The sequence below is a fragment of the Collinsella sp. HCP28S3_E9 genome (assembly GCF_052065455.1).
In the GTDB taxonomy this organism is placed as follows: Bacteria; Actinomycetota; Coriobacteriia; order Coriobacteriales; family Coriobacteriaceae; genus Collinsella.
In genome coordinates, this window is sequence record NZ_JBQHTZ010000010.1 from 1 (window position 1) to 87731 (window position 87731).

Sequence of the window (87731 nt, forward strand, 5' to 3'; positions counted from 1 at the left end):
AAACTTAATTACGCGCCGCTCCCCGCCCGCGCCGGGCAACTTCTCCCTTGTACTCTATCAAGGTAAAGTGTATGATTCTGGGCGTTACATGAATCACTTTACTTAACTAAAGCGCCATCAAGGGGGAATACCATGAATACCGATATGTCTCGTCGTCAGTTTGTTGGTCTAGCCGGCTCGCTCGCCACGGTGCTTGGCCTTGGTCTTGTCGGCTGCGGCGGTGGTGCCGACAAGGGTTCCACTGCCGGCTCTGCTGCGGCAAAGGACGCCAAGGGCGCTGTGGAGTCTAAGAAGCTCGTGGTGGGCTTTGACAAGTCCTATCCTCCGTATGGCTTTGTGGGCGACGATGGCGAGTACACCGGCTTTGATCTCGATTTGGCCAAGGCAGTTGCCGATAAGCAGGGCTGGGAGGTCAAGTACGAGGCCATCGACTGGGACGCCAAGGATACGCTGCTCAACTCGGGCGCCATCAACTGCATCTGGAACGGCTTTACCATGGAGGGCCGCGAGGACGACTACACGTTCTCCGAGCCGTACATGCTCAATGAGCAGGTGCTGGTGGTCAAGAAGGATGCGGGCATCAAGAGTTGGGACGACCTTGCCGGCAAGACCGTGATTACCCAGACCGATTCTGCCGCGCAGGATGTGCTAGAGGGTGACCAGAAGGATCTGGCGGCGACGTTTGCCACGCTCGATACCATCGGCGAGTACAACACGGCTTTTATGCAGCTCGAGAGCGGCGCGGTCGATGCGGTGGCTTGCGACCTTTCGATCGCCCAGTATCAGCTTGCCGCCAAGCCCGATGCCTATACGCAACTTGACAAGCCGCTGTCCAGCGAGCACTACGCCGTTGGCTTTAAAAAGGGCGACACCAAGTCGGCCGACGCCGTGACCGAGTCGCTTAAGGCGCTCTATGAGGACGGTACAGTCAAGGACCTGTGCGACAAGTATGCGAGCTACGGTCTATCCTTCGACAACTGGGTTTTGAAATAGCCACAGCACCCAACCTTGCGGCTCCAACCCTCCTCGCGTACCAAAGTACGCTTCGTCGGGCTTGTCGCTCGCAATCTTGGGCACTGTGCCTATTTCAATTAACACCTGCTGTTCTGTTGCTGTGAAAGAGAGCTTGGGTTGTCTATTCAGGTCATGATGCAGATGCTTGGCCAGGGTTTCTTGGTCAGTTTGCAGTTGTTTGTGCTCACGCTGTTGGGCTCGATTCCCTTGGGAATTCCCGTGGCGTTTATGCGCATGAGCAAAATCGCGCCGCTGCGTTGGATTGCGCGCATCTACATTTCGGTCATGCGCGGTACGCCGCTCATGCTGCAGATGTTTGCCATCTACTTTGCTCCGTATTATGTCTTTGGTATTTCGCTCACGCCCGATTCCAAGTGGACGGCGTGCGTCGTGGCATTCATCATCAACTATGCCGGCTACTTTGCCGAGATCTATCGCTCGGGTTTGCAGTCTATCCCGCGTGGTCAATATGAGGCCGCCGAGGTGCTGGGTTACTCACGCCTGCAGACGTTTTTGTACATTGTGATGCCGCAGGTCGCCAAGCGCATTTTGCCGGCGATGGGCAACGAAATCATCACGCTGGTCAAGGACACGTCGCTGGCGTTTGCCATCGGCGTGGGGGAGATGTTCTCGACGGCCAAGGCACTGGTTGCCTCTCAAGTGAGCATGGTGCCGTTTGCGATTGCGGCACTGATCTACTGGGTCTTTAACTTTGTGGTCGAGATGCTGCTGGGCGCCGCCGAAAAGCGACTTGACTACTACCACGACTAGCCTGTTCCGTCGTGCTTTTCAAACACATGGAGGTTCCCGTGTCCGGAACGGTAATGAATATAACGAGCGCGCGCAAGGCGTTTGGTGGCAATGAGGTGCTCAAGGATATCTCGCTCGAGGTAAAGCGCGGCGAGGTCGTGGCGATTATCGGACCTTCGGGCGGCGGTAAGTCAACGCTGTTGCGCTGCGCCACGCTGCTCGAGACGCTTGACGGCGGCTCGCTTTCGTTTGGTGATCTAGCCGTTGCGACGGATGCGGGATCGGGTACGGTGTATGCGAAAGGCGATGTGCCCAAGCAGGCGCGCTCGCGCTTTGGCCTGGTGTTTCAGAACTACAATTTGTTCCCGCATTATACCGTGATGAAAAACATTACCGACGCTCCGATCCGCGTGCTCAAGCGCCCGCGCGGGCAGGTCGAAGCACGTGCGCGTGAGTTGATCGCGCAGATGGGGCTTAAGGGCAACGAGAACAAGGTGCCATGCGAGCTTTCGGGCGGTCAGCAGCAACGTGTGAGTATTGCGCGCGCCTTGGCGCTCGATCCAGAGATCTTGTTCTTCGATGAGCCGACCTCGGCACTCGATCCCGAGCTAACGGCCGAGGTGCTGCGTGTCATTAAAGACCTTGCCGCGCAGAATATGACGATGGTGATCGTGACCCATGCGATGCAGTTTGCGCGCGATGTTGCCGATCGCGTGGTCTTTATGGACGGCGGTCGCATTGTCGAGGAGGGTCCTGCCGAGCAGGTTATCGGTCATCCGCGCGAACGGCGCACACGCGAGTTCCTGAGCCGTATCGAGGGATAGGCTCAAGTAGACATTGAGGCGAAACCGCTGCAGGTCTTATGGCCTGCGGCGATTTTTATTTGCGCCTATGGGGCTTAATAACCGCCTCAGGCGTTTGCCCCCTCCTCTCGCCGCCCGTATTCATACGTGCGCCGAAAGGTGTGCATGGACAGTCGCCCGCGAGGGTAGGGTGGTGGCATAGGACATTTGGAGGGTGAGCCGGATCGGCTGCCGACCATGCTGCTCCCGGGACGGCATCGACCGCGAACTCTCCCCGTTGGCATCGCGCATTGCGCGCGGCCCTGCAAGGAGGTCATCATGGGTGCTCCCAAGACCGGTAATGTAAGGAACGTGGTGCTCGTAGGCCAAGGTGGGGTGGGCAAGACTTCACTCGCCGAGGCCATGCTCCACCTTTCCGGCAAGACCGCCCGCCTGGGCGGCCACGACGGCACCAAGCCCACGCTCGACTATGACCCCGAAGAGGTCAAGCGTGCGTTTTCCATCTCGACGACCATTGCGCCGATCGACTGGAAGGGTGCGCGCATCAATGTGCTCGATGCCCCGTGCTACCCCGATTTTATCGGCGACGCCTTTGCCGCGATGAGCGTCTGCGAGACGGCTCTGTTTGTGGTCGACGCCGAGGCCGGCCCGCAGCCTACGACGGTTAAGCTCTGGTATGCCGCCGAGGACCTGCGTCTGGCGCGTGCGGTGTTCGTAAACCGCCTGTCGCGCTCCGAGGCCAGCTTTGCGACCACGATGGACCTGCTGCAGGAGCGCTTTGGCACGCGCCTGGGCGCCGTGACCCTTCCCTGGGGCGAGGGCGAGGACTTTGACGGTATCATCGACCTGGTGCGCATGAAGGCGCGCCATTGCAACGGCGCCGAAGCCGTTGAGTCGGAGATTCCCGAGGAGTATCGTGCCCAGGCCGAGGAGGCCCATGACCATCTGTGCGAGCTGGTGTCCGAGGCTGACGACGAACTGATGATGAAGTACTTGGAAGGCGAGGAGACGCTGACGCAGGAGGAGCTTGAAGGCCTGCTGTCGAAGGCGATCGCCGAGCGCATCTTTGTGCCGGTCTTTGCGGGCGATTGCATTAAGGAGCAGGGCGTCAACTCGCTGATGGACGACATCGCCACGTACTTCCCGGCGCCGACCGACTATGGTGAAATGCCGCTCATCGACGGTGATTCGCTCAAGATCTCGAGCGACGATGACCGCCCGGTGGCGTTTGTGTTTAAGACCCTGGCCGATCCTCAGCAGGGTCGCATCAGCTTCATCAAGGTGCTGACGGGTACGCTTGAGCCGGGCCTTGAGCTGATCAACGCGCGCACCCGCAAGAGCGATCGTCTGGCTCACCTGTATGTGATGTGCGGCCGCGACATGACCGAGGTCGGTCACGCCTATGCCGGCGATATCATCGTGGCGCCCAAGCTGGCGGCCGAGACGGGCGATACGCTCTCGATTACCGGCAAGGTCGAGGCTGCGGCGTTTAAGTTCCCCAACTCGCAGTACCGCATCGCCATCGAGGCCGAGAATCGCGGCGACGAAGAGAAGCTCTACACGTTTATCGAGAAGGCATGCAAGGCCGATCCAACCATGAGCATCGACCGCGACGAGGAGACCGGCCAGACCATCATTTCGGCGGTGGGCGAGGCGCAGGTTTCGGTCCTGCTCAATCGTCTTGAGGACCGTACCAAGGTCGCGGCCAAGAGCGTGCCGATTCGCATCCCGTATCGCGAGACCATTCGCCGCACGGCAACTGCCCAGGGCCGCCACAAGAAGCAGACCGGCGGCGCCGGCCAGTATGGTGACTGCTGGCTGCGCGTAGAGCCGCTCATTGGGCCCGACGGTACGAGCGACGGCTATGAGTTTGTGGACGAGGTCGTAGGCGGCCGCATTCCGCGCTCGCTCATTCCCGCCGTGGACAAGGGCGTTCAGGAGACCATGAAGGACGGCATCATTGCCGGCTACCCGCTTACGGGCATTCGCGTGGCTGTGTACGACGGCTCGTATCACAGCGTCGACTCCAACGAGATGGCGTTCCGCGCGGCGGCTCGCATCGGCCTGCGCAAGGCATGCGCCGACGCCGACCCGGTGGTGCTGGAGCCCATCGAGGAAATCACGGTGACTATTCCCGAGAGCTACGCCGGCGCCGTGATGGGCGACATCTCGGCCTCGCGCGGTCGCGTGACGGGTATGGAGACCGATGAGCGCGGAGACACCGTGGTCATCGCTCAGGCGCCTCTCGCCGAGCTGACGGATTACTCGACGCGTCTGCGCTCCATCACGCGCGGCACGGGCGACTTTACCATGAAGCCTGCGGGCTATGAGCAGGTGCCTTATGACGTTCAGGCCAAGCTGGTCGAGCGCTATGAGGAGGGCCGTGCCAAGTAGCGTTGGGCGTTGCCTGTAACATACATGCCGATGCAAGGGCCGCTCTGGGCAATCCAGGCGGCCCTTTTTGATCCCTGGGGGGTTGCAAACCGGTTCTTGTCGTGGCTCGGGGCTAGTCTCCCGAGGCCTGATTGCGGCCGGTAGCGTAGTCGATCTGCACATGCGGCTGCAGGTTGTAGCAGTACACGTGGAAGCAGAGGGTCTTGCCGTGGTCCTCGACCGATTGCGCCTCAAGACGCACGCCACGGCAGACGAGTTCCTCTTCGTTGTACATGGGCGTGACACGGTAGAGCACATGGTTGCCCGTCTCGCGGATGTAGCCGAGAATCTGCTCCTCAAATGGCAGCATGCCCGTTTCGTTGAGATAACGCGTGCCGGTGAGGAGATTCTTGCGGTTGGCGTTTTCGCCGCAGAGCGACCAGGCGATGAGGTGACAGCGGTTGTAGAGGCTCTGGCCCGGAATAAAGTCGTAGCGCTGCTGGCGCCATCCGGCGGGATGGATACGCGAGATATCGCCGCGCTCGCCTTGACCGAGCGATTCGGGGCCCACGCAAGCGAGCGCTTTGCGGGTGCGGCCCAGGCTGTCGAGCTTGGAGAACTTCTTAAAGCAACCTTCTTCTGTAGCGCGCTCGTATTCATCGAGCGTGAATGATGGTGTGCCCAACGGGTGCGTGCTGTCGGCTCGCAGGGCAACATAGGGGTTACCCGCGTAGTCGGGAATGCTGCTGAGGTATACGCCGCGGGCGCGGTCGAGATTGGGGTTTTCGACCTCGTCGATGGGGGTGGCGGGGCTATCTGTGGAAGTGTCGTCACCGGTGCCGGTTGCGGCGGAATCGGAGCCATCGCCAGCGTCCTGGCTTTTTTGAGAGTCCGAGGAGCTCGCTGTTCCCGATTCGAGTCGGGCAACCAGGTCTGCCTCGTCGTCGGTGCGGCTGGGACTCTCGTCTTGCTTCTCGGCCAGGGCTACCGCCTGCTCATCACTTTGCGGCGAGAGCAGTCTGGGCGCCCCGTCGAGCGATCCCGTAAACAGCGCAAACCCCAGCACCACAGCGGTGCCGATAGAAAGTGCTTGCTTGTAGGCGGACTTGCGCGACATGGTGACTCCTGGACGGACGGTTGGGAGTCTACCAGTCTAGCAGGAGCCGCCGAGGGGCGTTCTATCGAACAAATACTTAAGATTTGGGACAAACGCTACGGATTCATTTGCCTCATTTTTGACGTATGGCTAGATCGAGGTAGAACCGAGCCAGTTGAGCTTGCATTCGAGAATACGCTGCTCACCGGGCGTGCTGCTGCCATCGAGTAGCGCGAGGAGCATCTCGGCCGCCTCTCTGCCTTCCTGGTCGACGGGCTCGATGATGGTGGAGACGGTCGGCGTGGTGAGGTTGGTCCAGTCTTCGCAGTTGAGTCCCAAAAGGCCGATTTGCTGCGGAAGCAGATGGGCCATGGGCTGGAGGGCCTTGTAGACACGGGGAAGTGCCCACTGATTTTGCACGAAGATAAGGGTTCGCTTGGCGGGGTTGAGCTTGTATTTAAAGTACTCGGTAAGCTCACTGACCGACGGCTTGTTGTGGTCGATGGAAATCGCTTTGTAGAGCTGTCCGTTCGCTGCCAGCGCCTCGGCATACCCCTGAAAACGCTCCATGCGGGTGCGCATTTCGGTCATGTTGGCGGCAATGGAAAAGAAATCTTCGTAACCGGCGTCGAGGAGTACCTGCGTGGCGTTGTACACACCGTCGTAAAGGTTGGTCTTGATCCAGCTGGTACCTGGGCTATAGATGGCCGCATCGAAAAAGACGACCGGCTTGCCGGCGCGTCTAATGCGGTCGTGCACGGCTTTGAAGTTTGCCGTGGGCTGGATGATAAAGCCATCGACGCCCAGCGAGAGCATTTTGTCGACATACATGAGCTCGGTCTCGGGGTTAAAGTTGCTCGTGCAAACAACCGTCTGGTAGCCCGCGGGGAGCATGACCTGCTCCATACCGTTGAGGACGAGGCCCGCCCATTTGTTGGTGTTATCCAAGATGATGATGGCGATGACGCGGGTCTGTTTGCCGGTGAGTGTTTGCGCCTGGGCGTTGGGGACGTATCCCAGCTCCTTTATAACGCGCGCGATCTTTGCCTGCGTTTTGTCGCTGAGCTTGTCTCGTTTGTCGTTGAGGTAATACGAGACGCTGGCTGTTGAAGTTCCCGCCTCGCGGGCGACGTCTGCGATCGTAACGCGCTGTTTGGTCACAGCGACTCCTTCCGACAAATTGCGTTGTTTGGCGCGGTGGTTCACGTTCGGGTTGCGGGCACACGATTCTGCCTGTCCTTTCGCCCTTTTATGAGTATGCAACAATACCGTATCCGTGGGGTCCGAAATTCGTGGCGGTTATGCAAGCCTGCCGTCTACCGAGAAATCTAAATACTTCTTGACTTTTAAAAAAGAGATCAAAAACGCAGGATTCATTTTTGGTTAAACGCATAACTAAATTGCATAACCAACGCTCTGACCTGCGCGTTTACCGAAATAAGCTGGTATTAAGAAAAATGAGCACCTATATTGGTCTTGTCGAAAAGACAGCAAGTCCAAACGGCAGGGGATGCTCCGGAGGCCTCCGCAAACGGTGTCTTGCGCACGCAACTCTATGAAAAGAGGGAAGCAATGAAGATCGTAGGCGTTGCCGCCTGTACCGTGGGTATCGCCCACACGTATATGGCCCAGAAGGCGATTCAGGATGAATGCGCCGCCCGTGGCATCGAGTGCAAGGTCGAGGCTCAGGGTGGCCTGGGTATCGAGAATGAGCTCACGCAGGAAGACGTGGACTCCGCCGACCTGGTCCTGGAGTCCGTCGACGTGGGTGTCGAGAACGAGGACCGTTTTGAGCAGAAGATGGCCGAGGGCAAGTTCCTCAAGGTCGGTACTTCCGATGTGATCGCCGATCCGGCCAAGATCATCGACCAGGCTGTTGAGATTATCAAGGCGACGGGTGGCGCCGTTGACGCGCCCAAGGCCGAGGCCAAGGCAGAGAAGAAGGCCGTCTCCGCTGCCCCGCAGGCCCCGACACCGGCGTCCAAGCAGTCTATCTTTGCCGATCCTGGCAAGACGCTGCTCAATGCATTCAATACCGGCGTTTCCTATTTTATCCCCATTGTCGTTATCGGTGGCGTGTTCCTCGCCTTCTCGTTGGCATCCGGTACTGCCGGTGCTAACGGCATGGAGGTCACCAACCCGTTGATGGTGAGCCTTAACACCATCGGTATGGCCGGCATCTCTATGATGATTCCGGTGCTTGCGGCATACATCGCGTACTCGATGGCCGGCAAGCCCGCGCTTGCCCCCGGTTTTGTCCTGGGCTACTTGGTCAACAACGCCGTCGTCACCCCGAGTGGCAACAGCGTTTCGACCGGCTTCTTGGGCGCCATGATCATGGCTGTCATCTGCGGTTACTTTGTCCGCTGGATGAAGACCTGGAAGGTCAACAACACCATCCAGACCATCATGCCGATCCTGATCATCCCGATTCTGACCTCGCTCGTCCTGGGCATGGCCTACATCTACATCCTGGCCACGCCGCTTGGCTTTGTGATGGATTGGCTCACCAGCGTGCTCGGTAGCCTGCAGGGCGGCTCCGCCGTCGTCCTGGGCCTGGTCATTGGCGTTATGACCGCCTTCGATATGGGTGGTCCCGTCAACAAGACCGCTTCGACCTTTACCATGGCCATCATGGCCTGCCAAGTTTTATTATGTATTTCAGATACTAAGATTTATTTTTAGTCGTTGATAGGTCGAGCACTTATTGTGATGTTTAACTAAGCGTTATCCAGTGAATTGATGTTTGTTCAGGTGACAAAAAAAGTTTGCCGTTGAAAAATGCCTCTACCCGAAGGCCGACGGGGGAACGATGGACGGCTGGATCATCAACCATCCGGACGCCTACCCCTTCTGGGCCAACAAGTTCCTCCACAAGATGAGCATGGGCTCGCCCCAGACGGCGAGGCAGTACGCCTACAAGCTGTGCAAGTACCTCAACTACCTGCAGGACTGCTGGCACATCGGCTACGCCGACGCGACCGCCAAGCACCTCGCCGGCTTCTTGCGCTTCCTGCAGTTCGGAAACGTCATCCCGTTCGTCGGCGCAGTGGAGGGAAAGAGGTCCGGCTTCACCGTCAGGGGCTACTACACGGTCGTGGCCAGCTTCTACACCTTCCTGCGCTCCCAGGGCAAAGACATCAAGATGGAGGTCGCAGAGGAGCGAAGCGGGGAGAACCCGCACTCCTTCCTCTACGGCCAGGGAATCATGACCACGTCGCCGCGCTATGTCGCCGAGACGTCCTTCGCCAGCGGAAAGCCTCCTGTGGACTACGAGAAGTGGTACACGGACGAGCAGGTCGACGCAATCCTCAGCAACTTCCGCACCTACCGCGACAAGGCGGTCTTCTCCCTCTCGCTCGACGGCCTTCGCATCGACGAGATCCTCTCCGCCCAGATCGACCTCTACCGCGCAGACGAGGGCACCTTGAAGCTTTTCCGCAGCAAGGGAAGGCGCGAGGGCGAGGGGCGCGTCTGCGTCTTGTCGGAGCGCTCGCGGCGACTGCTGGAGGAGTACCTCTACAACGAGCGCAGCGCCGTCGAGGGGAAGCTGATCGATTCGGGGTCGCTCATACCGACCGAGATCTTCCTCAACCTGCGCGAGCGCGAGGGCAGCTTCGGCAAGCCGATGGCCTACCACAACGCGCTCGAGATCATCAAGCGCGCCGCCAAGCGCGCCGGCCTCGACCCCGCCAAGGTGCGCACCCACTCCGGCAGGAGCACGAAGATGGAGGAGCTCCTCAGGCAGCAGGCCCTCGACCCCGCCTCCCTTACCGACAACCAGATACTCGACATCATGGGCTGGAAGAGCATGGAGTCTGCCGAGCCCTACAAGAACAGGCAGGACAGGGTGACCGCCGTCGAGAACTGGAAGAGGCTCGAAGCAGCCAAGGAACAGAGGCGCGCCGATGATCAGGCAACCTGAGGAGGCGCTCGAGCACATCAGGGACAACTCCGGGGGTGCGAAGCGCAGCAACAACTACACCCATGTCGCAGACACGGCGACGGTGAGCGACTTTGCTGCCTTGGCCGCCTGCGTGGAGTCGCGCACGCCGCTGCCCTCCTGCGAGGGCTTGGAGGAGTCGCTGAAGGGGACATATAGCTATGGGACCCTGTGTCGTCTTGCCCTGACCTCCATGTTCTCGGAGGAGGAGCTGAGCGACTACTTCCTCGACGTGCTCGTCTCCATGCACGAGGACGAGGAAGCCTGGGAAAAGCCCGGCATAAAGAAGCTCTGCAAGGTGATAACCGGGTTGACCTACCAGGTCAGGGACTGCGTTAACCCCCTGATACGTATCTTTGGCGAGACGTACATGGAGCGCTTCTACACCTATCACCGCTTCCCGGTGCAGATCGGGGACCGCGCCGTCGAGGCCGTCAGACGACGTGAACCCCTCGTCGAAATCCGCAGGGAGTTTATCGAGAAGTACTGCAGCCTTTCCCGCAATAACTTCTTGCAGTGGTTTGACAACTGCGTTGTCGAAGAGGTCGGCGAGGAGGAGTTCGCGGCGTATGTGCGCGACATGGCAGAGAAGTATGCCTCGGGGCTGTCCGATCGCAACTACCGACACTTCACCTACCCGCGCCTGACCGCGTACATCTTCGGGTTCTCCTGGCGCCCTGTCGGGAGGTGCCGAAAGCGCAAAGCGAGGGGGCACGGCAAGCGGTGGGACTATCGCAGGCTGCATGAAGTAATCGCTAGGGAGATGTTGCCCTACACGTACGCTGCGTACGCTACGACCTCTAACCGGACCGCCGTATATGAATTCCTAGATCTCAGCGCGGAGGAACGCGCCTATTACGACGAGAAAGCTGTGCGGGTTGACAAGAGCTCCGTCCCTGCTGGACTGCTTGTCGCAGGTGACTCCCAGTTGCCGGCACCGGAACTGCCAGGCGGCGTCAGCTTCGAGGAGCTCCTGGGCGCATACGATGCGTTCTTCGCCGGCAGGTACCTGGCCCCCGACTCTCCGAGGGGGCCGATCTTGCCCCTCCACAGATTCCGTCGCGACTTCAAGGAGCATTTGGAAGACGAGGACGTGAGGAAGTTCGCGGCGTTCAAGAAGGTGCGGCAGACCCCCACCCTCGCAAACGCTTTTGACGAGCACCTGGAGAACAAGATCGCCGGCCTGCGCAGGTTCATGTTCGACGGCAACGCCGACGAGGTGGCCAGCGACAAGTCGGAGGTGTGGTTCTACTTCCCCAAGGGGGAGACGTTCTCAGGCAGGCGGCTCGACTTCTCCGTGCTGGACGGGACGGGTTTGTTCCAGCAGGATGCGAGGGAGTATCTGAGGTTCCTCTACCAGGATGCATGCCAGCGCGCGAGCTCTGACCATCGCGCGTTGGCGCGCATCCCGGCTGCGATGGCCGATCTGCTAACCGTGCTCTCCTTCCTCGTCGGCGAATACGGCATCACCTGCCCAGAGGACGTGGGCGAGCTGCATGTCCTCGCCGCGCTCTCGCATATGAGCAAGGATGGCTATGCACCCGGCACGCTCAAGCATCATCTGACCAGCTGCAGGAGGTTCTTCCGGCACCTCGTCGCTCGCGGGCGCCTTGACACGGACCCGACCGCGAACCTGACGGTCAGGAGCGGCTCTGACTACTCGAGGGCGACCCCGGATATCCCCGAGGACATCCTGGTGTTCCTCGAGGAGCACGTCGACGAGCTTGGGTCGAGCGCCTGCAAGCTGATGCTCAAGCTCGCGATGGAGACCGGGTGGCGCCTCTCCGATATCAAGAGCATCCGCGTCGAGGACATCACGGCCGAGGACCCCGCCAGCGGCATGCCGCAGGTGAGGGCGAGGTCCCCCAAGACCGCGGCATCCAGGATCAAGCGGCGCCTCGGCGACAAGATCTTCGCCGTCATCTCGCCAGAGCTGCACGGCGAGATCGAGGCCTACATCGAGGAGACCTCCGCCCTCAGGGAGATGTACGGGGTCGAGACGCTCTTCTTCTGCATCACCAACGGGGTTAAGACCGAGTTCCCCGCGACGACCTTCAACGGAGCGATCAACAGGCTGCTCGAGCGGTACGGCATGCAGTCGATCGACGAGAGTTACGACACGTTTTGCTCCAGGCAGACGCGCAAGACGGTCGCCGTCGAGCTCATCACGTCGGGTGCCACGCTTACAGACGTGCAAAAGCAGCTCGGCCACGTCGACCACAGAACCACCGAGCGCGTCTACGCCGAGGTGAGGATGAGGAGGCTCGCAGAGCTGAACAGCGAGTTCTTCCAGCAGAAGTTCAACCTCCTGATCGAGAGCGGCAGGCTCGACCTGTACACGGAGGAGGAGCGCCGCTGGCTCTACGTCGACTTCTGCACCAACCGCCGCAACGTGGAGCTGGGCGTGTGCTCCAAACACCCCTCGGAGGGCAGGTGCGCCGACCTCGGCAACATCAGCTGCGCGTCCTGCCCCAAACTGTGCACGGGAAGGGCCTTCCAGGGGCGCTGGGAAGAGCTCTGCGAGGACTCGTCGAGGCTGCTGGCGCAGTTCGAGGCCAAGTACGCGGAGCTGGACATCCCGATGGACGAGTACGAGGGCTACACCGAGTACGCGCAGGAGAGGGCCTTGAACGAGCGCTACAGGGCCGTGCTCGACGCCATTGAGGAGGGAACGCAACATGCCTGACAGCCTGCTCTTCCCCACATCCGGGTCCGCGGCCCTCGAGCCGGTCGTCCTCTCCAACGCCGTGTCCGTCACCGACGAGCAGGCGGCCAAGATGCTCTCAGACTACTGCTCTGCCTCGAGCTTCAGCGACGACGTCTGGCAAGCCGACAAGGTGAAGCCCGACAAGAACGTCAAACCGAGCTCGCGCAACATATATTTCACGGGTATCTCGAACGAACACCTCAAGAAGGAGGCCAAGAGATGGGCGCTGACGAGGCTCGTGAAGGGGCGGGACCCCGCTGCCATCAGCTCAGACATCTGCATGTCCATCAAGCACTGCGCAGACTTCATCCCCGACGATTGCAAGAGCTTCGCAGAAGCCCCGCCGGAGGCGCTCGCCTCCTTCTATGCCTACCTCTTCTCGGGAGAGCGGAAGACCACCCTGAGAAAGCGCCTGCATTACTGGCACGCTCTCGAGGCATTCGCGAGGGAGTCGGGGTTCACCGACATCAGCTCCGCCATGCAGAGGTTCGTGCTGGAGAGGGCCCCCGCCTACGTCAAGAAGGAGGACAAGTACATCCCCGACGAGGTGGCCGGCCAGCTCGACGTCATCTTCATGAAAGACGGCATCCCGCTGGTCTACAGGTGCATCTACTGGATGCTGCGCCTGATCCCCAACCGCGCCACCGAGGTCCTCAGCATGACGGTCAGGTGCCTGAAGCGGCTCGACGCGGACACCTACACCCTGACGATCCCGTCCTTCAAGCAGTCGGGACCCTACGTCCCGAGCGACATCAAGCTGATCGAGGTCAGGTACGAGGGCATGGGGAAGCTCCTCGTCGACCTGGTGGCAGCCCAGAGGGACGAGGTGCTGGCGCACCTCGGCGAGAATGCAAGGTGGCTTTTCACCTCGCGGGCCTACAGGCTCATAAGGGACCCGAAGACGGGGGAGAGATGCTATAGGACTCACGGGTCGGCATTCAAGCCGAAGAACCTTGGAAGCTGCAACCGCTTCTTCTCGCGGCTCTGCAAGTGCAGGGGAATCGTCGACGAGCACGGCGAGCCCTACTCCCCGACGACGCACCAGTTCCGCCACAACGCCGTCAGCGACCGCATGAACTCGGGCCTCTTCCGCGCCATCGACCTGCTGCCGCTCACCGCCCACCACAACACCAAGATGATCGAGCAGAGCTATACCCACACTTCCGTCAAGGACCTGCGCAAGGACGACCCCGTCGTGTTCAGGGGCAGGATCATCAACACAGACGACCCTGCCCGCTTCGACAGGATCCTGTCGAAGCCCTTCGCCAAGAGGGTCCACAGGATCGGCCTGTGCTCGGACGCAAGGGGCTGCAGCGCCGACAGGTCGAGGTGCCTCCGCTGCAGCTACCTCGTCCCCGACGCCGGCGACCTCGACTACTATCAAAGCGAGCTCGACGACTGGCGCAGCAAGCAGGAGAAGGCTCTAAGTTGTGGCAACGATGTCTTCGCGGAGCTCTGCGGTGTTTGGATAGACGCATACAAGACGCTGATCCAGCGCGTGCTGAACGCGATTAGCGGCGAGGACCTGGAGGTCTCTGATGAAGCAGCCCAGTGAGAACATGCAGAGGATGTACGCGGCGAAGAGGGAGAAGACGCTGGCCCTCATCCAGGGAGCCATCGACGAAATCGAAGAGGACCACCGCATCGTCACCAAGAAGGAGCTCATGGCGCTAACGGGGCTGAGCTCGGGGACGTTCAGCCAGCAGCACGTCAAGGAGCTCCTGGCGAAGAACCAGGTCTGCCAGTTCAGGCCGCTCGCAAAGGTAAGCCAGAAAGGGAACCTCGAGCTGAACAAGGACGCCGAGATAACCAGGCTGTCAAGGGAGCTCCAGAGGGCGCAGTCGCGCCTGCAGGACCTCGATATCGCCCTCGACAAGAGCAGGAAGCAATCGAGGAAGCTGAAGGAGGAGAACGCGGAGCTCCAGCGACAGCTCCTGCTGCTCCGAGGCAAGTACCAGCAGCTGCTGGAGTACCTGGAGGTGCTGGGGAGCGACCTCTCGGGCATTCCCCTCGCATGACGCGGCCCCGGCCTCCTAGTCGTCGAGGAGGCCGTCGACAAAACGCTCCGGAGCTTGGCTCACGCGGTCGACGTTGTGGGCATAGACCATCGTGGTCGTCAGGTTCGTGTGCCTTGCGAGCGCCTGGGCCTGCTGCAGGCTGGCGCCCCCCAGCAACGCGAACGTCACCGCGCTGTGCCGGAAGCTGTGGGTCGTGAGCCTCTCGCTGTCGAGCCCCGCCGCGCGCAGGGCCTCCTTCGCAATCTGCCGTATGCTGCGCGTGGACAGCGGCTTCCCATATGTTTTGTTGGAGAGGCTGGCGAACAGCGGCGAGTCCTCCCCGACGACCTCGCACCCCTCGCACCTGCGCGCTGCCAGGTAGTCGTAAATGGGTCCTAGAGTCGCATCGGTCAGCACCACGAGCGCGTCCTTCTCGACCCTGCCCTTGCCCTGGACGAGCAGAATCGTCTGATCGCCCCTGTTGCGCAAATCACCCAGACGGCCTCGCGTGACCTCCACCGAGCGTAAGCCGACTCTGATGAGCAGGTTCACCAGCGCGAAGTCGCGCTTGGCCTGCAGCGTGTCGCCCTTCAGCACCTGGAGCACACGCTTGGCCTGCGCCGGCGTCAGCGCGTCCTTGCGGTGGATGTTGCCCACTAGCTTGACCGTCTTTATGTCCGCGGCCACGTTCGGGTAGGCTCTCACGGACTCGAGCCATTTGAACAGGCTCTTGACCGCGGTGAGGTAGGTGCTCGCCGTCGAGGGCCGCACCCTCGCCAGCATGTCCTGCTTGTAGGCGAGGATGTCTCCCCTGGCGAGGTCTGTGATCCCTCGCTCCTCCTTCCACGCGAAGAAGCCCCTCAGGGTCCTGCGGTAGGTCTCCTTCGTGGTCTCGGCCAGCTCGGCCTCGACTAAAAAGCGCTCGAGCAGCATCTCGACGTCTGCGCTCAGGGCCACGGGACTCGAGGGCTGCTGCGTCGCTGTTATGAGTTGGTTCTGTGTTTCGTTTCCGTTCCCGGGTATGTTCTGCACATCGTGCACCACCTTCTTAATTATCTTCAATAAAGATAACACGGGAGGGGGCTGCAGTGCCAACCGCCGCCTTCGGCCATGCTCTGGCGGGTTGCGGGAAGGGCAGGCGTTTCTGTGTGATGCTTTCCAGCATCAGGCGCCAGCTAGAGGGAGCAGTGCCACGCAGTCTCTCCGCTCTCAGCACCAATCAGCACTTGGGTGAAGCGACGAGCCAAGGGCGCGCCGGCGAGTTGCCACCTGATTACCATGCTATAATCCTAGATATCAATCATCCAGCGGGGCCTTTGGCAAGCGCCGCTTCGAGTTAGGTCAGGTTAGATGAAGAACTAGCGATGCCCGTTTCGGGTACCCCATACGACCATTCTGTACATCCGGTCGCGCTTCAGGGTGCCGCATCGCTTCAGTGCCTTCTCGTTCCAAATCCATACATCGCGTGCCTGGCCCCTGCGCGACCTCCTCTCAAAGGAGCTCGCCATGCAACTGAATCTCACTCACATCAGCTATACCTACCCCGGTACGGCATCGCCAGCCATCGAAGACGTCAGCGCCACGTTCCCATCGGGATGGACGGGCATCATCGGCGACAACGGATGCGGGAAGAGCACGCTCGCCCGTATCGCCGCCCGCGTTATTACACCCGATTCCGGGACGGTGAGCCCGAATCTGTTCGCGTCGTATTGCGAGCAAGACTCGACCCAAGAGCCAGACAAGCTCTTTGATCTCGCATCGGATTGGGGCAAGGAGGCGCAACGGGCAAGGGCGCTGCTCCGCATCGAAGACGACTGGTTCTGGCGCTACGACACGCTCTCGGGCGGTCAGCAGAAGCGGTTCCAGATCGCGTGCGCCCTCTATGCACAGCCAGATGTCCTCATCATGGATGAGCCGACCAACGACCTCGATGCCGCCACGCGCGACATCGTGAAGGAGGCGCTGGCCTCCTTCAGCGGCATCGGCATCCTCATCTCGCACGATAGGGATCTGCTCGATGGCCTTGTGGGCCAGAGCCTCATGTGCGAGGGCGCGCGTTGGACCATGCGCCCCGGCGGGTACTCGAAGGCAAGCGACCAGGCGGCGAGCGAACGCGCCTCTGCGATGAGGGATCGCGAGCAAGCCTCTCGTGAAGCTAAGCGCCTGAAGGCAGAAGCCCAGCGCAGGAGCGAAGAGGCGGCACGTCAGAAGGGCAAGCGAAGCAAGCGCGGCTTGAGCAAAAAAGACAGCGACGCTCGGGAGAAGATCGGACGCGCCATAGTCTCTGGAAAGGACGGCGTTGCAGGGAAGCTCTCGTCCAAAATGAGCGGGCGGCTCGCAAAGGCCGAGGCAGAGCTTTCTGAGAAAACCGTCTCGAAAAGATACGACCATCGTATCGGCGAGTTCGGCGTCGCTGCGCGCTCAAGTTGCGTGGCGCACTTGGAGGCATCGCGACTGTCTGCTGGCGAGTTCTCGATAGATGTGCCGGAGCTCTGGATCTCGCCAACGGATCACGTGGTGTTGACCGGTGCGAACGGAACGGGAAAGAGCCTGGTGGTACGAAGCGTCATCGAATCTGTTCCTGATAATGTCAAAGTTGCGTACGTTCCCCAGGACGTCGGGCCAGAGGAACGCGAGCGAGCACTGAGGCATCTCCGAGACCAGGACCAGGAGACGAAAGGTCGCATCCTCTCCATCGTGGCGCGGTTGAACTCCGACCCTGACAAACTGCTCGATGGCGACGATTTGAGTCCTGGCGAACTCCGCAAACTCATGCTTGCTGAACAGCTTGTTACGAATCCCAACCTCCTCGTACTCGACGAGCCGACGAATCATCTTGATGTGGGTTCTATTGAGGCGCTGCAGGAGATGCTGAGCGGTTTCTCTGGCGCGTTACTGTTGGTTACGCATGATAGACAGCTGTCGGAGGCAGTCACGCAGATTGGCTGGGAAACTATTCAAGGTGAGAGCCTGATGAGATTGCTGGTCGTCTAAACAATGGGTTTTATAAAAGAGCCTTGTCGGGTGGATTTGCAGCTTCAGTTTGCAATTATTGTTTAACTCCGCGTGGGTAGTCGCAAGCGGCTTGCTCGTGACGACAGCGACTATTGCCAAAGGGTGGACGCAAGCGGTTTGCTCGTGATGACAGCGACTATTGTTATCCTGTGGTTGCAAGTGGCTTAAAGGTGATGACAGAGTCGTGGAGTTCGACACCAAGATGAAAGTCCCATCAAAGTCACCGTCAAATATCTAGCACGGACAAACAAATAAGGACTCATAGAAACCCTTGGTCGGTGTGCTAACATGATTACAGTGAGTAAATAAGTCTTCAATAACACTAAGCCATTACATAATAAAACCGGCATCTACGGCCCCAACGGTATGTTCCGCGTCGCTGTCGCCATTCCCCCGATTGCTTGCGGCCTCGCTGCGCTCATCGCCAAGAACAAGTTCGATGACGCTGACCGTCAGATGGGTATCTCCGCACTGTTTATGGGCTGCATCGGTATTACCGAGGGCGCTATCCCCTTCGCGGTCAAGGATCTCGGTCACACCCTTCCCGGCATCTGCATCGGTTCTGCCGTGGGTGCGGCGCTTGCCGCCTTCCAGGGTATCGACTGCTACGTCCCGCACGGTGGCTTTATTGTCGCCCTTGCCACCAACAATGTCGCGCTGTTCTGCCTGGACATCGTGATTGGCTCCGTGGTCGCCGCTGCAATCCTGATTGCCATGAAGCCCACGCTCGATAAGCAGGCCAAGTAAACCTTTAAGGACTCCGGTTGTGCGGAGGGATGGATTTGACTCCGCACAACCGCCCCTACACAACAAAATCCATCCGTACTGATAGGGCCCGCATCTGGGTCCCAGGGAACTTTTGTCAAAAATCCTCTGGAGAAGGAGAACAAAATGTCCAACCTCACCATCCGCCAGGCCGTTCAGGGCATGCTCAAGCTGCAGGATAGCGGCGATCACGCAACCATGGTCGGCATTGGCCCCATGAGCCCCAACCTGATTCAGGCCGTGTTCGAGCTTGCCAAGGACGAGGATTTCCCGCCCATGTTTATCGCCAGCCGCAACCAGGTCGATATGGACGAGATGGGCGCCGGCTACGTCAACGGTTGGGACCAGAAGCGCTTTGCCGCCGACATCAAGAAGGTTGCCGACGAGGTGGGTTACACCGGCCCGTACTACCTGTGCCGCGATCACGGCGGTCCGTGGCAGCGTGACGAGGAGCGTAACGCCCACCTGCCCGAGGACGAGGCCATGGAGCTCGCCCGCAAGTCCTTCGTCGCCGACATGGAGGCGGGCTTTGACCTGCTGATGGTCGACCCCACCAAGGATCCCTATCAGATCGGCAAGGTTATTCCGCTCGACGTGGTGCTTCGCCGCACGATCGATCTTATCGACTACCTTGAGCAGTACCGTCGCGAGCATAACCTGCCCGAGGTCGCCTATGAGGTCGGTACCGAGGAGACCAATGGCGGCTTGACCTCTACCGATAAGTACGAGGAGTTCATTTCTCAGCTGCAGCCCGAGCTCGAGAAGCGCGGCTGCCCCATGCCCACCTTTATCGTCGGCCAGACCGGCACGCTTACCCGTTGGACTGAGCAGGTTGGCCATTACAACTTTAAGAACGCCCGCGAGCTCGCCGACATGGCAAAGCGCTACGGCGTGGGCCTGAAGGAGCACAACGCCGACTACCTGGACGACGCGACGCTGCTCGAGCACATTCCGGCTCACGTGACGGCTTCCAATGTCGCCCCTCAGTACGGCACCGAGGAGACCCGCGCCTACCTCAAGCTCTGCGCTACCGAGCAGATTCTGGTCGACAACGGCCTGTGCGACGATCCCTCCGATCTGTATCACACGCTGCTGGTCAAGGCTATCAAGACCGAGCGCTGGCGCAAGTGGATGACCGGCGATGATGTCAACCTGCAGGTTGACGACATTCTGGCCGACGACGAGCTCAGCCTGAAGATTCTGGATGTCTCCGGCCACTACGCGTTCAACGATCCCGAGGTCAAGGAGCAGGTCGAGAAGCTCTATCGCAACCTCGCTGCCCAGGACATCGACGGCAAGCGCTTTGTGATCGAGCACATCAAGCGCCCGATTAAGCAGTACGTCGTCGGTCTTAACCTCAAGGGCGTCACGAGCCGCATCGAGAAGGCTCTCGAGGACTAAGTAGCTTTTCCTACACGACGCCGGGCCTGGGGCATGTCCCAGCTGCAGGCCCGGCACATAGGACAAAGGGACATCCCCTTTGTCCTATTTTTTGAGTTTGGATTCCTTCGAAGGAGTTTGTACCATGAAGTTCTTTATCGATACCGCCAACCTTGACGAGATCGCCGAGGCCAAGAGCTGGGGCTGCCTTGCCGGCGTCACCACCAATCCGTCCCTGTACGCCAAGACCGGCGGTAAGCTCGCCGACTTTGAGCCCCATATGCTCAAGATTGCCGAGCTCTGCGAGGGTCTGCCCGTGTCTGCCGAGTCTACCGCGACTACTGCCGAGGGCATGATCGAGGAGGGCAAGCGTCTTGCCGCCCTGGCTCCCAACATTGTGGTTAAGCTCCCCGTCTGCGAGGCCGGCCTCGCCACCTGCCGCGCGCTGGCCGATGCGGGCGTGCGCGTCAACATGACGCTCGTCTTCTCGCCGACGCAGGCCTTGATGGCCGCCAACGCCGGCGCCCGCTACATCAGCCCGTTTGTGGGACGCTTCGATGACATCGCCGAGGACGGTATCTCGCAGCTCGACAACGTTGTGACCTGCATCAAGAACTATGACTGGACCGGTAAGAACGTCGACGACACCGTCGAGATCATCACCGCATCCGTCCGCACGCCCAATCACGTGACCCAGGCGGCGCTACTCGGTGCCGATATTGCGACCGTCCCCATGGCCGCTCTTAAGAAATGCCTGCATCACCCGCTGACCGACCAGGGCCTTGCCTCGTTCGAGGCCGACTGGAAAAAGGTCGTCGAGGCACAGTAACGATGGTTCTGCCGGCCCAGCATTTGTTATGCCGGGCCGGCGTGCTCAAGAGAGGAAACTCCATGACCGATCAGGAACTGGCCAAGATTGCCAATGAGGTTCGCCGCGGTATTGTCACGGGCGTCCATGCCGCCAAGTCGGGGCATCCGGGAGGGTCGCTTGGCGCCGCCGACATTATGACCTACCTCTACTTTGAGGAAATGGATGTCGACCCGGCGAATCCGAGCCGCGCCGAGCGCGACCGCTTTGTGCTCTCCAAGGGACATTGCGCTCCGGCACTCTATGCCGTGCTCGCCGAGCGCGGGTTCTTTCCCAAGGAGGAGCTCGAGACGCTCCGTCATATCGGCAGCCGCCTGCAGGGCCATCCCAATATGAATGACACGCCGGGCGTTGACATGTCTACCGGATCGCTCGGTCAGGGTATCTCCGCCGCGGTTGGAATGGCACTCGCTGCAAAGCACTGGGGTGACAGCTACCGCGTCTACACGCTGCTGGGCGACGGCGAGTGCGAGGAGGGGCAGGTGTGGGAGGCGGCCATGTTCGCCGGCAACCACGACCTGGATAACCTCGTCGCTATCGTCGATCACAATGGCCTGCAAATTGACGGCAGTATCGACGAAGTTAACTCGGCTATGCCGCTTGCCGACAAGTTCCGTGCCTTTAAGTGGCATGTGATTGAGCTCGCCGACGGTAACGACATGGCGCAGATTGCCGCGGCCTTTGCCGAGGCTCGCAAAGTGAGTGCCTCGCCTGTGGCCATTATCGCCAAGACGGTGAAGGGCAAGGGCGTTTCCTTTATGGAAAACCAGGTGGGCTGGCACGGCAAGGCACCCAACGATGAACAGTTTGAGCAGGCCATGGCCGAGCTCGCAGCAGCAGGGGAGGAGCTCTAATGGCAGACGTCAAGAAAGTCGCCACGCGCGTTAGCTATGGCGAGGCACTTGTCGAGCTGGGCAATGAGCACGATGACTTTGTGGTTCTCGATGCCGACCTGGCCGCCGCCACACAGACCGGCAAGTTTAAGGCTGCGCACCCTGAGCGCTTCTACGACGCCGGCATTGCCGAGAGCAACTTGATGGGGCTTGCCGCCGGCATTGCAACCACGGGCCACGTCGCCTTTGCGAGCACCTTTGCCATGTTCGCCGCCGGCCGCGCGTACGAGCAAGTTCGTAATTCCATCGGCTATCCGCACCTCAACGTCAAAATCGGCGCCACACATGCGGGTATCTCGGTCGGCGAAGACGGCGCCACGCATCAGTGCTGCGAGGATATCGCGCTCATGCGCACGATCCCGGGTATGACGGTGATCGTTCCCGCCGATGACATCGAGGCTCGCGCTTGCGTGCGCGCCGCGTATGAATTTGAGGGGCCGGTCTACATGCGTTTCGGCCGCCTGGCAACACCGGTCATCAACGACCGCGAGGACTATGAGTTCAAGATTGGTCGCGGCGTGGTCGTGCGCGAGGGGTCCGATGTGACCATCATCGCTTGTGGCCTCATGGTTGCCGAGGCGCTTGAAGCTGCCGAGGCGCTCGCTGCCGATGGTATTGACGCCGAGGTCATCAACATGCACACGATCAAGCCGCTTGATGAGCGTCTGGTGGTTGCCAGCGCCAAGAAGACCGGTCGCGTGGTCACCGCCGAGGAGCACTCGATTATCGGCGGTCTTGGCGAGGCCGTGGCCTCGGTACTCGCGGAACAGCATCCGGTGCCGATGCGACGCGTCGGCGTGCGCGATGTGTATGGCGAGTCCGGCCCTGCGGTCGATTTGCTGCACGAGTACGGTTTGGACGCCGACGGTATCGAAGCTGCGGTCAGGTCTGTGTTGTAAGGAAGGTTTCCATGGGATTTGTATCTGCCAACCAAGTGACGATCGGGTATACCGCCGCCTCGCGCGAGGACGCCCTGCATTATTTGTCCGAGCAGGCCATCGAGCTCGGTTTTGCCGATGACGCATCTGCCGTAGAGGCTGCCTTTATTGCTCGCGAGAACGAGGCCGAGACCGGCCTTGTCGCCGGTTTTGCCGTTCCGCATGCCAAAAGCGACGCGATCCACACGCCGGGCGTTGCCGTGCTTAAACTGGCCGAGCCCGTTGAATGGCCGAGCTTCGATGGGGTGCCCGTCGATGTTGCGCTCGCGCTGTACGTGCCTGCCGGCGAGGCTGGAACCACGCATCTGCGCTTGCTCTCCAAGGCTGCCGTGATGCTGATGGACGCCGGCTTCCGTGACAAGGTGCGCGCGAGCACCGATCCCGTTGAGATTGCGGAGCTCATCAATAGCGGACTCGAAGACTAGAACGGTCATCCCGTTCAATCAATCGATCCTTCTCCAAGGAAAAGGGCCGCGACGCCATAGAGGTGTCGCGGCCCTGTTTGCGTTTCCCCAGATAAAACCTGCCAAAATAAACCTGTCCCTTTTTGGCAGGTTGTGGGGCTCGGGTTTGCTTGTCTCGCGTGACGTTGCGTGGAATAATCGAGGCGAACCATCTTAACTGGAATTCATTGCGCTTGCCCTTCGGCTGCGCCTATTTTCGGAGGCATCATGAGGATCGTTAAGCGTATCAATCACAATGCCGCCTTGCTTGTCAACGATAAGGGAACCGAGCTTGTGGCGCTGGGGAAAGGCATTGGTTTCCCTGACGGCCCCGATGAGGTTTCACTTGCGCAGATTGAGCGCACGTTTTACAACGTTGATGCACGCTACCTGCCACTTCTTAACGAGATCGATCCCAAGGTAATGGAATTTAGTGCGCAGATTGCCGATGTCGCGCGCGCCAACATTTCGCGCGAGTTGTCGGCGAACCTTCCTTTTACGCTTGCCGATCACATTAGCTTTGCCATTAAGCGCTGTCGTGAGCACATGTATGTTCAGATGCCGCTTTCTTGCGACGTGCAGCAGCAATATCCCGTTGAATTCAAAATCGCCACGTTCGCCCACGCTGGCATAGAACGCGAATTCGGCGTGTTTATGCCGCGCGGGGAGAGGGCAGGTATCGCACTCTGCATCGTTAACAGCGTGATGGCAAGTTCGAGCAAAGCAAAGTCAAATGACGTGCGCCGCGAGGAGCGCCTGATTGAGAAACTCGTAACGATTATTGAGAAAGACCTGGATATCTCTGTTGATCGTGATGCCTTCGACTATGCGCGTTATGACACCCATGTGAGATATTTGCTGGAGCGTGTTCGCACCGGTGAGCCGCTCAATACCGACAATGCGGCACTCTATCAGCCCCTCTGTGATGAGCATCCGGCCGTGGCGGCTTGCGTCGAGAAGATGGCCAGACTCATTGAGGAGACCTATCAAGCTTCCGTCGTGCCCGAAGAGAAGGTGTACCTTATGCTTCATGTCAATCGGGTCTATGCCGGCAATATGAGAGACGGGTCCTTAACGGTCGAATAGATGGCTTCTTTACCGCTTAAGGATGAAAATCTACCGTTCGCGGTATTCTGAACATCGTGAGGCTGCCGTCCTCATGGCGGAGCTGATAACCTTGGCGCGACATAAGGTGTTATTCGAGAGCTGAGCTTCCGAAGCGTGACGTAAAGACAGGGCGACCTGTCGATGTCTCGTTTTGGAGCTTTTTGTCTTTACGCCGTTTCCCTCAACAATCGAATATTTCCATGTGGGCGGCAGGCCACCGTCCGCTTTGTCTCCTCGCGCGCGCAGCGAGGAAGGAACCGGATCGTTCGAAAGGGAAGATGATATGGCTGACAATAAGAAGATCGCAGCCGATGTGCTCGAGGCGCTGGGTGGCAAAGACAACATCACCTTTGCAGCCCACTGCATGACGCGCCTGCGTTTTAACCTTAAGGATATGGAATTGCCCGATATTAACGCTGTTAAAAAAATAAACGGCGTCATCGGCGCTCAAATATCTGGCGGGCAGTTCCAGGTGATTATTGGGCAGAACGTGCCTAAGGTATATGACGAGCTCATCACGATGAGCGGCTTGGCCAAGCAGGAGAGTATCGACGAGAACCTCGACGCAAGTGGAGTCAAAACACCGCTTACTCCGGCAGCCGTTGGCAATGCGATTCTTAACTACCTCTCGGGCTCCATGGTTCCGATGATTCCATTGCTGCTCGCTTCGGGCATGTTCAAAACCGTTGCCGTCGTACTCGGGCCAACGATGCTCAATCTCATTGCGGATACGAGCGATCTATATATCCTGCTCAATATGCTCTACAACGTGACGTTCTACTTTATACCAGTCTTCTTGGGCTTTTCGGCCGCCAAGAACATTGGCGCCACGCCTATGTACGGTGCTTTTATGGGCGGTGTGCTTATCGAACCGACGTTTATGCAAATGGCAGCCGAGGGAAAAGCCTTTAGCGTCTACGGCATCCCCTGCGTGCCTGAAAACTATGCACAGACGGTCATTCCCGTTCTGCTCACAGTGGCCTTGATGTCCGTCTTCGAAAAGTTCCTGCGCAAGCATATGCCTGATTCGCTTACTACGGTGTTTACGCCGCTTTGCACGCTTGCTCTGACTGTCCCCTTTGCGCTTTGCCTGCTTGCCCCTCTTGGCTCTTTGTGCGGCAACGGCCTGGCTGCAATCTTTGGGTTCCTCGGCGCCGAGGGTGGCATCGCGGCGATTATTGGTGGCGGCTTGCTTGCAGCAATTTGGTTGCCCATGGTCATTACGGGCATGCATGTCGCGGTCATTATGATTGCCATTGCAAACTTCATGTCGACGGGCTCTGACAGCTTTATTATGGTCGCTGCTACGGTTGCGCTGTGGGCTGCCTATGGAGTGGAGATTGCGACATGGCTCAAACTCCGTAACAAGGAGGAAAAGAGACAATGTGCCGGCTATCTTGTCGCCCAGCTCATTGGAGGCGTCGGCGAGCCGTTCATCTATGGCATGCTGTTCCGCTATCGTAAGCTGTTCATTGCCTGCATGGCGGGTTCATTTGTCGCCGGTGCCGGGTCGATCGCTCTGCATGTGAATGCCTATCTTGCTGGTGCTGCTTCAAACGTGCTTAATATTATGACGTTTGTCGGCGGTGGCAATGAGAACCTGATCTGTGCCGCCATCGCTTCGGCAGCTGGCTTTATCGTAAGCTTTGCCGTTGCCTGGTTCTTTGGCTTTAGTGAGGATGAGCTTGAGAACGGTCCGATTTCCGAGCGCTAGAAAAGCGGTCGCATATAGGTGGTTCAGCTCAAAAAATGCCGCCTATAGATGATTCCGCAGGGCGGTATGTTTGCTGCCGCCCTGCATATTATGTCGAAGGGGTTGTTACATATGCTTATCAGTGAGGCTATTCAAGCTATCCAGGACTATTGCGGCGGCATCGATGCTTTTACCGGTAAGCCCATCGAGCTTGCGACGACGCGCGATCGGGTGCTTTACGGCAACATCGATCAGCAATGTACCGGAATCGTTACATGCATTTGGGCTACGGCGGAGGTAATTCGCCGTGCCAAGGAGCTTGGCGCCAACCTGATTGTTCCGCACGAGGCGCTGTTCTGGAACCACGGAGACAGCCGTGAGGTGGTCGCGGGGAACGAGACCTTTGAGGCAAAGTGCGCCTTGCTTGACGATTGGGGTGGAGCGGTCTGGCGTTGCCATGACTATATCCACTCGGGCGTTCCGCTCGCCTCGGACGGCTCGATGGTCGACGGCATCTTTTACGGATTCGCAGCAAAAATGGGCTGGCTCGAATATGCGACGGATGGGTCGTTTATGAGTTATCGGATTGATCCAATGCCGGCGCGCGATTTGGCGAAAATGCTTGTCCTCAAGCTCGGTCTTAATGGAACGCGCCTGATCGGCGACGGCGATGCCTTGGTGGGTAACGTCGAGATTCCGATGCATATTATGGGCCGAGATAACGACGAGATTGCCCATATCGACTCTGATGACATCGATTGCATTTTGGCGATGGAGCTTATCGACTTTACGGTGAGTGAATACATCCGCGACGCCGCAATGCTCGGTCAGGGGAAATGTGCCATCCATATGGGTCACTTTAACGGCGAAGAGCCGGGCATGGAATACATGTCGACATGGTTGCCCGCTGCGCTCGGAGACGCTGGTGCAGACTTGCCGGTCACCTTTGTGCCCATGGGAGACACTTATCAATACGTACTGGCATAGATGTCCTGGGCCGCGACGCCATAGAGGTGTCGCGGCCCTGTTTGTGTTTCCCCAGATAAAACCTGCCAAAATAAACCTGTCCCTTTTTGGCAGGTTACTGATTCATGTTGCCGTGGATGTAGGGGGTGACTTCGGGGGAGATGTGGCTGCAGCCCAGTTCGCGCAGCGCGGACTCGATGGCGACGGGCAGCGGGGTCTTGCCCTCGGCATTGACGGTAGCACCGCCGAGGGCGGCAATCTTGGCGACATCTGAGGGTGCGGCCTCGATACGCATGCAGCCGCCGACCAAGCGCGCGCGAACCTGCGCCAGACCAAGATTGTGCAGGTAGTCCTCGCAGGCGCGGATTAAATCGATCTTCTCGTGCGTAAGCTCCTCGCCTGTGGGGACGCGCGTGGCAAGACAGGCTCCCGCCGGCAGGTTCCAAACGGGATAGCCCCATGCGCGCAACAACTCGCGCTCTTCGTCCTTGGTAAAGCCGACCTCCATAAGAGGGGAGCGTACGCCGAGCTCTATGGCAGCACGCATGCCGGGACGGTAGTCACCGCGATCGCTTGCATTGCTGCCATCGATGACGGTGGGAAAGCCGAGCGACTTAGCGTGGTTGACGATGGCGGTAAAGCCGGCGTGTTTGCAGTGGTAGCAACGGTTGGCGTCGTTGCAGGCTACTTGGGGGAGCTGCAGCTGATCGACCGAAAGATTGAGCACGGGGAGCTTAAAATGCGGTCCCTCATTGGTTTGCCTGTCAACGGATCGCTCAAACGAGGTCTGTTCGGGCGTGCCGATGAGCGGCGTGGTGAGGTGAACGAGAAGCGTGCTGGCAGGCATGATGCGGGCGCAGACCGCGGCCAAAAAGCTGCTGTCGACGCCACCGGAAAAGCCGATGGCGACGCGTCCGTATGCCAAAAGCAGCTGTTCGAGCGCCGCGAGTTTGTCCTGAAGCTCCTTTGCAGGTGCGGTAGTGTCTGAAAGCATAAAACAATCCTTACCATTGAGTACTCGGTCGAAAACTATAATCCTATCGGACTGCTCGTCATATGACTTCTGCCTATGTAACGATAGTGCAATATGCTATATACGTCATATACAAGTTTGTAAAGTAAGCTAGAGTGGCCGTAATGCAATCCGGTGAGGGGACCGATATGATCAAGACTGTAATTTTTGACATGGACGGAACGCTGGTCGATACCGAGCGTTTGGGCATCAAGGCATGGAAGGCGGGCGCTGCCGAGCTGGGGGTCGCGATTGATGATGCGCTGATCCATCAGTTTATCGGCCGCACGCTGCCCGATGTCATGGACATCCTTGATAAGCATTACGGCAGCCATGAAACCACCGAGGCGATCTATGTTCGCCACAAGGAGATTCGCGACGAGATGGTCAAGACCGATTTGGAGCTTAAGGCCGGCGCCGCTGAGTGCCTAGACGAGCTGCTAGCGGCGGGCTATCACGTGGGTCTAGCGACGTCGTCGCGCCTCGTTACGGCCGAGCGCAACCTTAAGATGGTCGGTCTTTTTGACAAGTTTGAGACGGTGACCTGCGGCGAGGACGTCGTGCACGGCAAGCCCGACCCCGAGATGTATCTGCTTGCCTGCGAGCGCGCGGGCTTTGCCCCCGAGGAATGCGCTGTGGTCGAGGATTCGCGCAACGGCTGCGTCTCTGGCATCACGGCCGGCTGCCATGTCTTTGCCGTCCCCGACATTGTGCCGCTGCCGCAGGACGTGGTGGATGGCTGCGAGGCCGTGCTCGATACGCTGTTCGACCTGACGGCGGCGGTCAAGGCTGTGCGCTAGACAGCTGCGGCGTTGAAACGGGCAATTGCCCACATTTACGCTTAAGCATAAGGGGTCCGGCAATGGCCGGGCCTCTTTTGCTTAAGCTGCGTTTTGGCATACTGGTCGACGTGCTATAGATACGCGCCCAGGTTGATGGCGGTGGCTTCGGCTTGGCTGCTCGCCTGGGTACTGGCGCGCTCTAAGAGGAACGGCCGCACGAGTTCCTGACGGTTGATGTCCTCGGCGGCTGTGACCTCGGTGACGGTGCGTGCGGCGGAGCCGATACGGACGCGTTTGGTTTTTGTCGGCGCCTTGTTCTCGATTTGCTCCACGAGCAGCTGCACGCCCTTGCGGCCAATTTCGTAACCCGGCGGTGCCACGGTGGTGAGCGGGACCGACCCGCTCCATGCAAGCGGGTTGCCGTCGCAGCCGGCCACGCGAACCTGCTTGGGGACGGAGATGCCTTTGTCGATCAACGCCGAGATAACACCCGAGGCCAATACGTCGGTTAGGCCGATGACAAAATCCGGACGCTCATCGGTGGAACGCTCGGCAATTTGAGTGCCGATACTGTAGCCGTCGGCTGCGGTATTCCATTCTCCGGCGTCAATGACCTCAATTTTGATGTCGGGATGAAGGGCGAGGGCCTTGTGAATGCCAAGCACGCGCAGGGTGAGCTGCATAAATGCCGCTCTGCCCACAACGGTGATATGGCGTGCGCCGCGGGCAATGGCGAGCTCGGCGATAATGCGCCCCTGTGCCTCGTTATCGGCGGCCACGTAGTAACCGGGCTCGGAACAGTGGATGTCCAGATGGACAATCGGCACGGGCATCATGGTCATGGCGGGGTGCCAATCGGGGGATGCCATGGGCTGAACCATGACGCCGGACATCTGCGTGCCCATAAAGTAGCGCAGGTAATGGTCTTCGAGAATATCGTCGTTATCGGCGTTGGCGATAAGCAGGTCGTAACCGTGCTTGCGGGCCTCGTTATGGGCACCGCTGGCAATTTGGAGCGAGAAGCCGTGGTCGAGACGGGGGAGGACCAGGCCAAAGGACTTAGTGGTGCCTCCTGCGAGCTGGCGGGCGCTTTGGTTGGGCAGGTAGCCAAGGCGATTGATGGTCTCGTTGATGATTTTGAGGGTCTCGGGGCGCAGCTTTTCGGGATGGTTGAGCGCGTTGGATACCGTGCCCAGCGAGACCCCTGCCTCGCGCGCGACGTCGCTGATTTTTACCTTTGCCATAGCGGCCCCTTTGATGCGTTTCAAGTACAAGCCAGATTGTAGCATCGCCCGCCCCTAGGGTGTCAAAACCTGCCAATTAGGGACAGGTTTATTTTGGCAGGTTTTATCTGGGGAAACGCTATTGCCAACGCGACCACCACGAAGGGGACAGGCACCTTTGTGGCGGTTTGGACCGGCCGAACGTGTGTGCATCGGGTGGTATCTAAGTTGAGATACCACTTCTGGTATATCAGCTTGCGCTTGCGTGAGTACAATACTCGAACGTTATACGTCTCAGCGCCCCTTGTGCGTGGACGTTTTACAGTCACGCGAGCGAAGGGATTTATCCTATGTGCGGAATTGTCGGCTACACCGGCTCTGATATTGCAAAGAACATCCTTGTCACGGGCCTTAAGCGCATGGAATATCGCGGCTATGACTCCTCGGGCGTCGCGCTCGAGGTGGGCGAGGGCACGGCGGCTCACCTCGACGTCATTCGCCGCGTGGGCAAGGTCGCGGGCCTGGAGAGCGAACTTACCAATGTCGACAGCGACGCCACCTGCGGCATCGGCCACACCCGCTGGGCTACCCACGGCAAGCCCTCCGTTGTCAACGCCCATCCCCACACCAGCTGCGACGGTCGCATCGCCATCGTCCACAACGGCATCATCGAGAACTTCGCCGAGCTGCGTGAGGAGCTGGAGGGCCGCGGCCATCACTTTAAGAGCGAGACCGACACCGAGGTCTTTGCGCACTTGATCGAAGAGGCCTATGCCGAGACACACGACCTGATGGCTTCTGTGCGCGAGGCCTGCACCCACGTGGTGGGCGCCTATGGTTTGGCCGCCGTTTCTGCCGATGAGCCCGGCGTGATCGCCGTGGCCCGCAAGGACTCCCCGATTGTGGTCGGTGTCGGCGAAACCGGCTCCTACGTTGCCTCCGACGTGATTGCGCTTATCGATGCCACCCGCGATGTCGTGGTGCTCGAAGACGGTCAGTTTGCCAAGCTTACGCCCGCAGGCGTCGAGTATACCGACGAGGCTGGCAACGTGATTGAGCCCAAGCTTACCCATATCGACTGGGACCTGGATATGGCCGAAAAGGGCGGTTATCCCGACTTCATGCTCAAGGAGATCCATGAGCAGCCTCGCGTCGTGCGTGATACCCTGGTGGGCCGCATGACTCCCGCCGGTGAGCTCGATATCGACGAGCTGGGCCTTTCGCTCGAGGAGCTCAACGATATCGACCGCGTGTATGTGATTGCCTGCGGCACCAGCTACCATGCCGGACTTATCGCCAAGAACCTTATTGAGGGTTGGGCTCGTATTCCTACCGAGGTCGAGGCGGCAAGCGAGTTCCGCTATCGCAACCCCATCATCACGCCGACGACGCTTGTCGTGGCCGTGTCCCAGTCGGGCGAGACGGCCGACACCCTTGCCGCCATTCGCGATGCGCGCATCAAGGGCGCCAAGGTCTTTGGCATCACCAACGTGCTGGGCAGCCCGGTGGCGCGCGAGAGCGACGGCGTTATCTACACCAAGGCTAACAAGGAGATTGCAGTTGCCTCGACCAAGAGCTTCATCGGTCAGGTCGTGAGCCTTACGCTTTTGGCCCTGCTGCTGGCGCAGGTTAAGTACCGTCTGACCACCAAGCAGGCGCGCATGCTGTTCCGCGAGCTTTCCGATACGGCCGAGCAGATCCAGTGGATCCTGGATACGCAGACCGAGGCCGTGCACGAGGCCGCGCTTGTCTGCAAGGACGCGCAGTCTGCACTGTTCGTGGGTCGCGGCATGGGCGCCGCCATTTCCTATGAGGGCGCGCTCAAGCTCAAGGAGGTCAGCTACCTGCATGCCGAGGCATATGCTGCCGGCGAGATGAAGCACGGCCCTATCGCGCTGATCGACCCGGGTTTTCCCGTCATCGCGGTTGCAACCAAAAGCGCAACATACGACAAGACGGTGTCGAACCTCATGGAGTGCAAGGCGCGCGGCGCCAAGGTCATCGTCGTTGCTACCGAGGGCGACGAGGAAATCAACAAGATCGCCGACTGCATCATTCGCGTGCCGGCCGTCCGTGACGTATTCAGTCCCATCACGGCGAGCGTTCCGCTGCAGCTGCTCGCCCGCGAGGTTGCCATCCTGCGCGGTTGCGACGTTGACCAGCCCCGCAACCTGGCCAAGAGTGTCACAGTAGAGTAATCGAGTTCCTACGTCCTAACAACTAAGGCCCGGCTTCGTTGCAGCGGAGCTGGGCCTTGTTGCATTTGCCCAGATAAAACCTGCCAAAATAAACCTGTCCCTTTTTGGCAGGTTAGCGGAGCTTGCTGGTCTCGAAGTACTCGGGATATTGGTCCAGGACTTCGGTCTGGTTGCGGAACATCATATGCAGGTGCTTGCTGACCAAAAAGCTTGCCTCGATAGGATCGCGACCGGCGATGGCGCGGCGGATTTGCTTGTGCTCGTTAACAATCTCCTGATTGTCGAGCGCCTGCGTAGCGGCGCGCAGCCAGCGGAAGCGCTCCAGGTCGGCATTGGTCGCCTCGAGCCACGACCACACGGTGCTGCGGCACGCGATGCTAAAGATCATGCGGTGCATGAGGTTGTCGCTTAAAAAGAAGCCGATGCGGTCCTCTTCGGCCATGGCTTTTTCCTGCAGCGCGATGGCTCGGTCGAGCTGCTCGATGGCTACCGAGGTGGCACGGGCGCAGCACTCCACAATCACCTGCTTTTCCAGGTGTTCGCGAATGTAGCAGGCACTCTCGGCAAGGGTGAGGTTGATGGGCGAGACATAGGTGCCGCTTTGGGGCACGGTGCGCACTAAGCCCTCTTGCGCCAGACGCACCAGTGCCTCGCGCACAGGGGTGCGCCCCATATCTAGGTCGTCACAAAGCTGCTTGACGCCCAGCTTTTCGCCCGGCTTGTAGTCCAGGTAGACTATTTTGCGTCGAATGGTGTGGTAGGACTGGTCCTGTAGGCTCGTTTCCTGCTCGCCGACGTGCATCGATTCTTCCATAGTGCCTCGCAACTGTTCTATCACACTCATATGTCAGTTGTTAATTATGCCGCGAATCAGCTCTCCGCGCTGGGTAATTCGGTTGTTGCCCGAGAACTATTGCGGCATCTTAGTCTGTTTTTGCGTATGGCTGTGCTCGATGTTGCCGTATCATAAGCCGTCGCAAACGTGAAATAGAAAGAAGGAATCCCGTATGCAACTGGTAAATATCGTACGCGAGCGCTGGAAGGGTGTCTTGTTCTGCCTGATCATCGCCATCCCTGCGTCGTTGCTCGGCAAACAGATTGAGGTGGTCGGTGGGCCGGTATTTGCCATCCTCTTTGGCATGGTTCTGGCGCTCGTCTTTCCCAAGAATCGTCGCGAACAGCTCGCCGCCGGCGTCACCTATACGTCTAAAAAAGTCTTGCAGTACGCGGTTATCCTGCTTGGCTTTGGCATGAACCTCTCGCAGATTCTGTCCAAAGGCGCCCAGTCGTTGCCGATTATCGTGGCTACGATCTTGACCTCGCTCATCATCGCTTTTGTGCTCTGCCGCGTTATGAACGTGCCGGGCAAGATCGCGACGCTTGTGGGTGTGGGTTCGTCGATTTGCGGCGGTTCCGCCATCGCCGCGACCGCGCCCGTCATCGATGCCGACGATCGCGAGATTGCCCAGGCTATTTCGGTCATCTTCCTGTTTAACGTTATCGCGGCGCTCGTGTTTCCAACGCTTGGAGGCATGCTTGGGCTGACCAACGAGGGCTTTGGCCTGTTTGCCGGTACCGCTATCAACGACACCTCGTCTGTAACGGCTGCGGCGAGCGCCTGGGACAGTATGCATCCCGGCGCCAATGTGCTCGAGAGCGCTACGGTAGTCAAGCTCACCAGGACGCTGGCTATTATCCCCATCACGTTGGTCCTCGCATGCTGGCAGATGCATCTGGCGCGCAAGGCCGGCGGCGACGCCAAAAGCACGTTCTCCCTTAAGCGCGCGTTTCCCATGTTTGTGCTGTTCTTTGTGCTGGCGAGTGTGGTCACCACAGTGTTTCAGCTTCCCGCGTCCGTTACGGCGCCCATCAAGGAGCTGTCGAAGTTCTTTATCGTGATGGCCATGGCGGCTATTGGCTTTAATACCGATATCGTCGAGCTGGTCAAAAAAGGCGGCAAGCCCATCGCATTGGGCTTTTGCTGCTGGATTGGCATTGCGTGCATGGGTTTGGGAATGCAGCACGTGCTGGGAATCTGGTAGAGAAGTAGCCCATTTACGTGCTGGTTGCTGGTGGCCGCATCCTCGCGGTGGAGCGATAGGAGCTCTTGCGGGTATGGCTTGTCCGCAGGTTAATAGATCCCGAAGAGCTCTTATCGCCCCGCCAGGATGGCGATGCGGGGCAACACCTATACTCGCAGGACGGCGCTTTCTGCCCTATAGTGTTTGGTGAGCAATATCGTTCAATTTTGAAACACTCGGTCGTGCGACCGTCGGCGGTTGTACGTCGCAGCGGACAGGGGCAAATCATGGATAGCGATGCCAAGCTGAAGATCTTGACCAATGCCCTAGCTGCTGCCGGGGCCTCGGCATTGGCAATCGATGCGCGTGGGGACGTCGCGATATCGACCATGAATGACGCGGCGCTTGAGCGGGATGTGGCGGCTTTTGTCGCTGAGCGCCTCGACCGCATAGGAGACGGCGCGCGTCTGGTTATGGGGTGTGCGGGTACGCGCCTGAGCCTGACCGTTCGCCCCACCGATAAAGAGGGCGGGGGCCTTTGGGTCATCGTGGTCCGCGAGGTGCGCGCCGCCGCGGCGCATGCGGGCATCGAGTGGCTCAACGCCGACGAAGTTGAGGCCCGCTACGAATCGAGCGCGTACGGCATCGTCGAAAACGCGGCAGCGGTCGCTGCCCCCGTACGGGAGAGCTATGCGCGCGGAGTGCCCCTTATGCTCGAGGGCGAGCTGGGCGCGGGACAGGATCAGATTGCAAAACGCCTGTACCTGGATGGACCCTATGCCGACCAGCCCTTTGTGTCCGTTGCGCTCGATGAGCTTACGGATCGCGGTTGGCGCCATCTGCTCAAAAGTTCCGAATCGCCGCTATTCCAAACGGGGCTGACACTTTGCATGGGCGGCTGGCATGCCGTTGGCCCCCAACGCCTGCGCGAGCTCGTGTCCGCAATGATCGACACGGCGCTCGCAACTCGTTGCCATGTGGTGTTGACGGCAAACGACATGCCAGGCGGCGGCGAAAGCGATCAGGCTGCTTTTGTAACCGAGCGTCTGGCCTGTGCAGTGAGTGTGGCGCCGGCGATTGCCGAGCAGGGCGGCGCGTCGGAAAAGGTTGCGCGCTATCTGGAATATCTGGCAGATATGTTTGAGACGGCAACACCTGCCTTGTCGTCCGCGGCGGCAAAGACACTCGATGCCTATCGGTGGCCCCGTAACTATCTACAGCTTCGTGAGGTTTCGGAACGACTTTATATATTAGTGAGGATGGGTACGGCCGAGCGGGCGGTGGCGGAGGAGGTGCTCGCTCAGGAGGACGTTATCAAGACCGCGACCTTTGGTGCCCCGACGCTCGATAGCGATCTGTATATCTTGCGCCCACTGGCCGATACCGAGCGCGATATCGCGCGGCTGGTCGTAGGTCACCTTCACGGCAACAGGACCCGAGCTGCCGAAGTGCTAGGCATAAGCCGTACGACCCTGTGGCGCCTGCTGAAGGACGACGACCGTTAAGCGAGGCGCCCGTGACCGCGCGCGGCGCGTGTGATACAGTCCAAAGCAGTATTGTTTCGACTGTGTTACGGCGTGCGGGGAGTATGGCGGAGACTTCAAAAACAAATCGGGTTCGAAAGCCCGCGGCGCCGGTCAACCGTCGCACGACTTCACGGACGTGGGGCAAAAGCGCCTCGGGGTTCGACGGCTCGTTCAAACGCACTAAATATGGTTATCCTTCGGCAAGCGCTCGCTTGGCCATGCAGGCCGAATCATCGCTGTGGGGCCGTAAACGTGTGGTGGGGTCAAAGCTCAAGCACGATGGAACGCTCGGCTACATTAGCCGTGGCGCTGCTCGCCGTAGCGGCCTCAATCCCGCAGGCTGGCATCGCTATGTTCCGATCGCGGTCGTTGTCGCGGTGATTGTCATCGCGCTCGCGGCGCTCGGTTACGCCGGCGGCGGGGCCAATCTGGACGCAATGTTTAAGTCGCCCGAGCTCGCGCATGCAGGCACAGAAGTTGTCGAGGGCGTTCAGACCCAGACGGGCGTCGCGCCCCAGCGCGGCATGGTCGCAGCCGCTGCCACCATTGCCGATGCTCAAAAGGATGAAGGCGAACAAAAAGCAGAGGGAGCGGCACAGGCGAGTGATGGCGGGGCGAATTCGGCTCCAAATCAAACGGCATAGACCTGACGGAACATAAAATAGTCACGGCTAGGTGCCGTTTTGAGCTATAGGCGAACAAAAATCTGCAAAATCGTTTCATGTAGAGCTCTTTAGTTACAATTTGCAGAAAAGGGATATACTACTATAAATTTGAAAATTCGTAAGCTGCAAGTTGAGGAGTACCCAACATGAAGAAGAGATTCATGGCAGCACTGAGCGTGCTCGCTCTTGCCCTGGCTCTGCCCGTGGCTGCTTTCGCCGCCAACAGCCCCGAGAAGGTTAGCAGCCAGCCTGTCACGTCCAATGGCGTGACCGCAAATGCTACCGGCGTTGTCACCAGCAGCGATGCATGGCTTAATGTTGTCGGTACCGGTACTGCCGCCAACAACGTCCCCTCTGGTTCCAATGTGGTTGCTTCTTTTGAAGTCACCCACCATAACACGAGCGGCCCGTACAACTTCACCTTTGCTCTTGGTTCTCAGTATGCTGGCGCCAAGGTGACCGTCTACATCCAGCATGATTCTGGTTCCAAGGATGTGAAGGAGCTTACCGCCGACGCCAACGGCAACGTTTCCTTCACGATGGACGAGCTCTGCATCATCTCTCTGGTTGCTCAGCCCACGAGTGGCGCCTCTGCTGCCGCTAGCACGACTGTGACTGCCGACAAGGGCGCTAAGTCCCCGGCCACCGGCGTGAACACCACCGCCGTTGCCGCCGTGGCTGCTTTTGCCGCCGCTGGTGCCGCTTGCGCTTTTGTTGCTCTTCGCAAGAACAACTAGTACGCATACGGTTTCAACCGTAAGATTTGAGGACCCGTACTTGTGCGGGTCCTTTTTTTAGCCGATTTACAGGGTAAGGGAACACCATGGCACAGCAGCCAGAGGGCAAGTATATGGACGTTCAGCATATGGACGACTCGGACAAAAAGCGTCGCGCCACGATACTCAAGGGCGTTTTCGTGGTGTTGTTACTGATCGCAGTCGGCTGCGGCGGCTACGTACTCTATATGAACCATCTGGAGCAGCAGCGCGCGCAGGAGATGAGTGCAACGGGCAAGCCTGCTACCAAGGTCGAATCGAAGGACAGGGAGCTGGCAGACAATCCCATCGACTTTGCCTCGCTTATCAAAGAAAACGCTGACATTTACGCTTGGCTCTATATTCCGGGAGCCGACATCAACACACCTCTACTGCAGAGTGCAACCGACGACCTGTTCTATTTGGATCACGACAAGGACGGTAAGTACGACCCGTATGGCACCGCGTTTAGCCAGATGGCCAATGCGCGTGACTTTAGCGATCCCGTGACGGTGACCTACGGCCACGTGAACGGCGGCGTGTTCCATAACTTGCATAATTTTGAGGATGCGGACTTCTTTAACGAGAACACCGAGTTCTTCATCTACACGCCCGGTCATATCCTGACGTACCAGATCGTTTCGGCCTACCAGTACGACGATCGCCATATCCTCAACTCATTTAACTTTGCCGATCCCGCTGTGCGCCAGGAGTATTTCAATACCGTCTGCAATCCCGACGCGCTCCTCAAAAACGTACGGGAAGGTATTGCGCTTGATGCGGATAGCAAGGTTGTGCAACTGAGCACCTGCATGCTCGATAGCTCGCAGGGCAACTCGCGCTATATTGTGAGCGGTGTGTTAACAAACGACCAGGAGACAAAATAGTCATGAACCCCCGTGGCAAGCACTTTATCGATGCGGTGGATCCCGACGAAAATAGCCAGGAGAACACTTCCCAGCAACAGGTTTCCGATGTGGCGGAGCCTGCCAGCGCGCAGCAGGGTGCCGATGTCGATTCGGCATCTGACACACAAAATGGGGCGTCGAGCAAAACCGTGGGCCAGGCCGAGACTTCGGCGCAGGTTGCGGATGATATACCGCAGCCTGCTGATGATACCGAATGGCCTTCGCTCGATGAGGCGCCACCGCAGCGCCGTCGCCGTTCCCAGGAGTCGATTAAGCGCATCAAACGTCGTCGCCGCATCCGCACACTCGTGATTGTGTTGCTCGTGATCGGCGCGATTGCTGCTGCCGGCTGGGGCTTTGTGAACCACAGCGTGAACCAAGGCAAAAAGAAGATCGAGGAAAAGACCGAAAAGGTCATTAAGGCCAAAGGTGACACCATCACCTATAACGGCAAGAAGTATGCACTCAACAAGCATATGGCTACGGTGGCGTTTATCGGCTTCGATAATCGCGCGTCTGATGATGGCGCCAAAGAAGGCCAGTCGGATACCGTTATGGTTGTAGCCCTTAATACCGATACAGGCGAGGCCCGCGGCATCGTTATTCCGCGCGACAGCATGGTTGCCGTCGATACGTATGCGGGTGGTTCGTTTTCGGGTCAGGTGACCGAGCAGCTCTGCCTGCAGTTTGCCTACGGTACCGACGGTGATAATTCCTCGCAGCTGACGGCGGCAGCCGCTTCACGTGTGCTCGACAATATCCCAGTCGACTATTACTACACGCTCAACATTGAGGGCGTGGCGCCTATCAATGATTCTATTGGCGGCGTGACGCTCGTGCCGACACAGACCGTGCCGGGCACGGCAGCGGTTGAGGGGCAGGAGACGACGCTGTTTGGAATCTCGGCCGAAAAGTATGTGCAGTGGCGCGATACCACGGAGTTGACCTCGTCGCTCGATCGTACGGCACGTCAGGTGAGCTATGTGCAGGCGTTTGCGGCCAAGGTGCTCAACAGCGCCAAGAGTAATCCGGCTGTGCTGATTAACTTGTACCAGACGATGGGCGACTATACGTGGACCAATCTGGGCCTCGATGAGTTTAGCTATCTGGCGACCACGATGCTCGAGCACGGCCTGACCTCGTTTGATGTTGTGACGCTGCAGGGAACCATGCAGCAGGGCGACACCTTTGCCGAGTTCTACTTAGACCAAGACAACGTAAAACAGACGGTCGTCGACACCTTCTACCACCCGGTCGACTAATTTGTTCCGCCGTTCGGTAGAACGGCGGAACAAATTACCTAACATACACCACGTTGTCGCGGCGCGGCTTTGCCTCGGGTAGCGTGTCCTCGGCATAGCCCAGAATGCAGTTACCGACACCGCGCAGGCTGCCGTCGGCGGGCAGGCCCCAGCTGGCCAGCAGCTCCAGGCCCTCGGGCGAGTCAAAGACCTCATGCGCGCGGTGAATCCAGCACGAATCGACACCCAGTGCATAGGCGGCGTTGAGCAAGTTGCCCATGGCGAGCGAGCCGTCTTCCAGATGTGTGGGCACGCTGCGGTCAACCAGCACCACCACAACGGTCTTGGCGCCATAGAAGGGGTCGCTGTTGCTGCCCATGACCTGGGCGTTGAGCTGTGAGAGACGCTCGATGGTCGCGGGGTCGGTGACGGCGACAAACGTCACCGGCTGGCGGCCCATGCCGCTCGGTGCATATTGGCCGGCTTCGATAATACGTGCAAGCTTTTCGGCCTCGACGGGACGATCGCTGTATTTGCGGCAGCTGCGGCGGTGAATGAGTGCTTCGATAGTCTCCATGGTGTCTCCTTGCGGTGGCGTTGCAGATGCCCCGTTCATACCCGTCGGGCTCAAACGATAGACGGTCAAGTGCCCGGCAACAGGATAGATTCCAATTGGGTAAGTAGGTTTGCATAAAAGTACCTTCAAAATGTGACAAGCCAATGGGATGGTTAAACGTTTTATCCCGTCTGCCCTGCGGTTTTTACCACTTGCCTAAATGACGAACGCATAACCTCTGATAAAGGTTTTACTAAAGGAGTACCAACGTTTATCAACGCGCCGTGGTGGCGCCGGGCCAGGAGGTAACTATCATGTTCCAGGCTGGAGATGTCGTCGAGACCGATTTCGAAGGATTTCTGAAGCTGCTGCGTTCCAAGACACGCGCTTTTGTGACGATTGACGGTCACGAGTACTACATCACGCACACCGATGGCTATTGGCGTGTTCAGGATTGCGAGGCCCTCAACGATAAGGGCCACTTTACTGACTGCTCCGAGCTGGTCAACACGCTCTGCGAGGTCGTCGAGCTGCCTTGGATCTGCGGCAAAAGCCTGCACGATAGCTTCTCGGGCGCTACGGTCTACGAGGCTGTCGCCGCTTAACAGGCAATGAAATCCGATTTTCACGTGACCGCTGGCGCCGCCCCCGCGCCGGCGGTCTTTTTCTGCCGATAGGCCATAAAAGCGTAGGCATTTGCGGAGAACCTGTTGACGATAGTCAAAGCTCGGACTAATCTAGAGACACGAAATTGGTCAAAAATCGGACAATCGAATGGTGGGATAGATGAATAGTGCGGTTACGCCGGTCGACTTCGACCGGTTGCTCAATAGACTCGACCATATCTATTCGGAGTTCTCGCGCGCCTGCGGCCTTTCGGACTGCGCTTACTGGATGCTCGTCGATACCAGCACGGCAGGCGGCAGTATTGCCGTAAGCCGTCTGACAAGCGAATGGTTCTACAGCAAGCAGACCATCAACTCGGCAATTAAAACCTTGACGGCGCGGGGCTTCGCAACGTTGGAGTTTGCCGAAGGCAGCCGTAAGAACAAGGTTGTGCGTTTGACCGAAGCGGGCATGCGGTTTGCCGAGCAATATGCGCTGCCGGCGCAAGAAGCCGAGCAACAGGCTTTCGAAGTGCTCGAGCCCTGGGAACAGCGCGAAATCATGCGCCTCATCGAAAAATTTTCCCATGCGCTCGGCGATGAGTGCGATGTCTTTAAGCAGCATATCGCTGCCGAGAATCAAGGTGAGGGTGAGTCGTGCGACTGTTAATGAGGTTTTTGAAGCCCTATCGAGGGCTTGTCGCAGTGACGCTGCTGGCGCTGCTGGTGGATAACGTCGGTACGCTGTTGGTTCCCACGATGCTGGCGAACATGGTCAACACCGGCATTACCACGGGCGATGTCGACTACATCTTATGCAACGGCCTATACATGTTTATCGCGACGAGCATGGCTAGCGGCGGCACGGTGCTGGGCTGCTATCTTTCGGCGCGTCTGGCGGCTAACGTGGCCTGCGACATCCGCAATGCCGTCTACGACAAATCACTCGAGCTGTCTGCCAGCGATTTTGAGCGCTTTGGCACCGGATCGATGATCACGCGCTCACTCAACGACATCAACGTGATTCAACAGGCTGTCCTTCAGACGATTCAGCTGGTGCTGCCCGTGCCGTTCCTGGCGGTGGCGGGCATCATCTTCGCCTGGTTTATCGATCCGGCTATGGGCGTGCTTCTGGGCGTCGTGGTTGCGATCGTGCTGGTTGCGGCGGTCTTTACGGTTGCCAATGCGGCACCGATTTTTATGCGCCTACAGGGCTTTATCGACCGCATGAACGTGGTGCTGCGCGAGAATATTGTGGGCGTGCGCGTTATTCGTGCTTTTAATAAAGAGCATCACGAGGAGCGGCGCCTGGACGAGGTGTTTAGCGACTACGCCGCCAACGCCATAAAGGTCAACCACCTGTTTGTGGGCCTTGACAGCTCCAGCTTCTTTTTGATGAACATCGCCGAGGTGGCGGTGCTGTGGGTGGGCGGTAACCGGGTGGGCGCCCACGCCATGCAGATCGCGAGTATCTCGGCGGTGCTGGAGTATGCAATTCTGATCCTGTTCTTTGTGATGATGGCCCAGATGGTGGTGCTGACGCTTCCGCGTGCTGCCGCGTGCCTGAACCGTGCGCAGCAGGTGTTGGAGATTGAGCCGAGCATCGTGGACGGCGAGCGTACGCTGGGTGACGGGACGCCTGCCTCCGAGGACGATGCGGATGCTGTTGCCGTGTTCGACCACATGTCGTTTCGCTTTGACGACGCCGACGAGGACACCCTGTGCGACCTGAGCTTTGCCTGTCGTCGCGGTCAGACGACCGCGATTGTGGGCTCGACGGGCTCGGGCAAGTCGACGGTGGCAAAGCTTCTGCTGCGCTTCCACGATGCCACCAAGGGCGCCATTCGCCTGGACGGCATCGACCTGCGCGAGCTTTCGCAAGATGAGATTCGCGGGCGCATCGCCTATGTGCCGCAGAAGGCATGGCTGTTCTCGGGCACCGTGGCAAGCAATCTGCGCTTTGGCAACGAGGATGCGACCGAGGCGGACATGCTTCATGCGCTGCAGGTTGCCCAGAGCACCTTTGTGCTCGATCAGCCGCAGGGGCTCGATACTCCGGTTGCCCAGGGCGGTACGAACTTTTCGGGCGGCCAGCGCCAGCGTCTGGCAATCGCCCGTGCGCTCATGAAGCATGCCGATCTGTATATCTTCGATGACAGTTTTTCGGCCCTGGACTTTAAAACCGATGCGGCCTTGCGCCATGCGCTGCAGGACGAGACGCGCGACGCCGCGGTGCTCATCATCGCGCAGCGCATCTCGACGATTTTGCATGCCGACCAGATTATCGTGCTCAAGGATGGCGAGGTCGTGGGCCTGGGCGCGCACGAGGAACTTATGGAAACCTGCGAGGTGTACCGCGCCATCGCGGAATCGCAGATGAAGGGAGGTGAGTAGCATGACCGAGGAGCTCAAGAAGCGCAGCGACGCTATCGATGCCGTCGTTGTGGACGCGGCCGAGGAAGCGGTCGAGCAGTCTGCCGCGTCGACCGAGCTGAATGCCGCCGCCAGGGCCGCGGCCGAGCGCGAGGCTCGTCGCCAGGCGCTGTACGAGGAAAACGAGCGTGCCGAGGACGAGCGCGCCCGTGCCGAGGCAGAGCGTATGCGCGACGTGGACGACGAAGAAGAGGACGAGACGCCCCGGGATACCTGGGCGACGGTGCGCCGCTTGTGGAGCGAGGCCGCCGGCGACCATTGGCGCTTCTATATTGTATTCGCGAGCATTGTGTTCTACGTCATCTTTAACACCGCCGCGCCGGCATATAGCGCTCATGTTATCGACGAGCTGTGGGGCCATATACAGGTGGCGTTTGCCAGCGGAACGACCTTCAGCATCACCTGGGATCAGTGCGGTAAGACCATCTTTGTCTACTTTTTGATCTGGACAGCCGCCGGATCGTTCTATGCGCTGCAGAGTTTTTTGATGTCGAGCGTCGCCGAGCGACTCAACCTGCGTCTGCGCAACCGCATCGCGCAGAAGCTCAGCCGCCTGCCGCTCGCCTACTTTGACGCGCATCGCCCCGGCGAAGTGGTCAGCCGCGCGACCAATGACTTGGACAAGATGTCCGAGAGTATGCAGCGCGGATTGCTGCAGCTGCTGGTATCGATCGGTACCGTGACGGGTGCCATCATCATGATGTTTGTCTATAGCGTCAAGCTCACGTTGGTCTTTTTGGGCTTTACGGCGGTATCGTTGCTGGTGACCAAGGTGGTTTCGCGCCGAACGCATGATGTGACGGGCGAGCGTCAGGAGTGGGTGTCCAAAATCACGAGCGCGGTCGAGGAAGGCTATTCAGGCCGTTTGGTGATTCGCGCATTCAACCGCGAGCATCAGAGCTCTGCCGAGGTGCACGAGGCCTCGAGGGAGCTAGCGCGCGTGAGTACCAAGGCCGACTTTATGATCAATGCCGTCGGCCCTGCGGTTCGCTTTATCGGCCGTTTGGCGCAGATCGTGATCGCGCTGGTGGGCTGCAGCATGCTGGTCGCCGGCCACATGACCGTCGGCGTGTTCCAGGCGTTCTTCCAGTTTATCTACGGGGCGTCCGAACCCATGACGCAGCTGTCGTTCACTTTCAACTCGCTGCAGAGCGCGCTGGCGAGTGCGGAGCGCGTGTTCGACCTGCTCGATGAGCCCGAGATGGAAGCTGATCCGCTGCCGGGTGATGCTGCCAGGCTGCCGGGTCGCATTGAGGGCCGTGTCTCCTTTGAGCACGTGCGTTTTGGTTATTCGCCCGACAAGTCGCTTATGCGTGACGTGTCGTTTACCGCCGAGCCGGGCCAGAAGATCGCCGTGGTGGGAACCACGGGCGCGGGCAAGACCACGCTCATCAACCTGCTCATGCGTTTTTACGAGATCGATGGCGGGCGCATTACGCTCGACGGCGTGGACACGAGCTGTATGGACCGCGGCGAGCTGCGCCAGCAGTTTGGCATGGTGCTGCAGGACGCCTGGCTATTCGATGGCACGATTGCCGAAAACATCGCCTACGGCTGTCCCGAGGCGACGCGCGACGAGATCGTGGCGGCTGCGCGCGCCGCGCAGGTCGACTTCTTTGTGCGCACCATGCCGCAGGGTTATGACACGCGGGTGGCAAACGATGCCGAGAGCATTAGCCAGGGGCAGCGCCAGCTGCTGACCATCGCACGCGTGCTGCTCAACAACCCGGCGATTCTCATCCTGGACGAGGCGACGTCGAGCGTGGATACGCGTACCGAGCTCGCCATCGGTCGCGCCATGGACGCGCTTATGCGCGGGCGCACGAGTTTTGTGATCGCGCATCGCCTGTCGACGATCGTGGACGCCGACCTGATCTTGGTCATGGATCACGGCAACATTATCGAGCAGGGCACGCATAAGGAGTTGCTGGCTGCCGAGGGCGCCTACGCCGACCTCTATCTGAGCCAGTTCGCATAATGCGACATGGGGACGGCCCCCTTGTCGCATCGGAAATAAGGCGCGCCGGGGATAGATTCCCTGGCGCGCCTTTGCGCTGGCATGAATGTTGTCATTGGCCGTCCGTGTCTAGCGTTCGTCCACAAGTTTGGCAACGAGGGCTTTGAGCTCGGCTACCTCTTGCTCGAGTTCTTTGACGCGGCGGGCGTTCTCGGTGATGCCCTGACGGTTGAGGGCGGACTGCTCGGCGGCATCGTCAGGCATGTACTCGCGGTGCTGCTTGGCGTCGAAGCTCTCCTCGAACACGCGGCAGCCGTTGCGCTTGATGATGCGTCCCGGTACGCCCACGACGGTGCAGTTGTCGGGCACGTCCTTGACGACAACCGAGTTGCCGCCGATTTTGACGTTGTTGCCGATGCGAATGTTGCCGAGCACCTTGGCGCCCGTGCCCACGGTGACGTTGTTGCCCAGGGTGGGGTGGCGCTTGCCGGTTTCGTTGCCGGTGCCGCCAAGCGTGACGCCCTGGTAGAGCACGCAGTTGTCGCCCACGATGGTGGTTTCGCCGATGACGACGCCCATGGCGTGGTCGATAAAGAAATGCTTGCCGATCTGTGCAGCGGGATGAATCTCGACCCCGGTGATGTGGCGGGTGATTTGCGAGAGCACACGGGCGAGCGAGCGATGACCGTGCTCCCACAGCCAGTGCTCGGGCACGTGGTTCCACTTGGCGTGCAGGCCAGGATAGGAAAGGAAGATGACCAAACCGTTTTGCGCGGCGGGGTCCTGCGTCTGGACGGTCTTGATGTCCTCGCGAATGGTATTGATAAAGCTCACCGGCCGCCCTCCCTTAGCGCCATGGCAATGCGATTCAATAAAGTATAGCGATTCGCTAGGGATTAGGAAGAATAATCTTGGCGGCTTTGCATGACAGGTGTCAGTTATGCAAACTTGCTGGTAATGGAGTCATGCTTTTGTGGGGTTGCGCACGAGGGGGCACCGTAACCGTATACTGGTCAACTTGGACGTATCCGCGCCCACAACTGAGAGGTTTTACTTCATGGGTTTCATCAATTTTATCGCCGAGCTACTCAAAGACCCGCGCACCGCGATTGCCAGCTGGATCGCCGCCGGCCCGCTTATGGCCTACGGCTGCGTGTTCCTCATTATCTTCGTTGAGACAGGCGTGGTGTTCTTCCCGTTCCTTCCCGGCGATTCACTGCTGTTTGCTTCGGGCTTCTTTGCCCATAACGGTGGCTTTAACATCGTAGCCCTGCTGGCCGTAGCATGGGCTGCTGCCATCCTGGGAGACCAGTGCAACTTTATGATCGGTCACTTCTTTGGCAAAAAGATCATCGCTTCGGGCAAGGTCAAGGCCATGACGCCCGAGCGTATCAAAAAGTCCGAGGACTTCTTGGACAAGTGGGGTCACCTGGCCATCTTCCTCGGCCGCTTCTTCCCGTTTATCCGCACCTTTGTGCCCTTCATTGCCGGCATGGGCGGCATGCACTGGCGCAACTTTGTCATCTACAACGTGCTGGGCGGCATTACCTGGTCGACGGTCTTTACACTGCTGGGCTACTTCTTTGGTGGCATCCCCTTTGTGCAGGAGCACTTTGAGTTGCTGATCATTGGCATCGTAGCCGTTTCGATCATCCCGACTGTAGTCGGCCTGGTTAAGGCTAAGCTGGGCAAACAGAACGCGTAGTTCGAGCTGGCGCACAAATCGCGTCGCTGAGGCCCGTCACCGTTTACGGTGGCGGGCCTCTTTAGTTTCGGTCAAATGAAAATACTTTAGTTAGTTAAAGAAAAACGTTTTATCCGACGCGCGTGCGGAGTACAATCTCGTCCATGCGAATCGACGTGCCATCGGCTTCGATGTTGCCCGCGTGTCCCGTCCGGCTCTACGCTCCGGGCGTGCGACGTTGCGACACGGTCGGCCTCGGTCCTTGCGTGCGGGTTCGCGAGTATGCAACTGTGTATGTAAGGAGCGACATATGACTGTCGAGAAGAAGGATATCGATTGGGGTAGCCTCGGCTTTGGCTACATGAAGACCGATTACAGCTACGAGGCTCATTGGAAGGATGGCGAGTGGGACGAGGGCGGCCTGACCACCGACCACACCATGCATGTCTCCGAGTGCGGCGGCATCTTCCATTACTGCCAGGAGGTCTTTGAGGGCCTGAAGGCCTACACCGCCGAGGATGGCAGCATCGTCTGCTTCCGTCCCGACATGAACGCTGAGCGCATGTATAACTCTGCCCAGCGCCTCGAGATGCCGCCGTTCCCCAAGGACAAGTTCGTCGAGGCCGTCAAGCAGGTCGTTTCTGCCAACGCCGCCTGGGTTCCGCCTTTCGGCTCCGGTGCGACCCTGTACGTGCGTCCGTTTATGATTGGCTCTGGTGACGTGATTGGCGTGGCTCCTGCTCCTGAGTACACGTTCCGCATTCTCGTGACTCCGGTCGGTCCGTACTTTAAGGGCGGCCTTAAGCCCGTTAAGCTGCGCGTTTCCGAGTATGACCGTGCAGCCCCGCATGGCACCGGCAACATCAAGGCCGGCCTGAACTACGCCATGTCCCTTAAGCCCACGATGGAGGCCCATCGCGAGGGCTATGCCGAGAACCTGTATCTTGACTCCGAGTCTCGCACCTATGTCGAGGAGACCGGTGGCGCCAACGTCCTGTTCGTGAAAGAGGACGGCACCCTCGTTGTTCCTCAGTCGCACACCGACTCGATCCTGCCCTCCATCACCCGTCGCTCGCTCGTTCAGGTCGCTCAGGACCTGGGCATGACCGTTGATCAGCGTCCCGTCGAGTGGGCCGAGGTCAAGGCCGGCACCTTTGTCGAGTGCGGTCTGTGCGGCACCGCTGCTGTTATCTCCCCGGTCGGCGAGATTGACAACAAGGTTTATGGTGCCGACGAGACCGTGACCTTCCCGGCTGGCTGCACCGAGATCGGCCCTGTTATGAAGAAACTTCGCGAGACCCTGACTGGTATTCAGTCTGGTGCTGTCGAGGATAAGCACAACTGGGTTTACACCGTCGCGTAAGCTGTCTTGTATGTTCGGCCCGAGGGCGACCTTCCTTTCCGGCGCGTCCTCGGACATGAAAGAACCCCCGCTGCGCACTACGTGCGGCGGGGGTTCTTTCATCCTGCGGAGTGCGCCTGGGTGTGGGCTCCATAAGGAGCTTGGCCCTAATGACCCCGCGCAGTTCTGTAGGAAAACCGCGCACCAGGAAGAGGTGCGTGCGCGGTTTTTCGGTTGCCGCTCGCCTGGGGTGGGACGAGGCGTACATTTTTGGGAGTTTTCAGCAGCCGGGTGCGCATGCATACGGGATTTTGGGCGAAAGTCAGGCGCCGTGAGCCGCATCCTGTAGAAAATGAGTGATCCCTGAGGTGCTGAGGGCTCAGAATCAGGGTTTTCAACGCGGTTTTGTGGGCCCATTCCTGTTCCTTTGGGCTCCAGGATGCTGAAAACTCCAAAATTTGCACGCCGCCCTCTGGGGTACCTGTGGGCAAAAAGCAACCGTCCCGCCGAAGTATGCATTCGACGGGACGGTTTATGCGGTTTATGCATATACCCGATTAAGGATACGCTGCGGATCTGTTAGAACTTGACGGTCGGTGCCTGGCGGGCAGCTTCGGCGGCCTCGAAGCCCTGGCGCTCCTTAAACTGGAAGATGCCGGCAAAGATAACGGCCGGGAACGTCTGGATGGCGTTGTTGTAGCTGAGCACGCAGTCGTTGTAGCTCTGGCGCGCGTAGCTCACCTTGTTCTCGGTGTCCTCGAGCGTAGCCTGGAGCTGCATAAAGTTGGTGTTCGCCTTAAGGTCGGGGTAGGCCTCGGCCACGGCAAAGAGCTGGCGCAGTGCACCGGTCAGCACATTGTCGGCTTCCATTTTGGCCTCGGGGGTGGTGGCGCTTACGGCGGTGTTGCGCGCGTTGATCACGGCGGCGAGCGTGTCCTGCTCGTGCTTGGCGTAGCCCTTGACGGTCTCGACCAGGTTGGGGATCAGGTCGTTGCGGCGCTGCAGCTGCGTGTCGATGTTCTGCCAGGCGTTATCGATGCGATTGCGCTTGGTAACCATGTTGTTGTAGATGCCAGCGATGGCGCAGACGATCACAACGACAACAACGATACCGATGATGACGGGAAGCATGATGTCTCCGTTTCGAATGGCAGCGGCGTTTTGCGCCGGCCGTTGTTGGTATAACGTATCTAGTATACCCGCAACCTTTGGCGGTGCCGAACTTTCCGGTAAGCGTTTTGTTTCAACCAGGGAGGGGGCGCCAATATCGAACGGGTGGTACAGGTGTAAGATATGCGACAAATTACGGAATGCTGTCTACGCCTTGAGGATGGTGATACGGATGGACCTTCGCATCAAGAAAACCTATCGTGCCCTGTTCGACGCCTTTACCGAGCTTTTGGAAGAGCATCGGTTTGAGGATTTGACGGTTGCCATGCTTTGCGACCGGGCCCTGATTCGCCGCACGACGTTCTATAAGCATTTTCGCGATAAAAACGATTACTTTGCCTTCTATATCGATGAGCTTATGACGGGCTTGCCGCAAAACCAGACCGACGCAGCGGACGCGGAGCCGCTTGTGGATGTACGGGCACTTCGCCATGAGGTCTTTGACGATGCCATGAATATGGTTCTGGCGCATGAGCAGCTCATGGATAACCTTTTGGCGAGCAGCATGTCGGGCATGCTGACCGGCATGATTTGCGACCGCATCGCGCATTCCATCCGTGAGCGCGTGATGAGCTCGCTTGCCGAAGACGCCCTGGCGCCCGTTTCGCTCGAGACGACATCGGAATTTATCGCTGGTGGCATTATTCGAGTGTTCACAAATTGGTGGGAATCGGGCCACGATCTTGAGCGTCGACCCGAGATGGCCGACGTGGTCGATGCGCTGTTTGAGCGCACCATGACGCCGGTGAATCACTAAGGTGGCGGAGAGAGGGGGATTCGAACCCCCGGAACGCTCTCGCGCTCAACGGTTTTCAAGACCGCCGCATTCAACCGCTCTGCCATCTCTCCGTGAGTCGTAATGATAGCATCGTTTTGAATTTGCAACAGGGAAGGCGAACGATGACGATCACCGAAATCGACGAGAGTTTCATGCGCGAGGCGCTGGCGGAGGCGCGCGCCGCTGCGACAGTGGGCGAGGTGCCGATTGGTGCTGTGGTGGTGCGTGCGGGCGAGATTGTCGCGAGGGCGCATAATCGCCGTGAGCTCGACCAGGACCCTTCGGCACATGCCGAGTTTTTGGCCCTGTGCGCCGCCGCTCAGACGCTTGGGCGTTGGCGCCTTTCCGATTGTACGGTCTACGTGACGCTCGAACCCTGCTGCATGTGCGCGGGGCTTATGGTTAACGCGCGCGTGGGGCGTTGCGTGTATGGTGCGGCCGATGCCAAGGCGGGCGCGGTGGGCTCGCTGTATGACCTCAATGCCGATTCGCGCCTGAACCATCGGTTTAATGTGACCGCCGGCGTGCTGGCAGACGAGTGTCGCAGGGTACTGAGCAGCTATTTTGCCGGTTTGCGCGGTGTGGATGGCGCCGCGTGCGGCTGCGGTCTAAGCCTTGAGGCGCATGCCGTCCATGCCGAGGCACTTGCGGGTGTTGGGAATCTCGCCGACGAGACACTCAACTTTGGTCCTGTGCAGCGCCGGCCCCGCCGTGTGATGCTGGCGATCGATTCCTTTAAGGGCAGTGTTTCGAGTGCACAGGCGGAGTCGGCGGTTGTCGAGGGTGTACGCCGCGCTTGGCCCGATGCCGATGTGTGCACATTGCCGCTGGCAGATGGTGGCGAGGGAACGCTCGATGCCGTCGCCGCGCGCGGCGGCGAGCTTTTGACCTGCGAGGTTGCAGGGCCCTTGGGCGATCGCGTGTCTGCCCGGATGCTGGTGGACGGCGAGCACGAGTCGGCTGTAGTTGAGATGGCCGAGGCGGCGGGCATCGGGTATTCGCCCTGCACGGAATCGGCGGCGTTGGCTGCCACAACCTATGGCGTGGGCGAGCTCATGCTTCGCGCGGTCCGTGCTGGGGCAAAGACTATCTATATTGGCTTGGGCGGCAGCGCTACCAACGATGGCGGCGCCGGTATGCTGCAGGCGCTGGGCGCGAATCTTGTCGATGAGTGTGGCTGCAATATCGCCCCCGGTCTTGCGGGTCTCGAACACGTGGTGAGTATCGATTTGGCGCCAGCGCTTCGGGTGCTGAATGGCGTGCGTATCGTGGTGCTTTCCGATGTTGAGAATCCGCTCGTGGGGCGCCGAGGCGCCCTGACGGTGTTTGGCGGGCAGAAAGGCCTGCCGACGGGTGACGTCGAGGCGCTGCGCGGGTACGACGGCTGGATGGTCGGCTACGGTCGTCTGCTCGATGCGGCGATTTTCGAGATGCGAGCCCAGAAGCTTCTGCGCGCGCCCGAGGGTGCACGGTCATTTGGCTCGGTGCTTGGTGTGCCCGGTGCCGGTGCCGCCGGCGGCTTGGGTGCCGCGCTGCTGGCGCTCGGTGCGGAGCTGCGCTCGGGCGTGGAGACGATGCTCGATTTGATTGGGTTTGACGAGTGCGTGCGCGATGCCGACCTGGTCATAACGGGCGAGGGCAATATGGACGAGCAATCCGCCGCCGGTAAGGCGCCGGTAGGCGTGGCCCGTCGTGCGAAGCGATATAGCAAGCCGGTGGTCGCCGTCGTGGGCGGTCGTGCCGACAACCTGGATGCGGTGTATGGACAGGGTATCGACTTGGTTCTGCCGGTCTGCCGCAGACCCATGCCCCTTGACCAAGCGCTCGACCCCCAGGAAGCCACAACCAACCTCATCTGTGCCGGCGAGGCAGCCGCTCGAGCCTACGACCTCGGCCGTATTTAAGTTTATCCAGGCAAGTCTCAATAAGTTGCGGTGGAATAGTTCCTGTTTTTGGCCTTGGCCGTAAAACAGGAACTATTCCACCGCAACTCAAAAGTAGTCTTTTTGGCCCCGTCCCAAATTAGCTACCTTGCCCCATCGGGCAGGAGCGGGTAAGATATACCGAGCGCCAAGCGCGCTCGATGGGTTCGGATGACGACATGTTCCGAATCTGGTCAGGTCCGGAAGGAAGCAGCCATAAGGAGCCTCTGTCGGGCATCCGAATCCATCGAGCGCACGGGCGCTTTTTGGTGCCGCGATGCGGTCCCGGTGCCGGCGGGCTGTTTGGTGTCTCGCTGGTCCTCGGCTTTGCCTGCGGGATCGCTCGACTACCAAACAGCCCGCCGGCACCGGGACCGCATCGTCCAAAAATCACCCGTAGAGGGCGCATTTATCTGAAGAATTGAATCCCGTGTCTTGCGGCGCTCGCTGGCGTTGCCAAAGCATCGGCTGCTACATGTCTTGGGCGCTAGTAACCGTCGCCCTTACATCTGTAACGAGTTGCTTACGCATCTCCAGGGCTCGCCGTACTATCATGGTTCGAATTGAGTGTGAATGATGATAGGGAGCGCCTTTTTATGATTGAGCTGCTCAGGCGTTTTGGTGGTAAGTTTCGCCGGTATATGGTGATTGGCCCTGCGTGTAAGTTGATCGAAGTGATCTTTGACCTACTGACGCCGCTCGTGATTGCCCAGATGATCGATAAGGGTATTGGCGCACGCGATGTCAACGCCGTCGTCCACTACGGTATGGTGCTCGCCGCCATGGCTGTGATCGGCATCTCGTTTACGCTCGTCTGCCAAAAGATGGCGGCGCTCACCTCGCAGGGCATGGGCACCGACATCCGCGGCGCACTCTACCAGCACATCAATAAGCTGAGCTATGCCGAGCTCGACCGCTTTGGCACGCCGTCGCTCATTACGCGCATCACCAACGATGTCAACCAGGTGCAGCTCGCCGTGGCGCTGGGCGTGCGCATGCTCATCCGCTGGCCCTTCTTGGCGGTGGGCTCCATGTGCGCGGCCCTTGCCATCGACCTTAAGCTCGGCGTGATCTTTTTGGTTTGCACGCCCGCCATCGGCTTGGTGTTTTGGTTTGTCATGGCGCGCTGCATTCCGTATTACAAGCAGCTGCAGGCAAAGCTCGACCGCATCGCGCTTATCTGCCGCGAGGGCCTTTCGGGTGCCCGCGTGGTTCGCGCCTTTGTGCGCGAGGATCACGAGCGCGAGCGCTTTGCCCTAGCCGCCGATGAGCAGGCGCATGTTGCCATCGCGGTGGGCAAGCTCTCATCAATCCTTAACCCCGTCACGTTTTTGGTGATGAACCTAGGCGTGTGCGCCATCCTGTGGGTGGGCGGCATCCAGGTCAACGTGGGCGAGCTTACGCAGGGCCAGGTTATGGCGTTCGTCAACTACATGACGCAGACGCTCACCTCCATCGTGTACGTCGCCAACCTGGTCGTAGTCTTTACCAAGGCGAGCGCCAGCGCGTCGCGCATCAACGAGGTGTTCAATTGTGAGCCGAGCATCACCGACGAGGGCAACCAGCCGGTCGCGCTGCCCAAGCCGAGCGAACTGGCGGGTGGCGCTGTTCCGGTTCCCGCACTGAGCTTTGACCATGCGAGCTTTTCGTTTGGCGCGGGCGCTGCCAACGCCGTCAACGATGTGATCCTGGAGCTGCCGGTGGGCAAAACGCTCGGCATTATCGGTGGCACGGGTAGTGGCAAGTCCACACTCGTCTCGCTTATCCCACGCCTGTACGATGCGAGCACCGGCAGCGTGAGCGTGATGGGCGCCGACGTGCGCACCTGGCCGCTCGACCAGCTGCGTCATGTGGTTGCGACCGTTCCGCAACGTGCATCGCTGGTGAGTGGCACCATCCGCAGCAACCTGACCTGGCGCGACGAGGCGGCAACCGACGAGGAGCTGTGGGCGGCGCTCGATATGGCGCAGGCCAGCGAGTTTGTGCGCAACAAGCCGCAGGGGCTCGACGCCCCGGTCGAGGCAGGCGGCAAGAACTTCAGCGGTGGCCAGCGTCAGCGCCTGACCATCGCACGTGCCTTAGTGGGCTCTCCGCAGGTTCTGATCATGGACGACTCCGCCTCGGCTCTCGACTTTAAGACCGACGCGGCGCTTCGCCATGCCATTCGCGAACGAAGCATGCGCGGCGCCGCCGAGGGCGGGCTGCCGCTGACGACCATCATCGTGAGTCAGCGCGTCTCGACCGTGCGCGACGCCGACGTGATTTGCGTACTCGACCATGGCTCGGTCGCGGGCCTGGGCACGCACGATGAGCTGTATGCAAGCTGCCAGCTCTACCGCGAGATTTGCCAGTCGCAGCTTCGCCGCGAGGAGCTCGAGGGTCAGCGGGGGAGTACGGCGCCCACGCCCGCTCCAAGCTCCGCGTCCGCCCCAGGCGCCCCGACCGCCCCCGCATCCGTCTGCGCAAAGGAGGGCTGCTAAATGAATCCCTACACTTCCTCCGGTTCGGTCGCCACGATGACGGCCAACGTGTCCGGCAACGATAACCTCAGTGACTTGGGTGACGGCCCGCGTCAGCCCGGCGATCCCGAGCGCTATCCCGTGGGTGCGGTGACCCGCCGCCTGCTGGGCTATGTTCGTCCGCACCGCATTTCGTTTGTAGCGTCGTTTGTGAGTGCCGCCGCTTCGGTGATCTTGCAGCTCTACACGCCCATCCTCGTCGGTGAGGGCATCGACCTGATCGTCGCCGCCGGGCAGGTGGACTTCGACGCGCTGCTGCCGCTTGTCACCAAGCTCGCGATTGTCGTCGTAGGTGCTGCGGCTTTCCAGTGGCTGCAGGGCTACTGCGTCAACCGCCTGTCCTACGAGACGGTGCGCGACATGCGCGTGGAGGCGAGCGACAAGCTCAGCCGCATGCCGCTCAGCTTTATCGACAGCCATGCCCACGGCGACCTTATGGGCCGCGTGGTTAACGACGTCGATCAGGTGGGCGATGGCCTGCTGCAGGGCTTTACCCAGCTTTTCACCGGCGTTATCACCATCGTGGGCACGCTCGCGTTTATGCTTTCCATCAACCTGACCATGACGCTCGTGGTGGTGCTCGTCACGCCGCTTTCCATTTTTGCAGCCGGTGCTATTGCCAAGCTCTCCAACAAAAGCTTTACGGCACAGCAGCGCATCCAAGGCCAGCTCGGCGGTCATATCGAGGAGTACGTGGGCGAGCAGAAGCTTGTCGACGCCTTTGCCTATGGCTCCAACGCGCAAGCGAGCTTCGATGCCCTCAATGCCGAGCTCTACACCGCGGGCGAGCGCGCGCAGTTTATGGGTTCGCTCTCCAACCCCGGCACGCGCTTTATCAATAACATCATCTATGCCGTGGTCGCTGTGATCGGCTGCGTGGGCGTGATCACGGGCGTGCCCGCGGCGCTTACGGTGGGCGGCGTGCAGATCTTTCTGTCCTATGCTAACCAGTACACTAAGCCGTTCAACGAGGTCACCAACGTTATTACGCAGATCCAGGCGGCGTATGCCTCGGCGCGCCGCATGTTTGCGCTGCTCGATGCGCGCGAGCAGGAGCCCGACGCGTCGGACGCTATAGAGCTTGCCGCACCGCAGGGCGAGGTCGCCTTTGAGCATGTGGACTTTAGCTACGTGTCCGACCGCAAGCTGCTGCAGGATATCTGCATCGAGGCCAAGCCCGGCATGCGCTTTGCCCTGGTCGGCCCTACGGGCTGTGGCAAGACAACGCTCATCAATTTGCTGCTGCGTTTTTATGATATCGATGCCGGCCGCATTGCGGTCGATGGCCGTTCCTCGCGTGACTACACGCGCGCAAGCCTGCGCCGTGCCTTTGGCATGGTGTTGCAGGATACATGGCTGTTCGAGGGCACGGTGGCAGATAACATCGCCTACGGCTGTCCCGATGCCACGCGCGAGCAGGTTATCGAAGCTGCCAAGCGCGCGCATGCGCACAAGTTTATCGTGCAGCTGCCGCAGGGCTACGACACGGTGATTGGCGAGGACGGCGGCACGTTTAGCCAGGGTCAAAAACAGCTGCTGTGCATCGCGCGCGTCATGCTCACCGACCCGGCGATCTTGCTCCTGGACGAGGCGACCTCGAGCATCGATACCCGCACCGAGCTGCAGGTACAGGCGGCATTCGACGAGCTCATGGCCGGTCGCACAAGCTTTGTGGTGGCGCACCGCCTGAGCACCATTCGCAACGCCGACTGCATTTTGGTGATGCGTGACGGCGAGATTATCGAGCGCGGCACACACGACGAGCTGCTGGCGGCAGACGGCTTCTATGCCGATCTTTACCGCAGCCAGTTTGCCCAGTAGGGGCCACCGATTAGCGGCAGGTGGTTTACATCTGTCACGTTGGTACTAAGATATTCATCTAATAAATTGCATTAGTGGCTTTAGTTTTGGGGGAAACGAGGCAACGTGACTATGACGTGCTCTTTGGTGGTTAACAGCAAGAGCGGTAATACCAGGATGGTTTCGGGCGCGATCAAGCGCGCTCTGCAGGCTGCGGGTGTTGAGTTTGTCCATGCCGCGGCGTTGAGCGACGATGCGGATGCAGATCAGGTTGCACTCGAGGCGCAGGGCGCCTGCGCGGCCGACACGGTGCTCGTCGGTTTTTGGTGTGACAAGGGCGCGTGCACGCCTTCGGTCGCAGCGTTGCTCTCCACCTTGCACGGCAAGCGCGTCTTTTTGTTTGGCACCTGCGGTTTTGGCGCCGACCAGAGCTATTATCAGCAGATTATCGATCGCGTGACCTCCAATTTGGCCAATGATGCCGAGCTTGTAGGTTGGGCGATGTGCCAGGGCAAGATGGGCCCTGCGGTCAAGCAGCGCTACGAGGCCATGCTCGAGCAAGATCCCGACAACGCCCGCGCTAAGTTGCTGCTCGACAACTGGGTTGCCGCGAAGGACCATCCGACCAAGGAAGATCTGGACAACATGGCGGCAGCCGCCAAGAAGTCCGTGCTGGGCGAGTAGGTCTATCGCTGCCGCGCGTGCGAAATAATACAGAAGCGAAAGCCTCGAAATCCTCGAGGCTTTTTTCTTGACACTCGCGGGAGCAACCGTGGCAAGCGTGTGGGGCGACATTTTCCATCACCCCGATGACGAGGCCGTCCTGGAAGACACGCTCTCCTGCATCCGCTGGATGTATTGAGCGTGGGACGGGCTTTCCAGATGGGCAGAGTTTCGGAAAGTGCGTCCCGGAATCGGCGCTCAGACTGGGATACACTTTCCGCTTTACGCCTTGTCCGGAAACTGTGTCCCGGAATTAAGGCTTGGAATGGGATGCACTTTCCGGTTGAGAGCCTTAGCGGAAAGTGCGACCCGGAATTTACTCTTGAAGTGGGATGCGCTTTCCCAACAGGCCCTCAAGCGGAAACTGCATCCCACTCCGGACGTGAATTCTGGGACACAGTTTCCGCGATTCGCATGACAGGCCACGCTTCTACCATGAGGTGAGCGCAGTTTCTTTATCAGCCCACTCAACCCGCAACGGGTGAGGGGCGGCGGCAGGCGAAGGCACGGGAAAGGTCTGTCGCGAGTTCCGCACGCAAAGGGGGCCACTTAATGTGGCCCCCGTCTTGCGCAGGACTGTTTGAGCAGCAGACCTTTCCCGTACCTCCGCCTGCCGCCGATTCGGGCCCCCGACCCCGTTACTTGATCCCCGCTACTTGATCTTGGTCGTACCCGGTGCCAGGTTGGGGTCGGTCTCGTTGGCCTCGGTCTGGAGGTGCTCGGTGTACACGTTCTTGCCGTCGCGGAACATCTCGTAGTACTGCATCTTGGCGTAATCCTCGAGCGCCTTGGTGGCCGCCGCGGCGACGGCGTCGTCACCGGTGACGTTGGAGGAGAGCGCCCAGCGCAGGCTAGCGTCCTCGTAGCCCACCGAGTTAATGGCGGGCAGCGACTTGCGCAGCGTCATGTGCGCTTTCTGGTAGTCGGTCAGTGGTGCGCCGATCAGCTGCATCAGCTGGGTGGACAGGTAGTTGGTGGACAGGTCGTCGACCTCGCTCGTCTGGTCGCAGCCGGCAACGTCGTAGTTTGCCCAGATGATGTAGTCGGTCTGCCACAGGCGCTCCTGATGCGTAGCGTCGTCCTCGCCGGTAAACCACTTATCGTTGAACTTGGACGGGAAGAACGGCTGGTGGTCGCCCCAGAACACCACGACCACCTTGCGGTCAAGATTGCGCAGGGCATCGAGGAAGTAGCGCAGCGCCTGGTCGGACTGCTCGATGCACGAGACGTACTCGTCGACATCGGAGAGTGTGCCGTCCTCGATGGTCTTGGCGTCCAGATCGGTCGTGTCGATGTTCAGGTGCATCTGCTTATCTGCCGGCAGCAGGCCCGTATCGTAGCCCGAGTGGTTCTGCATGGTCACGTCAAAGATGAACTGCGGGTCGGCGTTCTGGTTGAGCAGCTCAAGGATTTTGTCGTAGGTTGCCTGGTCGGTCACCATGCCGCGCAAGGTGTCGGCTTCCTGGAAGTCGTTGATAGACAGGAACTGGTCAAAGCCAAAGTCCTTGTAGACGTTCTCGCGGTTCCAGTTGGTTGCGTGGTTGGGGTGCATGGCCGTTGTGGAATATCCGAGCGACTTGAACTGCTCTGCCAGGTTTCCGGTCGTTTCCATGTTGTAGATGGTGTAGGGGTACACGCCCGAGCCCAGGTTGGCCATGGAGTTGCCGGTCATAAACTCGAACTCGGTATTGGCGGTGCCGCCGCCGTAGGCGCTCACGTAGAGCTTGCCGCGGCTGAGGCAGTCGGACAGGTTCTTAAAGTACTGCGGGCCCTCGTAGCCGGCGTGCATCTCCTGATAGATCGAAAGATCCGAGAAGGTCTCGTTCATAATGGCGATGACCGTGGGCTTCTCGCTATCGAACTGCTCTTGGGCGGCGGTACGGGCGTCGCTTGTGGCGGCATCGGACTTGTCATAGGCCTTGGCATACTTTTTGAGCGTTGCCTTGGCGTCGTCGGCGGAGTAGTTGGCGGGTTTGGGCGGCTTGATGGACTGTGCCGCACTAATAAAGGCAGGCAGATAGCCCTCGCGCCAGTAGCTCTCGAGCGGGCGCCAGGTGTAGACGGTGATGCCGAGGGTGTTGTAGTAGTCGATAAGCGTGACATGCGCGGTCACGCCGCCCAGGCACAGCACCGCCACGAGCAGGTTGGTGAGCAGCATGCGCTTGGCGTTGGCGGCGCCCTTCTGACGGTGCGGTGCTACCAGGCCGGCGTACTCGCATAGCAGCATGGCGATGGCGGTAAAGCCCATGGACAGCACGCAGAACAGCGAGATCGAGTAGGTGTAGCCGTTGCCGGCGACCGCGGCGGCGGTGGAGATGGCCGAAAGGTCGCCCGGCTGGATGGGCATGGATTTAAACGTGATGACGAAGAACTCGGCAATGCCCAGGATAAAGAGGGCGAAGGCCAAGGCGGCGGGAGCTGCGCCGCGGCGCTGGAACAGGAAGAACAGGCCGACCATGAGCGTGGTGATGATGGCCCACTCGAGCAGTATGCACAGGGGGTAGACCCAGGTAAAGTCGTGGTTGGACGAGACCTCCATGCCCAGCAGCGCAAAGACGCCGGCGAGCAGCAGGCACAGCACGACGGCGACGAGCGGTTTGCCCACAAAGGCGCCGCGCAGACGGGCGAGCTTGCCGGTGGGGGCGGGGGCGTCGGGCGCGGCGAACGCAAAGACGCGCGGGGCGATGCGGTCGCGTGCGATGCTGGCCCAGGCGCAGCCGGTGAGGATGGCGTTGGTCAGAACGAGCATTACAAAGGCGAGCGGCTCGTTTTGGGCGACGAGGCCCATGGCGCCCCAAATGGTCAAAAAGAGCTGGAACAGGCCGAAGGCGACGCTCCATCCAAGAGCGCCCTTGGCAACGGTGCCCGACTGCGCGCGAATGGCCTTGGCCTCGCGCAAGACAAGGAAGACGGTCGCCGCAAGACCGACGAGCGAGATGGCGGCTGCGAACATGCTGAGACTCCTCACAAACTTAAAACTACGAAAGCGGGGGTTTACCCGATTGTTACCAAGATATGCGCTGCGATTGGTGGCTGCGCACAACAACCAGCCATATTAGCGCGCATGTGTGGCGGTGTGGCGCAATGTAGTGGCGACCTGCGCGATAATGGACGGGAATTACACGGAAACGTAAAGGCTTCTTAAAGAAATGGCGAGGTTAAGTCGATGAACGAGCAGGTTTGTATGACGAGTGCGGGCGACGTGGGCGCTGGCATGGGCGGGGGCGGCTATCCGGTCGAGACCACGGGCAACGCGGTGCTGGACATTTTGGAGCACCGTTCGTCCACGCGCGCTTTTGCGCGCGATGACAACGACCGTCCCGTAGCAGTGACCGACGAGCAGCGGGCGGCGATTCTGCATGCGGCGAGCCGCGCGCCGTCGGCAGGCGCCATGATGATGTATTCCATCGTGAGTATCCGCGAGCAGACAACGCTCGATCGCCTGGCCGACCTGTGCGACCACCAGCCCATGATCGCCAAGGCGCCCTGGGCACTTATATTTGTGGTCGACTATGCCAAGTGGATCGATCTGTTTGAGCACGTGGGTTGCTTTGAGCCCGAGTTTGTCGAGCGCACGGGCAAGGCGCCCCGCCGCGCGCCGGGTTTAGGCGACTTTGCCATCGCGGCGCAGGATGCCGTGATCGCTGCCCAAAACGCCGTGGTCGCCGCCGAGGCCCTGGGGCTGGGGAGCTGCTATATCGGCGATGTCGTCGAGAACGCCGAGGAAGTTGCTGCGCTGCTGGACTTGCCGCCCTATACCATGCCGCTGTCGATGCTCATCATCGGCACGCCCCGCAAGGAGCGCCAGGCGATTGCGCATCCCGTGGTGAACCTGGTGCACGAGGAGCGCTATCGCCGCGCCGATGCCGCGACCATGGATGCGCAGGTGGCCGAGATGGACGCGATGTTCCGTCCGCATGCCCGCGAGGTGGGGGAGCGCGTCGTGGATATCTACACCCGCAAGCACACGAGCCCCTTTATGGCCGAGATGAGCCGATCCATGGAGTGGTGGTTCAAAAACTGGCTCGGAAAATGACGATTGTGACAAAGGGACAGTCCCTTTGTCACATTCCATATCGCCGCGGTGGCCTAAAGGCCGTATAAATGTTTATCTAGCTGGGAAAACAGTGCATTAAAACATGGGACGATTATCTATAATCCCCTCGAACGTTAAAGTTGGGAGGAAACCGGCTTATGGAACAAAAGGCCAAGGAGGCAGCCTCGCACGCTGCGATTCCTGTGAGCATCTCGGCGATGCTCGTCACGCTGGGCGTGGTGTATGGCGATATCGGCACCAGCCCCATGTATGTAACCAAGGCGCTCGTTGCCGGCAACGGCGGCATCGGAAGCGTCACGGAGGAGTTCGTGCTCGGCGCACTCTCCCTTGTCGTGTGGACGGTCACGCTGCTGACGACCGTCAAGTACGTGCTCATCTCGCTGCGCGCCGACAACCATGGCGAGGGCGGCATCTTTGCTCTGTACAGCTTGGTTAAGCGCTGCGGCAAATGGCTCATCATCCCCGCCATGCTGGGCGGCGCGGCACTGCTCGCCGATGGCATCCTCACGCCTGCCGTTACCGTGACTACGGCTATCGAAGGCCTGCGCACCATTCCGGCAGTCCATGCCGTGCTGGGCGACGATCAGGCCCGCGTCGTGGCCATCACGCTTGCCATCATCATTGCGCTCTTCTTGGTGCAGCGCATCGGCACGGCCAAGATCGGCCACGCCTTTGGCCCCATCATGACGCTGTGGTTCCTGTTCCTGGGCGGCACGGGTCTGTTCTTTGTCTTCCAGCACCCCGCCGTGCTGCTGTGCCTCAACCCGGTGCGCGGCATCGCCTTTTTGTTGAGCCCCAACAACCATGCGGGCATCATGATTCTGGGCAGCTGCTTCCTCGCCACCACCGGTGCCGAGGCGCTCTACTCCGACATGGGCCACGTGGGCCGTGGCAACATCTACGCAACCTGGCCGTTCGTTAAGTGCTGCTTGCTGCTGTCCTACATGGGCCAGGGCGCGTGGCTTATCAACAACGCCGGCAACCCGGAGCTCATGGGTATCGCCGACCTCAACCCCTTCTACCAGATGCTTACCCCGGGCCTGCGTCCCTTTGCCGTCGGCCTTTCCACCGTCGCGGCCATCATTGCCTCGCAGGCGCTCATCACCGGCGCTTTCTCGTTGGTGTCCGAGGCCAGCCGCCTGGACCTCATGCCGCACATGCAGGTCTTCTATCCTGCCGAGACCAAGGGCCAGCTCTATATTCCCATGGTCAACAACGTCATGCTTGTGGGCTGCGTCATCGTGGTGCTGCTGTTCCAGAGCTCGGCGCACATGGAGGCCGCCTACGGCCTGGCGATCACCCTGACCATGATGTGCACGACGCTGCTGCTCTTCTTCTACTTGCATGTTGATCGCGGCCTTAAGGTCGTCCCGTATATCTTCGTTGTGTTCTTCCTTATGCTCGAGGGCTTCTTCTTTGTGAGTTCGCTCACCAAATTTTTCCACGGTGGCTATTTCACTATTCTTATGGCCATGCTCATCATGGGCGTTATGCTGTGCTGGTACAACGGCACGGCGGTCGAGCGGCGTCAGTTTACGCTGCTGCCGCTGCGCAGCTATCTGCCGCAGCTCAAGCGCCTGCGCGACGACGATCGCTATGAGCTTATGAGCGACAACATCGTGTACCTGACCAAGGACACCAATACCGACTACATCGACCGCGATATCGTCTACTCGATTCTGGACAAGCATCCCAAGCGCGCCCGCGCCTGGTGGTTCGTGAACGTCGAGACCATGGACGAACCGCATACCTTTGCCTATTCGGTCGAGACGTTTGGCACCGACTATGTTTTCCGCGTGCATCTGTACCTGGGCTACAAGGTTAACCAGCGCGTGAACGCCTACCTGCGCCAGGTTGTTCAGGATCTGGCCGCCACTGGCGAGCTGCCGCCGCAGATGCATGACTACTCGGTCTACAAGGATCCGGGCAACATCGGCACGTTTAAGTTCGTCATGATCCGCAAGCTCCTGGCGCCCGAGAGTGACGTGGAGCCGAGCGAGCGCACGGCCATCACGCTCAAGTACATCATCCGTCGCTTTGCCGGTACGCCGGCGCGCTGGTATGGCCTGGAGAACTCTAACGTGAGCTTTGAGTATGTGCCGCTGTTCACCAAGTTCAAGGCTGTGAACAAGATGCAGCGCCTGGCCCCCAACGAGCGCCCGTAGTCGCCGACAGGTTACATGGAGTTGGCCTTCGATGGACAAGAGTGTGCGCCCTGCTCGCGCACGTGCTGTTTGTCTAACGACCGCAGACTGCAAAGGCTATACACTTGGAACCACCACAAGGGAAACCACCACAAAGGTGCTGTCCCTCTGTGGTGGTTTTTGTTTTTAAGAGAGGGGCGGGGTGCCGATGGACGTCCGTGCGGACGGCGATATTGCCGATAGCTTTTGGTGGCGGCGCACAACGCTGACACGTCGCAGCCCTCTGTATGACGCCTGCGTATCGGCGGGGCTGCTGGTCGCGGCGACGATTGTGGGTGCGCTGCTCGACCATCCTGGTCTCGCGCCGAGCATCATGATCGTCTATGTGTTCGCCGTGCAGCTGTGCGCATTCTTTACCTGGAGCCGCCTGTATTGCTTGCTGAGCTCGGCTGCCGCCGTAGCGCTCTACAACTTCTTGTTTGTCGACCCGCGCTGCTCGCTATCGTTTATCGACCGCGTCTATCCCGGCATGTTCTTCATCATGTTTGTGGTCTCGCTTGTGTCGAGCTCGATTGCGTTGGCCCTGCGCCGCGCCTTGGCACAGGCTGCCGCCAGCGACCGTCGCACGCATATGGTGCTCGAGACCAACCGCATGCTGCAGCGGTGTTCCGATCAGCAGCAGATTGTGCATGCCATGGCAACGCAGCTGGCGCGTCTTTCGGGCTGTCCGGTCGTGTGGTACAGCGCCGACGCCGACGATGATGACTTGCTGCCGCGTGCGACGTACACGGCCGTGGGTGACGCCGCGCCGGTGCACCAGCTGACGCCCCAGATGCCGCCGCGGCTCTCGGCGTCCGCCTATGTGGGAACGCCGCTCGATGCCACCTATGGCGGCTCGGCGTTTTATGGCATCTACCTGACGGTTTGCACGGGCGACGGCTTCGTGCGCTCGGGCGACCCCGCCTCGGTGGTGGGCGTGCTGGCTATCGTTGCCGAGCCCGACATGCTGACGCACGAGGAACGGACACTTGCCGACGCCATCGTGAGCGAAGGCGAGCTGGCACTCGATCGCGCCCGCGCCATGGAGGCCCGCGAGGAGGCGGCGGTGCTCGCCAAAAACGAACAGCTGCGCGCCAATCTGCTGCGCTCCATCTCGCACGATCTGCGCACGCCGCTTACCAGCATTTCGGGCAATGCCGACGTGCTACTCGACCAGGGTTCGACCGGCACGGCCGTGCTCGATAGCCAGACGCGCCGCAGCATGCTCCTTTCCATTCGTTCGGATGCGCAATGGCTCAACGCCACCGTCGAGAATTTGCTCGCCATCACAAAGCTCGAGGGCGGCGGCATGCATCTGTCGACCACGCTCGAGCTCATGGACGATATCGTCGAGGAGGCGCTGCGCCACGTGAATCCGGCTGTACGCGAGCACGATCTTAAGGTGGTGCCGTGCGACGAGCCGGCGCTCGTCAACGTCGATGCACGCCTGATGGTGCAGCTGGTGGTGAACCTGGTGAACAACGCTATTGCCTATACGCCGTCGGGCTCGCATATCGTGATCTCGATTATGGCGAACGATGGACAGGTGGCATGTTCCGTCGCCGATGACGGTCCCGGTATTGCGCCCGAGGAGCAGGGCCGGATCTTTGAATCGTTCTACACTGTCAACCATGGCTTGGCTGATAGCCATCGCAGCGTGGGCTTGGGACTTTCGCTCTGTCGATCCATTATGTTGGCGCATGGCGGTAGCATAGAGGTTGCCGCGGCGGACCCGCACGGCTCGGTCTTTACGATTGGGCTTCCCGCCGCCGACGTTTCGTTTGATAAGGAGTAACGCTGTGTCGAACTCTGCCATGAAACCGCTCATCTTGGTCGTTGAGGACGATCCCGCCGTCCGCAACCTTATCGTTGCCGCGCTCGAGGCGCACGGCTTGCGCCATATGGCCGTGGAGACCGCCCATGCCGCCATCGCCGCCGCCTCATCGCAGGCACCGAGTATTGTGCTGCTCGATCTGGGCCTGCCCGATATGGACGGCGTCAAGGTGGTGGAGTCGGTGCGCGCATGGTCGGGCATGCCGATCATTGTGGTCTCGGCGCGCAGCGAGGATGCGGACAAGATTCGCGCACTCGATGCCGGTGCCGACGACTACCTGACCAAGCCGTTTTCGGTCGAGGAGCTGCTCGCGCGCATTCGCACGACGCTCAGGCGCCTTTCGTATGCGCAAACGGGCGGCGTTGCCTCCGAGGGCTCGTTCGATACCGGTGAGCTGCATATCGATTTTGATGCCGGCATCGCCACGATGGATGGCGAGGAGCTGCATCTGACGCCGATCGAGTACAGGCTCTTGTGCCTGCTGGCGCACAACGCCGACAAGGTGCTGACGCACCAGTTTATCCTGCACGAGATTTGGGGCACGGCAACTAAGAGCGACCTGGCGAGCCTTCGTGTCTTTATGGGCACGTTGCGTAAGAAGATCGAGTCCGATCCGGCGCATCCGCGCTATATCCAGACGCACGTGGGTATCGGCTATCGCCTGGTCACCCAGGGCTAGATCGCCAACCACCATCCCAATATGAGTTGCGGTGAAATACGGTCTAAATTTGCCTAATTCCAGGCAAAACAGTCCGCATTCCACCGCAATTTTGTTTATTTGCCCTTGGGCTTGCTGGCGTAGAACTTCTTCTTTTTGGGCTTGCCGGCGCAGGCAGGCTTGCCGTCGCCGCGCGACCCTCGGTCTCCGGCCTGCGCTTGCGCGGGCGCCGTTGCGCGAGGCTTGCGGGCTTCGGGGTTGCGCAGCTCTTCGGTTCGCTCTGCAATCTCCTCGGCGCTAAAGCCGACTTCGGCCATGGCGTCCTCGATGGGTAGGCGGCGCACGATATAGCAATGGTGCACCTTCTGGTTGCGCGCAAAGTCCTCGGGGATGGTCTGCGCCGTAATGTCCTCTAGCACGACGCCCGCGCGCGCGAGCTTGCGCGTCTCGGGGCGGAAGCCGCGTAGGTTGCAGCTAAAGATGGCGTGGCCGCCCTGTGTGAGCAGGCGCGATACGCCGGCCAAAAGCTCAACATGGTCGCGCTGGACGTCCCAGGTGCGGCGGCCCATCTTTGATGAGTTCGAAAACGTGGGCGGATCGACAAAAATCAGGTCCCAGCGGTTGCGCGTCTGGCGCTGGACGCGAATCCAGGCAAGCACGTCGTCGCGCACAAAATGATGCTGCGGACCAACAAAGCCGTTCTGGCGCATATTGCGCTCGGCCCAGTCCAGGTAGGTGTTGGAGAGGTCGACCGTCACAGTTTCCTCGACGCCGCCGTCTGCCGCATAGCAGGTAGCGGTGCCGGTATAGGCGAACAGGTTGAGAAAGCGCCGCGCCTGCTTGGCGTGCTCGCGCACCAGGTTGCGGGTGACGCGGTGATCCAAGAAGATGCCGACGTCCAGGTAGTCGTCAAAGTTGACGGCAAAGGTAAGGCCGCCCTCCTCGATGAGCGGCAGACGACGGCGTGCGATATTGGCGCGCTCGCCCGAGCCGCCCTTGCCGGCGCCCTGCTTGCCGTACTGCGAGCCGCCGCGCGAACGCATGCGGGCCTTGGCGTGCACGTGCTCGGCGGGAACATCTAGGATGCGCGGCGCGATGGCCAGAATGTCGAGCATGCGGGCCTGGGCAAGCGCGGGATCGATGGTCTTGGGCGCGGCGTATTCGGCGATGACGAGCCAGCGGCCCGGCGTCTGCGGGCAGCCCTCGTATAGATCGATGGCGGCGGAGTAATCGGGTAGGTCGGCATCGTAGACGCGGTAGCAGCTCACGCCCTCGCGCTTTGCCCACTTGCGACGCAGACGGGCGTTCTTGCGCAAGCGGTTGGCGAACTGCTCGGACTCGGGGATGAGCACGGGCAGCGGCTTGCCGTCGCCCAGGTCGAGTGTGGCGGCAGGTTCGGGCATGGGGGTGCTGGCGGCTTTGTCGTTGACTTCGTTGGTATCCGCAACCTCGGCCTCGGCATCTGCGCTGGTCGCAGCCTCAAACGCTGCGGCGGCGTGGTCGAGCGACGGCCAGACTTCGACGGTCGCCTCCTCGTTGTTGGGCATGACGGCGATCGAGCGCTCGGGCTCGGCGTGGAGCGAGCGGGCCAGCAATCCATCGCGGGTGAGCGCGGCGACCGGCGCCGCGGCAAGCTCGGGCGCGCGGCGCAGCTCGCCGACCAGCGTCATGGCGTCGTGCATGAGCGAAAGCGGGGTCTCGGTGGTGTCTGCGACCATGGCGGCACCGGCAACAGCGCCTGCATGGTCCAGCACGGTGGCTGGCTTGGCAGCGCAAAAGTCGACAAAACGCTTGTAGCCGGCGCACTTGACCATGCGCTCGGCAGTCTTGCGGGCAGCGGGGTCAATGTCCACGGCGACGATGCGCGCCTGGCGCTCGCGCGCCGCCGCCTCGCGCTCGCGTGCCTCGGCAAGCAGCTGCTCCCACAGGGCGGCGTCGTGCGGCTGCCAGCCCTCAAAGCCCCAGCGCTCGCGTGCAGCGCCCGGGGCGCGGTCGGTCAGAATGTTCACGGCTTCCAGCAGCAGACCGCCGCCGGCGCACGAGGCGTCGATCAGCGTGGGCAGGGCTTCGTTCTCGTAATCGTCGGCCGTCAACTCGCGCTCGCATAGTGCGGTCCAGCCGACCTGCGCCAGCACCAGGGCGGCGTAGTCGGGGCGCAGCACGTGCGCGCCCTCGCCGGCGCGGGTCGCTGCGGGCGGCAGGCGCTTGAACAGCGGGTCGCCCGAAAGGTCCAGGCTGATGCTCGCGCGGCGCTGACGCAGCGAAAGCAGCAGGTGAACATCGGGATCGGCGGCATCGACATCGGCGCGACGGCCCGTGGTTTCGGCCAGGCGGTCGCACAATGCGTCCTTGGCGCGCAAGGCAGAGAAGCGTGTGTTGCGCAGCTGCTCGGTCACGCCGCGGGCGGTGATGGCGATGGTTGCGCCGGGGCGGATGATGTTCTCCCAGGCGATGTCGTAAACGCTATCGTACAGCTCGTCGGCATCCTGCGCCTCAAAGCGCCCAAGAACCACGAACACGCGGCTCGCCAGGCGCGACCACAGACAGGCGCGGTAGCCTTCTTCGAGCTCGCCCTCAAACGTAGCGCGGCCCTTCAGCCGGCGGACATGCGAAAGCCCGAGGCGTTTAAGCTCATCGGCGAGTGCGGACTCAAAGCCCTCGGGGCAGCTTGCGTAAAATTCCATGGGTGACCTCTCTGGTTGCGTCGCTCCATTATATGATGGATGCTTCGTTTGCCCTCATCCCCGAAAGGAACCAATATGATTGATGCGTGCCCCGATTCCGCCGTGCTCTTTTTTGACGTGGACGGCACGCTGACGTCGTTCGATCCCGACGATATGAGCGATAAGGACTTTTCGGCGGTTCACCCCTCGCAGACGGTGGTTGAGGCGTTCCGTGCACTGCGCGATGCAGGGCACAAGGCATTTATCTGCACGGGTCGCCCCCTGTGGCTTATCGCCGATAGCCTGCGTGCGCTCGACCCCGCGGGCGTCGTGGCCATGGCAGGCGCCACGCTCGAGGTCGAGGGACGCGTGGTACACGAGGACTGCTTTGACGAGGACGTTATCGAGGAGCTTGCGCGCCGTATGGCCGCGGCAGGGATTGAGGCCTTTTTCGAGACCAACGTGGCTACTTTTGCCCTGGAGCCTGTGGGCGTTGAGCAGTCGTCTCTGATCGGCACTTCTGTGGTGCACAGCACCGAGGAAATGCGCGTCGACGGCAGTCTGCGCGTGGGCAAGGTATGCCTCAGTGTGCCCAGTTTGGCTCGCGTAGCCAATGATGACGGCTTTATCGATTGCGAGTTTGAGCTGTGCAACACCGGTGGCCAGAATCGCGAGCTGAGCCCCAAGGGTATTGACAAGGGCGTGGGCGTGGCGCGAGCGCTGGCGTATCTGGGCCGCGAAGGAAATGCGCGCACCTTTGGCTTCGGCGATTCGGGCAACGACCTGGGCATGCTCGCTTCGGTCGAGACGGCTGTCGCCATGGGCAACGCCATGCCCGAGGTCAAGGCGGTCGCCGACTACGTGACCGACGATGTCGCACACGACGGCACCGTCACAGCGATGCGGCATTTCGGCCTTATCTAATGAATCCCGCGTTCTGACGTTTGCTCAAACTGCGACTCTTTGCTTTTGCATGCTCAATCGATTTATCAATCCAAACACTGAGGTGTTTATACCGTTCGCCGAGAAGATAAAAACCGCAGTTCACGCCTTGATAAACGTAGGTAAAGTGTTTAGCAGTTTATCGGCCGTATGCAAACGAAAGGAATCAGGCAGATGGCAATCAAGGTGTTCGCTGACGGTGCAAACCTCGAGGGCATGCTCGACATGTACGAGAACGGCAACGTTCAGGGTTTCACGACCAACCCGTCCCTTATGAAGAAGGGTGGCGTGACGGATTACCGCGCGTTTGCCAAGGAGGTTCTGGCCCACATCACCGATGTGTCCGTCTCGTTTGAGGTCTTTGCCGACGACGTCGAGACCATGGAGGTCGAGGCCCGCGAGATTGCTACCTGGGCCGAGAACGTCTACGTCAAGATTCCATGCGTGACCACCAAGGGCGAGTCCACCGCCGAGCTGGTCCGCAAGCTTTCGGCCGATGGCATCAAGGTCAACGTCACTACCATCTTTACGCCTAAGCAGGTCGATGAGATGGTCGAGGCCGTTGACGCCGAGACGCCGTCTATCATTTCGCTCTTTGCCGGTCGCATCGCCGACACCGGCGTCGATCCCATTCCGTTTATGACGGAGTCGGTCAAGAAGGCCGCCGCCAAGCCCAACTGCGAGGTCCTGTGGGCGTCCACGCGCGAGCTCATCAACATTTACCAGGCCGAGGCCTGCGGTTGCCAGATCATCACGGTGCCCAACAGCATCCTGGCCAAGCGCAAGAACATCGGCCGTGACCCGTACGAGGTCTCGCTCGATACCGTGCGCGGTTTTGCCAAGGATATCGCCGCTTTGGGTTTCCATATTCTGCCCTAAGCAAGGGTACCCCCTGCAGCGACGTGCAAAATCGCGAATTTTCAGCATGGTAAAGACTTTTACCAGCTGGTTGAAGCGCGGAACGGCCCCCGTTTTGGCCCTAAAACGCCAAAACGGGGGCCGTTTTTGCTTTTATGGCCCTCTGAAGCGCCGCGGGGCTATCGGGAGATGCTGAATACTCGCAATTTTGCACGCTGCGAAGAGGGGGACGTCCGCTTTGGCGGCTATTTGCCCTGCACCATGGTGAGGGAGATCTTCTTGCGGTCGCGATCGACCTTTTCGACCCACACCTTGACCGTGTCGCCGACGCGCACCACGTCGCTGGGGTGCTTGACAAAGCGGTTGACCAGCTTGGAGATATGCACGAGGCCGTCCTGGTGCACACCCACGTCGACGAAGGCGCCAAAGTCCACAACGTTGCGCACCGTGCCCTTGAGCTCCATGCCGGGTTCCAGGTCGTCGATGGAAAGTGCTGAGCGGCTAAAGACCACCTCGGGCGCGTCGTCGCGCGGGTCTCGGCCAGGCTTCTTGAGCTCGTTGACGATGTCGATGAGCGTGAGGGTGCCGCAGTCCAGGTCGCTTGCCAGCGCCGAAATGCTGCCGATGCGTCGCTCGATATCGGGCACGCCGCCGCGGCTGAGCTCGCTTGCCGCCACACCTGCACGCTCCAGGACGGCCGTGGCCACCTCGTAACTTTCGGGGTGGACGCTCGTCGCATCGAGCGGGTTCTTACCGCCGCTAATGCGCAGGAAGCCCGCGGCGTTGAGATATGCCTTGGGTCCCAGCTTGGGGACCTTCTTGAGCTGGCGGCGATCGGTAAAGGCGCCGTTCTCCTCGCGGTAGGCCACGATGATTTTGGCTACGCTCGGCGTGATGCCCGATACGTATCCCAGCAGGCTCGCACTTGCGGTGTTTACGTCGACGCCCACGCGGTTGACGACGTCCTCCACCACATGTCCCAGGGTGCGCGAAAGCTCGGCCTGGTCAAGGTCGTGCTGGTACTGGCCAACGCCGATGGACTGGGGCGGAATCTTGACGAGCTCTGCCAGCGGGTCTTGCAGGCGGCGGCCCAGGCTCATGGCGCCACGCACGGTGACGTCCAGGTCGGGATATTCCTGGCTGGCGAGCTCGGAGGTGGAGTACACCGATGCGCCGGCCTCGTTGACGATGGTGTATCGCAGTCCAGGCGCCTGCTCGGCGATGAACTCCGAGACGACTTCCTCGGTCTCGCGGCTGGCGGTGCCGTTGCCGATGACAATGGTGTTGACGCCGTCCTTCTTGACGAGGCGGGCGAGCTCGCGCTTGGTGCCGGCGACGTCGTGGCGCGGCTTGGTGGGGTAGACCACGCCGTGGTCGAGTAGCTTGCCGGTCTCGTCCATGACGGCGACCTTGCAGCCGGTACGGTAGCCCGGATCGAGTGCGAGCACACGGGCGCCGCGTACGGGGCGTGCCGAGAGCAGGCCCTCGAGATTCTTGGCAAAGACGTTGATGGCCTCGGTCTGCGCTCGGACGGTGAGTTTGGCGCGGGCCTCGCGCTCCAACGAGGGGGCCATGAGGCGCTTGTAACCGTCGGCGATGGCGGCATCAAAGACGGGTGCAAACACGCCCTGGCGTCGGGGCCAACGGCTGCCGAGACGCGCCGTGGCGGCAGTGCCGTCGACGTTCACGCGCACGCGGAGCTTGCCCTCGCGCTCACCGCGGTCGATAGCCAGCACGCGGTGGTTGGGAACACGGCGCAGCGGCTCGTCATAGCTGTAGTACGGCTCGTAGGGAGTCTTCTCGGTGGGGTCGGTGGCCTCGACGACAATGTCGGCGGTGTTCTGCGTAAAGGCGCGCAGGTCGGCGACGTTCTCGGGGTCCTCGGCCACCGTCTCGGCCACGATGTCCGCCGCGCCGGCAAGCGCCTTTTCGGGCGTGTCGAAGCCGGCCTCCTCGTTGACGTATGCCGCGGCGGCGTCGAGTGCGCTGCCCTTGGCCGAGGCCTGCATGATGATCATGTTGGCGAGCGGTTCAAGGCCTGCCTCGCGGGCCTTCTGCGCGCGAGTCATGCGCTTTTTGCGGTAGGGCTTGTAGAGGTCCTCGACACGCTGGAGCTGCGTGGCCTCGCGAATCTGCAGCTCGAGTTTGGGCGTGAGTTTGCCCTGGGCGTCGATGAGCAGGATGACGTCCTCTTTACGCTGCTCAAGATTGCGCAGGTAGGACAGGCGCTCGTCGAGTGCGCGCAGGGCGACGTCGTCCATGCCGCCCGTGGCTTCCTTGCGGTAGCGCGAAATAAAGGGGATGGTGTTGCCCTCGTCGATGAGCTTGACGGCTGACTCGATGTTGGCGGCCTTAAAGTTGAGCTCGCGGGCAAGCTGGGCGATAAGATCCATGGGACTCCTTGCGTTTAAGGTGCGTTTGCAGCACAGGGCTACCAAGGATACCACCCGACGTTCTGCCAAAGCAGTCTTTTTGGGACGGGGCTTTTTTAGCTACGGTGTTCCGTTAGCTTGACCAGTCTTTTTGGGACGGGGCTAAATTAGCTGTTTTTGGATTAGGGCTCAGTTGCGATTTGTTGATTCATCGATATTGGGATGGAGAACCAGCTAATTTAGCCCCGTCCCAAAAAGACTGTTCCTCCACCACCTCCCAAATCATCCTTACAAAACGAGGCCCTGGCCAAACGGCCAGGGCCTCACCACTTCTTTTCAGGCTGCGATAAAACTCCGTTGGGAGCGTAGGGGATGTTTTGAGCTACTCCAGCTCAAACGCTCCGGTATAGAGCTGGTAGTAATATCCGCGCTTGGCGATCAGCTCGTCGTGGTTGCCACGCTCGATGATGCGGCCGTGATCCAGGCAGATGATTGCGTCGGCGTTGCGCACGGTGGACAGGCGGTGCGCGATGACAAACGTCGTGCGGCCCTCCATGAGCTTATCCATGCCCGCTTGCACGATGGCCTCGGTGCGGGTGTCGATGCTCGACGTGGCCTCGTCCAGAATCATTGCCGGCGGATCGGCGACGGCGGCGCGTGCGATCGAAATCAGCTGGCGCTGGCCCTGCGACAGCTGGGCGCCGTTGCCGGTGAGCATGGTGTCGTAGCCGTCGGGCAGGCGGGTGATAAAGTCGTCGGCGCCCGCGAGCTTGGCCGCCGCGATGCACTCCTCGTCGGTGGCGTCCAGGTTGCCGTAGCGGATGTTATCCATCACAGTGCCGGTGAACAGGTTCACGTCCTGCAGCACCACGCCCAGCGAGCGGCGCAGATCTGACTTGCGGATCTTGTTGACGTTGATGCCGTCGTAGCGGATCTTGCCGTCGGCGATGTCATAGAAGCGGTTGATGAGGTTGGTGATGGTCGTCTTGCCCGCGCCGGTGGCGCCGACAAACGCTACCTTCTGGCCCGGCTTGGCAAACACGGACACGCCGTGCAGCACCTCGTGGTCGGGCGTGTAGCCAAAGTCGACGTTGTCCATGACCAGGTCGCCGCGCAGCGGTACGTACTCGATCTCGCCGGTTGCACGGTGCGGGTGTTTCCATGCCCACATGCCGGTGTGGTGGTCGGCCTCCTCGAGCTGCCAGGTATCGGGGTTCACCTGCGCGTTGACGAGCGTCACGTAGCCTTCGTCGGTCTCGGGCTTCTCGTCGATGAGCTCAAAGATGCGGTCGGCGCCGGCGAGACCCATGACCACGGCGTTGATCTGCTGAGAGATCTGACCGATCTGTCCGCAGAACTGCTTGGTCATGTTGAGGAACGGCACTACGACGGCGATGGACAGCGTCATGCCCGAGATGCTCAGGTTGGGCACGCCCAGCGCCAGGAAAATGCCGCCTGCCAGTGCGACCAGCACGTAGAGCAGGTTGCCCAAGTTCATAAGGATGGGCATGAGGATGTTGGCGTACATGTTGGCCTTTTGCGAGACCTCGAAGAGCTTTTCGTTGCGCTCGTCAAAATCGGCCTCGGCGGCAGACTCGTGGCAGAATGCCTTGACGACCTTCTGGCCGTTCATGACTTCCTCGATATGGCCCTCGACCACGCCGAGCTCGGTCTGCTGCGCAATAAAGAAGCGCGCGGAGTTGGAGCCGAGCAGCTTGGTCATAAAGGTCATAAAGGCGACGCCGGCAATAATCACCAGACACATCCACACGCTGTAGTACAGCATGATAAAGAACACCGTGACGATGACGATGGTCGTCATGAGCAGGTTGGGCAGCGACTGGCTGATCATCTGGCGCAGCGTGTCGATGTCGTTGGTGTAGTGGCTCATGATGTCGCCGCGCTGGTGCGTGTCGAAGTATCGGATCGGTAGGTCCTGCATGCGGTTGAACATCTTCTCGCGCAGCTTTTCCAACGAGCCCTGCGTGATGATGGCCATGGTGCGGTTCCAGAACAGCGAGGACAGGATGCCGACGCCGTAGATGCAGGCGAGGGTGGTCACGAGCTGCGCGATCTTGGGCTGTGCGGCTTCCCAATCGCCCGACTGCCACGATTCGCTAATAATCTGCAGGGCGCTCTGAAGGAAGGTCGCGCCGATGGAGTTGATGACGGCGCAGAGCACCACGCCGGCGACGACGAGGGGCAAAAGCACGGGGTAGAAGCCAAAGAGCGTCTTGATGAGGCGCGACATGGTGCCGCTCTTGCGGTTGAGCGCGCGCTCGGCGGTGGTTGCCTTACTCATGTGCCTCGCCTCCTTCCTGGTTCTGGGCTTGCGTTGTGGATGCCTCGGTGTCGGCCTCGACGGCCCCTTCGCCCTCGGCAGACATCTTGTTTTGCGAGGTAAAGGTCTCGCGGTAGATCTCGCTCGTCTTGAGCAGCTCGTCATGGTTGCCGATCTGAGCGATACGGCCGCCCTCCATGACGATGATGCGGTCTGCGTCCTGCACGGAGCTGATGCGCTGGGCGATGATGAGCTTGGTCGTGTTGGGCAGATAGCTTGCCAGCCCTGCGCGGATCTTGGCATCGGTCTTGGTGTCGACGGCGCTCGTGGAGTCGTCCAGGATCAAGATCTTGGGGCGACGCAGCAGGGCGCGCGCAATGCACAGGCGCTGCTTCTGGCCGCCGGAAACATTGGAGCCGCCCTGCTCGATCCAGGTGTCGTAGCCCTTGGGGAAGCCGTCGACAAACTCATCGGCGCAGGCCAGATGTGCCGCCTCGCGGACTTCCTCGTCGGTGGCGTTCGGGTCGCCCCAGCGCAGATTCTCGGCGATGGTGCCGCTAAACAGCACGTTTTTCTGCAGCACCATGGCTACCTGGTGGCGCAGGGCGTCCAAGTCGTAGTCGCGCACATCCACGCCGCCCACGCGCACGGTGCCTTCGGTGGCGTCGTACAGGCGGGCGATGAGGTTTACAAGCGTGGACTTGGCCGAGCCGGTGCCGCCGATGATGCCGATGGTCTCGCCGCTCTTAATGTGCAGGTCGATATCGTCGAGCGCCTGGCGCTTCGCATGCGCGGAATACTTAAAGCTCACGTGGTCAAAGTCGATGGAGCCATCGGCGACCTCGAGCACGGGCTCGGCGGGATCGGCGATCGTGGGCTCGGCGGCCAGCACCTCGGTGATGCGGTGCGCCGATTCGTCGGCCATGGTCACCATGACAAAGATCATCGACAGCTGCATCAGACTCATGAGGATTTGGAAGCCATAGGTAAAGATCGAGGAGAGCTGGCCCACGTCGAACAGCGTGCCCTGGCTCGTGATGATGAGCTTGGAGCCCAGGTAGATGATGACGACAAACGCGCCATTGACGCAGATGTTCATCATGGGGTTGTTAAAGGCGAGCAGCTTCTCGGCGCGGGTGAAGTCCATCTGGACGTCGCGTGCGGCGGTCGCGAACTTCTCCTTCTCAAAGTCTTCGCGCACATAGCTCTTGACCACGCGCATGCCGGTGACGTTTTCCTCGACGGACTCGTTAAGGGCGTCATACTTGTGGAACACGCGCGAGAAGATGGGGCGCACCTTAAAGATGATAAAGAACAGCCCAAAGCCCAGCAGCGGAATGATAACCAGGTAGACCATGGCAACGCTGCCGCCCATGATAAACGCCATGGTAAAGGCGAAGATCAATACCAGCGGCGCGCGCACGGCGATACGGATGATCATCATAAAGGCCTGCTGCACGTTGTTGATATCGGTGGTCAGGCGCGTGACGAGCGAGGAGGTCGAGAACTCATCGATGTTGGCAAAGCTGAACGTCTGGATCTTGTAGAACAGGTCGTGACGCAGGTTCTTGGCGAACCCGCAGCTCGCATGGCTGCAGGTGACGCCGGCAGCGGCGCCAAAGGCAAGCGACGTCAGCGCGATGAGCACCAAAAAGCCCGCGGTGGGAAGCATCTCGGCTACGGTGGCGCCGTCTTTGATGGCGTCGATCAGGTTGGCGGTGATAAATGGAATCAGCATCTCGCAGAGCACCTCGCCAAGCACGAGCAACGGCGTGGCAACGGTGACTTTCATATAGTCGCGGATGCTGCCCATGAGGGTTTTAATCATCCAGTTCCTCCCAGGTTTTGCGGATTTTATCGAGCATTTCGGCGAGCTGCTCGCGCTCGTCGTGGGTGAGCGCGCTAAAGGCCCGTTCTCTAAAGCGGATGCGGGCCGCCTGGTCGATGCGGGCGTTTTCCCGGCCGGTTTCGGTCAGGCGAATGGTGAGTTGCCGTCGATCCTTGGGGTTACGGCTGCGCTCAATGAGGCCGTTGAGCTCGAGCTTGGACAGGATCTCGGAAAGCGACCCCGGCTTGAGGCCGAAGTGCATGCCGAGTTCCTGCTGCGACATCTCGCCGCCGGGCTGCTTGGCCAGTAGGCAGATGATGGGCGCCTTGCCGGACACGCCTCCGCCATGAAAATGCATGTAATGGCCGCAAAAGCCCAGGTTATTGAGGATGCGCTTGGCAAGCTTGTCTTCCGAGCTAACCGCTTCGGGTACATCCGCCGGCTGTGACGGGTCGCCGCCGGGCTCGTGCGAACAAAGGCTAAGAGGTTCATCGCACATAAATTAGTGCTGCTCCTTTCTTTAGTTAGGTAGTGGAATTGTTTTGTGCCTAACCAATTTAGGAGCGTGAGAAATCAAAGTCAAGGTACCAAACTAGTGGTTACGCGGTTTTACCAAACCGCGTAACGGCTCGACGCTGCAAACCCGCCAGAGCGGCAATCTGCCTTTCAACTTCGGCGGCATGACCAGAAGGTCAATGCCGTCTCGTTTCAAGGCACCTTGCTCACTCTGGCGGGTTTTCGCTGACTTCGCCAAAACATCGGCGTTGCCCTTGTTGGGATAGTCGTTGGGGACGTTCTTGTTTGACTAGTCGTTTAAGAACGTCCCCAACGACTAACTTAAAAACTATGTCGGATTACGGGGCTGAATGACGGATTGCCGACCATGCCGAAATTGGTAAAAAGAAAACCGCAGGTAGAAGGTTCGCTATGATTTGAAAATAAGGGGTGTGGTTGGCTCATTCAGGTTCAGCCCCGTAATCCGGCATAGTTTTGAAATGGCACTGAATAAGTGGCGGCAAATGAGCCGCAATGAAGCAAGCTAGCCCCTCGTTTCCGAAACCTTTCCGCAACAATTTGCCCTTCGTGCCGCTCGACTCCGCTCGCAACGTCCCCTGCGCTACACTTAGTTGCACTGTGGCGCCGTTGCGCCGCGCCCGACCCAAGGGGGACACTCATGAAGAACACTCAGCTGTTGCTGATCAACGATATGTGCGGCTACGGCAAGGTCGCGCTTTCCGCCATGCTGCCGGTGCTGTCGCACATGGGTTACCGTATCCACAATCTGCCGACGGCACTTGTGTCCGATACGCTTAACTATCCCAAGTTCTACATCCACGACACCACGGAGTACGTGCGTCAGAGTCTTGCCATCTGGGAAGAACTCGGCTTTGAGTTCGACGCCATCTCGACCGGCTTTATCGTGACCGAGGAAGAGACGCGCATCATCTCGGACTTTTGCCACCGCCGTGCGCAAAAGGGCACCAAGGTGTTCGTCGACCCCATCATGGGCGACAACGGCAAGCTCTATGCGGGCGTGCCCGAGTCCACGATTGGCCTTATGCGGCACCTGCTGGAGTGCGCAGACTACGCGGTGCCCAACTATACCGAGGCGTGCCTGCTTGCCGATAGGCCTATTGCCGAGCAAATTACGCCCGAAGAGGCCCGCGCCCTTGTGGACGCCGTGCGCGAGCTGGGTGCCAAGTCGGTGGTCATTACGAGCACCGTGGTCAATGGCACGAACGCGGTTATCGGTTACGACCATGTAGCGGGGGAGTACTTTACGATTCCCTTTGAGCTCATTCCGGTCTATTTCCCGGGCACGGGCGATACGTTCTCGGCAGTGCTCGTCGGCCGCGTTATGGCAGGTTGGAGTCTGCAGCGCGCGACGTCCGATGCCATGCGTGTGGTGGCCGAGCTTATCGAGCGCAATGCCGACCAAGAGGACAAGTCGGCCGGTCTTCCCATCGAGGCCTGCTTGGATGTGATTGACCATGAGTAATGCTGGCGAGGGCGACATCAGGCCTGCGGGCGAGAACAAGCCGCTCGGCGCGCCGCGTGGCAAGCGTCCGCGTATCCGCGTGAGCTGCGTGGACCAGTTGGGGACGTGTCGCTGCCACCATGGTCACAAGCCGGGCGACGTCTTCGACTTCGACCGCGATCGCGGCAAGATGTGCGCCATGGCCTGTCACGTTGGCTTTCCCTATATCGACATTCTGCGCTATGGCGGAACTGTGCCCGGCAACGAGCCCGGCACGGCAAAGTTCTGCTGCCCCGAGGTCGATACGCTGAACGTCTGGCTTGCCGAGATCGTCGACGAGTAGTTGAGCGCAATGTGGCAAAGGGACAGTCCATTTGCCACATTCGCCGGTGGTGCCCCATCTTTTTCGCTTATAATCTCAAAACTCTGCATTTCATCCGATTTTAGGTTCTAAAAATTCTGCGTTTCATCGATAATCAAGCGTATAAAACTTTGCATTTCATTTGATGACACTGAGGGGGGAGCCTATGCTGCGCAGGAAAATAGCGGCAGAGCTGGAGCGTTGGCTGAAGTCTTCCGAGCAAAAGGCCTTGTTCATTACGGGTTCTCGCCAGATTGGCAAAAGCTATTCGATTCGCGCATTTGGCAAAGCCAACCATGCAACCTACATCGAGCTTAACCTCATGGAAAACCGCCAGGCAAAAGATGCTCTTCTCGAGGCGCGGGATGCCGATGATTTCATCAGCAGGGTGACGCTTCTTTCGGGAAAGTCGATTGCGCCAGGCAAAACACTCGTGTTTATCGATGAGGTCCAAGAGGCCCCCGACATCATGACGATGGCAAAGTTCCTTGTTGAGGACGGGAGGTGCCGTTGGGCGTTTTCGGGGTCAATGCTCGGGACTCAGTTCAAGGGCGTCAGGTCCTATCCGGTGGGGTATGTCCACGAGCTTAGGATGTTCCCGCTCGATTTTGAGGAGTTTTGCTGGGCAATCGGGGTGAGCGAGGGGGCTCGCCAAACGATACGTGACGCGTGTATCAGCGAGAGGCCCATTCCTGATTACATTCATGACGCGATGATGGCAAACTTCAGGACCTATACCGTTGTCGGCGGAATGCCGGAGGTCGTGCAGCGTTTCCTTGACACGCAGGGCGACCTTGCCTCTGTTCGTCAGCTACAGTCAGAGCTCAATGAACAGTACCGGCGGGATATCTCCAGGTATGCAAGCGGGCGAGCCCTTCAGGTGCAGAGCATCTACGATCAGCTCCCTATTATGCTCGAGGGCGAAAACAAGCGCTTCGTGCTCAATTCCATTGACCCCAAGGCTCACTACGAGAAGTATCAGCGAGATTTTGTATGGCTTGTCGATGCCGGCGTTGCTCTCAAAGCCGATATCGTAAGCGAGCCAAAATCGCCCCTGCTCAAGACGGCACGGCCATCGCAGTTCAAGCTCTATCAATCGGATACGGGCATGTTGATGGCGCGCTACCCCGTTGGAGTCGCCCAAGCGGCGTATCTTGATGGCAAGGAGCCCAATCTGGGCGGCATTTACGAAAACGTGGTGGCCCAGCAGCTGGCTGCCCAAAATCGCCAGCTTTACTACTATCAGACAAAAAAGCGCGGTGAAGTGGACTTTGTGGTCGATGGACCGGATGGGACGGCTGTTCCGATCGAGGTTAAATCGGGCTCCTATTACCACGCGCACGCAGCGCTCGGTCATGTGCTTGATACGGCTGAATATGGCGTAAGGCTCGGGATTGTTTTCTCGAGAGGCAACGTTGAGCGCAACGGAGCAGTTCTCTATTTGCCGCTATATGCGACCTGGGCCCTTTCGGATGTTTTGGGCGACTCCTGCGCCGAGGGGATAAAGCTGGAGGTCAAGCCGGTCTAGGGCTAGTCCCTTTGTCACATTCATGAGCGTGGGTTTTCTCCCGTTTAGAGCGCACTTGAACGCTCAAAGTGGGAGAAAACCCACGCTCATTTTTCATGTGGAAGATTATCCGCGCTTGTTTCGCGCCGAAGGCGTGGCCCGCGACCTCGCTTGCCTACAGCTGCTCGAGCATGGCCGTGCAGCCGGCGAGCACGTCGCGGTACGTGGCATCGAAATTGCCGGTGTACCAGGGATCGGCCACGTCGCCGGGGCGCTCGGTCCAATCGAGCAAGCGCGTAATCTTGCCGTCGGGGTCGTCGCCAAAGATGCGACGCAGGCCACGCGCGTTCTCGTCGTCCATATAGACAATGTGGTCCCAGTCGCCATACTCCGCGCGACGCACCTGGCGTGCGCGGTGGGCGACGACGGGAATCCCGACTTCGCGCAGCTTGGCAACGGTGCCGTGGTGTGGCGGGTTGCCAAGCTCCTCGGTCGAGGTCGCGGCGGAATCGATGACAAACTCCACCTCGCGCCTAGCGCGGCGCACGAGCTCGGTAAACACCGACTCGGCCATCGTCGAGCGGCAGATGTTGCCGTGGCAGATAAACAGTACGCGTTGCATAGGGCGATACCTTTCATATAGAAGGCTGCTAAAGAGTCGAAGCCGGGCGCATGCCAAGTTTTATTTCTTGGCCAGTTTGAAGTAGCGCTCAAATATCAATTCGAAAACGTAATAGAACATCAATCGGCTGTCGAGGTCCATGCTGCCCAAGCGGATTTCTTTTTGCACGGTGTAGATGGGGTAGTCGGCTAGTTTCGAGAGGGAATTTCGAGAAAAGCAAGTGCGTGAAGCATGACACCGAGAACAGGCACATGAGCAGCGCCAAGCTAATGTGACAAAGAGGCAGTCCCTTTGTCGCAGGCTGCGCTTGCCTGTATAGTCGCAATACAGGCGAAGATGGTCTCAGGTACATCGCGGGCGACAGGGGACCCCATGGGTGTGCACACGACAAAGATTGCAGTGGGCGAGGGCAAGTTTGCGCTCATGGCCCAGCTGACGGTGACGCCGCGAGATATGGCGGTGTACGCCTGCTCGCCGGAGTTCGCGCACCTGGGCGCCACGGCACAGGCCATTCCGCGTCCCGAGCCCGGCCGCATCGAGGCCCATGCCGGCGAGGGTATTCTGCATCAGGCATTTCTGACGCTTCTGGTAGAGGGCCGGGGCGAAGACGCGCGCCTGCTGCTCTGTCGCCGCAGTCCGCTCAAGCGCCTGTGGGGCGGGGTGCTGGCCGATAGCTGCGCCGGCCATCCGCTTCCCGGGGAAGACGTCGCGGCCGCCACGGCGCGCCGCATTAACGAAGAGCTTGGCATTACGCGCGAGCCCGATCAGCTCGAGCACCTCGGACACGTGGTGTACCGCGAGGACCACGGCGACGGTCGCTGCGAGTGCGAATGGTGTGAGGTCTACCTTGCCCATGTTGAGCCGGGCGAGCTGCATATCAACCAAGAGGAGATCTCGGAGGTGCGCCGCGTGGCCCCGTCCGAGCTCGACGGCTACCTGCAGGGTCACCCCGAGCAGCTGGCCCCTTGGCTCCGCGAGGCCCTCGAGGCCCCTCCATTCGCGCTGCCCTCGCGATGTGACAAAGGGGCAGTCCGTTTGTCACATTCCATACCTTAGAAACTTGCAAATTCTTCAAGTTTCTAAGGTAACATCTTATAAACTTGCAAAAAATGCAAGTTTATAAGATTTCATGTCTGGTCGGGCGCTAGGGAGACTCTATGGATATCGTTCGCCGAAGCCGTTATCTTGATCGACTCATTGCTTTTCAGGATACCGACCTCATCAAAATCGTGACGGGCATACGCCGTTGTGGCAAATCAACGTTATTGGACATGATGAGGGACTATCTGGCGCAACAGGGGGTGCCAGCCGAGCGTTTGCTGACCTTTAAGATGGAATCTCTAGAGTACGCGGGAATTACGGATTATCTGACGTTTTATCGTATGGTTCGGGAGCGCATCGACGGCATCGATCATCCCTACCTGTTCATTGACGAGCTCCAGAATGTCGAAGGTTGGGAAAAGGCGGTCAACTCGCTCCGAGTGGATTTGCCGTGCGATATCTATGTCACGGGCTCCAATGCCTTTTTGCTATCGAGCGAGCTCGCAACGCTTATCTCGGGCCGATATGTCGAGGTCAAGATGCAGCCTCTCACGTTTGGCGAATATCTTGATTTTCGCTCGATTGATGCGGTCGCCGCTGAAGGGCTTGGTGAGAGGGCCGAACTTGTTTCCAAGACGGGCGATCGCCTTAATTCAAATACCGTGCTTGAGCAGTACATAACCTATGGCGGCATGCCGTTTCTGGCCCATGATGAGCCGAGACGTGAGCTGTGTCGCGACTATATCCGTAGCCTCTACCAGACGATCGTCGCGCGCGATATCCTGTCGCGTGTGACGCGTAGGGGTCGCGGAGCTATCACCAAGCGCGATGTTCTCGAGCGGCTCTGTGCGTATCTGGCAGACAACATCTCCAACCAAACCTCGGTCAACAAAATCGTAGGGACGCTCAACGAATCAGCGGGCGGTAAGACCAACGCATCGACGGTGTCGGCATATATTGACGCTCTGGAAGAGACGTACCTGTTTACCAAAGTAAAAAGGTATGACATCAAGGGGCGGGAGCTTCTTAAGACAGGCGGTAAATATTACATAGCTGATACGGGAATTCGCAGCTATCTTGACGGATATAGAGGTAGCGATAGCGGAAGGATGCTCGAGAACGTTATCTACAACCAGCTTGTCTTTGAAGGATACGAAGTGTTTTGCGGCCATCTACGCGCGGGGGAAATCGACTTTGTCGCAATCGGCGAGGGATCAGACCGCAAATATATCCAGGTTACCGAACGGATCGATGCCGAGGCGACGAGGGAACGCGAGCTGCGACCGCTCAAGCTAAGCACACTAGGAAAAATTCCTGATTCGTATGAGAAGATCCTGATTGTCAGGGATGGCGACCATCCAACGGACATCGATGGCATCAGAATCGTGGGGGCAGTCGACTTCTTGTTGAGAAATAAGATTACCCGCGGCTAAACGTAAACAGATCCGTTTCGATGCGACAAAGGAGCAGTCCTTTTCGCATTCCGTGCGAGCCCTCGTGCCGTCTGGGGGTATAAGGCTAGCAAGTGTTTATTTGCGAGGCCTAAGGGGCGCCCCGTATGGATATCGATAACTTTGAATGGTGGTATAGCGAGGGCGAGGTTCCGGACGAGGAGTGGGACGAGACCGCGCCGCATGACGTGTCGAGCGACGAGGACGAGAGCGGCGACGATGCCGTCGAGACGGACGCCGCTTCCGACTCGGCCGAACCCCTAACCTTTGAACAGGCCTGGGCCCAGGCTGAGGCCGACGAGGCAAAGGCCGACGCCACGGCCACACTGGGTGAGCCGGCCGACATGTCCATCTCGCCGGCAAGGACCCCACAGCCGCGTCACACTATCGACCCCGACAGCACGGCATCCTTTAGCATTCTCGACGTGCCCGCGCAGGGCGCCCAGGCACCTGCGCCCACGCATCGCCCCGATCTGGCTCGCGAGGAAGGCGCGGGCCGGCGCTCTCCGCTCGGCCCCATCCTCATCGCCTTCATGGCCGGCGTTATCGCCTGCTCGGCAATCGGCAGCGTTTGGAGCCATGTTGAGCAGCAGCGCCAAGACGCCGCCGAGGTCGAGATCTCCGTCGAACAATCGCTCAACCGTACGCGCTCGGTGCATGTGTCGGTCGAGGTCAAGGACGGCGCGACGTGGGATACCGCGCGCGGCGACAGCCAGATGCTCATTCATATCGTGGGCCGCACGCTCAAGGGACAAGCGATCGACGAGCACCAATACGTCAATTCCGAAGGTGACGGTATCGAGCTCAAGCCCGGCGACTACGAACTTACGGTCGATGAGCCACCTGTCGCCACCGACGGCACGCGTTTTCGTGCCTCGAAAAGAATGGTTCCCGCGAGCTTTAACTCGCGGGCGCCCGATACGGTCGACACCACCTCGCAGGGCGGGTTTGACCTTTACGTGGATACCCAGTAGGCGCTCGCCGCCCATTTCCGCTATGGCTACTCAATAATCGCCTGCCGTCCCGTCCCGCCGCCAAGAGTGGGACAATAGTCCTCGACACTATTGTTTACTTTTGGAGGAAGTAGCATGTCTACCGTCACTACCATCAGGCGCGGCGGCCTCACCGCGGCCATCGATTCCATGGGCGCCCAGCTCACGAGCCTTGCCCTCAACGGCAACGAGTATCTGTGGCAGGGCGATCCCGCTTTTTGGGGCAAGCATGCGCCCATCCTGTTCCCCATTGTGGGCTCGCTGCGCAACAACACGGCGACGTCTGCGGCCGGCAGCTGCGAGATGGCGCGCCACGGCATCGCGCGTATCGTGGAGCACAAGCTGGTCGAGGTGTCGGAGGACGGTTCGTCCGTTACCTACGAGATCACCGATACGCCCGAGTCGCTCAAGGCCTTCCCGTTCCACTTTAAGCTCAACATGACCTATGCCCTGACTGGCGACGCCACTCTTACGCAGACCTTTGCCGTCACCAACACCGGCGACGTGGACCTGCCGTTTTCGGTGGGCGGCCACCCCGCATTTAACGTGCCCGTTCCCGGTGCCGAGGACGAGGCGTTCGAGGATTACGAGCTGGCGTTTACCGAGGCTTGGACTAACGAGGCCCCCATCATCACGCCCGATGGCCTTATGACGTTCGAGGGAAGCTACAAGGCTCCCGATAACTCGGACGTGCTGCCCATCACACACCGTAGCTTCGACAACGACGCCATCATGTTCACCGATACCCCGGGCTCCACGCTCACGCTGCGCAGTCGCAAGTCGGGCCACGGCGTCAAGATTGACTTTGAGGGCTTTAAGTACATTGGCGTGTGGTCTGCCGCCAACGACGCCCCGTTCGTGGCGCTCGAGCCTTGGACCGGACATACCACCATGGACACCGAGGACGACGTCTTCGAGCACAAGGTCAACACCATCACCTTGGCTCCCGGTGCCACCGACAAGCGCGCCTTCGAGGTTACGCTGCTCTAGAGAGCGGGGGCCATCGGCCGCGTGCTCGAGGAGCGCGGCGTTGAACTTGAATACCTGATCGACGAGGGTGACTACCGTATTGTTTCGGCTGCCGAGTACGGCGCGGGCGAGGGCTGGCTTATGCATGCCGACCTTGCCGAGAAGGGCTATGCCGATATCGTGCTCAAGACGAAGAGCGAAGGCGGACATTCGTCCAACCCCTACGGCGGCACATCGCTCGAGGTATTGAGCCGCGCTATCGCCGCAATCTGCGATATCGAGTGGCCGACGCGCGTGACCGATCTGCTTGCCGCGCAGCTTGTCGAGTTGGGGCTCTACACGGCGGATGAGATTGCCGCCAACGGAGGCGTCATTGTTCGCGACTGCCTCGCCAGCAACAAGCTCTATCCGCTCGTGACCACTACCTGTGCGCCCACGCAGATTGAGGGCGGCAGCACTGGTGCTAACGTGATGCCGCAGGATATGTGGGCCAATATTAACTTCCGCATGCTTGAGGGCACGGGCGTGGCTGATGTTGTTGACCGTTGCCGTGAGGCCGTTGCCGCGGCGGGCCTCACCGGGCGCGTGGGGGTCGAACTTGGCCCCGGCAGCTCCGAGCCCTCGCCGTCCCCACGTGTTGGCGGACCGGGGCTCGAGGCCGTTCGCACTATTGCCGCCCGCTACTTTCGTGATCCAAAGGGGGCGGAGGAAAACGTACCGAACGCGGCGGGCGGGGCCGCTGTCGGCATTGTGCCCTCAACTGTGATCGGTGCCACCGATGCGGCTAACTATCAGCGTATTTGCTCTGAATGCATTCGCTTTTCGGCGTTTGTGGTCGACGATGACGAGTGCGATCGCGGTGTCCACGGCACCAACGAGCGCATTACCCGCCGTGCCTACCTCCAAGGTGTCCACTTTTTCATCGCTCTGCTTCAAACGCTCTAGAATGTGACAAAGCGACAGTCCCTTTGTTAGCCGTTGTAGTCGTTGGGGACGTTCTTAAACGACTCGTCGTTAAGGAACGTCCCCAACGACTACGTCCACGCATTCCGTGCGGGTTATATGCAGGTTTGCCTGCGCACGCTATCATATATGGGTTAGACCGCAACTATGTACCCTATACGCGAAGGGATGCGCATGTATCTGAAAATCGACATGTTCTAGCTGGGCTTACCCCGCAACGGCGCCATGCGCCCCATCAATTCCGCCGATTTTCACCTTCACGCATATAAAGGAGTTCCGCCATGCGCGACAAGCTCGAAAAGATCATCAAGGCCTACGAGGAGCTCGAGAAGAAGCTTTCCGACCCGGCCGTCGCCTCCGACATCAAGGAGTTCACGCGTCTCAACAAGGAGTACGCGCACCAGTCCGACCTCATTGCCGCTGCGCGCGAGTACATCGGCGCGCTCGACGACATCGAGGCTGCCAAAGAAATGCTCCGTGACACTACCGATGCCGACGAGAAGGAGATGCTCCAGATGGACATCTCCGAGAACGAGGACAAACTTCCCCAGCTCGAGGAAGACATCAAGTACATGCTCATCCCGAGTGACCCCAATGACGACAAGAACACCATCGTCGAGATCCGCTCCGCCGCAGGTGGCGACGAGGCGGCCATTTTCGCCGGTGACCTGTACAAGATGTACCAACGCTTCTGCGAGTCGCGTGGCTGGAAGACCACCGTGCTCGACTCCAGCCCCAGCGAGGCCGGCGGTTTTAAGTCCATCGAGTTCAAGGTCGAGGGCGACCGTGTCTACTCCGTCATGAAGTTCGAGTCCGGCGTGCACCGTGTCCAGCGCGTTCCCAAGACCGAGTCCCAGGGCCGCATCCAGACCTCCACGGCAACTGTCGCCGTGCTTCCCGAGGCCGAGGAGATCGACGTTCAGATCAACCAGTCCGACCTGCGCATCGATACCTACTGTGCCTCCGGTCCTGGCGGTCAGTGCGTTAACACCACCTACTCCGCCGTGCGCATTACCCACCTGCCCACCAATACCGTGGTGCAGTCGCAGGAGCAGCGTTCCCAGATTCAAAACCGCGAGGTCTGCATGCAGATGCTGCGTGCCCGTCTGTACGAGATGGAACTCGAGAAGCAGCAGGCCGAGCTCGGCGCCGAGCGCCAGAGCCAGATTGGCCACGGAAACCGTTCCGAGAAGATCCGTACTTACAACCAGCCCCAGGACCGCGTGACCGACCACCGTATCGGTTTCAACTCCACCTACAACGGCGTCCTTCTGGGCGACCAACTCGGTGCCGTCATCGAGGCGCTTGCCGCCGCCGAGCGTGCCGAGAAGCTGGCACAGGCCGTGTAGTAGGTTCCGCCGTTCTACCGAACGGCGGACCGGCCGACGCTGCGCGCCGCCCAGGGCGACAATTTGTCATTCAAAAGGCAAGGCATGACCAGAAGGTCTATGCCTTGCCTTTTTCATGCCAACTTATTCGCCCTGGACGGCGCTCGCTCATATGACCCAATCCGCTGTCAAGAGCCACAATGGCCCCGCCGACCGCTTGCAATCGGTCGGCGGGGCCTGCCGTTGAACCCGTCCCGGTCCGCCCCCGGCAT

At 59.9% G+C, this 87731-nt stretch carries 69 protein-coding genes, 1 tRNA gene and 1 other RNA gene; 54 read left to right on the forward strand and 17 right to left on the reverse strand.

All coding sequences use genetic code 11. The annotated features are described in order from the left end of the window. The first annotated feature begins 132 nt into the window (after positions 1 to 132). The 4 genes from ACTNA2_RS06075 (at position 133) to ACTNA2_RS06090 (ending at position 4961) form a co-directional block, all read left to right on the forward strand. Complete coding sequence (locus tag ACTNA2_RS06075) at positions 133 to 993, forward strand: transporter substrate-binding domain-containing protein (protein WP_441048882.1); 861 nt, start codon at positions 133 to 135, stop codon at positions 991 to 993. A gap of 138 nt (positions 994 to 1131) precedes the next feature. Continuing rightward, entirely contained in the window at positions 1132 to 1785 is a 654-nt protein-coding gene (locus ACTNA2_RS06080; protein WP_233502679.1) for an amino acid ABC transporter permease, read from the forward strand. Between the two features lie 38 nt (positions 1786 to 1823). After that, on the forward strand, positions 1824 to 2588 hold the full coding sequence (locus ACTNA2_RS06085) for an amino acid ABC transporter ATP-binding protein (protein WP_441048883.1): 765 nt from the start codon (positions 1824 to 1826) through the stop codon (positions 2586 to 2588). Positions 2589 to 2885: 297 nt separating this feature from the next. Beyond that, entirely contained in the window at positions 2886 to 4961 is a 2076-nt protein-coding gene (locus tag ACTNA2_RS06090; RefSeq protein WP_154517778.1) for an elongation factor G, read from the forward strand. A 112-nt stretch (positions 4962 to 5073) separates the two neighbouring features. Here ACTNA2_RS06090 and ACTNA2_RS06095 read toward each other — a convergent pair whose 3' ends face one another. Together ACTNA2_RS06095 and ACTNA2_RS06100 are read right to left on the reverse strand one after the other, a co-directional pair. Beyond that, on the reverse strand, positions 5074 to 6057 hold the full coding sequence (locus ACTNA2_RS06095) for a DNA/RNA non-specific endonuclease (protein WP_441048884.1): 984 nt from the start codon (positions 6055 to 6057) through the stop codon (positions 5074 to 5076). Positions 6058 to 6186: 129 nt separating this feature from the next. Beyond that, the gene (locus tag ACTNA2_RS06100; protein WP_441048885.1) at positions 6187 to 7197 is read right to left on the reverse strand and encodes a LacI family DNA-binding transcriptional regulator; all 1011 of its coding nucleotides are present in this window, start codon (positions 7195 to 7197) and stop codon (positions 6187 to 6189) included. 411 nt (positions 7198 to 7608) lie between these two features. On the opposite strand from ACTNA2_RS06100, the gene ACTNA2_RS06105 reads away from it, so the two are divergent. The 5 genes from ACTNA2_RS06105 to ACTNA2_RS06125 all read left to right on the forward strand — a co-directional run bounded on the left by ACTNA2_RS06105 (position 7609) and on the right by ACTNA2_RS06125 (position 14704). Further along, complete coding sequence (locus ACTNA2_RS06105) at positions 7609 to 8721, forward strand: fructose-specific PTS transporter subunit EIIC (protein WP_441048886.1); 1113 nt, start codon at positions 7609 to 7611, stop codon at positions 8719 to 8721. Positions 8722 to 8848: 127 nt separating this feature from the next. Further along, positions 8849 to 9961 carry a tyrosine-type recombinase/integrase gene (locus tag ACTNA2_RS06110; protein WP_441048887.1) on the forward strand — a complete coding sequence of 371 codons (1113 nt, stop codon included), beginning with the start codon at positions 8849 to 8851 and terminating at the stop codon, positions 9959 to 9961. Then, positions 9945 to 12665 (forward strand): tyrosine-type recombinase/integrase, encoded by a 2721-nt coding sequence (locus tag ACTNA2_RS06115; RefSeq protein WP_441048888.1) that lies wholly within the window; start codon positions 9945 to 9947, stop codon positions 12663 to 12665. The genes ACTNA2_RS06110 and ACTNA2_RS06115 overlap by 17 nt, the downstream gene beginning before the upstream one ends. Continuing rightward, positions 12658 to 14241 (forward strand): hypothetical protein, encoded by a 1584-nt coding sequence (locus tag ACTNA2_RS06120; RefSeq protein ID WP_441032092.1) that lies wholly within the window; start codon positions 12658 to 12660, stop codon positions 14239 to 14241. The genes ACTNA2_RS06115 and ACTNA2_RS06120 overlap by 8 nt, the downstream gene beginning before the upstream one ends. Further along, positions 14225 to 14704: a hypothetical protein gene (locus tag ACTNA2_RS06125; RefSeq protein ID WP_441032094.1), complete on the forward strand. Its 480-nt coding sequence runs from the start codon at positions 14225 to 14227 to the stop codon at positions 14702 to 14704. Before ACTNA2_RS06120 ends, ACTNA2_RS06125 begins: the two co-directional genes overlap by 17 nt. Before the next feature lie 15 nt (positions 14705 to 14719). Here the strand turns inward: ACTNA2_RS06125 and ACTNA2_RS06130 are convergent, their stop codons facing one another. After that, entirely contained in the window at positions 14720 to 15778 is a 1059-nt protein-coding gene (locus ACTNA2_RS06130; RefSeq protein WP_441048889.1) for a tyrosine-type recombinase/integrase, read from the reverse strand. A 411-nt stretch (positions 15779 to 16189) separates the two neighbouring features. Between ACTNA2_RS06130 and ACTNA2_RS06135 the strand changes: the two genes are divergently transcribed. The 10 genes from ACTNA2_RS06135 to ACTNA2_RS06180 all read left to right on the forward strand — a co-directional run bounded on the left by ACTNA2_RS06135 (position 16190) and on the right by ACTNA2_RS06180 (position 26772). Further along, positions 16190 to 17677 carry an ATP-binding cassette domain-containing protein gene (locus ACTNA2_RS06135; protein ID WP_441048890.1) on the forward strand — a complete coding sequence of 496 codons (1488 nt, stop codon included), beginning with the start codon at positions 16190 to 16192 and terminating at the stop codon, positions 17675 to 17677. A gap of 387 nt (positions 17678 to 18064) precedes the next feature. Next, a complete protein-coding gene (locus tag ACTNA2_RS06140; protein WP_441048891.1) occupies positions 18065 to 18445 on the forward strand; it encodes a hypothetical protein in 381 nt (126 codons plus the stop codon). A gap of 144 nt (positions 18446 to 18589) precedes the next feature. Next, on the forward strand, positions 18590 to 19864 hold the full coding sequence (locus tag ACTNA2_RS06145; protein ID WP_427719788.1) for a class II D-tagatose-bisphosphate aldolase non-catalytic subunit: 1275 nt from the start codon (positions 18590 to 18592) through the stop codon (positions 19862 to 19864). A 124-nt stretch (positions 19865 to 19988) separates the two neighbouring features. Further along, positions 19989 to 20672, forward strand: coding sequence for a transaldolase family protein (locus ACTNA2_RS06150; RefSeq protein ID WP_441048892.1), 684 nt, complete (start codon positions 19989 to 19991; stop codon positions 20670 to 20672). A gap of 62 nt (positions 20673 to 20734) precedes the next feature. Beyond that, positions 20735 to 21565, forward strand: a complete 831-nt coding sequence (locus ACTNA2_RS06155; protein WP_441048893.1) for a transketolase — start codon at positions 20735 to 20737, stop codon at positions 21563 to 21565. Further along, positions 21565 to 22503 (forward strand): transketolase family protein, encoded by a 939-nt coding sequence (locus ACTNA2_RS06160; RefSeq protein WP_441048894.1) that lies wholly within the window; start codon positions 21565 to 21567, stop codon positions 22501 to 22503. The genes ACTNA2_RS06155 and ACTNA2_RS06160 overlap by 1 nt, the downstream gene beginning before the upstream one ends. An 11-nt stretch (positions 22504 to 22514) precedes the next feature. Then, on the forward strand, positions 22515 to 22967 hold the full coding sequence (locus ACTNA2_RS06165; protein WP_195503788.1) for a PTS sugar transporter subunit IIA: 453 nt from the start codon (positions 22515 to 22517) through the stop codon (positions 22965 to 22967). A 246-nt stretch (positions 22968 to 23213) separates the two neighbouring features. Beyond that, the gene (locus ACTNA2_RS06170; RefSeq protein WP_441048895.1) at positions 23214 to 24071 is read left to right on the forward strand and encodes a PRD domain-containing protein; all 858 of its coding nucleotides are present in this window, start codon (positions 23214 to 23216) and stop codon (positions 24069 to 24071) included. Between the two features lie 304 nt (positions 24072 to 24375). Further along, positions 24376 to 25806, forward strand: coding sequence for a PTS transporter subunit EIIC (locus ACTNA2_RS06175; RefSeq protein ID WP_441048896.1), 1431 nt, complete (start codon positions 24376 to 24378; stop codon positions 25804 to 25806). Positions 25807 to 25917: 111 nt separating this feature from the next. Next, positions 25918 to 26772, forward strand: coding sequence for a Nif3-like dinuclear metal center hexameric protein (locus tag ACTNA2_RS06180; protein ID WP_441048897.1), 855 nt, complete (start codon positions 25918 to 25920; stop codon positions 26770 to 26772). A gap of 94 nt (positions 26773 to 26866) precedes the next feature. On the opposite strand, the gene ACTNA2_RS06185 is transcribed toward ACTNA2_RS06180, so the two are convergent. After that, a complete protein-coding gene (locus tag ACTNA2_RS06185) occupies positions 26867 to 27745 on the reverse strand; it encodes a hypothetical protein (RefSeq protein WP_441048898.1) in 879 nt (292 codons plus the stop codon). A gap of 167 nt (positions 27746 to 27912) precedes the next feature. Between ACTNA2_RS06185 and ACTNA2_RS06190 the strand changes: the two genes are divergently transcribed. After that, positions 27913 to 28563: an HAD family hydrolase gene (locus ACTNA2_RS06190; protein ID WP_441048899.1), complete on the forward strand. Its 651-nt coding sequence runs from the start codon at positions 27913 to 27915 to the stop codon at positions 28561 to 28563. 113 nt (positions 28564 to 28676) lie between these two features. Here the strand turns inward: ACTNA2_RS06190 and ACTNA2_RS06195 are convergent, their stop codons facing one another. Then, a complete protein-coding gene (locus tag ACTNA2_RS06195; RefSeq protein WP_441048900.1) occupies positions 28677 to 29789 on the reverse strand; it encodes a LacI family DNA-binding transcriptional regulator in 1113 nt (370 codons plus the stop codon). 329 nt (positions 29790 to 30118) lie between these two features. Here ACTNA2_RS06195 and glmS point away from each other — a divergent pair, with 329 nt between their 5' ends. Beyond that, complete coding sequence (gene glmS / locus ACTNA2_RS06200; protein WP_427728812.1) at positions 30119 to 31966, forward strand: glutamine--fructose-6-phosphate transaminase (isomerizing); 1848 nt, start codon at positions 30119 to 30121, stop codon at positions 31964 to 31966. A gap of 112 nt (positions 31967 to 32078) precedes the next feature. On the opposite strand, the gene ACTNA2_RS06205 is transcribed toward glmS, so the two are convergent. Further along, positions 32079 to 32780, reverse strand: coding sequence for a GntR family transcriptional regulator (locus ACTNA2_RS06205; protein WP_441016618.1), 702 nt, complete (start codon positions 32778 to 32780; stop codon positions 32079 to 32081). A 193-nt stretch (positions 32781 to 32973) separates the two neighbouring features. Between ACTNA2_RS06205 and ACTNA2_RS06210 the strand changes: the two genes are divergently transcribed. The 6 genes from ACTNA2_RS06210 to ACTNA2_RS06235 all read left to right on the forward strand — a co-directional run bounded on the left by ACTNA2_RS06210 (position 32974) and on the right by ACTNA2_RS06235 (position 39103). After that, a complete protein-coding gene (locus ACTNA2_RS06210) occupies positions 32974 to 34008 on the forward strand; it encodes a YeiH family protein (RefSeq protein ID WP_154517801.1) in 1035 nt (344 codons plus the stop codon). A 266-nt stretch (positions 34009 to 34274) separates the two neighbouring features. Continuing rightward, positions 34275 to 35492 (forward strand): helix-turn-helix domain-containing protein, encoded by a 1218-nt coding sequence (locus ACTNA2_RS06215; protein WP_441048901.1) that lies wholly within the window; start codon positions 34275 to 34277, stop codon positions 35490 to 35492. Between the two features lie 239 nt (positions 35493 to 35731). Continuing rightward, positions 35732 to 36157, forward strand: a complete 426-nt coding sequence (locus ACTNA2_RS06220) for a hypothetical protein (protein WP_154517807.1) — start codon at positions 35732 to 35734, stop codon at positions 36155 to 36157. Between the two features lie 167 nt (positions 36158 to 36324). Then, positions 36325 to 36915: a hypothetical protein gene (locus ACTNA2_RS06225; RefSeq protein ID WP_441048902.1), complete on the forward strand. Its 591-nt coding sequence runs from the start codon at positions 36325 to 36327 to the stop codon at positions 36913 to 36915. A gap of 86 nt (positions 36916 to 37001) precedes the next feature. Then, on the forward strand, positions 37002 to 37820 hold the full coding sequence (locus ACTNA2_RS06230; RefSeq protein ID WP_441048903.1) for a class B sortase: 819 nt from the start codon (positions 37002 to 37004) through the stop codon (positions 37818 to 37820). A 2-nt stretch (positions 37821 to 37822) separates the two neighbouring features. Next, positions 37823 to 39103, forward strand: coding sequence for an LCP family protein (locus ACTNA2_RS06235; protein ID WP_441048904.1), 1281 nt, complete (start codon positions 37823 to 37825; stop codon positions 39101 to 39103). A 34-nt stretch (positions 39104 to 39137) separates the two neighbouring features. Here the strand turns inward: ACTNA2_RS06235 and ACTNA2_RS06240 are convergent, their stop codons facing one another. Next, positions 39138 to 39659: a nitroreductase family protein gene (locus tag ACTNA2_RS06240; protein WP_441048905.1), complete on the reverse strand. Its 522-nt coding sequence runs from the start codon at positions 39657 to 39659 to the stop codon at positions 39138 to 39140. Between the two features lie 293 nt (positions 39660 to 39952). On the opposite strand from ACTNA2_RS06240, the gene ACTNA2_RS06245 reads away from it, so the two are divergent. The 4 genes from ACTNA2_RS06245 to ACTNA2_RS06260 all read left to right on the forward strand — a co-directional run bounded on the left by ACTNA2_RS06245 (position 39953) and on the right by ACTNA2_RS06260 (position 44654). Beyond that, a complete protein-coding gene (locus tag ACTNA2_RS06245) occupies positions 39953 to 40243 on the forward strand; it encodes a CDP-alcohol phosphatidyltransferase (protein WP_441048906.1) in 291 nt (96 codons plus the stop codon). 181 nt (positions 40244 to 40424) lie between these two features. Continuing rightward, positions 40425 to 40913 carry a MarR family winged helix-turn-helix transcriptional regulator gene (locus ACTNA2_RS06250; protein ID WP_441041392.1) on the forward strand — a complete coding sequence of 163 codons (489 nt, stop codon included), beginning with the start codon at positions 40425 to 40427 and terminating at the stop codon, positions 40911 to 40913. After that, on the forward strand, positions 40913 to 42637 hold the full coding sequence (locus ACTNA2_RS06255) for an ABC transporter ATP-binding protein (protein WP_441048907.1): 1725 nt from the start codon (positions 40913 to 40915) through the stop codon (positions 42635 to 42637). The genes ACTNA2_RS06250 and ACTNA2_RS06255 overlap by 1 nt, the downstream gene beginning before the upstream one ends. A gap of 1 nt (position 42638) precedes the next feature. Then, positions 42639 to 44654, forward strand: a complete 2016-nt coding sequence (locus tag ACTNA2_RS06260) for an ABC transporter ATP-binding protein (RefSeq protein WP_441048908.1) — start codon at positions 42639 to 42641, stop codon at positions 44652 to 44654. A 108-nt stretch (positions 44655 to 44762) separates the two neighbouring features. On the opposite strand, the gene cysE is transcribed toward ACTNA2_RS06260, so the two are convergent. After that, on the reverse strand, positions 44763 to 45467 hold the full coding sequence (gene cysE / locus ACTNA2_RS06265) for a serine O-acetyltransferase (RefSeq protein WP_370450655.1): 705 nt from the start codon (positions 45465 to 45467) through the stop codon (positions 44763 to 44765). A gap of 223 nt (positions 45468 to 45690) precedes the next feature. Between cysE and ACTNA2_RS06270 the strand changes: the two genes are divergently transcribed. Together ACTNA2_RS06270 and ACTNA2_RS06275 are read left to right on the forward strand one after the other, a co-directional pair. After that, positions 45691 to 46338, forward strand: coding sequence for a VTT domain-containing protein (locus ACTNA2_RS06270; protein ID WP_154517831.1), 648 nt, complete (start codon positions 45691 to 45693; stop codon positions 46336 to 46338). A 289-nt stretch (positions 46339 to 46627) separates the two neighbouring features. Then, a complete protein-coding gene (locus ACTNA2_RS06275) occupies positions 46628 to 47680 on the forward strand; it encodes a branched-chain amino acid aminotransferase (RefSeq protein WP_427728837.1) in 1053 nt (350 codons plus the stop codon). Positions 47681 to 48238: 558 nt separating this feature from the next. Here the strand turns inward: ACTNA2_RS06275 and ACTNA2_RS06280 are convergent. Next, positions 48239 to 48790 carry a LemA family protein gene (locus ACTNA2_RS06280; protein ID WP_427719860.1) on the reverse strand — a complete coding sequence of 184 codons (552 nt, stop codon included), beginning with the start codon at positions 48788 to 48790 and terminating at the stop codon, positions 48239 to 48241. A 211-nt stretch (positions 48791 to 49001) separates the two neighbouring features. Between ACTNA2_RS06280 and ACTNA2_RS06285 the strand changes: the two genes are divergently transcribed. Further along, positions 49002 to 49586 carry a TetR/AcrR family transcriptional regulator gene (locus ACTNA2_RS06285; protein ID WP_427727644.1) on the forward strand — a complete coding sequence of 195 codons (585 nt, stop codon included), beginning with the start codon at positions 49002 to 49004 and terminating at the stop codon, positions 49584 to 49586. Positions 49587 to 49588: 2 nt separating this feature from the next. On the opposite strand, the gene ACTNA2_RS06290 is transcribed toward ACTNA2_RS06285, so the two are convergent. Then, positions 49589 to 49678, reverse strand: a tRNA-Ser gene (locus tag ACTNA2_RS06290). A gap of 51 nt (positions 49679 to 49729) precedes the next feature. Here ACTNA2_RS06290 and tadA point away from each other — a divergent pair. The 5 genes from tadA to bilS all read left to right on the forward strand — a co-directional run bounded on the left by tadA (position 49730) and on the right by bilS (position 56532). After that, positions 49730 to 51511, forward strand: coding sequence for a tRNA adenosine(34) deaminase TadA (tadA, locus tag ACTNA2_RS06295; RefSeq protein WP_441048909.1), 1782 nt, complete (start codon positions 49730 to 49732; stop codon positions 51509 to 51511). 176 nt (positions 51512 to 51687) lie between these two features. Beyond that, an RNA gene (gene ffs / locus ACTNA2_RS06300) (signal recognition particle sRNA small type) lies at positions 51688 to 51783 on the forward strand. Positions 51784 to 52125: 342 nt separating this feature from the next. Then, entirely contained in the window at positions 52126 to 54009 is a 1884-nt protein-coding gene (locus tag ACTNA2_RS06305; protein WP_441048910.1) for an ABC transporter ATP-binding protein, read from the forward strand. Further along, a complete protein-coding gene (locus ACTNA2_RS06310) occupies positions 54010 to 55869 on the forward strand; it encodes an ABC transporter ATP-binding protein (RefSeq protein WP_441048911.1) in 1860 nt (619 codons plus the stop codon). A 111-nt stretch (positions 55870 to 55980) separates the two neighbouring features. After that, entirely contained in the window at positions 55981 to 56532 is a 552-nt protein-coding gene (gene bilS / locus ACTNA2_RS06315; RefSeq protein ID WP_441048912.1) for a flavodoxin family protein BilS, read from the forward strand. Positions 56533 to 57223: 691 nt separating this feature from the next. On the opposite strand, the gene ACTNA2_RS06320 is transcribed toward bilS, so the two are convergent. Continuing rightward, a complete protein-coding gene (locus ACTNA2_RS06320; RefSeq protein WP_441048913.1) occupies positions 57224 to 59524 on the reverse strand; it encodes an LTA synthase family protein in 2301 nt (766 codons plus the stop codon). A gap of 213 nt (positions 59525 to 59737) precedes the next feature. On the opposite strand from ACTNA2_RS06320, the gene ACTNA2_RS06325 reads away from it, so the two are divergent. From ACTNA2_RS06325 to ACTNA2_RS06340, 4 genes are all read left to right on the forward strand, one after another. Then, complete coding sequence (locus ACTNA2_RS06325; RefSeq protein ID WP_441048914.1) at positions 59738 to 60607, forward strand: nitroreductase family protein; 870 nt, start codon at positions 59738 to 59740, stop codon at positions 60605 to 60607. Between the two features lie 158 nt (positions 60608 to 60765). Further along, complete coding sequence (locus ACTNA2_RS06330) at positions 60766 to 62793, forward strand: KUP/HAK/KT family potassium transporter (RefSeq protein ID WP_427719648.1); 2028 nt, start codon at positions 60766 to 60768, stop codon at positions 62791 to 62793. 187 nt (positions 62794 to 62980) lie between these two features. Then, the gene (locus ACTNA2_RS06335) at positions 62981 to 64606 is read left to right on the forward strand and encodes a sensor histidine kinase (RefSeq protein WP_441048915.1); all 1626 of its coding nucleotides are present in this window, start codon (positions 62981 to 62983) and stop codon (positions 64604 to 64606) included. Between the two features lie 4 nt (positions 64607 to 64610). After that, positions 64611 to 65324 (forward strand): response regulator, encoded by a 714-nt coding sequence (locus ACTNA2_RS06340; protein ID WP_427727663.1) that lies wholly within the window; start codon positions 64611 to 64613, stop codon positions 65322 to 65324. 95 nt (positions 65325 to 65419) lie between these two features. Here the strand turns inward: ACTNA2_RS06340 and rlmKL are convergent, their stop codons facing one another. Then, complete coding sequence (rlmKL, locus tag ACTNA2_RS06345) at positions 65420 to 67987, reverse strand: bifunctional 23S rRNA (guanine(2069)-N(7))-methyltransferase RlmK/23S rRNA (guanine(2445)-N(2))-methyltransferase RlmL (RefSeq protein WP_441048916.1); 2568 nt, start codon at positions 67985 to 67987, stop codon at positions 65420 to 65422. A gap of 75 nt (positions 67988 to 68062) precedes the next feature. Between rlmKL and ACTNA2_RS06350 the strand changes: the two genes are divergently transcribed. Both ACTNA2_RS06350 and ACTNA2_RS06355 read left to right on the forward strand, forming a co-directional pair. Then, a complete protein-coding gene (locus ACTNA2_RS06350) occupies positions 68063 to 68890 on the forward strand; it encodes an HAD-IIB family hydrolase (RefSeq protein ID WP_441048917.1) in 828 nt (275 codons plus the stop codon). Positions 68891 to 69082: 192 nt separating this feature from the next. Then, positions 69083 to 69787 (forward strand): transaldolase, encoded by a 705-nt coding sequence (locus ACTNA2_RS06355; protein ID WP_238057455.1) that lies wholly within the window; start codon positions 69083 to 69085, stop codon positions 69785 to 69787. Between the two features lie 224 nt (positions 69788 to 70011). On the opposite strand, the gene ACTNA2_RS06360 is transcribed toward ACTNA2_RS06355, so the two are convergent. From ACTNA2_RS06360 to ACTNA2_RS06375, 4 genes are all read right to left on the reverse strand, one after another. Further along, positions 70012 to 72159, reverse strand: coding sequence for a Tex family protein (locus ACTNA2_RS06360; RefSeq protein WP_441048918.1), 2148 nt, complete (start codon positions 72157 to 72159; stop codon positions 70012 to 70014). Positions 72160 to 72520: 361 nt separating this feature from the next. Next, the gene (locus ACTNA2_RS06365; protein WP_441048919.1) at positions 72521 to 74440 is read right to left on the reverse strand and encodes an ABC transporter ATP-binding protein; all 1920 of its coding nucleotides are present in this window, start codon (positions 74438 to 74440) and stop codon (positions 72521 to 72523) included. After that, on the reverse strand, positions 74433 to 76247 hold the full coding sequence (locus ACTNA2_RS06370; protein ID WP_441048920.1) for an ABC transporter ATP-binding protein: 1815 nt from the start codon (positions 76245 to 76247) through the stop codon (positions 74433 to 74435). Before ACTNA2_RS06370 ends, ACTNA2_RS06365 begins: the two co-directional genes overlap by 8 nt. Then, positions 76240 to 76746, reverse strand: a complete 507-nt coding sequence (locus ACTNA2_RS06375) for a MarR family winged helix-turn-helix transcriptional regulator (protein WP_441048921.1) — start codon at positions 76744 to 76746, stop codon at positions 76240 to 76242. Before ACTNA2_RS06375 ends, ACTNA2_RS06370 begins: the two co-directional genes overlap by 8 nt. A 675-nt stretch (positions 76747 to 77421) precedes the next feature. Between ACTNA2_RS06375 and ACTNA2_RS06380 the strand changes: the two genes are divergently transcribed. The 3 genes from ACTNA2_RS06380 to ACTNA2_RS06390 all read left to right on the forward strand — a co-directional run bounded on the left by ACTNA2_RS06380 (position 77422) and on the right by ACTNA2_RS06390 (position 80114). Then, positions 77422 to 78246 carry a PfkB family carbohydrate kinase gene (locus tag ACTNA2_RS06380; protein ID WP_441048922.1) on the forward strand — a complete coding sequence of 275 codons (825 nt, stop codon included), beginning with the start codon at positions 77422 to 77424 and terminating at the stop codon, positions 78244 to 78246. Further along, complete coding sequence (locus tag ACTNA2_RS06385) at positions 78239 to 78568, forward strand: TIGR04076 family protein (RefSeq protein ID WP_441048923.1); 330 nt, start codon at positions 78239 to 78241, stop codon at positions 78566 to 78568. Before ACTNA2_RS06380 ends, ACTNA2_RS06385 begins: the two co-directional genes overlap by 8 nt. A gap of 184 nt (positions 78569 to 78752) precedes the next feature. Beyond that, positions 78753 to 80114, forward strand: coding sequence for an ATP-binding protein (locus ACTNA2_RS06390; protein WP_441048924.1), 1362 nt, complete (start codon positions 78753 to 78755; stop codon positions 80112 to 80114). Positions 80115 to 80268: 154 nt separating this feature from the next. On the opposite strand, the gene ACTNA2_RS06395 is transcribed toward ACTNA2_RS06390, so the two are convergent. Further along, a complete protein-coding gene (locus tag ACTNA2_RS06395; protein ID WP_441048925.1) occupies positions 80269 to 80715 on the reverse strand; it encodes a low molecular weight protein-tyrosine-phosphatase in 447 nt (148 codons plus the stop codon). A gap of 372 nt (positions 80716 to 81087) precedes the next feature. On the opposite strand from ACTNA2_RS06395, the gene ACTNA2_RS06400 reads away from it, so the two are divergent. The 6 genes from ACTNA2_RS06400 to prfA all read left to right on the forward strand — a co-directional run bounded on the left by ACTNA2_RS06400 (position 81088) and on the right by prfA (position 87480). Then, complete coding sequence (locus tag ACTNA2_RS06400) at positions 81088 to 81771, forward strand: isopentenyl-diphosphate Delta-isomerase (protein ID WP_441048926.1); 684 nt, start codon at positions 81088 to 81090, stop codon at positions 81769 to 81771. A gap of 101 nt (positions 81772 to 81872) precedes the next feature. Further along, on the forward strand, positions 81873 to 83189 hold the full coding sequence (locus tag ACTNA2_RS06405) for an ATP-binding protein (RefSeq protein ID WP_441048927.1): 1317 nt from the start codon (positions 81873 to 81875) through the stop codon (positions 83187 to 83189). Positions 83190 to 83314: 125 nt separating this feature from the next. After that, positions 83315 to 84181 (forward strand): hypothetical protein, encoded by an 867-nt coding sequence (locus ACTNA2_RS06410; protein ID WP_441048928.1) that lies wholly within the window; start codon positions 83315 to 83317, stop codon positions 84179 to 84181. Between the two features lie 114 nt (positions 84182 to 84295). Next, positions 84296 to 85189, forward strand: a complete 894-nt coding sequence (locus tag ACTNA2_RS06415) for an aldose 1-epimerase family protein (RefSeq protein ID WP_427719707.1) — start codon at positions 84296 to 84298, stop codon at positions 85187 to 85189. Positions 85190 to 85210: 21 nt separating this feature from the next. Further along, a complete protein-coding gene (locus tag ACTNA2_RS06420; RefSeq protein ID WP_441048929.1) occupies positions 85211 to 86113 on the forward strand; it encodes a peptidase dimerization domain-containing protein in 903 nt (300 codons plus the stop codon). A gap of 299 nt (positions 86114 to 86412) precedes the next feature. Next, positions 86413 to 87480, forward strand: coding sequence for a peptide chain release factor 1 (gene prfA, locus ACTNA2_RS06425; protein WP_154518366.1), 1068 nt, complete (start codon positions 86413 to 86415; stop codon positions 87478 to 87480). Positions 87481 to 87731: the final 251 nt, after the last annotated feature.

Coding starts and splice junctions, on each gene's coding strand:
- ACTNA2_RS06075 (WP_441048882.1), top strand. CDS start 133: ATGAATACCGATATGTCTCGTCGTCAGTTTGTTGGTCTAGCCGGCTCG.
- ACTNA2_RS06090 (WP_154517778.1), top strand. CDS start 2,886: ATGGGTGCTCCCAAGACCGGTAATGTAAGGAACGTGGTGCTCGTAGGC.
- ACTNA2_RS06095 (WP_441048884.1), bottom strand. CDS start 6,057: ATGTCGCGCAAGTCCGCCTACAAGCAAGCACTTTCTATCGGCACCGCT.
- ACTNA2_RS06105 (WP_441048886.1), top strand. CDS start 7,609: ATGAAGATCGTAGGCGTTGCCGCCTGTACCGTGGGTATCGCCCACACG.
- ACTNA2_RS06110 (WP_441048887.1), top strand. CDS start 8,849: ATGGACGGCTGGATCATCAACCATCCGGACGCCTACCCCTTCTGGGCC.
- ACTNA2_RS06115 (WP_441048888.1), top strand. CDS start 9,945: ATGATCAGGCAACCTGAGGAGGCGCTCGAGCACATCAGGGACAACTCC.
- ACTNA2_RS06120 (WP_441032092.1), top strand. CDS start 12,658: ATGCCTGACAGCCTGCTCTTCCCCACATCCGGGTCCGCGGCCCTCGAG.
- ACTNA2_RS06125 (WP_441032094.1), top strand. CDS start 14,225: ATGAAGCAGCCCAGTGAGAACATGCAGAGGATGTACGCGGCGAAGAGG.
- ACTNA2_RS06135 (WP_441048890.1), top strand. CDS start 16,190: ATGCAACTGAATCTCACTCACATCAGCTATACCTACCCCGGTACGGCA.
- ACTNA2_RS06140 (WP_441048891.1), top strand. CDS start 18,065: ATGTTCCGCGTCGCTGTCGCCATTCCCCCGATTGCTTGCGGCCTCGCT.
- ACTNA2_RS06145 (WP_427719788.1), top strand. CDS start 18,590: ATGTCCAACCTCACCATCCGCCAGGCCGTTCAGGGCATGCTCAAGCTG.
- ACTNA2_RS06150 (WP_441048892.1), top strand. CDS start 19,989: ATGAAGTTCTTTATCGATACCGCCAACCTTGACGAGATCGCCGAGGCC.
- ACTNA2_RS06155 (WP_441048893.1), top strand. CDS start 20,735: ATGACCGATCAGGAACTGGCCAAGATTGCCAATGAGGTTCGCCGCGGT.
- ACTNA2_RS06160 (WP_441048894.1), top strand. CDS start 21,565: ATGGCAGACGTCAAGAAAGTCGCCACGCGCGTTAGCTATGGCGAGGCA.
- ACTNA2_RS06165 (WP_195503788.1), top strand. CDS start 22,515: ATGGGATTTGTATCTGCCAACCAAGTGACGATCGGGTATACCGCCGCC.
- ACTNA2_RS06170 (WP_441048895.1), top strand. CDS start 23,214: ATGAGGATCGTTAAGCGTATCAATCACAATGCCGCCTTGCTTGTCAAC.
- ACTNA2_RS06175 (WP_441048896.1), top strand. CDS start 24,376: ATGGCTGACAATAAGAAGATCGCAGCCGATGTGCTCGAGGCGCTGGGT.
- ACTNA2_RS06180 (WP_441048897.1), top strand. CDS start 25,918: ATGCTTATCAGTGAGGCTATTCAAGCTATCCAGGACTATTGCGGCGGC.
- ACTNA2_RS06185 (WP_441048898.1), bottom strand. CDS start 27,745: ATGCTTTCAGACACTACCGCACCTGCAAAGGAGCTTCAGGACAAACTC.
- ACTNA2_RS06190 (WP_441048899.1), top strand. CDS start 27,913: ATGATCAAGACTGTAATTTTTGACATGGACGGAACGCTGGTCGATACC.
- ACTNA2_RS06195 (WP_441048900.1), bottom strand. CDS start 29,789: ATGGCAAAGGTAAAAATCAGCGACGTCGCGCGCGAGGCAGGGGTCTCG.
- glmS (WP_427728812.1), top strand. CDS start 30,119: ATGTGCGGAATTGTCGGCTACACCGGCTCTGATATTGCAAAGAACATC.
- ACTNA2_RS06205 (WP_441016618.1), bottom strand. CDS start 32,780: ATGGAAGAATCGATGCACGTCGGCGAGCAGGAAACGAGCCTACAGGAC.
- ACTNA2_RS06210 (WP_154517801.1), top strand. CDS start 32,974: ATGCAACTGGTAAATATCGTACGCGAGCGCTGGAAGGGTGTCTTGTTC.
- ACTNA2_RS06215 (WP_441048901.1), top strand. CDS start 34,275: ATGGATAGCGATGCCAAGCTGAAGATCTTGACCAATGCCCTAGCTGCT.
- ACTNA2_RS06220 (WP_154517807.1), top strand. CDS start 35,732: ATGCAGGCCGAATCATCGCTGTGGGGCCGTAAACGTGTGGTGGGGTCA.
- ACTNA2_RS06225 (WP_441048902.1), top strand. CDS start 36,325: ATGAAGAAGAGATTCATGGCAGCACTGAGCGTGCTCGCTCTTGCCCTG.
- ACTNA2_RS06230 (WP_441048903.1), top strand. CDS start 37,002: ATGGCACAGCAGCCAGAGGGCAAGTATATGGACGTTCAGCATATGGAC.
- ACTNA2_RS06235 (WP_441048904.1), top strand. CDS start 37,823: ATGAACCCCCGTGGCAAGCACTTTATCGATGCGGTGGATCCCGACGAA.
- ACTNA2_RS06240 (WP_441048905.1), bottom strand. CDS start 39,659: ATGGAGACTATCGAAGCACTCATTCACCGCCGCAGCTGCCGCAAATAC.
- ACTNA2_RS06245 (WP_441048906.1), top strand. CDS start 39,953: ATGTTCCAGGCTGGAGATGTCGTCGAGACCGATTTCGAAGGATTTCTG.
- ACTNA2_RS06250 (WP_441041392.1), top strand. CDS start 40,425: ATGAATAGTGCGGTTACGCCGGTCGACTTCGACCGGTTGCTCAATAGA.
- ACTNA2_RS06255 (WP_441048907.1), top strand. CDS start 40,913: ATGAGGTTTTTGAAGCCCTATCGAGGGCTTGTCGCAGTGACGCTGCTG.
- ACTNA2_RS06260 (WP_441048908.1), top strand. CDS start 42,639: ATGACCGAGGAGCTCAAGAAGCGCAGCGACGCTATCGATGCCGTCGTT.
- ACTNA2_RS06270 (WP_154517831.1), top strand. CDS start 45,691: ATGGGTTTCATCAATTTTATCGCCGAGCTACTCAAAGACCCGCGCACC.
- ACTNA2_RS06275 (WP_427728837.1), top strand. CDS start 46,628: ATGACTGTCGAGAAGAAGGATATCGATTGGGGTAGCCTCGGCTTTGGC.
- ACTNA2_RS06280 (WP_427719860.1), bottom strand. CDS start 48,790: ATGCTTCCCGTCATCATCGGTATCGTTGTTGTCGTTGTGATCGTCTGC.
- ACTNA2_RS06285 (WP_427727644.1), top strand. CDS start 49,002: ATGGACCTTCGCATCAAGAAAACCTATCGTGCCCTGTTCGACGCCTTT.
- tadA (WP_441048909.1), top strand. CDS start 49,730: ATGACGATCACCGAAATCGACGAGAGTTTCATGCGCGAGGCGCTGGCG.
- ACTNA2_RS06305 (WP_441048910.1), top strand. CDS start 52,126: ATGATTGAGCTGCTCAGGCGTTTTGGTGGTAAGTTTCGCCGGTATATG.
- ACTNA2_RS06310 (WP_441048911.1), top strand. CDS start 54,010: ATGAATCCCTACACTTCCTCCGGTTCGGTCGCCACGATGACGGCCAAC.
- bilS (WP_441048912.1), top strand. CDS start 55,981: ATGACGTGCTCTTTGGTGGTTAACAGCAAGAGCGGTAATACCAGGATG.
- ACTNA2_RS06320 (WP_441048913.1), bottom strand. CDS start 59,524: ATGTTCGCAGCCGCCATCTCGCTCGTCGGTCTTGCGGCGACCGTCTTC.
- ACTNA2_RS06325 (WP_441048914.1), top strand. CDS start 59,738: ATGAACGAGCAGGTTTGTATGACGAGTGCGGGCGACGTGGGCGCTGGC.
- ACTNA2_RS06330 (WP_427719648.1), top strand. CDS start 60,766: ATGGAACAAAAGGCCAAGGAGGCAGCCTCGCACGCTGCGATTCCTGTG.
- ACTNA2_RS06335 (WP_441048915.1), top strand. CDS start 62,981: ATGGACGTCCGTGCGGACGGCGATATTGCCGATAGCTTTTGGTGGCGG.
- rlmKL (WP_441048916.1), bottom strand. CDS start 67,987: ATGGAATTTTACGCAAGCTGCCCCGAGGGCTTTGAGTCCGCACTCGCC.
- ACTNA2_RS06350 (WP_441048917.1), top strand. CDS start 68,063: ATGATTGATGCGTGCCCCGATTCCGCCGTGCTCTTTTTTGACGTGGAC.
- ACTNA2_RS06355 (WP_238057455.1), top strand. CDS start 69,083: ATGGCAATCAAGGTGTTCGCTGACGGTGCAAACCTCGAGGGCATGCTC.
- ACTNA2_RS06360 (WP_441048918.1), bottom strand. CDS start 72,159: ATGGATCTTATCGCCCAGCTTGCCCGCGAGCTCAACTTTAAGGCCGCC.
- ACTNA2_RS06365 (WP_441048919.1), bottom strand. CDS start 74,440: ATGAGTAAGGCAACCACCGCCGAGCGCGCGCTCAACCGCAAGAGCGGC.
- ACTNA2_RS06370 (WP_441048920.1), bottom strand. CDS start 76,247: ATGATTAAAACCCTCATGGGCAGCATCCGCGACTATATGAAAGTCACC.
- ACTNA2_RS06375 (WP_441048921.1), bottom strand. CDS start 76,746: ATGTGCGATGAACCTCTTAGCCTTTGTTCGCACGAGCCCGGCGGCGAC.
- ACTNA2_RS06380 (WP_441048922.1), top strand. CDS start 77,422: ATGAAGAACACTCAGCTGTTGCTGATCAACGATATGTGCGGCTACGGC.
- ACTNA2_RS06385 (WP_441048923.1), top strand. CDS start 78,239: ATGAGTAATGCTGGCGAGGGCGACATCAGGCCTGCGGGCGAGAACAAG.
- ACTNA2_RS06390 (WP_441048924.1), top strand. CDS start 78,753: ATGCTGCGCAGGAAAATAGCGGCAGAGCTGGAGCGTTGGCTGAAGTCT.
- ACTNA2_RS06395 (WP_441048925.1), bottom strand. CDS start 80,715: ATGCAACGCGTACTGTTTATCTGCCACGGCAACATCTGCCGCTCGACG.
- ACTNA2_RS06400 (WP_441048926.1), top strand. CDS start 81,088: ATGGGTGTGCACACGACAAAGATTGCAGTGGGCGAGGGCAAGTTTGCG.
- ACTNA2_RS06405 (WP_441048927.1), top strand. CDS start 81,873: ATGGATATCGTTCGCCGAAGCCGTTATCTTGATCGACTCATTGCTTTT.
- ACTNA2_RS06410 (WP_441048928.1), top strand. CDS start 83,315: ATGGATATCGATAACTTTGAATGGTGGTATAGCGAGGGCGAGGTTCCG.
- ACTNA2_RS06415 (WP_427719707.1), top strand. CDS start 84,296: ATGTCTACCGTCACTACCATCAGGCGCGGCGGCCTCACCGCGGCCATC.
- prfA (WP_154518366.1), top strand. CDS start 86,413: ATGCGCGACAAGCTCGAAAAGATCATCAAGGCCTACGAGGAGCTCGAG.